The organism is Bradyrhizobium sp. Unk1 (assembly GCF_059512345.1).
Genome location: NZ_JCAMOP010000004.1, coordinates 1 through 115,343, shown reverse-complemented (window position 1 = coordinate 115,343; position 115,343 = coordinate 1). Strand labels below are relative to the sequence as shown.

Genomic DNA, 115,343 nt, shown 5'->3' with positions numbered 1-115,343 from the left:
TCGGTCGATCGAACCTCGTCCACGGTCAATTCGGCGAGAATTTTACCGTCGAGGGCCTCGCCGACAGGGACGTCTGCATCGGAGACCGTTACAAAATCGGCTCTGCCCTGTTCGAGGTGACGCAGCCGCGCGTCACCTGCTACCGGCTGGGCATTCGCATGGAGGAGCCGGACATGGCCGCGCTGCTCGTCAGGCACGGCCGGCCCGGCTTCTATTTTCGGGTAATCGAGGAAGGCGACGTCGAGGCCGGCGACGAGATCGTCCGGGTCGCTGATGGCCCCGAACACATGAGCGTGTCCGAGATCAATGCGCTGCTCTACTTGCCGCCCCACCCGCGCGACGGCCTGGAGCGCGCGCTGAAAATTCCGGCGCTGAGCGGCGGCTGGCGTCATTCCTTCGAGGCGCTGCTCAAGCAGCAGCGCAAGGACACGATAGCGGGAAACGCCGGGCTCGGCCCGGCGGCGAGCCCGCCTCCGGCCTGGCGCGGCTTCCGGCCGTTTCGCGTGGCGCGCAAGATCGCCGAAAGCGGCAACGTGACGTCGCTGATCCTCGAACCCACGGACGGACATCCCGTCGCCGCCGCCCTGCCCGGGCAGTTCGTCGTCGTGCGGCTCGGCGCCTCCACTGCACCGGCGATGACGCGCAGCTATTCGCTGTCCAGCCGCTCCGATGCCGCGTCCTGGCGCATCAGCATCAAGCGGGAGGCGCACGGTGCGGCGAGCCAATATGTCGCCGACGAGGTCAAGATTGGCGACGCCGTGCAGATCGGCGCGCCGCGCGGAAGTTTCACGCTGCGGCAAGATCCACGGCCCGTCGTCCTGCTGAGCGCCGGCATCGGCGTGACGCCGGTGCTTGCGATGCTGCACGCACTCGCCGCGGAAGCATCGACGCGAGAGGTCTGGTGGCTGCACGGCACCCGCAACGGTCGCGAACATGCGTTCGCCGCCGAGGTGCGCGGCTTGTTGGCTGGGCTGACCCACCATCACAGCCATGTCTGCTACAGCGCGCCCGACCCGGGCGATCGTCTCAATGTGGATTTCGACGCGATCGGACATCTGGACCTCCGGGTGCTTCAAACCCTCGGCGTCCCCTCAAACGGTGATTTCTATCTGTGCGGGCCGGCACCGTTCATGACTAATCTCTCGCGCGGGCTTGCCGGACTCGGCATCGCAGCGGATCGCGTTCACACCGAGATGTTCGGCGCCGGACCGTCCCTGACACCCGGCATAGCGTCCTCCCCGCAGACGCGGGCGCACTTGCCGGCTGGCGCAACCGGCCCGGGCCCGATGGTCTCGTTCGCCCGCAGCGGCCTCAATGTCTGCTGGGGACCGTCATATGCCAGCCTGCTCGAACTGGCCGAAGCGTGCGACGTTCCCGTGCGCTGGTCGTGCCGGACCGGCGTTTGCCACAACTGCGAGAGCGGGCTCGTGGCCGGCGCCGTCAGCTATGCTCCGGACCCGCTCGACGCACCTGCGGACGGCAATGTTCTGATCTGCTGTTCAAGGCCTCAGGGCGACGTCGTGATCGATCTGTGAGTGTCGGCACTCACGCCAGACATGCGAGAAGACATGCGAGAGTTCGAAGACATGGGAGAGTTCAATGCGACCTGACATGATGCCGGGAGTAACCTTCCCCGATTACGAGCTCAGCGACCACACCGGCAAGCACCGAAAGCTCTCCGAGCTCCAGGCTGGCGATCCGATGGTGCTCGTTCTCGGCCGCGGCGGCTTCTGTCCGAAGGACCGCCGTCAGGCCGAAGGCCTGCTGCAACTCCATCGCGAGATGGAGGTCGGCTATTGCCGGCTGGTCACGATCACCACCGACAACATCACCCAGACCAGCGAATATCGCAGCGGCGTCGGGGCGCACTGGCCTTTCCTGTCGGATTCGCGGCGGATCGTTCAGAAGGATCTCGACATCGCCGAATACACCGATCCCGTCCACGATCCGATGATCCCGCATGTCATCGTGCTGGAGCCCGGCCTGCGCGTTCACAAGATCTATAACGGCTACTGGTTCTTCGGACGCCCGACCATCGAAGAGCTGCGCCAGGATCTCCGAGCCGTCAGCATGAATTGCCGGCCGGACTGGGACATCACCGCGCCCGGGCTGAAGGCGCTCTGGGATCAGGGCCGCAAGGAGCATTTTTATCCCTACGGCAAGGCTTACGTCGAAACTCTCGGCGAACGGGATTAGAACCACATTCCGGCATCGTCCGTTCGGACGAATGCCGACCCAGGAATGTGGATGATCCAGATGAAGACCAATCCCGGCGATCGCGCCGGCCGCATGGGTGCGCGCCAGATCTACGAAGCCCTGAGGGATCAGATTCTGACGCGGGTCTACGGCATTGACGGCCTGCTGCCGTCGTCGCGGACGCTTGCCGGCGAGATGGGCGTGGCGCGCTCGACCGTGACCGTCGCCTATGAACAGCTCGCCGCCGAAGGTTTCATCGAGACACGCCATGGCGCGCGGCCGCGCGTTGCCCGCGCCGTCGTCGAACGCGGACGCGCGCGCGCCGAATCGCGGCCCTCGGCGCGCAAGGTACGGCTGTCGGCCTTCGGCGAGCGGCTGCGGTCTGACCCGCCGCGCTGGACCGAGCCGCCGCGCGGCCTCGTCGCGAACTTCCGCTATGGCGAGCTCTCGCCGTCGGATTTCCCGGTGCTGGCGTGGAAGAAGGCCGTGACGGCGGCAATGGCTCGCAGGCCCGAGCGGCTGGCCTATGACGACCCCTGCGGCGCGCCGCGGCTGCGGACCGCGCTTCAGGGTTATCTGTGGCGATCGCGAAGCGTCCGCTGCGAGGTCGATCAGATCGTCGTCGTGAACGGCTCGCAGCAGGGCCTCGACATTTGCGCGCGCCTCCTGCTCGACGCCGGCGACCGCTTCGTGATGGAGGATCCCGGCTACCAGATGGCGCGGCACACGCTCGCGGCGACGGGCGCCGAAACGGTGCCGATCCCCGTTGACGCGGACGGACTGGAGACAGCGCGGCTCGACGGCATCGAGGCCCGGCTCGCCTATGTGACGCCGTCGCATCAATATCCACTCGGCGGCGTCATGCCGATCGGGCGCCGGCATCAATTGCTCGCCTGGGCACGCAAGCACGACGCCTACGTGATCGAGGATGATTACGACAGCGAGTATCGCTACGACACCCGGCCGATCCCGCCGCTGCAAGCGCTGGAGGGCAGCGACAACGTGATCTATCTCGGCACCGTCTCCAAGACGCTCTCCCCGACCCTGCGGATCGGCTACCTGGTCGTGCCCGCCGGGCTGCGATCCCTGTTCGCCGCCGCCAAGCAGATCATGGACCGGCACACGCCGCTGATCGAACAGCACGCGCTCGCTTCGATGCTCGAAAGCGGCGCCTATGACAGCCACGTCAGGCGCGTGCGCCGACGCAACGCCGAGCGTCAGCAGGCACTGATCGGCGCGTTGCGCCGCCGGTTCGGAGATCGCGTCCGGATCGAGGGCACGGCGGCGGGCCTGCACGTGGTGGCGTGGCTCGACGATCTGCCGCAGAAGCGCGAGGATGCATTGATCCAAGCGGCCCGCGCGAAAGGCGTCGGCATCTATCCCGTCTCTGCGTTGTTGGTCGGCCCAAGCCGGACGCCAAGCCGGTCGCCGAGCCGGACGCGGAAGACCGTCGGTCTCGTCATGGGCTATTCGGCGCTGGAGATCGCGCAGATCGAGAGAGGCTGCAAGCTTCTCGCGCAGGCCGCCACCGAACTGGACTGATGAAATCACATGGAACTGGCCGTTTCATATAGGCCAGATTCCGGCTATCTCCGCATCGAGAACGGAGACACGCCATGTACATCCCGCCCGCCTTCAAGGACGACGACATCGAGAGCATCCGCGCCACTATCCGCGACGCCCGGCTCGCCAGCCTGGTGACGGCCACCGCCGAGGGCCCGGTCGCCACGCCCCTGCCGCTCTTTCTCGACGAGAGCGAAGGCGAGCACGGCGTGTTGTACGGACATGTCGCCAAGGCCAACCAGCAATGGAAGCTCCCGCCGATCGGCGATGCGCTCGCCATCTTCAACGGCCCCGACGCCTATGTGACGCCGTCCTGGTACGCGACCAAGCAGGAGACCGGCAAGGTGGTGCCGACCTGGAATTACGTCGCCGTGCACGCCTACGGCCCGGTCGAATTCTTCCAGGAGCCGGAGCGCCTGCTCGACGCCGTGACGCGGCTGACCAAAAAGCACGAAGGCGTGCGCGCCAAGCCGTGGGCCGTCAGTGACGCCCCCGCCGATTTCATCGCCGCGCAGCTGCGAGGGATCGTCGGCGTGCGCATCCCCGTGGTGCGGTTCGAAGGTAAGCGCAAGATGAGCCAGAACCGGCCCGAGGCCGATCGGGTCGGCGTCGCGCAGGGTCTCGCTGCAAGCGAGAACCTCGGCGATCGCGAGGTCGCGGCGCTGATCCCGCTGCCAACCTGAGTCAGCTTGCGCAGGAATGCGCGACGACGCGCTCGCCCCTCACAACGGCTTCCGCCAGTTTGCGCCCGACGTCACCGAAATCCGATAGGGCAAGATAGCCTTGCGCGTAGGCTTCCTGCGTCAGGCGTTCGAAGCGCTTGTCGTCTCCGGTCGACCATTGCTTGGCGATGTAGTCTGCCCCGGCTTTCCCGAAAATCTTGGGGTAGTGTTCCATGTCGTTCTGACGACGATAATAGTAGTAGTCGATATGGGCGACGAATTGCTTCCGCCCCTCTCCCGCGCAACGCGATCCATAAGGGCGCTCGAACGCCAGAGCGGTCTCGCGGCGCAAGCCTGCGCGGCCGCCCACGAAGATCTCTTCGTTGGAGCCATAACCCGGACCATCGACCGGTGCTGCTGGTTGCTGGGCTGTCTTCTGCGGAGCGAATGCCCAGGCGGCGACCTGCCAGATGACAAGCGCCCAGACGATGAACCAGGCGCGGCTCATTTGAAGCTCGCCGACGCCTGCTGCCTTGGCAGGCATACCGGAGACGGATCAAACAACATACCAGGCCCGGTGAACCAGAGAACGACGTCGCGGATATCCTCCGGGAAGTCTTCCTTGACGATGCCCTTTTGATTGAACGCCTCGGCCAGCTGCGCCTTGACGCGAACGTCCAGCGGCGTGGAATACGCGGCGTTTGCCCGATCGCGCTTCTCTTCACTGCAGAACATGCCCATTCTCGGATTTGGGCAATCGTAGATCTTCACCCAGCCCCGCGCATAGGCCTCCGTAGCCGCCCTCAGGTTCGCCTTCATGGTGTCGTCGCACGGCGACATCGCGTAAGCGGTGCTTGCCTGCAATGCGTCCATCCGCAGTGCGTCTTGCTTCGGGTCTTTGTCGCTTTGCAGGGTGTGCTCCGCTTCCCAATCCTTCCGCTGCTTGGCCTTTGAATTCTCATCGCCGAACGAGGAACTGAGCGTGGGCCTCAATTCACCAACCGGCGAAACGTGCGACACCGGAAATCCGCGAATCGCCCAGGAGACGCCCACGAACGTGGAGACGAACGCCGTGCAGGTGAAAAGAACAAATCGGCTCATGATGCGCACTCAAAATTCGCGCGCAACCTAACCGTGTCGGCGTTAAGAGATGTATTAATGCGCGGCTTCCCGCAATGCAGGGTAAATGAACGTCTAAAACACGCCGCAGAAATGATCCGGACTTTGCAGAACACATCGCCGGGAACCCAACACAGGCGATCTTGTTGGTGAACCTTACGCCACATTCTGACAGGAAGGCCGCATGTGCCGCTGGATCGCATACCGGGGCGAGACGACCTCGTTCGAACCCTACGTCACCGAGCCCGAGCATTCGCTGATCGCACAGAGCATCCGCTCGCTGCAGTCGACGGCCGGTTCGAACGGCGACGGCTTTGGTCTCGGCTGGTATGGCGAGCATCCGGAACCAGGCCTTTATCGCGAGACCCGTCCGGCCTGGTCGGACGAAAACCTGCGCTACCTCTGCCGCCATCTGCGCTCGCATCTGTTCTTCGCCCATGTGCGCGCCGCCACCGGCACGGCGGTGACGCGGCAGAATTGTCATCCGTTCGCCTGCGGCCAGTGGATGTTCATGCACAACGGCTTCGTCGGCAGCTGGAATCGCCTGCGGCGCAAGGTCGAAGCGCTGATCCCCGATGCCTACTACCCCTCGCGGCTGGGCACGACCGATTCGGAGGCCGTGTTCCTCGCCATGATGGGCGCGGGTCTCGACCGCGATCCACTTGGCGCAACGCAAGCCGTGCTGCAATCGCTGGTCGGCCTGGTCAACGAGGGCGAGCTTCGTGAGCGCCTGCGCTTCACCAGCGCGATCGCAAACGGCCGGGATCTCTATGCGTTTCGCGTCGCGGTCAACGATGCCGCCAACACGCTCTATTATCGCGAGGCCGGCGGCGGCCACGTCGTCGTCGTGTCCGAGCCCTTCGACAAGGAAACGGACTGGACGGAAGTGCCGCCGAATCACGCGCTGGTCGCGCGCGCGTCCGAAACCGTGAAGATTGTTCCGTTCGACCTTGCAATTTCCGGTGGGGCCGACGCGGAACCGGCCCGTGTCAGGCGGATTATTGCCCGCAGGTAATACCACTGCCGGGTGGCCCTATGACATTTGCATCAGACGTTTTGAAACTGCTGCGCCTCGATTCCTCCGATGACAGGCAGCACCTCGTCATCCGCTCTGCCGGCGGACGCGGCAAGGCGGCTGAATACTCCTTCGGCATCGAGGAGGAATACTTCCTCGCCGATCGCCGCAGCCTCGAGGTCGCGATCGAAACGCCCAACGCGCTGTTCGAGTCGGTGAACTGGTCCACCGGCGGTCAGGCGATGCGGGAGATGCTGCAATCCCAGCTCGAAGTTGCCACCAACGTTCACATCGATGTCAATGACGCCCGGGAAGAGCTGCGGTTCCTCCGCCGCGAGGTCGCCAACGTCGCCGCACAATACGGCTTCGTCATCATGGCCTGCGGCACGCATCCGACCGCGGTCTGGCGGATGTCGCAGCCGAGTCCGAAGCCGCGCTACGAGGAGATGATCGAGGATCTGCGCAGCATCGGCCACCGCAACATGATGTGCGGCATGCATGTGCACGTTCAGCTGCCCGATCCCGAGAAGCGGATGGCGGTGATGCGGGCGATGCTGCCCCATCTGCCGCTGTTCATCGCGCTGTCGGCCTCGTCCCCGTTCTGGAATTCCCACAAGACCGGGCTGAAGGGCTACCGGCTTGCCGCCTATTCCGAGCTGCCGCGCACCGGCTTGCCCGAACTGTTCGAAACCAGGCACGACTACGACGAATATGTCGGCGCGCTGCAACGCTCCGGCGTGATTCCCGACGAGAGCCATATCTGGTGGGCGATGCGGCCGTCCATGAGGCATCCGACCCTCGAGCTTCGCGCGCCCGACACCTGCACCTTCATCGACGACGCCGTTGCCATCGCCTCGCTCTATCGCTGCCTGACGCGCCACCTTTATCTGCGGCCGCATCGGTCGAAGCAGGTCACGGCGGTCGAGCGCGCGATTGCGGTCGAGAACAAATGGCGGGCCCAGCGTTACGGCACCGATTGCATCTTTGCCTCGAAGGAGGGGCCGGTCACCATCTCGGAGCTGCTGAGCCGGATCATCGACGACGTCGCCGAGGACGCAGCCGCGCTGAACTGCGCCGCCGAGGTCGAGCACTGCCGGACCATCGTGGAGCGTGGCAGCTCGGCGGAATTCCAGCTTCGCGCCTATCGCGAGAATGCGGAGGACATCGGGGCGGTCTCGCGCTGGATCGCAGCCTCGACGATCTCGGGCACGAGCGCTCCGATCGGAAGCGTTCGTGCGCCTTCATAGCGCCCGCGCAAGCTTGGCGAACGACAATGTCGCTCCTGAATTCGGTGATCGTGGAGGAACGCGTGAATCGCGTCACGTCTTGCGCTGGCTGCGGCCACGGACTTGTACCGCTGCTTTCGGCCAAGGGCCGCGCGGAGCTCAGCTGCCTCTGGTGCGAAGGCATCGACGCGCGAACGGTGGACATGGCGAAATGGGCGGACAGCCCGATCGGCAAGCCCGAGCGGAGCGCCCGTCAGCCGTTCGAATGAGCGGTTTCACATGCCCAGCCGCCGGCCTTAGCTGATCGACGCGACCTGCGCGGCTGCACGCCCGCGCCAGGGCTTGCCGACAAATTAGACAAACCGCGCGCCGTCGCCGGGGTTGCGGGCTCCGCGAAAAGGCCCAGGCAAGCCAGCCTAACGCGCCGTCTAACCTCAGGTGCAATCTCGATTTTTCATCGCGCCGCGCGGAGCCGCCGAGCCCGCGCATCGTGCTGCATCTCGACTGGCCCAGAATTCGCAAGGCAGCGTCAGGCCCGATTCCCTGCTCCCACGAATTGGCGCAGCAAGATGCGTGCGCCCGGAGACCGGACGAGCCGCAAGGATCGGAGAGTGCCATGAACGTGCATGCCGCCGGCGATCTCAAATTTACCGGCCTCACCCATCCGAATGGCGCGCCACTCCGCCTCAACGCTCAGGATTTCGTGGCGATCGATCGCGACAGGAATGCCAAGTTCGAAGCGACGTACCGGCCGCAAGCCCTCTACAACCGTGCCAGCGAGGGCTTCCACGCCAACAACGAAACCTTCCTCCTGCACGAAGTCGCGACAAACCTCCCGATCTACCGCCCGGACACCGGCCCCACCGATTTCCATCTTCATCTTCCACCGGGCGGCTTTCAGCTCGTGCTGGTCACCTCGGGCGCCTTCACCTTCGACTACGACGGACGCTTCTACAATGTCGGCCCCGGCGCGGTGATGCTGCAAAGCGCGATCGTCCACCGCCAGCTGTTCTACACCTGGTCGGGACTGTCGACCGAAGAGAACCTGAAGACGCCGCAGACCGTGGTGCCCGACCCGATCTCGATGGGTTACTCCGGCAAATTCCTCGAAGCCTTCGTGACCGATCCGACGACCTTTCCGAACCCAACCATCGTCGGTCCGGACCAGATCAACGAGGCCGAGACACCGCGCGTGGCCTGGAGCCACCCTCTGCACAACCGGCCGGCCGACGCGGGCTTCTGGCTTCAGGATCCCCTCGCGCTGGATGCGTTGTTCAAGCCGCTCGTCGACAGTCCGATCAAGTCGGCCATGCCCGTGTACGTGCGCGACATCGGGATCGAGATTCCCAGCGGCCATCTCGTCACCGGCCACATCATCGCGACCGACCCACCCGGTCAGTCGCTGCTGCCCAGGAGCACGTCGATCGCCGCGGACCCGACCTGTTTCGCCAAGGGCGAGGTCGTGATCTATCGCGTCATTCGCGGCACAGCCGAGTTCAAGAAAAGGTCCGGCGAGAGCTTTGAACTTTCCGCCGGCGATGTGGTGACGGCAGGGAAGGAGTCGATCAGCCTCATTGGCCTCGGCGAAAACACCCAGGTCCTCAGGCTCGGCCTGCTCAAGGGCATGAACGAGCTTCGCGGCTGGACGCCGACGCAGCGCGACGAGATCGACGGCCTCGCCGGCCAGATCATCACGCAGAAGGACATCCGTCCCCTGCGCACCGAGGGCAAGCCGGTCGGGTATCTGTACGGGTAGACGGTTCGCAGCCAAGCGCCTCGAGGTCTTCTTCCTTCTCCCCTTGTGGGAGAAGCGAGACCACGAAAGATGTCGCGAATTCAATGTGGTAGGCGATTGGTGTCCGCATAGTGTCCCAGATCGCCCATGCCCGGCCTTGCTGCTCTCAGGTCCATCAGGAGCTAGTCGGTCGCCTGCCTAAGCACCGGGCGGCTTCTTAGAACACCCCAACTGTTCTCCTTGCGTGGTGCCTGATTATGCACGCCTTTGCCTAGGCCCGATCACATTTTTTCTTTACCCTTGGTTGTAGAAATGATTGGCTCCGCCCGCTCGTTCGAGCTGGGGGCAAACGTGGCTGGCACAGATGCACTCTTAAAACCCGACATGCGGGCGGTGCTGTCGCGCACCCATGTCCAAGTAGACCTGCATGGACTTCTTCTACCAGTGCTGGAAGCCATCTCGAACGCTATGCACGGCGTTGAGGAACGCTTTGGCGAGGACGGAAGAACCAACGGCACTGTGGACATCCATTTCCACGACTGGAACAATCCTTCTAAGTTCAAAGTCTCTGTCACCGATAACGGTGCTGGCCTGAATGACGAAAACTACAAGTCATTCAAGACCCCCTTCACAGGACATAAGCTAAGGCAGAAAGGGCGCGGCTTCGGGCGCTTCATAGCTTTCAAAGTTTTTGCTCGGATCGTCTATGAAAGTCGGTACGCATTCTTAACGGCAGAAGACACTAGGTCATTCCGGTTCAATATCGAAGAAGAGCGTGAATTCGCCCTCTTTGAGGCAGCGCCAGAATTCTCTGGGACAGGGCTTCGCGTTACGTACGATCAACCGCTCACAACCTGGCAGGACCTTATTCGGCATCTCGACAAGGATAGCATCGCCAACGAGATAGGCGGGCATTTCCTTCCATATTTTCTGTATCGCTGGCTTCCCGAGATCACTATTCGCTTTGACCAAGAAGCACCAATCGACATTCGTAGCCGCTTCGGCTCTATGTTTGTTCAATTCGACACCGGCGCAATCACAGTTGAAATTGATGGCTCGCAAGAGCAGGCAAACTATTCCTTAGCCAGGGTGCGGCGATCACAGCAATTTAAGAGCCACTGCCTGCTGCTGTCAGCGGCGGATCGGATTGTTGGATCCCCGCGTGACCTCAGTGCTAAGATCGGAAGTCAGTTTTTTGCGGACGAGGTCGGTGAAAGATATGTCGTCATCGCCGTGGTTCGAAGCGAAGCATTCGAGAATAGGCTCAACGACGCCCGAACGGGCATAAACGTGAGCCCCCGAGTTCTGGAAGACATCGTCTCGAAAATCAGCGACGTGATCCAATCGAAAGAACTGAGTCAAATCGAAAAGATCAAGACCGAGCAATCATCCGATCTCGAAGACGCTCTCAAGGAAAACCCTATCCTCAGACTTGGTCTGCGCGGCCGCTCAGTGAAAGAGTATGTCGCGGCCAAACCCAATAATTGGTCCAGCGAGGAGTTCGTCTCAGACCTCGCAATCGAGCGCTATCGCGCAACCAATGATTTGACAAAGCAGATTGTGGCGGCGGCGGCTAATGCCGAGAATTACGAGCGCGAGATCAAAAAAATTGTCGAACAGATTGACGAAAGCAAGAAAGAAGCGTTGGCGGAGTATGTAATCCACCGAAGGAACATAATCGACCTAGTGGAGGCTGCGCGCAAATTCCAAGGTGATGGACGACACGCTCCCGAAGATGCAATTCACGATCTTGTATTCAAGCGCTTCAACGACAATGTCTCGTTAAACTACTTCGAGCACAATCTATGGCTTGTCGATGACGCTCTGGCATTTATGCCTTACATCTCTAGCGATAGAACGCTGCATGGCGGACGGCGACGTAGCGGTGACAAGGTCACAGATCTTCTCTTCTTCGATGATAGCATGGTGCTTGCCGACGAGAATGCAGCGACCTTGACAGTGGTCGAGTTTAAAAGACCAAGCAGAAACGATTATGTCTTCGGGTCGGAAAAGAGCGACCCCGTACTGCAAGTTATCAATACCGTAGCCAAGGCGACCGCTACTGGCGGACTAGCAAGAACAGACGGGACACATTTTTCGTTCGCTGGCGTAGTGCGAAAGATGGCGTATGTAATCGCTGATCTAACGCCTAGCTTGATTGGCGTCCTCCAGCAGCACGACTTTATAAATGATTGGAACCCCAAGGTCTTCGTTCGCTACCACGCCAATCAACGCGTTTTCATTCAGGCATTCGGATACGAGACCCTGCTCGAAAATGCAAAGAAGCGAAACCAGGCCTTCTTTTCGGTGCTGTTTGGACAATGACGTTTTACTCGTCGGAGCGATCAACCGCATGAATGCGAAAGATTGAGACATGTCGCTCAAGAACGACCTGCTCCGGATCGGTTACCTACCTGAAAACCTTCCTCCGCCCTTCCATACACAAGAGATAGCCCAATTCTTCGCGGACAATCCGTCGAGCTATCTGTCAGACGTCAAGAAACCATTGAGATCTGCCATCTACAACGCTTCCAAGCGAGGGACATCGCGCCGAACGTTTTCTGCAATTCATCCCGTCACAGCGCATGACTTGGCCGAGTTTTTACAGGCTCATAGCACCGATCTGGATAAGCTATTTGAAAACAATTCGGCGAGCTTGTCTGTACCCCGCCATACGCCGCAGGGCGAACGTGCTCTCGAAATCTCATCGCACAACCAGTTGGAGGTTGAGCGCCTAAGAAGGCTGTCGGGCTACCGCTTTATCGCGAAGACCGACATTTCGCGATTCTATCACTCAATTTATACCCACTCTGTTTCATGGGCATTTCATGGCAAACAAGCCGCCAAGAAAGACAGAAAATCCGACTCCACCTCAGTCTATTTCAATCGTTTGGACTTTACACTCCGGCAAGGGCAGGATGGGCAGACAATTGGAATACCAGTCGGTCCAGACGCTTCGCGATATGTCGCCGAACTACTTTCTACGTCTATCGACAGGGAATTCTTCTCTCGGCTCGGAAGTGCCGAGATCGGCTTTATTCGGCATGTCGATGATGTCTGGATAGGAGCGCAGTCTCATTCCGATGTAGAGCGAGCACTCTGGCTTTACCGGAACTGCCTGCGCGAATTCGAACTAGATATCAATGAGAATAAAACTCACATCTACGGGGCTAATTTCGGCTTCACTGACGCTTGGCCTTCTGATGTCGCAAACAGACTGGAGCTGGCTCTTGATGCACCTGACTATCGCCGTGACGAGCGCCTGAGGGCTGCACTCGAGTACGCATTCGATATGTCTCTTACCGAGACGGATGACGGAATACTGAAGTATGCTATTCGCCAGCTAGATCGGTCCAATCACCAATGGGACGAATGGGATACTTTACAACCCTTCTTGATGCGCTCCGCAATACATTTTGGCCACACGCTTGATTACGTAGTTCGCGTGTTGGTTTGGCGAAAACTAACCAAGGATGATTTGGACGATAATCGCTGGAGCGGAATAGTTAATTCACTGCTTAAGCACCACGGTCATCTTGGAAATGATAGTGAGGTCTGCTGGCTGCTATTTGCGGCGCAGATCCTGGGCATTGATGTCCCAGACGCGACGGGGCTCGACATCATCCGAAATTGCGGCGCGCTGTCGATTGTCTCGGTTATGAATTTTTTCGGCTATCACAAGACACTCTTCGATGCCATCTACGAGCTCATTAGCGCTGAAACCGCTGATGGCCCAATGTGGCCAGTGTACCTTGAATGGGCATCTAGCGGGTGGTCGCGGCATGAAGAAGTGCAAAAGCTGATCGCAGACGACACTGTGAGCGGCATGTCGCAGCGCTCAGTGTTCATTTTCGATGAGAAGCGGCTTACTCGCGTTTTTAGTGGCATCGCAGAGTCAAAGTTTAGCGACATAACGCAGGCAATCGAATTTCGTGTCAGTTCGTATGATGCGGAGGATGAGCAAGCGGAGGAGTGACCTGAGTTCAAAGGGCGGAGTGGGTCATGTGCAGTCGTCACTTTCGTCAATTACTAGACTGGAGAAGTTAGAAACGCATGTCCACAAAGCGGCAAGTCTTAGGTCGATTTGGCGAACTGACCGTAGCAAAGCATTGCCAATGCCCCAAATGCAAAAGAAGCCGGACGTTGAAGCGGCTCCCCAACAACTTCAAATGTGCAGACCTTATTTGCGATTTTTGCGGTTATCTGGCGCAGGTGAAGGCGACTAGCGTGCGCAGCATCGACAATGTACCAAGCGCGGTCCTGGGAGCCGCGTGGGGACCGCAGAAAGATCGAATGGCCGCCGCGATCTACTTTCCGCTTTTTTTGGTGCTGGTTGCCGGGAAACAGCATTCGATCTTCTACCTATCAGCAGATTTGCAGTCGCCAACGATGTTCAAAGCGCGCAAACCGCTCTCGTCGGCTGCAAGACGCGCGGGATGGCGAGGCTTTATCTACGATTTGACGAGCGCTCAACAGAGCTTCGTGAGACTTAAGTAACTGGCGCTTGAGAGTTGACCAGAGATAGCTACGGTACTGACCGATGATTGATCAACCTCGACGATTTGATGAAGTAACAAAGATAGAAATAGACGCTGTCCTAGCCTTCCTGCGTGCCGGCATTGAATATCAATCCCGCGTAGCGAGGATCATGCGCACGATCTCAGAGGCCGCGCATTTCGGCATTTACCTCAATAGCTCACAAGGAAAGGCCACAAACTTGATCATGAGCAAGGAGGCGGCGGCACTCCTCGGTCGTAGCAATCGAAAAGAATTCCTTGATCAAACGATCTTAGAGCATCCGCTTCCGTTGGAGGCAATCTACAGAGAGTTGGCAGCAGATGTTTCCTCGTTGCAGCCCGATCACATCATCGATGCGCTTGCGCAGTATCCGCTTGTCACAGTGACCGTGGGCGAAGATCGCCGGCTCTCACCATTTGATTGGGCGCCTCCGATTGAGAGGTACGCACTAGCAAAAATCGAAGTTGGCCGAGTTGATCGGATTGCCTTCGGTAGTGAACCCGCCTGGCGACCGGAGGCACTTACCGCTCCAACCAGAGGATCATCATCTATTCCGCCAACCAAGCGTTTCCCCAATTTACATGCGCAAACATATGAAGCTATCCGTTCGCTTGTGCTCAACGAAGCAACAGTTCCGGTCAATGCGGATGGCAGCTCGCAAGGTGAAAACCAGAAACTTGCCGAGAAGTGCCTGATACAGCTGTGCCGACCGTTCAACCCGACAATGACAGCCGAGGAGTTTTGGTCAGAAGGTTGGCGTCATTTTCGTTGGGCCGGAATTCGAGCGTCGATCGGTTCAAACGATATCGAAGCGCATGAGGCATCCGGAGCATTCATAGACTTTCGGCGCCTCTGCTCCTCCGACTGGGATTTTCCCGTTGGACCTCAAAAGGACGCCTGGGGGATCGAAGCAAAAAAGTATCTCGATGGCGAGTCGCCCTATGACGTCAAGGGAATGGTTCGCAACCGAAACAAACTTCGAAAAACTGTGCGATTGGCTCGCCGATTGAATGAAGCCGTCGAACTGCATGGGCCAGACAATTTCTTCCATGGAGTATTCGGTCCAGGATTTCTGATTGAGGTCTCTGCCCCCTCATTTTATCAGCTACGAAAGTGGCACCAGAGCTTGTGTCGGTTCATCGGCGGAAATAATGCAATCACTGCGTTTCACTTGATGATGGATCTTGGATTGCCATGCGTGAAGCCTGACATCGTGTTGACCGATCTATTCTACCGCCTTGGCTGGCTCGATGAGCTTGGATTGCCAAGTGGCATGTCTCGTGCACAAATTCGCGAGCATTACCGATCTCCGGAGGTCTACTGGCCGGTACAGCGCGCTGCTCTGGAGGTTGCACACGAGATCAAGCCGATGTTCGGTGCCAACGTAGTTCGAGAGCTAGATTGGATAATGGTGAAGTACGGACAGCGGCCAGAACCTCGCTTCGGTATCGTTCGCAGTCTAGATCAGGACGACCCTGACCGTCTTATCCGCATTGCGCGCGGCGACATCCGGTCAAAAGCATAGCCACTCCTTTCGCGAAGAATCAATGCCGCGTTTTCCTTGGCTCGCCTCGATTTCCTCGACGATGCCCTCAACGTCGGAGATGTCCTCGCCGCGCCCTCTCTTGCAGTCGCGGGCAGCCGAACAGCCCGCGAACAGGTTTTGATGGGAGCGTTCGCCCAGAGGGACACCCTCAGTACTGTGGCCGCTTCAGCAGCTCAGGTAATCGGGAGATTGCCTTCGCAATCCGCCTCGCCTCATCGCGCGACAGGTAATTCCCTGCATACTGATAGCTCCACGCATGAAGGTCTTCCCGATGGACGACGCAACAGATTGAGAATCCGTTCGCGTCTTTAATGCGAAAGCAATCCTCTTCCTCCTCCATCACCCACGGCGCAGGAAACCGCCGAAGATTGTCCATTACATCCGCACGGTCCCGGGCACGAGGTGACGCTTGGCAATTCGAATGCGAGAGGGCGCCGGCGGTCGGCGAGTGATAAAAAGGCTGGCTATGACAATCGGGTCAGCGTCGCCAAGGAGACGCCGCTCCTTGGCTAACTCGCTCATGACCCCACGCATCTTCATGATCTCTTCGGCGATGAAGGTGCAGTCTTCATCTCTATTGATCTGCTCATGCATGATGGCTTCAGCCTCGCGCATGCTGACACGCAGTGCTCTGATTACTTTCGGGATTTCGCTGATGCGGTTGTCCATAGCTCGCTCCTTGGCTGGACAAGCGGGATAAGAACAAAACATGAACAATTAGTCAAGGAAGCAAAGAGCCAGAGGGAGCAACGGCCGCCCTTTTGAACAGAACGGCCCGCCGGTTTGACGACGCCTCGGAACCGGTAGGGTCGTCCCCAAAGAGTAAAGTTCAGAGGGCGCGATGGGAACCATACCTCCCTCGCACCCCCGGAGAAGCGGCCCGGCCTTCGAGCGAACTGGAAAAAGCCTCCAAGGGCCGGGTACGCGCCGAAATCCTCAGAACGAAAGGATGAGCAGAGCGACTAGCACGGCGTTGAATGCGTCCACCGCAATTAGTTCAACTTCGGCAATGGCCGGCAAACAAGACGGACATGCGCGACGCAGCCCATACAGCCTCCTCGACTATTCGCGCCGGATACTGAAACTCCGACTGCATATTGCCCCTCCGCACATCGAGCATCTTCCCAAGTATCAACTTGGGCGTGTGTCATGCCTGTGTATCCTTCTTTTTCTACGGGAGCCCATTTAGATGACAAGTAGGAACTGAACCCGTCCAACGAACGCGCCGCATCATTACTGACCTTTGCCAATCGCGTTTCCAACTGCAGGAATTTTTCTTTTGCTGGACCATCAATCATCTCAACAAATTCGTAGGAATTGCTGCCTGCATCGGTCTTGATCGTTACGTCAGCTGGGGGGTAATAGTTTGCCAATACGCCGCCGACCTCCTGCTTGTATGACTTCCTCTGACAGCTGAGCGTTTTCACGGAAGTCGAGATCTCGAATTTCGTGCTGGCGTCTGCAGGCTTGCCTTCAAAAGTGCAGTTCATTTCATGCGGCTCAACGCCATTGAACATGATCCCGCCACTACCCGTCGCTCCGGTATACTTGATGGAGACGTTGGTCAGCTGTTCGTTGTTGGGAGTGTCGAAATCGATGAAGAGCTGGCGCTGAGTCATCGCTATGCATGCGCGCCAAGCCTCAATCGCCTTATCGTGCATCCTGTTGGTGTAGATCGCCTGGGCTGATCCCTGATTAGTCACGGTTCGGTAGTCACCACAGAATTTTGAATGCTTCTGGGAAGTGGAAAGCTCTCCGCTGTTACTGCCGAAGGAAAGAGGGATTGACTTCAGCGTTAGACCGAACTCGCTTCTTCTTTCATCTGAAAGGCTTTCGTATTTTGTATCACAGAACCTCCAGAACAGGCGATCGGTATAGGCCTCTGCACTTGTTGCTATCGCAATGTTGTTCAAGCCGTGGTCGATGATTTTAGCGCAGACATCTCCCGTTTGGCTGTGCGCCACGCCGGAAGCGAGCGCCAGCGCTGAAGCAACTAATAAGGCTAGACGAAATTTCATAAGATACCCCTGAAGTGAATTACACAACCGGTAAGTCTAATTCTAGTTGTTAATATTTTCAACGCCCATCTAAGGTGAACCGTGCTGCAGGACGTCATCGCTCAGGTTAAAGCTCGCAGCTGGCGGGCTGCGCTACAACATCAGCAACGGGCCAGAAGCGTACGCCGGCCCGCGCTCCGACATGCGTCGGTTCGCGGTCAGAACTAACATTGGATAACTCTGGCGCCCCCCCCTTGCAAAAGGCCAGAGCGCAAGTATTCGATCAACGGGACTCTAACGTTTGAGCAAAACCTCCGACGAAGCGCGACGGCGGCCATCCTTCTAGCGTTCGGTGGTCGTGAGGACACCAAAGTTGTAGGTGATGCCGCGAGTAGCGAGTGAAATCTAACTTCGTTTTTCGAAGCCGGACCACGTAGGTCGATTACGAGATGCGGCCGAGCTAGGTGAGCCAGCGCAGCTCAAATTGCAGGGGGATCTGAAGACATTTTTTGGAGGGCCGATGTTGATGTGACATTGAGCATGGTGTACTATTCAAATTTATCGCTCAAAAGTAGTGCTGAGAACTCACAAACGGAGCCGTGCGATGAAGTTAGTGCGCACTGTATTCTTGACGTTTGCCTTGTTCTTTCAGCTTCCGTCCAACCTGTATGCTCAGTGCAATCCCAACGAGGATTGCAATAGGTGTTTGGCTTCAGCCTTCAACCACTGCATTCAGCACGGAAATGATCCTGTCTGCGAAGCGCGGAAGGCAACATGTCGGGCAACCGGTGGAGGAATCGGCTCACCGGCTGGACCCGGCGGTCCTTTCGGCCCGGGCGGCCCCTTAGGTTCAGGCGGTCCTCAGCCGCCTATAGGACCCCAGCAAGTGCAAGATTGTCTCGCTAACCTTGCCCAATGCCCCCAAAACGTCCTGGGAAGCAGTGTTCGCCCGATCGTAGAAGCGTACAAGCAGAGCCTTATCGCTCAGGTGAGGCAGTGGTACCGGATAGACCCAGCGACTATCGCGAAGATACAAGCATTTTATAGCATTGATCTAAATTCAATACAGTTTGCCTACGGCATCAATACCGTGCATGGCGCGCACATAACTTTTGCAAACAGCATTTTTTTCACCCGAACGCTAGATATGAACGCGCCTGATGATCTTCATCTGATGTACCATGAACTCGAGCACAGCGTACAATATCAAAACAGGGGTGGAGAAAGCGCCTTCATCAGCGAGTACATCTTGAAGGCAGCAGGACAAATCGTGGCTACTCGTTCGTTCAACGTGCATGACTTCATCGATTTAGAAAGCGCTGCGGAATCGAAGGCGAACCAAGTCTCGGCTGCTGTAGATCGAAACGGTCCTCAGAACGTCGGAGGTTATGGGAACTATCCTCCACCGCCACCGCGCCAATGCCAAACTCCGCAGGGTTGGTGCTTGGTTTCTCCAATGATGCAACCTGGCGGACAGTGCTTCTGCGGCCCCGGGGTCTTCGGATACGTACAATAATTCAAACGCATCGCCGTTGTGGAGAGGGTGATCGCGGACTGTTTCACGACGTCTCATCGGGCGTAATGGAGCGATAGTTGCTCCCGACTGAAGGAGCGGACCGCTGCCTGAGAACCAGTGACCGAGGACAAAGGCGTCGACAGCACCACGCCATCTGTGGGTGACAGTAACGGCGCTCCGTCAACCGAGAATGGATTGAACGCCAATTTTCTACAAGAGGAAGCCTGCTTCGGGTCAAGAGCCGACATCTGGGCTTCAATGTGTACGCTCGAATTGAATAAGGACCCCAACGATGTCGCACGTCGGGGTCCTTGATCGTCAAACACGGGTACGTCCGCCGCGTTTTCCGATCATTGGAGGTTACTGATTACTGCACGGTATTAAGCACAAAACGTGTCACGCGAACGACATCGACGTGATCACATTGCGCACGAAACCAATCAGCGGTAAGCTCGGACCGCTTCCACTCGGCACGCCGACGATGTTCGGCCGCCAGTGCTTTCTGGGCTTCAAGACCCCGAATGATCTCATCAATCTCAGCACCATCCAGCGTCCGCTTGATACGCAACACAATGGACAGGGCCATCACGACATCGCCAAACGGCATCAACAAATCGCGCGCAGCAACGTCGCAGTGCGCGAGAAACGTTTCAATTGCCTCCTCGGTTTTGCAGATCAGCAACGCCAGCTCCCGCGCCTGCCGAAGATCATCGGCCGGCACAGCAGGCTCACCGTCGAGGACCATACGCTCAGCGGCCCGACCGGCAAGAAACTCAACGCACTTGTCGTAGACGCTGGCGAAAATGTCGCCCGCAGCAGGACGATCCTCACCCGCCAGCGGCATCTGCTGAGCAAGGACATCGCGAACGTCGGAGGCGTCGCCGCGGCCTTCCGCGAACGCCTCGGTATGTCCGACGCCCCAACAGAGCCCTTCATAACCGCGGGCTTCGTCGGGGTTCACGGTGATCCCACCTACATCATGTCCAAGCAGGCGCGCGGATACCGCATGCCCCGCCTCATGAACACTGATGCGACGATCCTGCTCCGGCGTGCGGCCAAGCGCGGCGAGGAGTTCGTCGTATTCGTCAAATTGCTCGTCGAGGCCGCCGCCGGTAGCATCGCTATGCGGCTTGCCGGCAGCGGCCTGCACTCCGGCGAGCGCGGGCTGGAGATGATCCCGCTCCTCAGCCGAAATCGCTTTAGTCATCACCGAAGACCTCCTTCTGGCGCGCCAGCATGCGCACGCGAATAGCGGCAATGACGGGATTGCGCGCCCCAGCTTGCCGCGAGATCAGCTCCGCAACGGAGACGGGCATGTAGTCTGCGGCGCCGACCCAACCGTCGATGCGGGTCGTGATCGTATCAGGCGGCATCATGATCTTCTTGCGCATGGTCACACCTGTGGACCCGCGATCTCGATGGTGCGCGCTTCGGCGCTGCGATCGACTTGTTTGAAGTTCGCCTCGCGGAGAACGGGATCGACGTACTGCAAGGCAGGCGTCGGCTCCTCCGGGTCGAGATCGACGACATCCGGCGCATTCGGCGCGAAATCACCACCGCGAGCGCCGCGCAGCTGAGCACGACGCGGGTCGGTGGTCGGCGTTGCGATGCCCTTGTTCAGTGCCCGCTGCGCCGTTGCAACCGGCATGGTTGCATCGGTCCACTGACCCGCAAACCGCTTGCGGCCATCTTCGTCGCGAAAGTGCGCGCTGCGAAGCATAAAGATCGACATGATCGCAGGCTCCGCCGCAGGCTCGGCCGTCGGCATCGCCAAGGGCTCAAGCGGCATTGCCTGCTGACCGCCCCGAATAGCGTCCGGCATAGCCTTCAGCTCAGCCAGCGCGAAGTTGGCAGCGATTTCGATCTGGCCCATGGTGCTCTGGATGAAGCTCGCCATTTGGCCGGTCTCGAAATGCCAGCCGATCTCAGAAAGAGCGTCGGCAAGATCGCGCGACTTCTCAAGGTAGATCGGCAAGGCCGCCTCGATGGCAGTGACCTGCTTCTGCAGCTTGTACGCAGCACCAGCACGCTTGATGCGCTCACGCACAGCAGCGAGCTGGCATTCGGCGTCGGCCTTGTCTTGTGCCAGAACAGCGAGTGCATCGTCGATGCCCGTCAGCGTGGAGGCCGCCGTATCCACGAGGCTCTGAAGATTGTCGAGAGCGCGCTGATCACCGAGGTCGCCAGAAAGCAGCGCTTGCTGGCGGGCCTTGATCGCCTTGTCCAGAGTGACTTGCGCGATGGCGCGCTTGACGGCGAGTTGTTGGGCACGCTTCGTCAGCGAGGCGATGGTTGTTTCGAGTTCTTGCATCGGTGTTTTTCGGAAGAGATTTTTCATGCTCCGAGTGTAGGCCGACGCAATCTGATCGCGTAGGCTCGGCGCGTGGAGCGCTCCACATTCCGCGCCAGTTTCTGTGGCGCGTCCCACATTCTTGCGCATTTGGCGATGCTGGCGCGTTTAGAGTGAAGCCCCATTCGCTCCCGAGACGGTGGGCTTTTGCCCCAGTTCGACCGGCGCTTTCAGTACGCACGTGAAGGGGTGTGCGCACCGCAACAAGAAAGCGCATCTCGAAAATCCCAGCCACATGCTTTAAGATGCATCGAAGATACTGAGACGGCAGATCCGCTGGGAGGGGTAGATTTTGACAACCCGCATGCAGAAGCACGCCGTCCTGACTGCAGTAGCTTTACTCCTCAGCCTTTTGGCACTGGCTTGGATACAGCCAAACACGTCGGCTGGCGCTGGCCTTTTAATTTTGACAACGATCATAATCGTGAACGCAATTGGTGTCGTCGTGACATGGCGGCCATCGTTGACGAACAAAAAAACTAGACCAAAGCGAACCAGCAAGCCTCGCAAAGTCGGTTGAACTGCGACTTCTTCGGACTGAAAGACGAGCGCTACCAGATATCGCAGAACAACTTTAGTAACAACCATAGGGCGCAATGAATATATACTACAACAATTAGCAAATGACGGCGACATCATGCACGTGCGATTTGCAATTACTGTTCTCTTCTTTGCTGCACTGCAGACCTCTGGAGCGCTGGCAGGCTGCGATTCGAGTGAAGCATGCATGAGGTGCTTAGCGTCAGCGTTCGGCCAGTGTATTCAGCACGGTCTCGATCCGGTCTGCGAAGCACGAAAGCGGGCTTGCCAAGCAGCTCCGCCCATTGCCAATGCGCCCGGGCCGTTTGGGCCGGGTGGCCCGATTGGGCAAGGCGGGCCGGCCCTCCCGGGAGCGTATCCGGGGCCGGGCCCAGGAGGAGGATACGGAGGGTCCGGGCCGGTTGGGCAGGTCGCGCCGCCGGGCTCATCCTTTCAGGGGCCAACGGTGAGTTACCCGCCCGGCGGTCCTGTCAGACTAGTGCCAGCTCGCGCGTACATGCGCAGCGCCTCAATACCGCCCCCGCAGGTTGGCGCATATGGTGTCGTTGCTTTTCGTGCAAGGCCAACTTCGGCAAGCCGGGCGCGGTTGCTGAGGGTTTGCGAGGCGTTCAAGACTCATCTGCCACGCTCCGAATCCCTCCCTTCCTTTGTGCCTGTCGGCGATTGGATGCTTACTATCTGGCCGCTAGATAACCCCGACACGACAGAAGCCGCCAATGACATTTGCGACTTCCTTATTGACCATTATGACCTCTACGGTGGCATCTCAGCGATTCAGGATGCAGGACGACAAGGAGCCCAACTTGACGGCGCCGGGCCATTCTTGATCGGATGGTCTCCGTCAAATGCTCGCGGCGCTCCGGACAAGGTAGTTCTAGTGGTCGATTTATCGTCGCTCGAAAGTCAGGACAGCTTCGACCAAGCATTTCTGTTTTGGCAGACGAAGATCGTGCAGAACCCAGTGCTGTGGCGCTACGGATTTTCTATGGAAGGACTTAGGCTCGCTATACGCGACTTTGTGGATCGGTATGGCCAAGATATGCTGAGGGCCACCAGCCTTTTTGGCGTACGGCGTTGATGCCTTCGTCATGTGTGGATTGGTCCCAAATGAGGCCGCTGGGCAATCAAGCCGCGCAAGGTCAGACACTCGGACGCCTTCACTACCCCGGACGCAGCTCTCCCGCTTGCGACCAGTTCGGCCAATACTGCTTGAGCAGGTTCCCGGCTTTTACGCGAGCTGGCAACCCGCCATGATACTTTTCGACGTAATCGAGCAACCGCGCCGTGCCGATCAACCACGTTGCGCTCTTCCTACCAAGAGGCTGCCCCTTGCTCGCCGCTTCGTCAATCCAGCGATAAATCGTCTGATCGGTCACTTCGCAGATGGCAGCGGCCTGCACGACGGTAAGCACTCCGCCGTTCGCGATCTCTTCAATCACGTCACCAGATAGTGGTTTCCATCCAAGTACCGCAAGCATTTGCAGGTGAAGATCGATCATGCGATCGCGGTCGTGCATTAGGTCACCTCGTATTCCGCCAACCTTGGCTGCATGTTTCTCTGGGTACACATCGGGTCAGTGCAAGTAAGCATCATCCATCTTCAGAACGTCTCAATAATGGGCGGCTCCCAAGGGCCATCGCGACGTTCCATCAATCGCTCCGTGCCGGGCACTAAGTTGAGCGGATGGCGGCGGAGGAAGTCCTTGGGTGTCAAGGTTCTGCCGATCCTGTTCTCAAGGCATCCAATACACAAACAGCCGCCCATTGGTCCTAGTCTCGCCGCCTTCCACACGGCAGGCTTCACAAGGTAAACTTCTGTCCGCTCGTCGTATGTTTGCGTGACACCCTGGTTTGCCAGATCGCGCATTAGTGCTTGTTCGAGCTGCATTCTGTTCATGATACCCGGCGCAGTGTTTACCCCACAGTCCACACATGCCCAGCTCTCAGGGACCCGGCCTTCAAGGTTGATGCGAGCCGTCTGTTTTGCGTGCTTCTTCATGATCGTTCGACCTCATACACTCGGAAATGACGGGGGACGCGCTGTGTTGTTGTAGCAACCCCCCTGAAAAATTTTGGCTCTAGCCACACCCGGGGCGGGGGCGCCACCCCCATCACGCCACGCCGAAGAAGGACCCGGATGAGCGTGCTGTCGAGCCGCGCTACCATGGCTACGATCTGCTACCCATCCGGGCTCCCTGTATCGGAATTGGCTAACTACACACACATCACAACCTGACATTTTCGAAGTTCAGAGTTCAGGATCGTAGCGAATAGTAGCCACGGTAGTCTCGCTCACTTGCGGCGCACCTCCTCCAGCCACCACTGAGCGGCGTGCCCCTTGGTCTTCTCGTTGACGAAGCGCATGCCGTCGACGACGCGGCCCTTACGTCCGCGGAGCCAAACGCCGAGGCCGGTGACATCCGCATCCTGGCCGGACTTCTTGCCCGAAGCGCTCACCAGCGCGTCACGGAAATCAGGGAACTCGAAGGTGCCGGATTGCGAGTAGTCGGCCAACGTGATCGCCTGGGCAAGCGTGCGGCGAACACCGAAGCCAATCGCCTCCTTCCAAGCAAGCATCACGGTCAACAGCAAGACGCGATCCGGGTCTTCGGCCCGCGCCGTTTCAAACGACTCGACCGGATCTGCTTGCCCCAACCAGATCAGCGCCGATCGAACCGTATCTGACCAGCCCTCAAAGGAAGCCAATCGGGGTACCTTGTTCGGCGAGCCAGCCACCTTATACGCACGGCAGATAATCAGGCATGCGGCGACATATTTGCCGCGATCCGCAAGGATCAATTCGACCGGGTTCTTGCTGAAGCGTCGGGTCTCAGGACGCTCCATCTCCGGATCGAGGGAAGTGACAAGAGTACGCCGGGTCAGGTCACCATAGATCGCAACGTTGTTGCCGGTGCCGAAGGTCGTGAGGCCGCGCGTCTCAACGCTGACGCGCTCGCTCTTCCCGAGGATACGAACATCGACAATCTGGCGTTCGATCAACTGGCAGAGGAGATCGGAGCGCAGATCGCCAGAAATATTGTCGATGGACAACAACGGCTGTCCAGCGAGTGCCGCAGCCACCAACCGCTTCTCCAACTCTTCTTCCGTCTGGGCTGCTGACATCACTGGCATCGGCTTTCCGATGGAGGTCGCCGCCGAAGTATCCCACAGGAAGCTCTTGCCGCTACCAGCCACCGGAGCACGGGCGACGTGCATCGGCGCGACGGGGAAGGCGCCGCGGACGACCGGCGTGATCAGGCCGCTCAAGCCGACTGAACGCGCAACGTCATCCACGAACGGGAACTCTGAGAGCAAATCCGAGAGCAATTTCAGCGCTGCGACAGCGTCGTCCCAGGTGGGATGCTCTGGGATCGGCGGCATCGAGGGCGGCGCCATCAACAGCAACCGCGTCGCATCGTCGTAGCCCGAATTCAGGAGCAACGAGCCATCGGGCCGCATGGTCGGAGTGGTGACCACGCCAGCTATGCTCGGAAAGGTCCAGTGGCCGAGCTGGCTGAGAATGACATGCGCGATATCAGCAGGAGCGCCAGTGCGCACGTTCTTCTGCGAACGCGCATCGAACTTCACCCACACAGCGACCTTATCGAGTTCGTTGCGCAGATAGATGGGCTTGACTTCAATGAGGCGCGCGACCTTGGTCCGACGGCCATGCGACGCATCGGCTTCCTCGATAATCGGACGAACCAACGTGCCGCCGCGCTGATACAGCGCGACATCACTGCCCAGCAGAACCTCTTCCGCGGTTTTGGCGATGGCTGGCTTCGCGTGTGCCGTCAAGAAAATAACCGACTTGTTCCCAGCTTCGCGCTGTTCCGCCTGCTCGTGATCGGCATCTGCGCCCGAGTGATCGCTGCGCACGTCATTGTAGTTGAGCCATTCGGCAATCTTTTCGACAATCTTCTCGCCGAACAGCGCTTTCAGCGCCGGATAGCCGCGTGTCCGCTCGCCCTTCTGGAAAGCGGTTGCGGCATCATGTGCAGCCTGGCGCCGATCAGGCCATTGTTCATCCGTGGCCGCGCGCGCCACCCACTCAACATACAGCTTCACGTGCGTCACATCGAAGCCGCAACGCGCAAGAAAGCCACCAAGGGTCAGCGCCGCATCGTGACGACCGCCGCTCTCTCCGGGCTTCGGCTTCGCCGGCCAGTAACGCGCGAACACGCAAAGTGCAGCCAACAGCTTCGCGCCACGCAACAGGTCGTCATCATCGACCTGCGCGGGCTCGCCATCCACCTCCCAATTGATCTGCTCACCACTCTCGTGGACCGAACCGGGGAAGACGGTTTGCGCGCCCTTGTCGCCGCCGCCGATCCGGACCTCCAGCAACATCGTTTTGCTGACCGGGTCCTTGAATTGCAATGCGGCCTGATCGAGCTTCGAGGCGAGCGTGGTGGTGTACAGACGATGGCTATCGCGCTTCGACGCGCGACCAAAGATAGCGTTCGTGCGCGGCAGCACGGCGGCCGCAATAACGATCGCTTCAGAGCAATCGAGATCGATGTCAGTCAAGCCGTCTGACTTCGGGCCGAGCTGCACACCGATATTCAGCGGCTTGTCGAAGAAGCGACCGACCTTGCTTCCGGTGATGATGCGATGCTGCCAGTCGTTGCCGATCGGCTTCTTCTCCCGAAAGGCAATAGGCAGAGGGTTCCAGTCGCGCATGGCGTACTGGAGAGCGATGGCCTCCGGCGTGCCCGGCTTGGGCCATTTCTCCCACGGCTCAAACAGAGGAGCCAGCTGAAGGGCTTCAGCAGCCTCAGCCGCGAAGTCCTCAAACAACTTTGCAATGGTATCGGTCTGTGTGCTATCGAACATGAGTGTACTTTCTGAAGGTCACAAGTATTCGTTCCCCTAGAGCCTGTGGCGAGGCGCTAGGGGTATTTCTTGTGCGATGGATGGTGATTGCGGCCGGCTAGATGCAGCCACTTAGGGGTATGTGGGCGGTCTAGCCGCCCACCATTTCTCGTTGGCGACGCCAGTCAGTCGCCGCTTCCAAACTGATCGTTACCTTGCGCATAGCGCGCATTTCTCGCGGGCCGAGGCCCGCGCTACGCAGTTTAAAATACATGGATTGCGAGATGCGATGCGCCTCGCAGAATTCAGGAATGGTGTATGCCCTGCGCGACACATGCCCCGCGGTATGCGAGGCGGTAGCTGTCATGATGTCCTCCTTCGTGAGAAGCGATGGGGAGAACAATGGAGCAGAGTGGACCTCTATGCGAGCACGCAAACACGCATTGCGTATTTGCGTGTCACCTCATCTGCCTCGGCGGCCCAGAGCACGGGAAACGCTATCAGGACCCGGCGGATTCAAGCCCTCCTTCTCGAAGAGAGGCCGTAGAAGGACGGTGATCGCTTTGATTGTGAGATGGGGCGGGACGCGCCCATCCGGCGGATACAATTTCTTCAGATAGCGCACTATGCGTTTCTGCTGCCATCCGCGCTTCGGTTCGCATTCTCCTCGTAATATTTTTCCTGCCTCGGCCATATAAGCCTTGGCAATTCTGTCCGCTTTGCCGTTGCTATCCGGCAAACGTTTGATCGTAAGCCCACGCTCAACGTCCCTGTCGTCAGGCAATTCGCCTGCACTTTCTGGCCTATTCTTGACCATCGCTCTACCTGCCCGTCCGTCTACTCGATCCACAACTATGCGGGTTCCCAATCCGACCAACTTGCTTCAGTACTCGCGTCACAACATTGGTGATGTGCATATCAGCACCAATCACCGAGGACGTGCCGCACGGCATCTGATACGGCTCTTGATTGGTTTAAGCACGCTGTAGATCGACCATCAAGACAGTACTGAGCAGGCGGATCTGTCCCTTGGGTGCCGCCGACCTGAGCTAACAAATTACGTATTGACGTTAGCTAACGTCAGTCATGAAAACGCGGATCTGTCACTTGGGTTGACCGCCGACCTGAGCTAACAAATTACGTAATTGACGTTAGCTAACGTCAGTCATGAAGATGCGGACCACACTACGATTGCGATGACATCAAGATGAAATCAACGCGCCTGGCGACCAAGCAAGACGGTTTCTTCCCGAATTGGCATGGCTCTAACATCAATGAGCGTCGCGCGTGTCAACGCTTCGCTTGGATCGCCGATGATGTAGCGCGAGTAGTGCTTTTCGATCATCGCAATCGAAGTATCGTGGTGCGCCGCAACCACGCGCGTCGGCACGCCTTTCAACAACTGTCGGACAATTGAGCTGTGACGTAGAGCGTAGGGTGTCGTAGCCGGATCAAGCCCAAGCCCCTCAACGACAGGACGGAAGTGCGTCGCCAAATTCCACATCCGATCAAACAGTGATGCATGCATCGCCCGACCTGCGGCCTGTTTCCGCAGCGCCATCGCCAAGCGCGCCGAGATCGGCAACGGTCGATGCTCAATCTTGCGGTTCTTCCCCTTTCTGCTGGTCGGCATCATGAGCCGTGGCCCGCTAAGATGATCCTGCAGATCGGCCGGCGTCAGGCGAAAGACCTGACTTTCCCGCGCGCCCGTCTCGGCGAGCACGTCGATCAACAGACCGAAGTCAAAACGTTCGCGATATGATCCGCGTACCAGTGCGCCGACCGTTTGATCAGGCAATATGACGTTGCGGGCCACCTCGCTCTCCGGCAATTTCTTCAAGCCGTGTTTCCAGGCGCCAACGTTGGCGATCCGCTTGTCACCGCGGACAGCCAAAGAGAGAGCTGCCTTCAGCGACCGGGCAATACGATCGGCAGATGACGGCTTCAAACCTTTCGTGACCAAACCGGCGCGCCAGTCGCGCAACTCTCGCTCGGTGAGCAGCGCGACCGCCTTTTTCATCTGGGCGTCACTCAGATGCAGCCGGAGTTGGGTGGCGTTGTACTTGCGGCCGCCGCGTGTTTCGAGATCGGTCTCGTATGCTTCGATGGCTTCGCCAACGCTAGTGGGCTGTTCGCTGTTGATCTCGTCAGCACGCGCCAGTGTCTTTGCTTTTTCCAGCGCCTGCCAGTACGTCATCACGGTTTCGCCGTTAGCATCCTCATGATCGTCGGCGAGGCCGAACCGCTTGAGCCAGCCGTTGCATTTCACGGACCAGGTGCCGGGACCTGCGTTGCGGCGATAAGCGAGGAAGATGCCGGGCGCGATCAACGCCGTGTAGGGCTTCTTGCGTGTCGCGAGCTTCAGGCGCGCAGTGCGATTTTCCAGAAATGCAGAACGTGTACGGCGTGCCATTGCTTCCCTCAGTGTCCCTCAAAATGTCCCCGGGATGGGGGTAGAGAGGCATGGGGCGCATTCTATCAGAGTGGAGATTCGCTCAGCAAATACAATTGGTTAAGGCGATGATCATGGTGTCTCGTGGAGCGCCATAGAGATCGATTTCTCCCCTTGTGGGAGAAGGTGGCGCGAAGCGCCGGATGAGGGGTTCTCTCCACTCGCGCGACCGTTCGTGAGGATGGAGACCCCTCACCCGGCTTCGCGTTCCGCGAAGCCACCCTCCCCCACAAGGGGGAGGGTAAGCACGCGCCAATTCGACCAAATCCTGTTCGCTTGAGAGCCGCTCGTGTGGCGCCCTACTCCGCCGCCTGACGCACATGGCGTGCCGTCGGCGTGCGCATGGTGACGAGCTCTTCGGCCGCGGTCGGATGCAGTGCGATCGTCGCGTCGAAATCGGCCTTGGTCGCCTTCATCTTCACCGCGATCGCGACCACCTGGGTGACCTCGGCGGCGCAGTCGCCGACGATGTGGCAGCCGAGCACGCGGTCGGTCGAACCGTCGACGACGAGCTTCATCAGCACGCGGGTGTCGCGGCCGGACATCGTCGCCTTGATCGGGCGGAACGTCGTCTTGTAGATGTCGACGTGGCTGAATTGCGCACGCGCCTCCGTCTCCGTCAGACCGACCGTGCCGACCTCCGGCTGCGAGAACACTGCGGTCGGAATGTAGGAATGATCGACCTGCACCTCGCGCTTGCCGAACACGGTGTCGGCGAAGGCGTGGCCTTCGCGGATCGCGACCGGCGTCAGGTTGAAGCGGTGGGTGACGTCGCCGATCGCATAGATGCTATCCACCGAGCTCTTCGAGAAATGGTCCACCGCGATGCCGCCATTCGCAGGATTGATGGCGACGCCGGCCTTCTCCAGGCCGAGATTGGCGACCGACGGATGGCGGCCGATCGCGAACATCACCTGGTCGGACGCGAGGCTCGAGCCGTTCGACAGATGCGTGGTGAATTCCTCGCCGTGCCGGTCGACCTTCGCCACCGTGCAGCCGGTGAGAATGGTGATGCCCTGCTTTTCCATCTCGCTGCGGACGTGGGCGCGGACGTCCTCGTCGAAACCGCGCAGGATGTTGTCGCCGCGATAGATCACGGTGACGTCGGAGCCGTAGCCGGCGAAGATGCCGGCGAATTCCAGCGCGATGTAGCCGCCGCCCTGGATCACGATCCGCTTCGGCAGCTTCTTGAGGTGAAACGCCTCGTTGGAGGAGATCACGTGCTCGATGCCGGGGATCGAGGCGCCGTGGTTGGGCGCGCCGCCGGTGGCGATCAGGATGTATTTTGCGGTGATCTTCCGGTCGTTCTCGAGCAGGCGGACGGTGTGCTTGTCCTCGATCACCGCGCGGCTCTTGACGACCTGCGCGCCCGACTTCTCGACATTCGTCGTGTAGGCCGCTTCCAGCCGCGCGATCTCCTTGTCCTTGTTGGCGATCAGCGTCGGCCAGTCGAAGGTCGCGGGCGGAACGGTCCAGCCGAAACCGGCGGCATCTTCCAGCTCATGACGGACATGCGAGCCGATCACGAACAGCTTCTTCGGCACGCAGCCGCGGATCACGCAGGTCCCGCCCATGCGGTACTCTTCCGCGATCATCACACGCGCACCGTGGCCGGCCGCGATGCGGGCGGCACGCACGCCGCCCGAGCCGCCACCGATGACAAAGAGGTCGACGTCGAATTCAGCCATTGTCCACTCCGACCTCTTCTTTCAGCGCATGATCCGGAGAAGTGTGCAGCGGTTCTCCGATAGGACCATGCGCAAATAACATCCTAAAGCGCGATGACGCGCTTTAGGGATTTCTGATCAGATAGGTACTGTCAGATTTCCTTGCCACGCTTGCGCATCTCGGAACGGAAGGCACCCATCACGGTCTCGGAGAAGTTCTGGGCCCAGGAGTTCATGAAGGCCATGCTGAGGCCGATGGCGCGCGGCTCGGCGTCGATCAGCTTCTTGCCCAGCGGCGACTTGTAGAAGGTGACGAGGTCCTTCAGTTCCTGCTCGGTGAACTCGCTGGCATAGATCTGCGCCATGCCTTCGCCGATCTCGTTCTGGCGGCCGTTGAGCTGCTGGGCCACGATCGGCGCGACCTCGCTGAGCTCCTTCTGGTAGTTGAGATTCTGCTGGATCAGCGTGATCTTGGTCTTCTCGACCATGCCAGGCACGGCGCCCTGATACATCGCGGTGGCGTTCTTGATCTGCAGGATCTCCTTGGCCGCCGCGATCGCCGCAGGCGAGGCTTTCGGCGGGGTCGGCGCGGGAGCAGCCTTCTGGGCCGGCGCGGCCTGCTGCGCGATCGCCGGGACCGCCAAGACGGCCAGTCCAGCAGCAAGCGTCGCGGCCGGCAAGAATCTCAATACGCTCTTCATTCCTAGTCTCCTTTCGGCTTACGCCGTTCAATCACGCGAATTCCCTCGGCGCCCGCCAAAACGGCCGAGCTGGCCAAGCCGATAAACAAGCCATGCTCAACCACGCCGGGGATAGAGCTCAACGCCTTGGCGAGGCCAGGCGGATCCACGATACGTCCGAGCTGGGCGTCAAGAATCCAGTGGCCGCCATCGGTGACGAAAACGTGGCCATCCTTGTCGCCGCCTTTGGCCTTGCGGACCGCCATTTGCCCGGAAACGCCGCATTCGGCAAATGCCTTCTCGATCGCGCGGCGCGTCGCGCCGAGCCCGAACGGGATGACCTCGATCGGCAGCGGAAAGCGGCCGAGCGTCGGCACCCATTTGCTGTCGTCGGCAATCACGATCATGCGATCCGAGGCCGCCGCCACGATCTTCTCGCGCAGCAGCGCGCCGCCGCCGCCCTTGATCAGGTTGAAGTCGGGATCGATCTCGTCGGCGCCGTCGACGGTGAGGTCGAGATGATCGATCTCGTCCAGCGTCGTCAGCTTCACACCGCAGCGCTCGGCATCGAGGCGCGTCGCCTCCGAGGTCGGCACGCCGATCACTTTCAACCCGGCCTGCACGCGCTCGCCGAGCAGCTCAACGAAATGCTTGGCGGTCGAGCCGGTGCCGAGCCCGAGCTGCATGCCGTCACGCACCTCCTCGAGGGCGCGCGCCGCAGCCTGCCGCTTCAACTGGTCCATGTTCACGATGCGCCCGCCCCGAATTTTAGAGTGTGCCGCCGATAGAGGTTGCTTGCGGCGGCCTATGTAGCCTCGTTTTTCCCGCCGGAACAGGCCTCTGGGCCGATCTTATAAGTTGAACTTATGGCTTCGGCCCTTGCGCCGATCCAGCCGGCCCGATAGCGCTGGGACCATGACCTCCCCTTACACCCTCGTCTTCGATCTCGACGGCACGCTTGTGGATACGGCGCCCGACCTGATCACCGCGCTGAATTTCGTGCTCGACCGCGAAGGGCTGCCGCCCGTGCCGATGGCCTCGGCCCGCAACATGATCGGCGCCGGCGCCCGCAAGCTGATCGAACGGGGGCTGGAGGCCGAAGGCCGCATGGTCACGCCGGCGGACATGGACCGGATGACGGCGGATTTCATCGCCTATTACGCCGACCATATCGCGGTCGAATCCCGCCCGTTCGAGGGGCTCGAGGCCGCACTCGACCAATTTGCGGCCCAGGGCCACCGGCTGGCGGTCTGCACCAACAAGCTGGAATGGCTGTCGAAGCGGCTTTTGGACCAGCTCGACCTCACCCGCCGCTTTGCCGCGATCTGCGGCGCGGACACCTTTGGCGTCCAAAAGCCCGATCCGACCATTTTCCGCGAGACCGTGGCGCGCGCCGGCGGGGCGGTCAAAGCCAGCATCATGGTCGGCGATGCCGGAACCGACGTCGGCGTGGCCCGGCGCGCCGGGGTGCCCGTGATCGGGGTCAGCTTCGGCTATACGGACGTGCCGATCGCCGAGTTGAAGCCGGACCGGCTGATCCATCACATGCGTGACCTGCCGGCTGCGGCCCACAGCCTGATGACCACCTAGGAACCACAAGCCTCTGAAATAACTGCCATATTCCACGGAACCCTGCGTTAACCATCTATTGACTATGCGCGGAGCGCCGGTTGCTTGCTTGGAACGACGCCCGTAGGTTCGCCCGGGGATGTGGCGGTTCGTCGCAGTTAGAAGTGGGTGGTCATGCGTCGTGTCATCGCGATTGCGCTAGCGGGAGCGAGCCTTGGTGGCTGCTCTTCGATGTCTTGGGACATGTTCAAATCGGCGCCGCCGACCGTCCAGGTCCGGCTCGAATCCAATCCTCCGGGGGCTGACGCCACGACCTCGCTCGGTGCCGGTTGCAAGACCCCCTGCTCCGTCTCGGTTCCTGCCCCCGACGCCCCCTTCACGGTCGCTTTCGCGCTGCCAAAATACCAGCCGGCGAGCGTGCCGGTGAACGTGATCAAGAATCCCGGGGATTTCACCACGCCCGCCTCGGTCACCACCGATCCGAACCCGGTGTTTGCGGAACTCCAGCCGGCAGTGCCGCCCAAGCCTGTGAAGAAGCCGCAGCGGCCGAAGAAGCCGAAGCCGGCCGCAGCCGCCGCGGCCCCTGCGGATGCCGCACCCGCTGCGGCCCCTGCGGATGCTGCACCTGCTGCGGTGGCGGCCTCGCCGTTTCCCGATCCGAACGCAGGAAAGCGCTGATCCGGGCGCTGATTACGTATACCACCCGATTGTCCTAGCCGCGTCCGATGCTTAGATTGCTTCCAGAGCACCACTGAAGCAAAGGTGCGCCCGTCGCCGTAAGTGACAAGGCATTTGGCAAGGCATCTGCTATGAACGGACCTTCCGCGAGCCCTCTCGCAGCAGCGAGCCCCCGCGACGCGCTCTCGAGCGCGATGACCGATCCGTTCGGGCGGACCATCTCGTATTTGCGCGTGTCCGTCACCGACCGCTGCGATCTACGCTGCTTCTATTGCATGTCGGAAGACATGACATTCCTGCCCAAGGCGGACCTGCTGACGCTGGAGGAGCTCGACCGGCTCTGCACGGCCTTCATCGCCAAGGGCGTGAAGAAGCTGCGGCTCACCGGCGGCGAGCCGCTGGTCCGCCGTAACGTGATGACGCTGGTGCGCTCGCTGTCCCGCCACCTTTCGAGCGGTGCCCTGAGCGAGCTGACCCTGACCACCAACGGCACCCAGCTTGCGAAACACGCCCGGGAGCTCGCCGATTGCGGCGTCCGCCGCATCAACGTCTCGCTCGACACGCTCGATCCCAAGAAATTTCGCGAGATCACCCGCTGGGGCGAGATCGACAAGGTGCTGGAGGGCATCGAAGCCGCGCGCGCCGCTGGGCTTGGCGTAAAGATCAACGCGGTGGCGCTGAAGAACCTCAACGAGGACGAGCTTCCCGACCTGATGCGCTGGGCGCACGGCAAGAGCATGGGGCTGACGCTGATCGAGGTCATGCCGATGGGCGAGATCGGCTCGGGCCGTATCGACCAATACCTGCCGCTGTCGCTGGTGCGCGCGCGGCTCGCCCAGCAATTCACGTTGACGGATCTCGCCGAGAGCACCGGCGGGCCGGCGCGCTATGTCAGCGTTGCCGAGACCGGCGGCAAGCTCGGCTTCATCACGCCGATGACCCATAATTTCTGCGAATCCTGCAACCGGGTGCGCATCACCTGCACGGGCACGCTGCACACCTGCCTCGGCCACGAGGATGCTTCAGATTTGCGCAAACCTCTGCGTGCATCTGACGACGACATGCTGCTTGCGGATGCGATCGACCGCGCCATCGGGCTGAAGCCCAAGGGCCACGATTTCATCATCGACCGCCGCCACGACCGCCCCAGCGTCTCCAGGCACATGAGCGTCACCGGCGGCTGAGGGATTCGCGCCCTCCCCGCCATAAGCTTTTGACTCGGCGTCAATTTGCCCATTTTCCGATTGACGGCGCACAAGCCCGCTGGTTTGGTGCAGCCGCCTTTGCTTGCCCGGCAGCAATAAGCCGGCCCCGCCCCTTTGGCGGTCGCGGTCAAGACGGCAAGGCACGAGGGGAGGACCGACGCCGCAATCGCTCCGGAATTTCATCCGTACGGTCGCGTGCTATTCGCACGCCGGCCAGGCGATGCGTGCTGAAGCCTCCCGTAAAGTGTTGGGCCGCGACGGCGACGGAGAGAAAGTAAGATGCGTCCATTGCTGGCGTTGAGCAACGCCATCGACGCCCTCAATGAAAAGATTGGGTACGTCTGTAACATCCTGGTGCTGCTGGCGTGCCTGGTCAGCGCGGCCAATGCCATGATCCGCTATGCCTTCAGCAACTCCTCGAACGGCTGGCTGGAGCTGCAATGGTACATGTTCGCCATCCTGGTGATGTTCGGCGCGTCCTACACCTTCAAGCGCAACGAGCATGTCCGCGTCGAGATCTTCTACCTCACGCTCTCGGAACGCGGCCAGCTCTGGCTCGACATGATCGGCACGCTCTGCTTCCTGATCCCCTCCTGCCTCCTGCTCGCCTATCTGTCGTGGCCCTTCTTCATGCAGGCCTATAACGTCGGCGAGATGTCCGGCAATGCCGGCGGCCTGATCCGCTGGCCGATCAAGTTCGTGATCCCCGCCGGCTTCGTCTTGCTGGCGCTCCAGGGTGTTTCCGAAGTCATCAAGCGTATCGCGGCTCTCCAGGGCTATGTGACGATCGACGCCAAGTACGAGAGGCCGACCCAATGATTACGCTGGAAATGATGCCGCCGCTGATGTTCGGCGGCCTGGTTCTGGCGATGCTGATCGGCTTCCCCGTCGCGTTCACGCTCGCGGCGGTCGGCCTCTCCTTCGGCTTCCTCGCCATCCATCTCGGATTCTTCGACCTCAACTTCCTCCAGGCGATTCCCGGCCGCGTGTTCGGCAGCGTGCTTTCCAACGAGCTGCTGCTCGCGATCCCGTTCTTCACCTTCATGGGCGCCATATTAGAGAGATGTGGACTAGCCGAAGATATGCTGGACTCGATGGGCCAGCTGTTCGGCCCGGTCCGCGGCGGCCTCGGCTACTCCGTCATCATCGTCGGCTTCATCCTCGGCGCCATCACCGGCACGGTGGCGGCGCAGGTCATCGCCATGGCGCTGATCTCGATGCCGGTGATGATCCGCTACGGTTACAACATGCGCTACATCACCGGCGTCCTCGCGGCCTCCGGCACGATCACGCAGCTGGTGCCGCCCTCGCTGGTGCTGATCGTGCTCGCCGACCAGCTCGGCAAGTCGGTCGGCGACATGTATCTCGGCGCCTGGGGCCCCTCGGTGTTCCAGATCATGCTGTTCGCCGGCTACACCTTCATCCTCGGCCTGATCAAGCCGAGCCACGTGCCGCCGGTGCCGAAGGAAGCGCGCACGCTGACCGGCTGGGCGCTGTGGAAAAAATGCCTGATGGGCATCATCCCCTCGGCCGTGCTGATCTTCGTCGTGCTCGGCACCATGATGATGGGTCTCGCGACCCCGACCGAAGCCGGCGCCATGGGCGCGGTCGGCGCCATCGTGCTCGCCGCGATCCATCACAAGGACTTCTCCTCGAATGACCGCAAGATCCTGATCGTCGGCGTGATCGCCGCCGGCGTCGGCACGATCGTCGCGATGCTGTTCACCGAGAACCTGGTCTTCAGGCTCTCGTTCGCCGTCACCTATCTCGCCGTGGCGTGGATCTGCATCCAGGCCGCACGCATCCCCGAGCTGCGCGACCTGATCAAGCAGGGCTACGAATCCACCATGCGCCTCACCTGCATGGTCACCTTCATCCTGATTGGCTCGACCTGCTTCTCGGTGGTGTTCCTCGGCGTCTCCGGCGGCGTCTGGCTCGAGCATCTCTTGACCTCGCTCCCCGGCGGCGTGTGGGGCTTCCTGATCTTCATCAACCTCTTCATCTTCTTCCTGGCCTTCTTCCTCGACTTCTTCGAGATCGCCTTCATCATCCTGCCGATGATCGCGCCGATCGCGCAGAAGGTCCTCGCGCCGGTGGTGGGACCGGACGCGGCGCTGATCTGGTTCGGCGTGATGCTGTGCGTGAACATGCAGACCTCGTTCCTGCATCCGCCGTTCGGCTTCGCGCTGTTCTATCTGCGCGGCGTGGCGCCGAAGGAAGTGAAGAGCTCCGACATCTATTGGGGCGCGATCCCCTGGATCGGCCTGCAGATGATCATGGTCCTGCTCGTGATCATCTTCCCGATCACGGTGACGGGCCTGCTCGACAAGCCGCTCAACGTCGACCTCGACAAGGTCAAGATCGAGGTGCCGCAGATCGACCTGCCGCCGCTGGATCTGGGACCGCCGCAGAAGTAGCGGCCGCGCTTTCTTCCTTCTCCCCTCATGTCCGCCGAAGCCTTGGCGGAGGCGGATGCGGGAGAAGGAAGGGCGTTAATTTACTCGTGTTCTCTTATTTGCAATCTCGCCGTATTCATTGCAGTGATCGTGGGGGCCGGCGTCAACGGTCACGCTGATCAGTTCCGTGAGAATGTGACCACGTTCGGCGCATCGTATTGCGCCTCCATCTTCTTTTTGCAGTTGGCGTAAACTTCGCTAAAGCGACGTTCCGAGTTGCACGACCTTTCCAGCTTATGAACGAACAGCGTCACTGCGTCATCATGCCAGGTCACCTCGGTCGATTGGGTTTCTTCGCTGGCGTGCTCCACGACTTTGACGAATTCGCGGGCGAGAGCGCGCGGGTTGCCTGCGTCCTGCGCGTCGCAGGCGACTTTGTACCGGTTGTAGTTTCCGCGATCGTCCCAATGGATCACGATGTCGTCGGATAGGGTATCGCCTTCGATCTGCGCCAGTGCGTCGAGCGCGACGTTCGCATGATTGAGCGCTTGGTGCTCGTCACCGTCCTTGATGCAGCGCTTGATCAATTGCAGCGCGTTTTTAGCGCGCGATAGCTGAGCGGCGGCCTGCTTCGTATTCATCTCGCAAGTCCCTTTCCAAGTGGCCCGCATGGGTCACGCCGGGGTCGAAATGGGGTCAGGATCATTGCGGCCTCTCACGGGAGTTTGGCGACGAGCACGCCGCTGCAATCGGATCAGATTGGAGCCCAGGCGGCGGTTCGCCAATACCTCCAAAGGTGAATACGGAGTACTCCTCTAGTCGGCTTTACAATCTGAGAGCGAGCCGCGAGGGCGGGAAATTTCGAGGCGTGCGCGATGGGAAAGATGATCTATGTACAAACCTCGGGCGCACATAGTTGGCGGGCACTTGTCGCCGACCCGACCAAGCCATGGCGCACTGGCTGTTCTGTGCGAACAGTGGCGCATTGCCGGGAAGCAGCAGAGGAATTGCCGCCGGATCCGCGCGCGTGACAAGCGCCGGAAACACGGGCATACCGGGCCATCCTCCAACTGATGGACCGCCGCGCATGTCCCGATCGCTCCCTGCTCCGTCGCTCGCTCCCTTGATCGCATCGCTCTGGCTGGCATGTGCCGCAACGTTTGCGCATGCGGAACCGATGACCGATGTCCATGCGCTGGCGCAAAAGGAGCAGCAGCCGCTGCTCGACACGCTGCGCGATCTCGTCAGCATCGAATCCGGCAGCAAGGACATCGACGGCCTGAACCAGATCGCCGAGCGCGTTGCCGGCCAGCTCAAGCAGCTCGGCGGCACGGTGGAGATCTTGCACCCCACCGACGTCTATCGCCTCGACGACACGCCCGAGACGATCGGCCCGGCCGTGCACGCCGTGTTCAAGGGCACCGGCAGCAAGAAGATCATGCTGATCGCCCACATGGACACGGTGTACCTGAAGGGCATGCTGAAGGACCAGCCGTTCCGCGTCGACGGCGACAAGGCCTACGGCCTCGGCATTGCCGACGACAAGCAGGGCGTCGCGCTCATTCTCCATACCGTGGCGATGCTCCAGAAACTCAACTTCAGGGATTACGGCACCCTCACGGTGCTCACCAATGGCGACGAGGAGATCTCCTCGCCCGGCTGGCGCAGCACCATCACCAAGTTCGCCGCGGATCAGGACGTGGTGTTCTCGTTCGAAGGCGGCGGCACCGACGGCACGCTGCGCCTTGCCACCAGCGGCATCGGCTCGGCCTATCTCACGGTGCACGGCAAGTCCTCGCACGCTGGCGCGCGGCCCGAGGGCGGCGTCAACGCGCTGTACGAGCTCTCGCACCAGGTGCTGCAGATGAAGGACCTGTCCAAGCCCGAGCAGGGCCTGAAGCTGAACTGGACGGTCTCGAAGGCCGGCACCAACCGCAACGTCATCCCGGCCGACGCCTCGGCCCAGGCCGATGCGCGCGCGCTCAAGGTCGCCGATTTCGACGAGTTGCAGAAGGCGCTGCAGGACAAGATCAAGAATCGGCTGCTGCCCGACTCCAGGGTCGAGCTGAAATTCGAGGTGCGCCGCCCGCCGCTGGAGGCCAACGACGCCTCACGCCGCGTCGCGGCCTACGGCAAGACGATCTATGGGGAGATCGGACTGTCCCTCAAGGTCGACGAGAAGGCGACCGGCGGCGGCACCGACGCCGCATTTGCCGCGCTCAAGACCAGCGGCGCCGTGGTCGAAGGCATGGGCCTGTCGGGCTTCGGCGCGCACTCCAACGATGCCGAATATGTGCAGATCAACAGCATCGTGCCGCGGCTTTACCTGGCCACGCGCATGATCATGGACCTGTCCGCCGGCAAGCTGAAATAGCGGCGTCTGCCCGTGGTCAGCTTTGGCCAACCGGGGGCGCGGCTCCCTCCGCTAGCCGAAACCGCAGCGTGAACTCCGCGCCGCCGCCGGGAAGATTCTCTACCGCCACCGTCGCGGCATGATCGTCCGCGACCCCGCGCACGATCGAGAGCCCGAGGCCCGCGCCGTCGCTGCGCTGGCGGTCGGCGCGCCAGAAGCGCTGGAAGATCAGCTCGCGCTCGGTCTCCGCGATGCCAGGGCCGCAATCGCGCACGCGCACCGAACCGTCGTCCCCCACCTCGACGTCGACCGAGGTATCCTTCGCCGTGAACTTGATGGCGTTTTCGGCGAGGTTGAAGATCGCGCGCTGGAGCATCTCCGCATTGCCGTGGATCAGCACCGGCGCGTCGGCGCCCTTCAGCGCGATGTCCTTGTGCTGTGCGATCGCGAACGGCGCGATGGAGCCGACCACCTCGGCGCAGACGGCGCGCAGATCCGCGGTCTCGCTGGGATCGAGCACCAGGGTGTCGAGTTCGGCGATCTCCAGCAGCTGGGCGACGATGCGGCTCATGCCTTCGATGTCGTCGTGCAGCGCCTGCCTTGCGGCGCCATCGCCCAGCGTCTCGATCCGCGTGCGCAGGATCGTGAGCGGCGTGCGCAACTGATGCGCGGCATCCGCCGTGAACTGCCGCTGCACGCGAAAACCGTCCTCGAGCCGGTCGAGCGCCTGGTTGACGGCGGTGACCAGCGGCATGATCTCGCGCGGGATCTGCTCCGTCGGCAGGCGGATGTCGGTGCGCGCCGGGCCGATATTGCTGGCCTCCTCCGACGCTTTCCACAGTGGCGCGATGGCGCGGCGGAAGATGATGATGTCGGCGGCGAGCAGGATCAGCAGGATCGGAATGGTGATCCACCCGACCCGGCGGAAGAAGTTCGAGATGATGTCGTCGATGATGACGTCGCGATGCGCCAGATCCTCGGCCACGCGGATGCGCACGATCTTGCCGTCGATGATGCGGGTGACGCCGGCGCCGGAAATCGTCTCGGAAAGTGTCGGCGGCGCCGACGCGGCCGCTCCCGTCTTGCGGCGGGACGAAAACAGCAAACGGCCGTCGGCATCGCGGATGTCGTAGAGATAGCGGCCGTAGGCTTCCGAATAGAGGCCCCGCAGGCTGTCGGGCAGGTTGAACGTCAGCAGGCCATCCGGCGCCGCGACGATGCGCTCGGCCAGCACCTCGGCCTGCGCCCGCATGGCTTCGCGGTGCAGCTGGTCGACTTCGGAATTGAGCAGCCAGAACAGCACCAGCGGCAGGAAGATCGCGACCACCGCGACCGCGACGATGTGCATGAACACGATGCGCCAGATCAACGATTTGAATGTCGGCGATCTGCCATAGGCCCCGGCGGCCGCCACGCTATTTCTCCTCGGACATGAGATAGCCGACGCCGCGGATGGTGTGGATCACGACCTTGGCGCCGTGCTCGGTGAGCTGCTTGCGCAGCCGCGAGACGTAGACCTCGACCGCGTTGGAGGCGACCTCGCCTTCGAGCCCGAAGATGTGGTCCTCGACGTTCTTCTTCGGCACCACCCGGCCCTGCCGGCGCAGCAGGATCTCCAGCACCGAGGTCTCGCGCGCGGAGATGATCCGCGGCTGGTCGTCGACGAAGATCTGGCGGCTTTCGGTGTCGTAGACGAGATTGGCGAGGCGCAGCGAGCGGCCGAGCAGCTGGCCGGGCCGGCGCAGGATCGCCTCCAGCCGCGCCACCAGCTCCTCCATCGCGAACGGCTTTGCCAGATAATCGTCGGCGCCGCTGCGCAGGCCGCTAACGCGGTCCTGCAGGCCGCCGCGCGCGGTCAGCACCAGCACCGGCAGCGGCTCCATCTGCCGCCGCAGCTCGCGCAGCACCGAGAGGCCGTCGCCGTCGGGCAGGCCGAGGTCGAGGATCATCGCAGCGTAGCTGACGCTGCTGACCGCCTCGCGTGCCTCGGCCGCGGTGCTCACGATGTCGCTCTGGTAGCCGGCGGCCGACAGCCCGGCGGCAACGAGCCGCGACAGCTCGACATTGTCCTCGACGATCAGAAGGCGCATCGCAGTCCCGCCGGATGTTCCGGTGCAATCACGGCTCGCGCCGCATCTTCGCTCTCTTCCACCATTCCGGCCGCCTCGGCCAGCGAAAAAGCGCGTGGCAGGCCAGCCGCCCCCCTGTCAGGTTCGTGTAAGCCGACCTGGGCGCGTTCCCATGATGGTTTACTCGATCACCTCATCCGCTCCGGCAATGACTGCTGCGGAGAACGGATGGCCGAGCAGTTTCGCTGCCTTCAAATTGACAACGAGCTCCACCTTCGTGACGAGTTGAACTGGAAGATCAGAAGGCTTCTCGCCCGACAGAATGCGTCCGGCATAGATACCCGCGCGATGGTGCGACTGCATGAAATCTCCTCCGTAGCTCATCAAACCTCCAGCCACGGGAAAGTCTCGGGTCTGCGTGATTGCGGGTAGTTGATATTTCATCGCGAGAGCCGCCAGCCGGCGACTGCGAAATGCAAAATAGGGGTCGGAGGTAAACACAACTCCGCCTGGCCCGTCCCTGGCCACGGCAGCGAATACGGATTCGAATTCATCCTCCTTGCTTGCGCTATAGATCTGCAGTTGAACCCGCAGGGCCTCTGCGGCCGCCTGAAGCTTCTGCAATTGTGATGGTGCGGTCGGACTTGTCGGGTTGGCGACAACCGCCAATCTGGTCGCCGTGGGCAACAGGTCGCGCATCAGCTCAAGCCGCTTTGGCGACACATCGACGCTCAGGCTCGATACTCCCGTGATATTTCCGCCCGGCCGCGACAGGCTGTCCACCACGCGTAGCTGAACGGGGTCGCCGCCCATCTCGAACACGATGGTCTTGGTCGTACCCGTCGCCTTCGCGGCAAGTGCCACCGGTGCCCCGCCAGGAGCCACGATCAGGTCTACATTTCTGGCGACCAATTCGGCAGCGAGGGCAGGCAATCGAGAATATTGTCCATTGGCCCACTGAAAGTCGATCGCCACATTGCGACCCTCGACGAAGCCGGCTTCCTCCAGCCCCTGTCGGAAAGCCTCAAGTCGACTGCCGAAGAGCTCGGGTGACTCCGGGCAAAGATAGCCAATGACCGGCATGGAGGGCTTCTGCCCATACGAGACGGTCGTCCACGTCGCGGCGCCTGCCATCCAAAGAAGAAAATCGCGCCGTCTGGCGCGTCCGCGTAGCGTTGCTGCTTCAGGGTTGGCGCACCTCATGCCTACGGACCCGCTGCCGTCAGCCGTTTGCCGGAGCATAGCCCCGGATACGCGAACAGTCTCTAGCGGATTGTGCCAGACATCCCGCGGCCACTCGGCGAGAGAGCATCGAAGGATATTCCGAAGACTGGAATGGCTTCGTCAAATCCTTTGATTTCGCGGCCCCCGAGATCCTCAACGGGCCGCCTGCCCTTGACGTCGGCCGCGACTTTGGCGTCGATCAGGATTTCCTTGTCTGCGGCAGATGCGCACAGCCGGGCCGCAAGATTCACGACGCTCCCGATGGCGGTGTAGTCGAGCCGGTCCTCGTATCCGATCCGGCCGACAGTCGCCGGCCCGCTGGCAAGGCCGATTCCGAAACCGACGTGGTAGCCACGCGATCGCCAGCCGGCGATGAGGGCTTGCACGTTCGTCTGCATGTCGACGGCGAGATCGATGGCTCGCAATGCAGGCTCTTCGACCGGGACAGGTGCGTTCACCAGCACCATCAGTCCGTCGCCGGAGAAATTGATCAACGTCGCTTCGAATTTCGCGATGACCCTGCCGAGGCTTTCATAATATTCCGACAATACGCTCATGACGTCCTCGGGCGCGGCGCCTGCTGAAAACGCGGTGAACCCCCTCAAATCGCAGAAGACGACGACGACTTCCGTACGGCGGCCGTCCAGCACGCTGTCATCGCCGGCTCGATCGACGAGATCGGCGACCTGGGGGGCAAGGAACCGCTTCAGCTTGGCGATGCGCTCCTGGTGCTGCTGCGCCAGAGCCAGCTCGGAAGCCATTCTGTTGAAACTGTTTGCAAGACGCTGGAACTCGTCCCCGGTGTGGATTGAGATGCGGTGGTCAAAGGATCCCGCACCAATCCTCTCCGTGCCCTCCTCGAGCAGCTTGATCGGCTCCGTCATCCGGTGCGCCAATGCATAGGCAAGTATCCCTGCGAGCATGGTGCTGATTGCGAGGAGCATTGCCGTCCGCCACAGGGCGGAATAGATCGGCGCGTAAGCTTCGGATAGCGGCTGCACGACCACGACTGTCCAATCGGGGCCCTGTACGGGAGCCGCGCTGGCAGCAACATAGTGCCCTTGTGCATCGCGGCTCGTTGCGAAGCCCGCTTTCGACCCTATCGCGTCCCGCACAGCCCGAAATGGTTTGGACGTCGCTTCCTCCGCCCCGCGGAGCACGAGGCTGATGTCGGGATGGGCGATCAGGCGACCCGATCGGTCCAGGACGAAGGCGGAGCCGGTCCTTCCGACCTTGATCGCCGAGATCACATCCCAAATCAGCTTGAGGTTGACTTCGGCTATGACTGCGCCGACCGCCGGTCGGTTGCCGGCAATCCCAACCGTCAAGTACGGTTCGGAGCCTCGATTGTAGCTGACGTCGCTGAACCAGATCTGAGCTGCGCGGGCGCCAACCAAGGCGGGATCGGCTGATCGGTCCGTGCGGCTCTCGATACGGTTGAGGCCGATCCGCGAGATGTAGAGACGCTCCAGGCCATTGCCGTCGAGCAGTGTGAGACTGACGATGGCGGGCGCTTGTCGAAGCAGGCGCAACGCGTCGGTCCGCCGGCGTTCGTCGAACTCGTCACTCCATGGAAGCTGAACCAGCCAGCCAAGCTGGCTCGTGATGCCGTGGATGAAATCGTGTATTTCGGCGGCCGCGGATGCGGACTGGAGGCTAAGCCACTGGTCGAGCCTCGCGCGCTGATCGCGATAGCCGAACCACGCCTCAATAACCCCGTTGAATGCGAGTGGGATCGCGACAGCCACGAAAAGCGCGAGCAGATATTTATGAAAAAGGCCGCGAAACCGATCCTGAGGAATCATGATCCGGTCTCCTGATAATCACATAAATACAATGACCCAGAATAACATGTCGCTCCGCCGTCGGGTGGAGTTCATTCGAATCCCGAGCGTACCGGTGCACCCTTCGCGCTTTTAAGGGCGGACCAGCCACGCGGCCTGGCGACAAATTGGCGCCATGGCTGAATTGTCGGCCGATGTCAGCCTCCGGCTGACTGGCCTTCGCGCCGCACGCCGGCTTTTGACCACCCTAAACGGACGTTGCTGCCGGACCGACGTAGCATGCGCCGCAGCCACGTTGATCTAGGTCAAGCATCACCCCCTCCTTTGGCCTCACGTCATGTTCAGCCCCATTTGAGGCGGCGACGTCGCCTTTCAGTTCGCTCGCGCATAGCAACTTCCAGGTCGGCGTCGCATTCTTCCAGTGGCCTCCTCTCCCTCCTGATCCCTGCAGAAGGCTTACTGGAGGTTCGTCGACGAGGATCTTGCTCATGATAACAATTCCAGAACTGACGTCCCAGGCGCTCGGTGCGTTTCTCATCTCGGAGACAAAAGGCCGCTTCGGCTCATCGCATGCCAACTTGCCGGAATTGCTCCCCTACGCAGCGAAGCTGGCCCTGGAATGTATCGGTAACAGCGATGCGTTGTATCACAACGTGGAGCACACCCTGTTGGTCACGCTGGTGGGGCACGACATTCTGATCGGCCGCTCTCTTCTGAGGCCAACCACGGCCAGCGATTATGCTCACTTCATCCTGGCGTGCCTGATTCACGACATCGGCTACGTTAGAGGCGTAATCTACGGAGACCAGGAAGGCGCCTATGTCGTTGATGGTACCGGCCGAACGGTTGAGTTGCCGATCGGCTCCTCCGATGCAGCGCTTGCGCCCTATCACGTCGACCGCTCGAAATTGTTCGCCGTGGAACGTCTCGACACAATCGACGAAATTGACGCCGCTCGTATTGCTCAGGCCATCGAATATACCCGCGTTCCCTATGCAGACGCACCAACGAGCGAACTCAAGGATGATCTGGACCAGGAGGAAGGTTTGTTGCTGCGTGCCGCTGATCTGATCGGTCAGCTCGGCGATCCCAACTACATGAAGAAATCAAATGCGCTCTTCTATGAATTCGAAGAGATAGGCCTCAACAAATCGCTCGGATACGCCACGCCCGCGGACGTCGTGCACAAATATCCGCAATTCTACTGGACAAAGGTCGCACCGCAAGTCCCGGCGGCGATCCGCTATCTGAACGTAACATCGAGCGGAAGACAATGGATCAGCAGCCTGTATGGCAATGTCTTCCGCGCCGAGCGAGAGGTCAGACTATCTGGTCCGCAGCTGTAGATCGGCATCCCCATGGCGGTCCAACAAATCCGGCGATAAAACACTGATTGCGGAAACTGGAATCGAACCCATGGTCTTCTGGACGGCGAGCGCAGTCGGGTTGGTGGTCGCCTATCTTTTCGGCTCCATACCCACGGGCTATCTGGCGGGAAAACTCTTGAGCGGCATCGATATTCGAGAGCATGGCTCCAAATCCACCGGGGCGACGAATGTCTTGCGCACTCTTGGAAAATGGCCTGCGTTGATGGTGCTCATCGCCGATGTGCTGAAAGGCGTGGCCGCCATCCTCGTCGCCCGCTCGTTCTGTCCCTGGCTCTCGACGGAGCTTTCGCCGACGCCGCCGCCAGCGCTTGATCTGCAAGTCTGGGTGCCATGGGCTGTTGGCCTGGCCGGAATTGGCGCGCTGCTGGGGCATAGCCGCTCGATCTGGCTGAACTTTACGGGCGGCAAATCCGCCGCGACCGGGCTGGGCGTGTTGCTGGCGATGTCGTGGCCGGTGGGATTGGGTGCTGCGACGGCCTTTGGCATCGTGCTGGCGATGACCCGGATTGTTTCCCTTGGCTCGATCCTCGCGGCACTGACGGCGATCGCCCTGGTCTGCGGTTTCGAGCACCCGTTGCCCTATCGGCTGCTGGTGATCGGAGGCGGCATCTACGTGATCGTTCGCCATCGCGCCAACATCCAACGGCTGTTGGCGGGGACGGAGCCGCGCCTGGGTCGAACTGGCCCGGATGCGAAGGCAGGAGCGCAGGTTTAGCCTATTGCGGTTCCAGGAGCCGGCAATCCCCGTTCCGATATTCGATGGAAGCGTGCACGTGTCTTTCCGGTGCTCCAGCTGCTATCGCCGTTACCTTGACGCGACCACAGCCGTTCTGATGCGGTAAGCAGTTTCGCCGAGACGTCGCGGAAATACACGATCCGCAGCCGATCGATTATCCGGGGCAGATACGATTGGTCGGGAAGTCGGAGCCGGAGGCCGACTGATGGACGCCGGGCAAGCCCGCCGTCCCACCAGCCGGGATAGTACTAGTCACAGTGCCGCAGAAAAGCGGCTCTGAGTTCGGCCAGTTGGTCGCTCGTCGCTCCCAGCTCTGCGTCGGCCCGATCTGTGAGCAAGTCGACGTAGGCAATCGGCCGATCGAACTGGCTCGCCGTGAAGTCATACCTCTTGCCTTCGATCCGATTGTAGAAATGATCGCCGGCCGGCAGAGGCGTCTTCAGCAGCTCGCCGCCGTAGAGTTCGTGAACGAGCAGCGCCGTGACGTTGCATTGCCCGGCCGCCGGATTATCCGGCGTCCATTGGCTGGAAGTCGACAACGACCAAGCCTTGCGCAGCGCGTGTTGAACCTCATCGGGATCGAAGCTCATCGTCACCTCACGGGATCGGCACCGAAGCGCCAATTTCGGATTATACGATGTTAGCTACTTGCCACTGTTTTGCCCGACGTGTCAAACGGCTTCGCAACTCGGACTGAGCCCTACTCCATCCACGCGTCATTGCGAGCGCAGCGAAGCAATCCAGACTGCCTCCGTGGAAAGATTCTGGATTGCTTCGCTACGCTCGCAATGACGACGTGGAAACAGACGCGCGCCGAACACCGGGTCATTCGGGAAGGCTCGCCATCAGGGGAGATCGCCGCGTTGGCCCCGGCCGCGCGACGATTGCCCCTTCCTGCTGATTTACCCCAACGGTCCAAATGGTTGGCGGCAGTTACAGGGCAACCTGCCCTCATCGCGCTTCTACTGTGCATGGGGTTGTTTTGCATATTTTTGTTTGGGCGGCCGCTGGCGGCAAAGAAAAAGCCCGGCCTCGCGAACGAGGCCGGGCTCTGTCGTCTTGCGACGTTTCGAAAGATCAGCCGCGGGTGCGCGAGCGGATCATGAAGCTGTCGTAGGTGTATTCGGCGACCTGCCACCACAGATATTCGTCGGAGCGGTAGGCCTGCATGGCGTCGATCGACTTCTTGAAGTCGGGGTTCTTGGCCGAGATCTCGCCCCACAGCTCGTTGGTCGACTTGAGGCAGGCCTCGAGCACTTCGTTGGTGAAGGGACGAAGCTGGGTGCCGCCGGCGACCAGACGCTTCAGCGCCGCCGGGTTCTGCATGTCGTAGCGCGCGGCCATCCAGCTGTTGGCGTTGGCCATCGCGTTGGTGAGGATCGCCTGGTAGTTCTTCGGCAGCGAATTCCACTTGTCCAGGTTGGTGAAGGCGTGGACGGTCGGACCGCCTTCCCAGAAGCCGGGATAGTAGTAGTACTTGGCGACCTTGGCGAAGCCGAGCTTCTCGTCATCGTAGGGGCCGACCCACTCGGCGGCGTCGATGGTGCCCTTCTCCAGCGCCGGATAGATGTCGCCGCCGGCGAGCTGCTGCGGCACGACGCCGACCTTCTGGAGCACCTGGCCGGCGATGCCGCCGATGCGCATCTTGAGGCCGGAGAGGTCCGCAACGGTCTTGATCTCCTTGCGGAACCAGCCGCCCATCTGGGTTCCGGTGTTGCCGCAGGGCTGACCGATCACGTTCGACTTCTTGAAGAACTCGTTGCCGAGTTGCTCGCCGCCGCCCTGGTACCACCAGGAGTTCTGCTGGCGCGCGTTGAGGCCGAACGGCACCGAGGCGTAGATCGCCCAGGTCGGGTCCTTGCCGACATAGTAGTAGGAGACGGTGTGGCACATCTCGACCGTGCCGTTCGAGGTCGCGTCGAGCGCCTGGAGGCCGGGGACGATTTCGCCGGCGGCGAACACCTGGATCTGGAACTTGTTGTCGGTCATCTCGGCGACGTACTTCGCCAGCTGCTCGCCACCGCCATAGATGGTATCGAGCGACTTCGGGAAGCTCGACGTCAGGCGCCACTTGATCTCGGGCATGGACTGCGCGATCGCCGGCGAGGCCACCGCGGCGGTCGCCGCCGCGCCTGCTGCCGACACTTTCAGGAAATCACGACGCTTCATCTTCAGGTCTCTCCTTGTTGGGGCGTTTCCCCTAAACTTCCTCGTTGTCGCCGCTCGTTCCGGCGACGCGTTCTAAGTCGCGTCGAACCGAAGGGGCTTGACTGCCGTGGCCTTTAACACGGAAGCCCCGCTTTCGGAACGCGACAATGGCATGACGGGGCTCTACGAAAGTCGCATGTCCCCAAAAGACCGGCTCAGGCCGCGGCGATAACGCCTTTGAGCTGGTCCCGGACCTGCCCTGCAATGGCGCGATAGATCGCCGCATGAGGACCGTCCGGCTCGCTGTCGACCACGGGATTGCCGGCATCCGAGGTGGCGCGAATCGCCATGTGCAGGGGGATCTCGCCCAGGAACGGTACCCCGAGCTTCTCCGCCTCGTGGCGCGCGCCGCCATGGCCGAAAATATCCGATTTCGTGCCGCAATGCGGGCACTGGAAGTAGCTCATGTTCTCGACGATGCCGAGCACGGGCACGTTGACCTTCCTGAACATCGCAAGCCCCCGCCGTGCATCGATCAGGGACAGGTCCTGCGGGGTCGAGACGATCACGGCGCCCTTGAGCGGCACGTTCTGCGCCAGCGTGAGCTGGGCATCGCCGGTACCGGGCGGCATGTCGACCACGAGTACGTCGAGGCTCCCCCATGCGACGTCGCGCAGCATCTGCGTCACCGCCGACATCACCATCGGACCGCGCCAGATCATCGCGGTCTCTTCCTCCACCAGGAAGCCGATCGACATGATGGCGAGGCCAAAACGCTTGAGCGGAATCATCTTGCGCTCGCCGTCCAGCGCCGGCTTCTCGTGGAGGCCCGTCAGCCGCGGCACCGAGGGGCCGTAGATGTCGGCATCGAGCAGCCCGACCCTCAGGCCGAGGTCGCGCAGGCCCAGTGCCAGGTTGAGCGCGGTGGTCGACTTGCCGACGCCGCCCTTGCCCGAGGCGACCGCGATCACGGCGGCGACGCCCGGAATTTCGGACTGCCGCGCCATCGGCGATTGAGCGCCGCCCTGCGGCGGCGGCTTGTGGGCATGGACCGGCTGCACGCCCGGCGTGCCGCGGCTCGGCGTTGGCGGCGGAGGCGGTGCGGCGCCGGCCTTTCGCTCGGCGGTCAGCGCCACCATCACGGTGGTGACGCCGGGAATGGCTCGCACCGCGGCCTCGGCCTCGGCGCGGACGGATTCCCAGGCCCGCGCCTCGGCGGCATCGACGTTGATCGAGAAGAACACCTTGCCGTCGGCCGCGCTGATCGCGCTCAGCACGTTGGCATTGGTGAGCGCGACCCCGCGGGGCGACTTGATCCTGGCGAGGCTGTCGAGAACCTGTTGCTGCGTCACGCTCAAAGCGCATCTCCTGAACAGAGCATGATCCGGAAACGTGTGGAGCGGCTTTCCGATAAGATCATGCTCAAGGCTTGAGGATGCCCCATTAGAGCGGAAACGGCCAAAAGGCTACTGCCTGCCGATATCGTCAGCCATCTCCGCGGGGGCAGCCCCCTGCTCCGCAGCGGCCTCGTAATTGAGCTCGATCATGACCCCGTTGGGGTCGTGGACGAAGATCTGCCAGAGGTCGCCGCCGGGCACCTGGCGGGAGTCGAATGTCATGCCCTTGGACGTCAGCCGCTGCTTCATGCCGTCGAACCCGCGGCTGACGAAGGCGACATGGTGGACAACGCCGGAATCCGGCTTTTGTGGCTCCGAGGTCGGGGAAATATCGACGAGGTGCACCACCGGCTTGCCCTCGCTGTACATCCAGGCCCCCGGGAAGGCGAAATCGGGCCGGGCGCCTTTTTCCAGGCCCAGCACGTCCTCATAGAAGCGGACCGTCTCGGCCAGATTCCGGGTCCGGATGTTGAAATGATCGAGGACGCCAACGCTCACGCCGCCCATGCTTTCGCTCCCTTTTTTTATGCAGCACCTTAAGTCCCGCCATCCTAGCACAGGCGGCTGCCAAACGAAGCCGTTGCCCTCTGGCCTCAAGGGTTTATGGTGCGCTCCTAATCCGCTCTCATAGCGGAACCAGGCGCCCCCGCCCGGCAAAAACCGTAAAACCCAAACTACGGACAAGGTACCACACATGGCTAAAGTCGCTTTCCTCGGTCTCGGCGTGATGGGCTTCCCCATGGCCGGACACCTCGTGAAAAAAGGGGGCCATGAGGTCACCGTCTACAACCGCACCGCGGCCAAGGCGAAGGAATGGGCGGACAAGTTCGGCGGCAAGACCGCGGCGACCCCGAAGGCCGCAGCCGAGGGCCAGGATTTCGTGATGTGCTGCGTCGGCAACGACAATGATCTGCGCGCGGTCACGATCGGCCCCGACGGCGCATTCGCCGGCATGAAGAAGGGCGCGACCTTCGTCGACCACACCACCGCCTCCGCTGAGGTCGCCCGCGAGCTGGATGCTGCCGCCACCAAGGCCGGCTTCAAGTTCATCGATGCTCCCGTTTCCGGCGGCCAGGCCGGCGCCGAGAACGGCGTGCTGACGGTGATGTGCGGTGGCGCCGAGGGCGCCTATTCCGGCGCCGAGCCGCTCATCACAGGCGCCTATGCGCGGATGTGCAAGCTGCTCGGGCCCGCCGGCTCCGGCCAGTTGACCAAGATGGTCAACCAGATCTGCATCGCCGGTTTGGTGCAGGGCCTCTCCGAGGGTATCCACTTCGCCAAGAAGAGTGGCCTCGACGTCGCCGCCGTGATCGAGACCATCTCGAAAGGCGCAGCGCAGTCCTGGCAGATGGAGAACCGCTACAAGACCATGAACGAGGACAAGTACGATTTCGGCTTCGCGGTCGAATGGATGCGCAAGGACCTCTCGATCTCGCTGGCCGAAGCCCGCCGCAACGGTGCCAATCTGCCGGTGACCGCGCTGGTCGACCAATTCTACGCCGAGGTCGAGAAGATGGGTGGCAAGCGCTGGGATACGTCGAGCCTGCTCGCGCGCCTTAACCGCTGACACCTGTCGAACTGATCCCGCCTTGCTGATCGCGATCGCCGTCATCTTCGTTTTGGCCTATGCGGCGATCGCGCTCGAACACCCGCTCCGGATCAGCAAGAGTGCCACGGCGCTGATCGGCGCCGGGCTGCTCTGGGCGATCTACGCGGCCACGATCGGCGACCACGCCATGGTCGGCCGGCAGATCGACGAATCCGTCGTTTCCACCGCGAAAATCGTGTTCTTCCTGATCGGCGCTATGACCATCGTCGAGGTGATCGACGCCCATGACGGTTTCGAGGTCATCACCTCCCGCATCAGCACGACGAGCCAGGTCCGCCTGATGTGGCTGATCGGCTTCGTGACCTTCTTCCTCAGCGCGATCCTGGACAATCTCACCACCACCATCGTGATGGTCTCGCTGATCCAGCGGCTGATCGCCAGGCGCGACGACCGCCTGCTGTTCGCCTCCCTGATCGTCATCGCCGCCAATGCCGGCGGCGCCTGGACCGTGATCGGCGACGTCACCACGACCATGCTGTGGATCGGCGGGCAGATCACGCCGCTGAAGATCATGGGCTCGGTGTTCCTGCCCTCGCTGGTCAATCTGCTCGTGCCGCTCGCCTTCATCAGCCTTCTGGTGAAGGGCAAGACCATCGCGGCGCCGCCCAAGGACGACGGAGTTCAGCTCGTCGGGTCGTTCGAGCGCAATCTGATGTTCTATCTCGGGCTCGGCGTATTGATCGCCGTGCCCGCCTTCAAGGCGGTCGCGCACCTGCCGCCCTTCATGGGCGTGCTGCTCGGGCTCGGCATCGTCTGGCTGGTCGGCGAGGTCGTTCACCGCGACAAGGACGAGCATGTTCGCCGGCCGCTGACGCTCGCGCATGCGCTAACGCGGATCGACATGAGCTCGATCGTGTTCTTCCTCGGCATTCTGCTGGCGGTCGCCTGCCTCGAACATGCGGGCCTCCTGTCGATGCTGGCGCGCTGGCTGGAGGCGACGATTGGCCGCCAGGACGTCATCGTCGTCGTGCTCGGCCTGCTCAGCGCCGTCATCGACAACGTGCCGCTGGTGGCGGCGACGATGGGCATGTACGACCTCGGCCACTACCCGACCGACAGCTTCCTCTGGGAGTTCATCGCCTATTGCGCCGGAACCGGCGGCTCGATCCTGATCATCGGCTCGGCCGCCGGCGTCGCCGCCATGGGGCTCGAGCGGATCGAGTTCCTCTGGTACGCCCGCCGCATCGCCATCCCCGCGCTCGCGGGCTATCTGGCGGGCGCGGTGGTCTACGTCGCCCAGCATGCGGCGCTGCACTGACCGGCACTGCGTGCGTTCAAAATTAACGCCGGGTTAACGTAATTCTTTAGCTCCTTAAGTCACCTCTTAAGGATTTCTTGCCAGAGATAGACAATGCAGAAGGCCCGCCTTTGCGCGGGCAGGAATGTTGTTGTTCGATGAGTAAACCCGCTGAAAAGCCAGAGGTCGTGCAGCTTCCGGCCGAGCCGGTGAGCGCGCCATCTGCGAGCAGCCGACGGGCTGCGTCGCAGCGGGTACGCGAGGCGCGCGACAAGTTAACGTCGACCAGCGGAACCCGGCCGGCTTTCGACGCCGAGATGCTGCGCCAATATGCCCAGACGCGGCTGTCGGCCTCCTATGTCGTGATGCTGCTGGTGGTCGCCACCGGTGTGCTGTTCGGGCTGTGGATGCAGCCGATCCCGGCCGCGGCCTGGACCGCCGGCATGCTCTGCATCCACGCCGCGATGATCCGCAGCTGCCACCGCTTCCTGGCTGAGGCCTCCTCGCCTGCGGCGACGCGCACATGGCGGACGCACTTCGTCGTGCTCGACCTGCTCTATGGCCTGTGCTGGATGGCGATCCTGATCCATCCCGTGCTCGACATGGTCACGGAAACGCTGATGATGTTCCTGATGCTGCTGGTGATCGCAGTGTCGAGCATGCTGGCCGCCAATCTGCCGATCGCCGCCCTCGCCGCCACGGCGCCGGTCGCGGTCGCGATGGCGCTCAGCTTTGCAATCACCGGCGCGCTCGACAATTACATCCTGGCGGCGCTCGCGCTCGCGGCCGAAGGCTATTTCGTGCTGCTGGCGCACCGCCTGCACTCCTCGACCTTCGCCACGCTCGAAGCACGCGCCGAGAAGGACGCGCTGATCGGCGAGCTCGAACAGGCCAAGGCGATCTCGGACGAAGCGCGCCACCGCGCCGAATCCGCCAACGTCGCAAAATCGCGCTTCCTCGCGCAGATGAGTCACGAGTTGCGCACGCCGCTGAACGCGATCCTCGGCTTCTCCGAGGTGATGAAGAGCGAAATTTTTGGCGCGCACGCGGTGCCGGTCTACAAGGAGTACTCGGCGGACATCCATAATTCCGGCGTGCACCTGCTCAACCTCATCAACGAGATCCTCGATCTGTCGCGGATCGAGGCTGGCCGCTACGAGCTCAACGAGGAAGCGGTGTCGCTGGTCGGCATCGTCGCCGACTGCCATCATTTGATGAAGCTGCGTGCCTCGAGCCGCGGTATCACCATCCACGAGGTGTTCGAGCAGGCCATGCCGCGGCTCTGGGCCGACGAGCGGGCGATCCGCCAGGTCGTGCTCAACCTGCTCTCCAACTCGATCAAGTTCACCCCGCAAGGCGGCGAGATCTGGCTCAAGGCCGGCTGGACCGCTTCGGGCGGGCAATATCTCTCGGTGAAGGATTCCGGCTCCGGCATCCCCGAGGACGAAATCCCGATCGTGCTCGCCTCGTTCGGCCAGGGCTCCAACTCGATCAAGTCGGCCGAACAGGGCGCAGGGCTGGGCCTGCCCATCGCCAAGAACCTGATCGACCTGCATGGCGGCACATTCACGCTGAAATCGAAGCTGCGCATCGGCACCGAGGTGATCGTCACCTTCCCGCCGGAGCGCGTGATGAGTGCGCTGGCGCCGATGTCGGACGATTCTCCGCCGCTCCAGCCGGACAGTTCCGCGGTGCCCGACGAGAAGCGCCGGCCGCGTCACAAGCCGATCATGAGCGCAGGTACGGGCTCTTAACGAGATGCTTGCAGACATGCCCGACGATCCCCCACTATGGCCACATGAGCAAAGAAACGCCGTGCGTCGCCGTCTGCATGATCGATCCCAAGACCAGGCTGTGCTTCGGCTGCGGCCGGACCTTGCCGGAGATCGCGCGCTGGCACGCCATGGAGAGCACGGAACGGCTCGCGGTGATGGCGCTGTTGCCGGCACGCATGGTGGACGCGGGTTTGCAGCCAATCGCGGGATCGCCGAAACGCGTCTGATCGCCCTGCGTCGCCTCGGAGGCGCGCGATGATGCGCTTCCTGCTCGTTCTCGTCATGCTCGCCGGCACGGCCGGTGCCGTCGTCGCCTATGGCGATCCCGACCGGATCGCGCGCGCGAGCAACAAGGTCTCGCACATGTTTCGCGCGCAGATCGCCTCCCCGGCCCCGGCCGTGCAGATCCAGCGCGGCCAGGGCGGCGAGTTCGCGCTGCGTGCGAAGATCAACGGCGTCGCCGCACCGATGGTGATCGATACCGGTGCGACCTCAGTGGTGCTGACCTGGGAAACCGCGAAAGCGATCGGACTGCCTCTCGAGATGCTCGAATACGACGTCGATCTCGAAACCGCCGGCGGCCACACCAAGGCAGCCCGCCTTACGCTCGACCGCCTCTCCGTCGGCCACCTCGTCGAAAAGTCGGTGCCCGCCCTCGTCGTGCAGCGCGGGCAGATGAAGACCAACCTGCTCGGCATGAGCTTCCTCGACCGCCTGGAGAGCTGGGGCGTGCGCGCCGACAAGCTGATGCTCACAGGCTACCCGGAATTGCCAGATCGCCGCGCGCTCCGATAATCCGCTTCGCTGCGCGCCCCATGCGCACGATCAAGGCCCAATCAGCCGGGACTGTCTGAGCCGCACAACGCGATCGGCGTTTGTCAGATCGCCCCTTGGCCGCTCTGGCGCCGGTCAAACTGACGGCGCCGCTCCATCCAGGCAGCCCCGCTGGATCCAGTCCGCGATCTCATCGATATCGGCATCGGCAAAGAAAGAATTCGCGTTGAGCGGCATCCGGCCGAACCGCGCATGCGGGTCGTTTGCATCGAAATCCGGCGTATCGCCCCGTAGGGCGTGGATCATGATCGAGTTGTCGGGATCGCCAACGACGACGACACGCTGCCCCTTTACCGTACCGTCGGTGACGAACGTAGTGTGGGTCATGTCGCGCCACCAGCGGCCATGGCCCGACAGGTCCGGGTCTGCGCCCACCTTGGTACAACAGGCGTCCATGAAATTCTGGAAATCTGCATAGGTCGTGATTTTGCCTGCCATGTCCGATCCCCCAACTGCTTCGTCACTTCAAATTCGGAACCCCACGTCACCGACGTTGAAGCACGCGGGCCAATGCCTGCACCATCGGGTCATTGTCGAGAGCGGTCCTCGCCGGCGACACAGCCTCATTGGTTTTTCGTGGTGCCATCTTGGCGCCGGTCGCTGTCGATAAGGGCGCTGCAATCCGCCGGAATGCCGCGGATGCCAGCATTAGCTGCGCTGGGTCGTGTGCATCGAGCGCCATGAACGCGACAAAGTCCCGGCCGAGCTGATTTGACACGGCCTGATGGCATTCCATGCAGCTGGAGCCGTTCCGCTGCTGGTAGGTCTCCATCGTCGTGTTCGCCAGGGTCGAACCAACTCCCAGCGGGAACGGTCCTCCTACGTTGGTCGGACCTGGTGTCCCCGGCGCGCTTGGCCATTGCGTCATGATCAGCATGTAGTTGGCCCAGACCGTTCCCTTGATCTCGGGGAGATTCCAATACGCCCGGTTCATCTGCATCGTATCGGACTGGATCGGTTGCAGACGAACGACCTGCATCGGATCCGGGTTATCGCTTGGAGGATTGTCGTCGGAGATCATCTTGGGGGCCGGCGTCGGCGCGAGCCCCGGAGGCGGAGATCCGGAGTTGAACGAGTAAGGAACCTGCGCGGCCTTGGCGTCCGGCTCATCATTTTTTGGTGGAACGTTATCGATATGCTCGAACGAGCTCCAGATCCATTGCGGCCGGAGCTTCGTCTTGATCACGATATGGAGGCCGACGAGCGCGATGTCCCGCTCGTTGCAAACGATGCTTCCGCCGCGCGTCGTCGCGACCGGATCAAAGACCATGGCTTTGGCGATGTAATAGCGGCTGCGGTCGATCCCATCGTTTGGCTTGAGCACGCGCCAAGCAGCTTTCAGTTCAATTGAACCGTCCCGAAACGCCCCGGGTTTCGCTGCGGTGGGCAGGTTCTGCTTGATGTACCACTTGTTGTTGTCATCGACGATTGAATCGAACTGCTCGCGATTAAAGCGAACCTCGTAGCGGGTGTACATCCGGCTCTGGTCAATCAGCGGATTGGCAAGGCGGGCCAGCGTGAAGGCGGCCTGATTGAAATCCGCGAAATGACTGAATGCGCTAAGCGTCTTGGTCTGGTTGGTGACAGCGCCTCCGCACGGGTTCGTGCCGTCGTAGCTGGTCCATGATGCCGGTCTCGGCGCGCCCGGCGCAAAGACCTCGTAGCGCGCCTTGTAGGTCTCCCAGACGCGGGGGCCCGCGTCGCCCGGCTTCTTGGTCCGATCGGGCTGCCCGCGGTTTGGGGCGCCGTCCAGAGCCGGCCAGTTCAACGCGACGAAGGCCCGCCAGCTGAAATTGTCAAACCGCGGAAACGGATTGCCGGGCGCATCCGGGACATCATCAATGCGGTCTGGCAGCACCTGCGGCGTCACATCCTGCGCCGACGCATTGCGCGGAACAAAAAATATCGAGAAGCTCACCAGGATCACTATGGCCATGAAAATTGGCATCGCTGGTCCCTCATCAAATCGACCCGCATGACGGGTCCGAGTCCAACGTCTCCGACGCGAAAACAACCGCGAACGTCACCGCATGAAATGATGCGAGGGCCGAAGGATCGTCGGGCGAGTAAATAGCAGAGTAATAAACAATTTTAGATTGTAGAACGCGTCCTGTCTAATGCTTTATTGTCGCAAACCCTCTCGATCCACCCATCATTGCGATGTCGTGTATGCGCGACGCCAGAGGCATCTCGCCTCGTCATCCTGACGGACAGCGGCCGATCTGGCGCCTTGTAAGGCCACCAGCGCGCTGCGCAACATCGGCGCGGCTGCCAGCCAACCGCCTGACCCGAGCCCCCGCCAACAATCCATCGATGCGGCATTTCCTCTATTTACAAACCGCCTAGTCGGCGGGCCGCGGCGTCGAATGAGCGTTCCTGCCGAAATGGTCGGCCAAGGCCGAATATCTCTATACCGAGTTCAAGCACGACGATCTGCCGGACTGGAACGCCGCGAAATTCCACACCTTCCGCGTCGGCGTGAACTATCATTTCGATCTGTTCCGCTGAGGCAGGCCGAAAGAGCCGGATTTCACGATCCGGCTCTTCACCTGCCTGGGCTAGGCCGCGGCCTCCGCCGGAGCGCGCGCACCGACACGCGCGATGGCATCCCGCAGCACGTCCACACCGGCGCCCGGCTTCACCCCTTGCTCGGCAAGATGGCGGCGGAAGGCGCGCGCGCCGGGCACGGCGTGGAACGCCCCGACGAAATGCCGCGTGATCGCATGCAGCCGCGTGCCCCGCGCAAGCTGCTGCTCGATATAGGGCATCATCGCTTCGAGCGCGTCCTGCATCGTCGCATGCGGCGCCGCTTCGCCGAAGATGTCTTGATCGACGGAGAGCAGCCGCCATGGCTCCTGATAGGCGGCGCGGCCGAGCATCACGCCGTCGACGTGCTCGAGATGCGCTTTCGCCTCGTCGATGCCTGGGATGCCGCCGTTGATGATGACAGGCAGGTCAGGCATCGCGCGCTTGAGGCGATAGACGCGATCATAGTCGAGCGGCGGAATGTCGCGGTTCTCTTTCGGCGACAGACCGTTCAGCCAGGCTTTTCTGGCATGCACGATCAGCGCGTCGCAGCCGGACGCAACCACTCCGCGCGCAAGCGTATCGAGCGCGGCTTCCGGATCCTGGTCGTCGATGCCGATGCGGCATTTCACCGTGACCGGAACGGCGACCGCGCACTTCATCGCATCGACGCACCTCGCCACCAGCTCCGGCTCCGCCATGAGACACGCGCCGAAGCGTCCATCCTTCACGCGATCCGACGGGCAGCCGACATTGAGGTTGATCTCGTCATAACCGAACTCCTCGCCGATCTGCGCGGCCAGCGCGAGTTCGCGCGGATCCGAACCGCCGAGCTGAAGCGCCACCTTGTGCTCGACCGCATCGAACCCGAGCAGCCGCTGCCGGTCACCATGAATGATGGCGCCGGTCGTCAGCATCTCCGTATAGAGCAGCGCCCGCCGCGTCAGGTGACGGTGGAACACCCGGCAATGCCGATCGGTCCAATCCATCATGGGGGCCGTAGAAAATTTCCACCTTAAGCCATTCATTTCGTTGATCTATTTAACCTTCAGTTGATCCTTCGTGTGATTGGACCGATTGAGAAATCTGGTGTGACGAAGCTACCGCAGCTTGGCTTTTCTAGGCCCATATAGGCATGATTTGGAAGCGGAAATCGCCTCTTCGGATTCTCAGTGCACACGCCAGACACACGAGAGCGAGGCATGCACATGCAAAGTACCGAGATCATAGCCGCTCAATTATGCTCACTTCGCGATGTGAGTATAATTGGCACCTATGGCACAATGGACTTCTTGGGCTAATCAAGCAGAAGCTTGAGGCTAGCGATCTGTGCCTCATGCTCGGCGTCACGGGCAATTCGCGCCCTATGATCATGATAGCGTCGCATCGTCCGCCGTGTATGAGCCCGCATAAGACAACTTTACGAAGAATGCTCGGCACAAGCTGCGGCCTGTTATCCCTCTCGCGGATCACTTCGACACGAAGCTTTTCACAGCGAGCCCCGAGCCGACGATAGAGACGTCGTGCAATTTTACTGCAAGATCCGCGCTCACAATTCGAAGAAGGTTGGCGCGAAGCTCCGGTTTGTTCGCCGTGAATTCTCTGACGTGGTGCAGATCCCAGCTTGCAAGCGTTCCGGCGCCGCGTGCCACAACGTCCACCGGACTGGCCAAGCCGCTGTAGGCGCTCACGTCGCCGATGAGTTGACCGGGCCGAAGCGCTATTCTGGTGCCGTTGCAGAGAATGGCCTCGATTTCTCCGGCCATGACAACAAGAGCCTCGGACAAGAGCTGCCCCCTTGTGAGAATGACTTCTTCGGCCGAGCAGTCGACCCATCGGGCAAGGCTGACCAGCCCCAAGAATTCCCGCTTGTCGACCGAGCTGAATGCGACCTGATAGAGCCGTTCTTCCCTGTCGCCCAGCACGACCGGCCGCCGCTCCAGGAGCGTCGCCACGATCCGAATCGCGTTGACGATCATGAACGCCGCTCCCCAAAAGATCGGCGGCCACAGCGTGTCGTCCTGGAAATAGTAATATGGCAAGGTCAATCCCTCACCAACGATGGCCAGGACACGCAGCGTAAGGACGCCTTGCGCCGAGAAGGCGACGAGGAACACGATGTTCGAGAGGTTGATCAGGCCGTTGATCCCGAGAACCTGATCAGCCACGAACTCGTACATGAAGACTCCAACGACGTTTTCTGATGCGGCCATACCGTCGCTGAGTGGGTGCGCGAATTCGATGGGGAAATAGCCGCTCCGATATAGATGCAGCATAGGGATCGGGGGTGAAAGCGCCTTCCGCGGCACGGCATGGCAACGTTTAAACACGCCGGCTCTTGGTATTTGGGCATCCCTATGCCGCTCCTACAAGACGACAAACGCCCCCCTCTCGAATTCAAATATCTTTGCGTTCATCTACTGCGCAAGCATTTGCCCGCGGTGACGATGGAGACGGAAGATGATCTACGCGGCTCTGGCAAGAGATCCGAAGAGCCTGGCCCGAAAGGCTGCTCTGGTCATATTCCGGTTCATTCTGGGGAATGACGGACCGCGCATGCGATACCGCCCCGAAGCTCACTATATGCGGGGCCCGGGCCCGAAATGGCGAGAGAAGCACGGCCTGGATCGACACATAAAATCGTGATCGCTTCATCGCAACTCGTGTTTCAGCCTCCCGCGACGCTCAACCTGCCGCCGCGACGGCCGCCTTGGCCGGCGCCTTGTCGGTGCTCTTCGACCAAGACCGGTAGTAGGCCAGCACGGTCATCATCAAGATGCCGACAATGCTAACCACGATCTGCATCCAGATCGCGCCGGAAATCTCGACCAGCACGACATGTGCGGCAAAGGACAGGAATATCCCGGCGCAAAACACCTCGAGCGATTGTTGACCGCATTTGATTGCCGGTCGAAAAATCGTCCGTTCCAGACCCGGCCAGTCGCGGGGCAACAGGCGAACGACGAAGAACGCGAACACGACGAAGTGCAGAAGGCGATAGGGTGCGAGATTGGTCTTGTCGTTTGGATTGAAGGCGCCGTAGACCTCCGCCGGGATCAGTGACCGCAGCTCGTCGAACCGGGCCGACATTGTCATCACCAGAGCGAACAGAAGATAGGCGATGCCGAGCGCCAATGCGGTACGCGACCGGATGAACGGCATCGCCTGTGTCGATCCGCAAAGCGCAAACCAGGCTCCGAACGTGAACAGAAACTGCCAGGCGAATGGATTGAAGTACCAGACGCCAGTTGGATAGGCCGAGAGGTTCCATCCGAAGTGCCTGGCCAGCAGATAGAGCAACGCCGAAGCAGCCAGCGTTAAATTGGGTCTGCGCAGCATCAGCCAGAGTATCGGCGGGAAGACGCCCATCAGCACTATGTAAAGCGGCAGCACATCCATGTTCACCGGCTTGAAGCGAAGGATCAGCCCCTCGAACAGGAACTGCGCGGAATTTCCGAGGAAGCCCCTTATGTTGAAGTCGTCGGTGAAGCCGGAGTTGCCAGACCTCTGTGCGACATATTCGATTTCGGCGAGATAGAGCACGAACAGGAAGACGTGCGCGACATAGATCTGCCAGACCCGCTTCAGAAGTCTCGTCGCGCCGACGACAAATCCCCGTTCGAGCATCATCCGGGCAAAGACGAAGGCGACAGTGTAGCCGGAAATGAAGATGAAGGGATCCGCAGCATCGCTGAAGCCGTAGTTCCGCGTCGTCACCCAGTTCACGATGTTATTGGGGATAAGGTCGAGGAAGATTCCCCAATTTGCCACACCTCGGAACAGGTCCAGCCGCAGATCGCGGCCTTTCGTCGGCAGCGTAGCGAGGATCTTCATCGTCAATGCACCCAAGCTCAAGCGCGCGGGTTCTCCTTCGCCGGCCGCCTGCTCGCGCAGCGTCTCCGTTTACGGCGTCTAGAGCCGGCCCCGGCATTTCGACGTGACCGCTCCGAGCATAGCTGCCGATGACTGCTCGTATTGTACAATCGTGCGCATGCGGGACGTGAGTTCAGCGGAAGGACGGGAGACGAGACCTGCGCAACGGCCTCAATCTTCAATCTGCTTCCGGAAAATGCCACCCCTCCCAGGCGTCACGATGCGCGACGCGCTTCCGCGAAGCTGGTCTCGATCGCGCCTGCCTGTCCATCGGCTCAAACCAGCAGCACGCCTCGACCGGTCCCTGGAGCTCATTGGGCCTGCGGACTCTCGCGACACGAAGCGAGGGAACTACTCTGGATTTCTCACGCTTGGATCTCACGGACGGATGCTCCGCGGCGATCGGCCGCGCATCCGGTGTCGACTTCGCGACCGCGCCGGCCTCCGCGTCGACGGCCGGTCGCCTCGTTCCTTCATCGGACAGATGTTCGACCAGCGCCATATCGATGGATGGCGGCGAGAGTGTCGGCTGGCTGGTATCCAGGACAACCTTCTCCGGCCATTTGCGCGCGGATGCGATCCGGATGGTGGCTCGCTCGATGCCGTTCGCCCGATCGGCAATTCTGTCCGGCTGCTTCGGCAAAGACCAGTCAATGATCAGCAGAAGAGCAGCGAGTGCGCCGCCGACAACAGCAAAATACCTAGCCATGGGCAAAGCCGATGGCTCCGGCAATCTCGGCAATCTCGATCGACTCATCACAGCAATGCCTAGCCACTCTCACGCAGTGCGGCATGCCATGCCACCGCTGGGGGAACGACCTCGACTAGAGGAAGTTTTCCTTCACCATTTCCCAGACGTCGCCTCCGCGACCGTGCAGGACGGCGCGAGCGGAATAGAGCGCCATCCCGATTGCAGGCTCGACTTGCATGAATGGCGGCATGACGAGCTGCATCGGGTTGACAAGCACGTGCAGGAGCGCAGGTCCCGGCTGCGCGAGCCAGTCCTTGGCCGCGGTCTCCAGCTCGCTCGCGTTCGAAACGGTCTGGCCCCAGAGACCCAGGGCGCGCGCAACCCCTGCGAAATTCGGGTTCTTCAACTTCGTGAAAGTGTCGAGCATACCCTCGGCCTTCTGCTCGATCTCGACAAAACCAAGCTTGCCGTTGTCATAGACCGCAATCTTGATCGGCAACTCCTGCGCGACGATCGTCATCAGGTCTCCGAACAGCATCGAGATTCCGCCGTCGCCGGCCATGCACACGACCTGCCGGCCGGGTTCCGCCTTCTGGAGCCCAATGGACGACGGCATGCCGTTGGCCATCGTTCCATGAAGCAGGCTCGCGAAAATGCGGCGCTGGCCGTTTCCCTCGATATGGCGATAGGCCCAGGCGGCCGGGGTGCCGTCGTCGGCCGTGAACAGCGCATCCTTTGCCGCATGGCGACTGATCACCTGCGTCAGATAGCTTCCGGGAATACTGCCATCGTGACCGGCAGCAACCTTGGCCCGCTCAGCCTCCCTATATTTCGCGTAGCGCTTCAGATACGCGCTTCGGAACGAGGCGTCGGAGCGCTCGACCAGCTTCGGCAGCAAAGCCTCCATCGTCGCCTTCACATCGCCGACGACGCCCTTCGTGATCGGATGACGTCGTCCGAGATGGGTCGGGTCGATATCGACCTGCACGATCCTGGCCTTGTCCGGATAGAATTGCCGCCAGGCAAAATCTGCGCCCAGCATCAGCAGCGCATCGCAGTCCAGCAAGGCGTGGTACCCGGCCTCGTTGCCGAGCATCCCGGTCATTCCGATGTTGTAGGGATTGTCAAACTCGAGAAAATCCTTGGCTCGCGACGTATGCGCGATCGGCGCCTTCAGCCGGTCGGCGACCGCGAGAATCTCCTGATGTGCCCCCTGGCAGCCTGAACCACCGTACAGCACGACGTTTTCGCTCGCGTTGAGGATGTCTGCGATCTCATCAAGATCCGTATCGTTCGGCCTGGTGACGGGCCTGGCTACGTGCACCGCATAGGGGATTTTGTCGTCAACGCTCGAGGCGGAGATATCCGCCGGCACGATCAGTACGGCAACGCCACGTTTCGCCAAGGCCGTTTGGCAGGCGATCACCGTCTTCCGGCGCGCCTGTTCCGGGGTATGGATCATGTCGCAGAAGACGCTGCAATCCCTGTAGACCTGCTTGAAGTCGACCTCCTGGATGAAATCGAAGCCCAGTTCGTCGCGAATGATCTGACTTGCGATCAGGATGACGGGCGCACGGTTACGATTGGCCTCGAAGATCCCGTTGATGAAGTGCAGGCTTCCAGGCCCGCAGCTGCCGGCGACTGCCGTCAGGCGATCGGCGAGTTGCGCCTCCGCCTGCGCGGCGAATGCTCCCGCCTCCTCGTGTCTCATCGAGATCCACTCGATCTCGCTTTTTTCGAGCGAGCGGGCGATCAGATTGAGGGTGTCGCCGACGACGCCGTAACAGTGCTTGACGCCTGCGCTTTGCAAGGTCTCAACAATGATATCCGCGACCAGCTTGCCCATGACATTCAACCTTGGCTATGACCGTTCCTGCCACAGCGTGCGCCCACTGTGCTGTCAGGGCTTGGATCAAAATGCGAGGACTTGAACCCGCCTGCGCAGACGGCGCACGGCTTCGGATGGCGCACCTTTCAGCCGACGTCCTCGGCTCCGGATCGGAGTTGACCGAGCATTTGAACCGCGCGGTTGCGGGCAGGAAATGAAATTCCGGCCGGCACGCGATCAAGACTCGCGCTGAGATATTCATAAGCTTCCGGCAAGCGGTCCTGTTTCAGCAACAGCCCGGCCAGGTCCGTCGCGGCCGTCAATTCGAACAGGGTGGCGGATTGGCGTTTGGCCCAGTCGATTGCCGACAGCAGGCTTTCTTTGGCGTCGAAATGATCCTCCGCAGATCGAGACGCCAGGATGCGCCCTTTCATCCTGAACAGGGCGGGCATGTGCAACAATTTTCCGGCGCGCCGCTGTTGCTCGATTGCATTCGCCGTGAGGGTCAGTGCCTGCTCATGCTCACCAAGATCCGCAAGCGCCTCGGCCAGATCGCAGGTAAAATCCATGTTCAGCATCTCTTGATTCTGGACGTGAAGCTCATCCAGAGCACTCTTCAACAATTGGATCGCTTCGATGCGCATGTCCTGAAGAAGCAGCCATTGGCCCTTCAGGCCAGCCGCTATGGCGCGATATGGCATCAGGGAATGCGCGACGGAGAGCTCACTCAGCTCACCGATGTACTGATCTGATTGACTCAGGTCCGCCATGGCCAGAAACACAGGAAGAACCAAAGCCAGGGATCGGCACAACGTGGCGGGGTTGCCTGACCTCTTGGCCTCCTCTCTGGCGCGCCTTGCGTAGTCCAGCGATTGGTCGAGCAAGCCCCTGTACAGGAGCGAACGTGTCATGCCGACGAGCAGGAAGCTCGTATAATGAAAGAGATATGGTTCCGATCGAGAACGCGGTCTGGACGCCAGGTGCCGGAGACCGGCTTCGCAATGTAGCTGTGTGGCGAGATGATTTCCCGACAGATGTTCGGAGGCCGCCAGCATTGCTTCCGCCAGCGCCATGTCGTCGTGAGTTCCCGTTGTCGACGCCAGTTTCTTGCTCCGGGTGGCGATCTCGCTCGCACCTCGGATGTCCATGGTCCAGTGCGAATACATGAAAAGACCGCTTAGAACCCTCAGCTCCTGAGCTAGATCGCCCTGCTCGACTGCAATATCCAGCGCGTTCGCGAAAGCAATCCGCACGCGTTGATCGCTGCTTTCGGTATGCATCAAAGCCAGCGGGATTGATGCGGAGATCTCCATGGCGAAGCGGGAGTATTGATGCGGGCTTCCCAGGTCTGCCATTGCGCGCTCGGCCCATGCCTGGCACTCGATCAGCAACGACAACTCCAGAAACACCTGTGTGGAAGCGGCGGCCAGTCTCGTTGCCGTCTCGGCATCGCCGCGCGGTCCAAAGCTCCATTCGAGGGCCGCACGGACGTTGCTCAATTGGTCGGAATAGGCCGCGGCTCTTTCAACGCCTGGCAGGCTCGATAGAGCCTCCCTCAGTGTTTCGAGATGTCCGGCGAGGTATTCCGCATGCCGACCGAAGACCATATCGACTTCGTCGTGTTCTTCCAGTTTTTCCAGTGCGTATGCCCGGGTCGTGTTCGGCAGGCGATACTGCGCCTGCGCGACATCGATCCGAGTTGCTATCAATGACTTCTCGACCAGCCCGGCAACGGCGTCGAAAATATCCTCGACTCCCACACCGGGTTCACCGGCGACAGACCGCGCGCCATCGAGGGTGAAATGTCCGACGAAAGGAGCGATGCGTCGAAAGACGATCCTCTCCGCGTCGGACAGCAGATCGTAGCTCCAATCCAGTGTCGCCTTGAGCGTCCGATGCCTGGCGACTGCCGTTCGATGGCTCAGTCGCAGCAATTCCAGCCGGGACACCAGGAGATCAACCGTGTTCTCGAGGCCAAGGGCGGCGACCTGCCCCGCGGCCAGCTCGATCGCCAGCGGAATCCCATCCAGCTTTCGGCATATGTCCGAGACGAATGGCGCCTCCTTGTCGGTGAGAACGACGCGACCTGCCCGCATGGCCACGCGCCGTACGAACAGCTGCACTGCCGGATATCGCAGCACTGCATTTGCAGTCTGCTCCGAGTCGTCTGGTGGAAAATCGAGAGGAGGAACCCGGCAGCAATGTTCACCCTCGACTTTCAACAATTCCCGGCTCGTGGTCAGAACATGAATCCGTTCCGTTTGCTGATAGAGTTGTTCGGCAAGCGAGGCGACCGCCTCGATCACATGCTCGCAGCTGTCGAGTATGATGAGGAGCTTCCGCGACCGGATGAGGTCGACCAGCTCCGGGCCAGGATCTTTCGATTTGAGTGAAAGCCCCAAGGAGGTCGCAACGGCCGCAGCGACATGGTGAGGATCGGTGAGGCTTTCCAGATCGACAAAATAGATCTCTCTGCCGATCGCCTGGGCGACGACGCGGCCGACGGCCAGAGCGATGGTTGTCTTGCCGATGCCGCCGGGGCCGAGCAGTGTCACGAACCGGTCATTCCGAAGCCTGTCGCCGACCTCGGTGACGAGCGTCTCGCGTCCGATCATCATGATCGGTCGCACCGGAAGCCTGCCTTGCCGCCCGGACCTGGCGGTCCTGCTTTCCGTGGCACCCCCAAGGGAGGCCAATGCGCCGACGAACGAGTAGCCCCGTCCCTTGATGTTTGCGATGTAGCGGTTGCCGAATTGGCCGTCGCCAAGCGCCTTGCGAATCGCGGCTACGTGGACCCGGATGCTCCCCTCTTCGACCGTCACGTCCGGCCAGACGTGATCGATCAACTCCTGCTTTGCGATCACCTTGCCGGGGCGCTCGGCAAGGTAGATCAGGATGTCGAGGGCCCTGCTGCCGAGGGACTGCGCCACGCCGTCGCGCCGAAGCGCCCTCTCTTTGCTCGAAAGCTCGAAGGGGCCAAACAGCAGATTCCCACGAGGCTCGTCGTCAGCCATGGCTCTTGGCACGGGCTTGGGGTGCTTTTCCTGGATGTTCAGTGGTCCGCGCGAAACCCAAGCGTGCGTTCTTGATAGACATCAGCTTGCTTTCGGCTTCACGCGCGAACTTTCAGGGATCAGCACGCGGCGACCGGCAATGCGGACTGCATACAACCGACAATGCCCGGCGCTTCCCTCTCGCTGACAGAGATCGTACACTTTCGCCATTGTTTGCATCCCCCGAATGGGGGGAGGACCGACGTGGTTAGGGGGAGCCCTTGATCCAGCCGCACTCCAGCCATCCGGCTCATGGAACGGGCCCCTTGCCCGGCGGGGGGCGGCTGCCATTTCTCGCGACCAAGATCTTGCCGGCACGATTCGGTGGGCTGGTCGCGCGCCCCCGGCTCCTCACCATCTTGTCCGAGCTTCTGGCCAAGCGACTTGGCGTCATCAAGGCTCCGGCTGGCTTCGGCAAGAGCTCACTGGCGGCCACCTGGGCCGAGACGCTCGAGCAAGACGGCAATGCCGTTGCGTGGCTGACGATTGATCCGGACGACGACGAGGCCACGCGGTTTCTGTTTTACGTTTCGCAGGCCCTGCACCACGCCTGCCCGGACGTCGGCACCGGCGCGATCGGGCTGATTCTCGAGAACAATCTGATCGATCCAACGGCGATCCTGTCGAGCCTGATCAACGACCTAGCCGAGATCGAGGATGACGTTTACTTATTTCTCGAGGACTATCACTGGGTCAGCGCTTCCCGCATCCATCAGACCGTTTCGTATTTTTTGAAGCACGCGCCGTCCCACTGTCACGTGGTGCTGACGACGCGTACCGAACCTGCGCTGCCGCTCGCAACCTTGCGCGCCCAGAACCAGCTGATCGAGATCGACGCCGAGGCGCTGCGGTTCGACATGCAGGAGACAAAGGCATTTCTGGACGGTACCAAGCCCGGAGTTCTGGAAATCCTCGACATTCAACTCCTGCAGCGCAAGACCGAAGGGTGGCCCGCGGCGCTTCGAATTATCTCCTCCATGCCTTCGCAATCCGGATCCGGCCTGAAGGAGTATGTCCACAATCTCTCGGGTTCGCAGCGTCCAATCGCCGCCTACCTGACCGAGATGCTAGATGGACTTCCGGTCGAGCTGGTCGACTTCATGCTGCGAACGGCCATTCTCGATCGTCTCTCCGGTCCTCTATGCGAAGCCGTGACGGGTTTGGGCTCGAGCCGCGCAATCCTGGCATCGCTTGCCCAGCGCCAAATGCTGCTCACGCCGCTCGACAATGACGGTGTCTGGTTTCGCTATCACACGCTGCTTGCCGAATATCTGCGACAGCGGCTAGAGGCGGACCGCGGCATTGAAGTTCCCCAACTGCACGGGCGCGCGGCTCTTTGGTATGCCTCCCACGAATTGTGGACCGAGGCGGTCCAGCACGCGATTGCGGCCGGCGCTTCTGACCGTGCAATCGGCTGGATCAACAATTGCGCCATGGCTTTGATCAAGAGAGGCGATCTCTTCACCTTGCTGGAATGGCAGCGCCAGTTTCCTGACGAGCTCATGCGAGGCCAGTGCGAGGTCCGGTTGGCGATCGCCTGGGGATTAGCGCTCGCGCTTCGTTTTGACGAGGCCCTGAAGCTCGCAACCGACATCGAAGGTGATATCGCTGCAACGCCTCTGCCCGATGCGAACCTCCTGTGCGAATGCCAGGCGATCCGCTCGGTCGCCATCGCGCTGAAGGATGACAGCGAGAGCCCGCTGCCCCTGGCGCAGGATTGCGTGAACCGTTCATCCGATCCCTGGACCGCGAACGTCGCCTCGAACGTCGTTCGCTTCAGTCATATGAAGGCGGGCAACCTCAAGCAATTCCACGCGACGCCGTGGATTCCCTATTCGGTCGAGGAGGATCGCAGGAACGTATTTGCCTCGGTGTATCGGCACTGCCTGAACGGGCTCGCAGAAGAGCGGCAGATACGTCTCGCGGCGGCAGATGAGCACTATCGCGAGGGCTTTCGGATCGCCGAGCAGGATGTCGGGCCGAATTCAGTTGCCGCGGCGTTGCCTGCAAGCCTGATCGCGCGAATCAAGTACGAGCAAGGCCTGCTCGATGAAGCGGAGGCCTGGGTCATCGATCGCGTCCCGCTGATCAATTCGGGGACGATGCTCGACTGCGTGTGGAGCACTTATTTCGTGATTTCCCGGGTCGCTGCGGCGCGGATGAACTTCGAGCGGGCCCGCACCCTCTTGGAGCGAGCTGAAAATCTCGGCGTCGCGCGGGATTGGGGCAGGCTCTCGGCCGGCGTGATCGCGGAGCAGGCGCGGCTCTATTTGAACGATGGCCGGCTGGATGAAGCCGCCGCATGCGTCGATCGCCTCGAACGCCTGGCATGGAAATACCCCGCACCGAGGCCTAGCGCCTGGTCGGAGATTGGATGGTACCACAGATTGACCCGCGCTCATCTGCTGGGCCAGCAAGCGCATCCCGACGAGGCCATTTCAATCCTGCAACAATTGCAGCACGAAGCCGAAGCCATGGAGCACCGTCAGTTCCTGATCAGCATTGCGATCCGCCAGTCGGCAGTTCAGCTCGGTGCGGGCAAGGCCGTGGAAGCTGTGAGCCGCTTCCGCCGGGTGCTTGCCGCGTGTTCGGCGGCCGGCCTTTATCAGACCATCGTGGACGAGGGTCCGGTCGTTTCCGAACTTCTCCGAGTGTCCCGCGAGGGCGGACACGTCAAAGCGGATATGATCCCTTACGTCGATCGGCTCGCGGCGGGCCTGCAACGGGCACGACAGGATCACGCGGCGCCAAGCTCGAGCGCACGGATTCTCAGCGCATTGAGCCGTCGCGAGACCGACATTCTCACGCGGATCGCGGATGGATTGTCCAACAAGGAAATCGCCCGAAGCCTTGATATCGGTCCCGAGACGGTGAAGTCGCATCTCAAGAGCGTTTTCACCAAGCTGGGTGTGGAGAAGCGCGCGCAGGCCGTGTCACGCGCGCAGACCCTCGGCATTGTCACCACGCGGTGAAGCTTCGCCCCGTCATCCGGCTTGTCGCGCACGAACGCGCGTCTGCTCGAGGACCAGCCTCGCCGACATGAGATCCGGCGTTTCGAAGCCCTCGGTAAACCGGCCGTAGATGGCTCCGATGAGATCGTGGGCCTTTCGGGTTAGACCCCGATCAATCCAAATCCGCGCAAGCTCCAATCCTGCCCGCAGCTCGAACGAAAGCGCCGATTGTTGCCCGGCTAGGGTCATCGCTTCCCCGAAACACTCCGCAGCCAGACCAAGCTGTTGAGGCTCTCCGCACACAAAGGCCGAGCCTTTCGCCAGCAACAGCGCCGGAAGGTGAAGAGGCCTGTTCGATCCGAGCTGCGTGGCGATCGAAGCGTCAATGAGAGCCAGCGCTTCCGCGCGCTCGTTTTGTCTTGCCAGACCGATCGCGAATTCGGAGACGAAATCCGTTACAAGCATTTCGTATCGCAGGACCCGCAGTTTTTCCAGGCCGTCCCGCAGATGACGCATACCATCTTCCGTCCGGCCGACACGGACCAGATAGCGCCCCCTAAGTCCCATGGCGACAGCCCGGAATGGCTCCAGCGAATACTTCTCCGCAGTCAGTTCGAGCGCGGAGAGGTTCGGTTCGACCTGCTCCAAATCGTCAATCCAGAAATAGAAAGGCATCGTCAGCATGAGAGCTCGACACAGAGCGATCGGATGATCCGATCTCTCAGCCTCCTCGATGGTTCTTTCGGCATAATCCGCGGCTCTATCGAGATTGCCAGCGAACCAATGTGACCGGGTAAGGTTGAACAGCGAGGTGGTTCGCAAATCGAACAGATATTGAGTTGCGTTGAACCGTCGGGAAGCCGGCGACCTGTGCAGAGCCCGTTCGAGGTATTTTGGCGCGCGGACGTGGTCCGCAAGCATATAATAGGCGGCTCCCAGCATCGAATCCGCAAGCGCCGCATCTTCCGGATTTCCGGTCTTGTCCGCGACCGACTCCGCGCGTCGCGCAACTTCAAGGCTGCCCGCCGCGTCGATCGTACGATGAAGATACATCGACAGCCCGCTGAGAAGACGCAGTTGCTGGTAGGCATCGTCGTGCCGCTCTGCGAACGTCAACGCCGTATTGAAGGCATCGCGAACCCTCTCACTGTTCCCGGCGGTAAACATCAGCGACAAGGCAAGCGAAGCGTGGACTTCCATCTGGTCTCGCGGGTAGCAGTCCGCAGCAATCCGATTGATCGCCTTCTCCATCCAGTCCCGGCACTCCACGAAAAGCGACTTGGCCAGAAACAGACGCGAGGCCGCCGCCGCCAGTCGTATGGCCGCGCCGCCGTTTCCACCGGGGCCAAAGCTCCATTCAAGCGCGGCTCGGACGTCTCCCAGATAGTGCTGTATCTCGCTCCCCGGAGGCCGTCCGGACTCCAGGTCGAAAAGATTGTCCCGGCTGTCCTCCAATGACCGGCTCAAATGGCTCGCGTGACGCGCCGCCATGGAATTGTGTTCGCCGCTCGCCGCGAGTTTCTCCAGGGCATAGGAGCGCGTCGTGTCGAGCAATCGATAAAGCATCCGTCGATAGCTGGGCCACGCCACGATGAGCGATTTGTTGACAAGGTTTGCGACCGTTCCCTCGATCTCGGACCGGTCAATACCCTCCTGCTCTGCAACCGTACACGCCGCTTCCAATGAAAAGGGCCCGATAAAGATCGCGACCCGTCGCAGCACAATCCGTTCGGCCTCGGACAGGTGATCGTGGCTCCAGTCCAGCGTCGCCTTGAGCGTCTGATGCCGAGGATTCGCCGTCCGGCGACCGAACTTCAGGAGATCGATGCGCGAACCCAACCTTGCCACGGTATTCCCGACGCCGAAGACAGCGGCCCTTCCGGCGGCGAGTTCGATAGCGAGCGCAATGCCGTCAAGCTTGCGGCAAATCTCGCCAACCATGGGAGCTTCGTCGTCACTAAGCGAAAAGCTGCCGCGGCGAGCACTGACGCGTTCGGCAAACAACCGTGCGGCCGGATAGGCAAGCACCTCTGACGCAGTCGGCTGCGGCTGCTCCGGCGGGCAGTCCAGTGGACAAAGACGAAATACGCGTTCACCAGGAACGCGCAAGGCTTCCCTGCTGGTCGCGAGTATGTAGACGGCGGGGGTATTCCGGACAATATAGTCGACTATCTCCGCGGATCTCTCGATGAGATGTTCGCAGCTATCGAGAACGATAAGCGCCTTGCGAGCGCTAAGGAAATTGAGCAGCGCCTCCTTCGGATCGGCTGGCTGCGGGACGAGCCCGACGGCGGAAGCGACAGCACCGATGACTTGCTCGTTGTCGGTCACCGTTGAAAGATCGACAAAGAATACCGCCCCGGAGAAATCAGCAAGCGCCGCGTGCCCAACTGACAGGGCAACCGTGGTCTTGCCTATGCCGCCGGCACCCAAAATAGTCGTGAGGCGCTGGTCAGTCTGGAGCAAACGCTGAATCTCAAGGACGACCTTGCTGCGGCCAACCATGCGGCCCAATGCGGGCGGCAAGCTGGACAATCCCGAAGATGCGTTACCGCTGTCGAGGGCCGCGGGAAGTGGCGTGACCGGCGCAATGAATCTATACCCACGGCCCTGGATGTTCGCGATGTACTTGTTACCAAATTGACCATCGCCCAGTGTCTTGCGCAACGCCGATAGATGGACGCGAAGACTGCCTTCCTCGACGGTTACGTCAGGCCATACCCTGGCGATCAGTTCGGACTTGGGGACGACCTCACCGGCATTTTCGAGCAGAGCTATCAGAATGTCGTAGGCTCTGCCGCCCAATGGAAGGATCTGGCCCGCCTTGCTCAGCGAGCGCTCGGCGACATTCAGCTCGAACGGGCCAAACCGAAGCCGGACTGCACGCGATGAGCCAATTGGTTGGACCGACATAATCTATTCCGCCAAGAGCGCGACGTTCGGTGATTGCACCGTTCGTCGTCGGTCTTGAGCAAATACACCCGGCCCATCGAGGGTTACCCCAAACCTTCTCCAGCGACAAGCCTCAGTGCATCGAGTTGGCGGCGCCATCGTGCAGATGTGAAACGGCTAGTACCTGCTTGGCCAACCGTAGATCGACGCTATCAAGGCCTTCCCGGAATTTTGCGTGGGTGAACTGCAAGGTTTGCCACGCCCGCTCCTTCAACTCGGCCGATTTTTCCGCCGCGGCCAGGCTGGTCGCGGCCCTGAGCTCCCACGATAAGCTGGCTTGACTGCCGGAGAGTTCGAGCGCCGACAGAAAATACTGTCTGGCGATTTCAAGTCCCTCGTCGTTGTACAGGGCCAGTTCGCCTCTGATGCGACGCAATTCTGCGGCGTACCATTGGGTCTCGTCAAGATTGATCTTGGCCCGTTCGAAGATGGCAAGCCCCAGCTGCGGATGACCCGCGACGGCCGCGCATCTTGCGAACTCCGCTTGCAGAAACCAATTGAAGACTCCATATCGCGCCGCGGACAACTTCTCCAAGCCTCGGTAGAGCGTCGCAGAAGCTGCATCGCCCTCGCCCCGCCTGACGCCGCAGAGAGCCTGCATGGCGAGGCCGAGGCCCTGGTAGCTCTCCACATTGTATTTTCCGGCGTGGTCGACAAGTTCGTTGGCAAGCGATTCGGTCTCGGGATCGTCCGGACTTGCCAGATAGGTATTGAAGCTTGCCCAAGCCAGCGCCACGCAGAGCGGTACCGCGTGATCCAACTGGCGTGCCTCAGCGATCGACGTCAGTTTGAGGCGCCGCGCCTGATCAGGACAGCCCCGGAGCCAGGTCACATTGGCCAGTACGGCCAGGGCGTCGACTTTCCGATCGTAGCCAAACCGGGTGATGAGAGACCGACGGGACGCTTCGTCGTCGCGGTGCAGGGACAACTCAAAGCAAGCTTCAGCCTGTAATATTCGCCCACTGTGGTGGTACGTTACGCCACGCATGTAGTTGGCCATTGCGATCGCGCCACGATTGCCGCTCGAAGCAGCGACATCGCCGCATCGATCTGCCAAGTCCGTCGCCTCGGCATAACTTGGAAGCCGGATCTGGTGGGCCCAAAGAACAAGCAGGGAATCGAGCTGGCATTCGATGTCGTTAAGGCACTCGGCAAGAAGGCACGCTTTTTCCCAGCTTGCGTACGACTCTTCGGTCATGCCATCCGTGAACATCATGCAACTGGCGAGCGCGGACTGAACGATCATTTCTTGGCGCGAGCCGGCACTCGCATTGTCGAGCCGGCCGATGGCCTTCGTCATCCAATCCCGGCATTCGGTAAGAAGGGCCATTGCCATCCAGGTGCTTGCCGAGGCGGCTGCAAGTTCAACGCCAATTTTCGCATCACCTTCGACCGAGAAAGCCCAGTTCAGAGCCGCTCTGACATTGCCGATCTCGACCCCGAGCGCCTGGAGCCTCTCGGGAATGTCCAATGAAGACCCCTGTTTGAACAGGTCGCCGAAGTAGAGGGCGTGACGGCGGCGCAAACCGACCTCATCGGCGCTTTCGGCGAGCCGTTGTGACGCAAAGGCACGTGTGGTGTCGAGCAAGCGGAGCCTCGCGCCCTGTCCCTGAGCAGCAATCATCGATTTCGAGCGGAGCTCCCAAATACAATCCGAGACGTTTGCTTCATCTATCATTTCGTCAGCGACCACTGCGACCGCTGCTTCGAACGTAAATCCGCCGGCGAAAACACTGAGCCGGCTCAGGACGCGCTTCTCGGTCACGCCAAGCAGGTCGTAGCTCCATTCCAGCGTGGCGTTCAAGGTCTGATGCTTCGGCAACGCCGTTCTGCGCCCCACCCATGACAGGTTTAGCCGGTCGTCAAGTAAGCTTGCTGCCTTGCTAAGGCCAAATATGTCAATTCTGCCGGCGGCGAGTTCGATTGCCAATGGAATTCCGTCAAGCCGCCGGCAGATCCTTGCCGCAATCGGCGCATCCGCATCGGTTAGCTCGAAGTCACCGCGTACGGCCCGCACGCGATCGACCAGCAGTTGGACCGCGGGATATTGCAGCGCGTCGTGCGCCGACTCGGTGTTGTCTTCCCCAGGGCATTCGAGCGCGCAGAGTTCGTAGATCTGTTCACCTTCAACTCGCATCGCCTCCCGGCTGGTCGCGAGCAGATGCAGTGTCGGGACACGGCAGATCAGTTCTTCCGCCACGGTCGACGCCTCATCGATAAGGTGTTCGCAACAGTCCAGAATGATGAGCATTGACCTTCCCTGCAGCCGATCAATCAGGGCTGGTACGACATTGCTCGTTTGTACCGACACGCCAAGTGCTGCCGCTATTGCTGGAGCGACGCGTGAAGCGCCGCCCAGAGCGCTCAGGTCGACAAAATAGATCTGGCCATTGAAGGTGGCGCTCATTTCGTGGGCAACCGCCACCGCTACGGTGGTTTTACCAATCCCGCCGGGGCCGACGATCGTCACAAATTTCTGCTCGGCCAGCTTCATCTGGATCGTGGCGAGCGCCTCTCTTCGTCCGAGCATCCGAACCAAGCGCGCAGGCAGTCGGGGCCTCGAAGATGGATTGAGATCCCCCGACATTGGCAGGGAAGCTGACGTTACCGGTACGACGAAGCTGTACCCTCGCCCGGGCACGTTCGCGATATAGCGCCGGCCAGGGTCACTCTGATTGAGAGCTTTGCGTAGCGCCGAGATATGAACGCGCAGGCTGACTTGTTCAACTCCGCTCTCCGGCCAAACGCTCTCGATCAGGGTTCTCTTGCCGACGACCTTGTTGGCTTGCTCCACCAGGACAATGAGAAGGTCCATGGCGCGCGCGCCAAGCGATACGGTCTCTGCGCCATTCGTCAGAATCCTGCCCCCGATCGACAGCTCGAAAGGGCCGAAGCTCAGCACTTTGCCGCGCTGATCGCTCATGGGATATTCCCGTCCAAGCCGGGTCTTGAGCTGACCTCGTCGGGGATGCCGCGCTCGCGTCGCCAATTGGCCGGGCTCCGGCCAAAAGCTTGCCTGAAGAGCCTACATAGGTGCGCCTGATCGGAAAAGCCAACGCTCAGGGCTATTTCGCTCAGTGGGGCCGCACTGGTCATCATCAGGTGGCAGGCTCGCTCCAGGCGCCTTCGCACCACATAGGCATGCGGCGATTCCCCAACAGCCAGTTTGAACTTCCGGGAAAAGTGCGCCGGGCTTCGACGTGCGACCGCACTGAGATCCCGGATGTGAATGGTGCGGTGCAGATTGCTGTCGATGTAAGCTCGCACGCGCAAGATCTGCCAGGCCGCCAGACCGCCCCTTGCGGAGCCGCTAGCGCCCGAACATCGCTCGATCTCCGCTTGCAGGATGTGGGATGCCGTCGCCAGCGATACCCTCGCCGCATCTCGATCACGCTCCAGCTCTCGCCTCGCCGTTTCAAGCAGCGTGGCCAGGCTACTCGCAACCAAGTTGAATTGTTGGTCGGATGCGAGGGAAGATTCTGGGGCGGTAGCCGGAAGTCCTGTCATATTCATTCCCTCGACGCTTAGCCCGACAGCCCGGATCGGCGAGAGAGTGCAGCAAGGGGAGCCCCTTGGCTTGTTAAGTAACGTTCTGAACAGTTAAATTGGAGCAAATGCCCGCTTACTGGGCAAACGTTCACAGACGCGAAAGAATCTTTCATTTTCAACAAGATCGCCGCCGACGGCGGCGCTCCGGCGACCTCCTGGCGAAGCGGCGGCTGTGCACTTCGCCGTCCCGGCGCGAGCGGTCACTTATACAGCGCGGTCATCAAGGATCTTCAGATCGCTGGTCGAATAGGAAAGCGAGTACCGGAAGCCCGACTCGATCCGACGCGGCGCGAGCGAGTGGAGCTCCTCACCGTTCGCATCCGGAAAATTGAGCTCTCCTGTTCCGATCCATGCACCGGCAACGGTGAGATTGTCGGTGACTGACATCGCCAGCTCGTCGACGGCAGGCCTGTCCCGGCGGCCGGCCGCCAGGCTCGGGAAGTATCGCAGCAAGACTGTGGGGCGAGTGAGCAGAGACAATCCATCTTCGACCGGCTTGTGCAAGGTGACGCACGCCTCCGCAAGACGCTGCCCATGCGCCGAGAGGCTGGCGCCAAACCGGCTGCCGGGCACGATCGGCGCCGCGGCGGGCCCAGAGACCGCAAAGGAGCGCGTCTGAAAGACGCTCCCGGTCTTCTGCGGAAATCCCTGCGTCCAGCCGCGCGCCAGCGCAGCGTCATTGTCGACATAGATGTACGGGCACCACATGACCGGTACGTCAGCATACATTGCGTCGACCAGGACAAACGCCTCGCGATATTGATAGCGAGCCGGTTCGAGGTATTCGTCGTCCTGGGCGGTGAATTGCCAATCCAGGAACAGCATGACGGCGTGGCCGTTTGACTCAGGATCCGGGGAAAGACCATTCGGCAATGTCGCTGCTGTCGCGTCGGGGTCGGCCCAGAATTCGACTCCGACAGCATCGCCAGCGTAGTGCCAGGGTGGCGGCGGAGTGAGAGCGGCCTGGCCGAATGGCGACTTCGGAACTGTAAAGCCCTTCAGCATTCCCGTGTCCTGATGCATCGCTTTCGGCATAGAGGCTACCGGAACCAGCCCCGCTTGATTTGATTGAAATGCGCCGGTTTGTTGATTCCTGCCGCAATCCGGAACACGCCTGTTGGCATCAGCCGAGTGCTACGCAGTTAGGTCCGCCAGAACCTCGATGTCGGTGACCGAGTAGGAAAACGAGAACCGATATCCGCGCCCCACCTTGAGCGGCCCCAGCATTTCCAGCTCCTCACCATAGGCTTCCGGAAAATTGAGATCAGCCTCCCCGATCCAGATGTTCGTAATCAGAGGTTGATCCGAAACGCATCGGACCAGTTCATCCACGGCCGGCTTGTCGTGCATGCCCGCGGATAGTCGTGGAAAATACCGCCGCCCCACAATCCGGCGATCGAGAAACCCGACGAGACGTTCGGCTTTCTCTCGCAAGGTGACGCTGGCCTGCACCAGCAGACGGCCATGAGCGGACATGCACGCCGAGAACCTGCCATCATGGGCGAGTGGCGCCGAAGCCATGCTCGCGGCGGCAAAGGTGCGGGTCTGATGCACAGTGCCGAACTTTCTCGGATATCCCTGGATCCAGCCTCTCATCAATGCAGCGTCGTTGTCGACATAACAGTATGGGCACCACGCTATGGGTTTTCCCTTCCACATCGCATCGAGCAGAACGCTGAAGCCGCGACACTGATACCTGGCCGGATCCAGATGCTCATCGTTCTGCGCCGTGAACTGATAGTCCGTGAAGAGTGCAACGGAGTGGCCTCGACATTGCTCATCAAGCTCGACACCCGTCGGGAGGATTTGGACCGACACGTCGGGATCATTCCAGAACTCCACCGCGAGCACGTCGCCTGCGAAGTGCCAGGGTGGCGACGGGACCAATGCAGCAACACCCCGAGGCGACCGAGGAGCCGTAAATCCCTTGAGCATTTGCTCGCCCCACCAGCAGTCCGTATCAGGCGCATCATTCCAACATAGAACGTTAGCGTTGAGGCGACATCGACGCTTGAACAAATGTGTGACGATTTGGCGGTTCGCGCGCACCCGACGTTGATACAAACCGGATGAGCCTGACAACCTCGGGAATGGCCCGATCCTCCGCAAGTCCATCCGAGGAGGCGAAGGGCCGCAGCAGGGCCGAAACCTACAAACGCTGACGTTTCGCGACAAGCCCGCGGCTCGGCAAACGCGTATCGATATCCCCTTGATGAGGCCACCCCACCAACGCGGGACTCTCGATGACAACGAAAACTCGAAACAGATGGATACCACAGCAGCCGACCTCATTGACGCGGTCGTGCGTGTCTCTGTCCTTGCTGCTCGCAACGGCCTGGCCCGCGCCCTCGCTTTCGCAAGGAACACCGGAACAGCGCCAGGCATGTACGCCCGACGTGTTCAGACTTTGCAGTGCGTTCATCCCCAGCGCAGATGACATAACGATTTGTCTCAGAGAGCGTAACTCCGAACTCAGCGACGCTTGCAGGCAGGTGATCCAGGTGGAATTCACGCAGATGCCCGGCGCTAGAGACACCAATAGCACTCGCAAACGCACCACGAGATAGGCAGATTATTGGATGCCGATTCCCACGTTGACGTTTGTGGTGGTAAACAACATGATGCCGCGCAATCCAGCTATCTGTGCTGCGTGTTCGCGACCGCTGGAACGGGGCTATTTGCATGATCTTTCCAGCTCAAAGCGCTATTGCGGGATCGAGTGCTACCCCAGACGAATGACGGTGAGCGGCCTCGTCGGACCGGTCGTTTCGATGAGCCCGTTTGAGTTCGCGATCGCGTGGTCGATGCTGACTGTGGACGTCGCCTCCGCCTTGATCGACAGCGCCTGGCGCAGCGATCGCGCCTGACGCTTGAGACGCATTCGATCTGATCCTGCCCTGAAACGGCGGTCGCGCCGCCCGGCAGGTCGAGGACGCCGCCCCCTCGAAAACCACAGCGCCCCGACGCTCAATTGGCGGCAGCCATCCCCGCGACGCCCTTCAGTGTTGCATCTTCATGCCCATCGGCATGCTCGACGGCATCATCATGTTCGTGTTCATGTCTGCCACGATCCACATCGTGCCGGCGATCACGACGAATACGATGAGAGCGCCAAAGGCGAGCGCGAGCACGTTGTTGGTGCTTTCCGGCCCGCTAGTGATGTGCAGGAAAAACACCAGGTGAATGCCCATTTGGGCAATGGCGAGGACGGCGAGACCGAGGACTACGCCGCCTGGCCAGAGCAGCGTCGTGTTTGCAGCCCAGAACGACGTGGCCGTGAGAAGAACCGCCACGAGCAGGCCGATCGTGTAGACGAGAAGCTCGGATGGAGCCGATGCGTCCATCTCGCGGCTCGGCCTGTCTCCGGGTGCACGTTCGTGTCGAACCTCGGTCATGAACTCACTCCCATCAGATAAACCACGGTCAGTACCCCGACCCAGACGATATCGAGCGCGTGCCAGAACAACGAGAAGCAGAGCAGGCGATGCTGCACCCTCGCAGCGAATCCAAATACCGCAACCTGCACCATCATCACGGTCAGCCAAACCAATCCGAGCGTAACGTGCAGGCCGTGGCATCCGACCAACGTGAAGAACGCGGACAGGAATGCACTCCGCTGCGGCGCCGCGCCGATGGCGATCATGCCCAGGAATTCGCGGATCTCGAGACCAAGGAATATGGCTCCGAGCACGAAGGTGATCAGCGCTCCCAAATAGGTCCTGAAATAGCGGCGCGAATTGACCGCCAGGGACATCAGCCCGCAAGTATAGCTCGAAAAGAGAAGGCAAGCCGTCTCGATCGCGACCGTGGTCTGATTGAACAGCTGCGCGCCGGTCGGCCCGCCGGCCGTGGAGCGCACGAGGACCGCGTAGCTCGCGAACAGCGCGGCGAACATGATGATGTCGCTCAGCAGGAAGATCCAGAAGCCATAGGCGACCACGATCCGCTTTGGAGCAGGTCCCGCTTCACTCGCACTTGGCAGTGCCTCCTGCGGAATCTGATCAATTGCGACGGCGATATTCATGCTGCAACTCCAGCCTGGTGGGCCTGTACGAACCGGGCAATCTCCTCGGCCGGCACCTCAATTTCGTTGTGTCGGCGGAATGAGAAGGCAAGTAGCGTCACGAATGCGCCGAACATCCCCACACCGGCCAGCCACCAGATGTGCCAGATCAGTGCAAAGCCGATAACGACTGCGAAGAAGGCCGTCACAAAGCCGGTGGCGCTGTTCTTCGGCATCTCGACGGGCTCGTAATTGCGCGCCGGCGTCGGCTCGTCCCTTGTCGCCAGTGCGCGACTTTTGCTGCTCCAGAACGCATCCAATCCGGCGACCTTGGGCTGGAACGCAAAATTCCATGCCGGTGCCGGCGACGCCGTCGCCCATTCGAGCGTGCGGCCGTTCCAGGGATCACCGGTCACGTCCCGCAATTCTTCGCGATGACGGATCGACACCACAAGTTGCACGATCTGGCACACGACACCGACAAGGATGATGGCGGTGCCGAGTGCTGCCGCAATCAACCACGGCTGCCACGACAGATTGTCATAGTGTTGCATGCGTCGGGTCATGCCCATCAGGCCGAGCACGTAGAGCGGCATGAAGGCGACATAGAAGCCGACGAACCAGCACCAGAACGAGGCTCTGCCCCAGCGTTCGTCAAGCTTGAACCCAAACGCCTTGGGGAACCAGTAATTGTACCCGGCCATCACGCCGAACACGACGCCGCCGATGGCGACATTGTGGAAGTGCGCGACCAGGAACACGCTGTTGTGGAGCTGGAAGTCGGCCGGAGGCACCGCCATGAGCACGCCTGTCATGCCGCCGATGACGAAAGTCACCATGAACCCAATTGACCACAGCACCGGTACCGAGAAACGAACCCGGCCGCCGTACATCGTGAACAGCCAGTTGAAGATCTTCGCACCCGTCGGCAAGGCGATGATCATGCTCATGACGCCGAAGAAGCCGTTGACGTTCGCGCTGGCGCCCATTGTGAAGAAGTGGTGCAGCCAGACCAGGAAGGAGAGGACACAGATCGCCATGGTCGCGGCGACCATCGAGCGATAGCCGAACAACGGCTTGCCGGAGAAGGTCGCCATCACTTCCGAGAAGACGCCGAACGCCGGCAGGATCAGGATGTAGACCTCGGGGTGCCCCCACACCCAGAACAGGTTGGAGTACAACATCTGATTGCCCTGGCCTTCGAGCGTGAAGAAGTGAAAGCCGAGATAGCGATCCAGCGCCAGCATCGCGAGCGTCGCGGTCAGGACCGGAAAAGCCGCGACAATGAGCAGGTTGGCAGCAAGCGCGGTCCAGCAGAAGACCGGCATCCGCATATAGCCCATCCCCGGTGCCCGCAGCTTGAAGATGGTCGTGACGAAATTTATTCCCGCCAGCAAGGTGCCGAGCCCGGAGATTTGCAGCGACCAGAGATAGTAGTCGACGCCGACGCCGGGCGAGTATTGCAATTCGCTCAGTGGGGGATAACCCCACCACCCGGCCCTCGAGAACTCACCGACCGCCAGCGAAACGTTGACCAACAACGCGCCCGAGGCGGTCAGCCAGAAGCTGACGGAATTGAGCGTAGGGAATGCGACATCGCGAACGCCGAGTTGCAGCGGTACTGCGAAGTTCATGAGCCCTACCACGAACGGCATCGCCATGAACAAAATCATGATCGTACCGTGCGCCGAAAAAATCTGATTGAAATGGTCGGGCGGCAGATAACCTTGTGCACCGCCGGCTGCGAGTGCCTGCTGCGCGCGGATCATGATCGCATCGCTGAAGCCGCGCAGCATCATGACGAGCGCCAGTATGCAATACATGGCGCCTATCCGCTTGTGGTCGACCGAGGTGAGCCACTCGCGCCACAGATAGGGCCAGGCTCCCTTCGCCGTGACAAATCCGAGAACGACGAGTACGACCAGGACCATGAAGCCCGTTGCACCCATGATGATCGGCTCATGGAGAGGAATCGCGCTCCAATCGAGCTTTCCAAGGAGATTCATCGCTCTGCCCTCTGCGAGGTTGAACAAACTGATATGGAAGCGTCTTGGGTGCCCATCCCGGCGTTTACGATGCTGCTGAACAGATCGGAGGCGACGCCACGATAGGTGAACGGCGCGACTGCCTTGCTCGGCTTGACCAGATCGCCGTAAGCCTGCTTATCGAGGACCGAACCGGTTTCACCGGTCTGCCGAACCCATTGCGCAAACCGATCGTCTGTCACTGCATCGACCGTGAAGTGCATGTCGGGAAAGCCGTCCCCACTGAACATCGCGGAGATCCCTGGATAGGTTCCGAGATGGTCCGCCTGCAGGTGGAGGCGGGTCGCCATTCCCGACATTGTGTAGATCTGGCTCCCGAGCTGAGGCACGAAGAAGCTGTTCATGACGCTCGACGAGGTCAGTTCGAAGCTGATCGGCGTCCCAACCGGCACGACCAGCTTGTTGACGCTCGCGATGCCCCGCTCCGGATAGATGAACAACCATTTCCAGTCGAGCGAGACGACCTGAACGTTGACAGGCTTGACTGCTGAGCTGATTGGCTTTGCCGGATCGAGATCGTGTGCGCCGATCCATGCGACGCCGCCGACCAGGAGCACCGTCATCCCGGGGATGGACCAGACAAGCAACTCAAGACGTCCGGAGTATGTAAACTCCGGCCGATAGCGCGCACGTTCGTTCGATGCACGAAACCAGACGGCGAAACCAAGTGTCGCCAGGATTACCGGGATCACGATCGCCAGCATGATGCCGAGCGCGTTGAACAGAATTTGTCGCTCGGCCAGCGCGATTGGCCCTTTCGGATCGAGCACGCCTTCAGTGCAGCCACCGAGAGTCACAGCACCGATCAGGAGGACGGCCAGTAAACCGTATCGCATGTTAGACCTCGCTGAGGTTGATGGTGGCGCGCCATGCGGTGCGGACGGCGGCCAGCGGGAGCTCGGCATGCACCGACGTGCCGGTACCTGCATGCGTGGCACGCGTGCGCCGGAATGAATCGCCGCCATGGTCGACCAGGAACGCCGCGAACAGCGCGAACAAGTAGAAGATGGAAAACACGAACAGCCTGTGAGCAGGGCGGCGATCAGGCCCGATGCTTCTGTCCAGCAGAAATGCAAGCATGAAGAATAGCGCCCCGCAGATCGCAACGGTGACGCCGTAGATCGCGCCTGCGAACCCCAATGCCCAGGGCAGCTCCGAACCGAGAGCCAGGAGACCGCTGTAGATCAATATCTGCCGAGTTGTGACCGAGCGTCCCGCAACAACCGGCAGCATCGGTACGCCCGCGCGGGCGTAATCCTCGGCGCGGTTGAGCGCCAGCGCCCAGAAATGGGGCGGTGTCCAAAGAAAGATGATCAGGAACAACGCAAGCGGCTCCAGCCCGATGTCGCCTGTTGCCGCGGCCCATCCGATCACGGGCGGCAGCGCGCCGGCAGCGCCGCCGATGACGATGTTCTGCCGCGTGGACCGCTTCAGCCACGCCGTGTACACCACGACATAAAAGAGGATAGCGCCCGCCAATAACGCGGCTGCCATGAGGTTCGTCGCCAGGGCGAGAGCCACCACGGAGAAACCGCCAAGGACGAGCCCAAGGACAAGCGCCGCGAACCGGGAGACCTTGCCGAGGGGAATTGGCCGCATGGCGGTGCGGCTCATGACCGCATCGATATCGGCGTCGTACCACATGTTGAGGACACCGGCGGCTCCAGCTCCCGCTGCAATGGCAAGAACTGCCGCAAGGGTTGTTAGCGGATCAAGGCGAACCGGAGCGGAGCTTAATCCGACGAGCGCGGTGAAGACCGCGAGCATCATCACGCGTGGCTTTGTGAGGGCGACGAAGTCAGACACATTCCAATGGTCAGCCAGCGAATGAGGGGGGCGAGCGCGTCTTTCCCCAAGCTGGCCAGCAATGGACTTGACGTTCATCTCGCGGCTCCAGGTTCATTCTGAATGCGACCTGTCGTGTTCCGTTCGAACAGCGACAGTGCGTGCGTTCAGTATGTCTGCCCAGCGGTGGCCGCGATTGAATATGGCTGCCCGATTGGTGCCAATCCTGCTCAAAACAATTGAGCTGGGCGTCTGGTCACGCCTGCATCTTTCGTGAACGCACGATTCAAAACGATCTGAGCATTTTTCAACAAGCGCTTTGCGCTACCTTTTCCTAGAGCAGATCATCATCTGTAACGTTTGGATCCCTGGTTTGAACGCCGGCGAGATTCGTTCCGTTTGTACGGAAACGGTCGCCGAGCCTACGGAGAACTATCAATGAAGACGCATTTGCTCTGGACGATTGCAGCTCTTTGCCTGGTGGCCCCAGCCGCGCAAGCGCGGTCCGCTTATGACGGCTCATGGGATCTCGTCTTCGTGACGCAAGGCGGCGCGTGCGATCCCAGCTACAACTTCACCGTCAATATCTCCGACGGAATAGTCACGCATCCCAATCTCGTGAAATTCAGGGGCTACGTCGCGAGATCCGGCTCGGTCCGCGCTTCGGTAGAGGTTCACGACAAATTCGCGTCCGGCACGGGCAGACTTTCCGGGAACTCGGGTCGCGGAAGGTGGAGCGGCTATTCGGGAAGCTCACGATGCTCGGGCTACTGGACCGCGCAACGCAATTGACCGAGCGAAAGCAGGAGAGCTCGCGCGCCGAACCGCCGTCTTGCGAGACGGCGCCGAGCACGACCGCGCTGGCGGCCGCTCTTCTGTTTGCTCACGGTCAGACCACGGAACGGACGGTTGTCGCGGCCACGCGCCTTGGGCGCGCGCTCGGCGTCGCGGTGAAGGTGCTCCCGCAATGGGACGAACTGATCGTCGAATTGGACGGCTCGCGCGTTTCGCAAGTTGCGCCCGCCAGGCCGCTCGGTGTCGACATGGGCAGGGTACTCGCCGTTACGACGGTGATAGATCAGATCTGCGACGGCACATTGCCGGCCGGTGCCGCGCAATCCGCACTTGAGTCGGCCGGCCGTCTACCGCCCGCTTCCACACCACGCTTCATCCTGTTCGCCGCCGTTGGTGCGGCCTCGCTTGGCGTCATCTTCGGCGCGCTCGATGCGATGAGCCTGTTCCTGATCGCAATGAGCGCAGCCACCGGTGCGCTGGGCAGGCGCGGGCTGTCCGGCTTCAGCCATAACCCGCTGCTCCAGCCGCTTTGCGCCGCGCTGGTCGCCGGTGTCGTGGCTGCTGTTGCCAGCCGCTTTCGACTATCGGATGCAATAGCGCTGGTCGCCTTCTGTCCCTGCATGGTGCTTGTCCCCGGTCCGCATATCCTCAACGGTGCCATGGACCTCGCTCGCACGCGCATCGCACTGGGCATGACGCGCCTGGCCTATGCCGGCATCATCGTGCTGATGATCTGCGCCGGAGGTCTGTTCGGGTTCACTGCCGCCGGCGGGCAACTCGCGATTGCCGGGCCATCCCCGCCCCTGTCGTTGATCATCGATGTGATTGCAGCAGGATGCGCAGTCGCCGCGTTCGGTACTTTCTTCTCGATGCCATGGCGTCTGCTGCCTTTCCCGATTGCGGTCGGCATGCTTGCACACGCCGCACACTGGGCGGTGATCTCTTCCGGCGGAAGCGCTCCGGCCGGAACACTCGTCGCCTGCATGCTTGCCAGCGCTCTCACGGCTCCCGTGGTCGATCGCCTGCATCTGCCCTTTGCGGCGGTCGCCTTCTCCGCCGTGGTCTCGTTGATGCCTGGTTTCTTCCTGTTCAACACTGCGACGGGCCTCGTCGAACTGGTCTCAATCGGCGCGGGCGCACCGGCGGCTCTGGTCACCAGTATCGCTGCAAGCAGTGCCACGGCGCTTTTGATCATCACGGCGATGGCCTTCGGGCTGATCCTCCCGCGCATGCTGTACGAGCGGCTCAGACCCTTCCCCGGATGATCAGGCACGGTCGTTCAATGCGCCGCAGCGCCATCCAAGATTAATCCGGAGCTCCGCTGTATCTGACCCTGACGGGGGCGGCTGGCCCTGGAGAGTCGGTGCACCCATGACGACAATTCTCACCAAATCGTTCCCGCAAGAAACGCCCCCGTCGACAAAGGCGGCCGCAGGCAAAAAACGCGTCCTGATCGTCGGCGGTGGCTTTGCCGGTATCGCGGCGGCACGGGCCCTGAAGCGAGCCGATGTCGAGATCACGCTGGTCGACCGCCGCAATCACCATATCTTTCAGCCGCTCCTGTACCAGGTCGCCACCGCTGTTCTGGCGCCGTCCGAGATCGCGGCGCCGATCCGGCAGCTCGAGGCGAAGCAGAAAAACCTCAGCGTATTGCTGGCCGAGGTCAAGGGCATCAACCTGGGAGCGCGAACCGTCGAGGCTATTTGCCCCGAAATCGGCAGTCGAAAGCTCGAATACGATTTCCTCGTGATCGCAACCGGGATGCGTCCGAGCTATTTCGGTCATGACGAGTTCGCGCGGTTCGCGCCGGGGCTCAAGAGCCTCAACGACGCCGAAACGATCCGAACCAGGATCCTGAGCGCGTTCGAACTGGCGGAATCGACCGACGACGAGAAGGAACGTGCTCGCCAACTGACCTTCGTTCTGGTCGGCGCCGGCCCGACGGGCGTCGAGCTTGCCGCGTCGATCGCCCAACTGGTCTCGGTGACCCTGCGCAACAATTTCCGCAAGATCGACCCCGCCAAGAGCCGTATTGTTCTGCTGGATGGCGGCACTCGCATCCTGCCGACCTTTGCGGAATCGCTGTCGCGAAAAGCGGCCAAGCGACTGACGAAACTCGGAGTCGAGGTCTCGACGGGCGTAAAGGTCGAGAAGGTTGACGATCAGGGAGTGATCGCGGCCGGCGTCCGCATTCCCAGCGCCACCGTACTTTGGACGGCAGGCGTCAGTGCCTCCCCGGTCGTGAAGATGCTGGCGACCCGGACAGACCGCGCCGGGCGCGCATTCGTGGGCGCCTTCATGGACATTCCCGATGCGCCCAACGTCTTTGTTGCAGGGGATGCGGCCACGATGACCCAGGATGGTCACCCCGTCCCCGGGGTCGCGCAGGCAGCCATTCAGCAGGGACGATTTGTTGGTCAGGTCATCGCCAGCCGCGTCAAGGGACACAAGGATGGCCGACCGTTTCGGTATCGCGACAAGGGTAACATGGCGGTGGTCGGCAAGAATTTTGCCATTCTCGAGTCCCGGCATTTGCGCAGCAGCGGCTTTGTGACCTGGTGGGTGTGGGCCGCGCTGCATGTGCTCGCGCTGCCGCAACTCCAGAACAGGTTTCGAGTCCAGACCCAGTGGTTCTGGTCGTATCTGTCGGGGCAAAGGAGCTCACGGCTGATTTCCGAGGGACCGAGATCGTCCTCGTCATAGTTGCGGCCAATCAAGACCTGGCAATCATTCCCGGAAATTCGTTAAGGACTGCACCTGTGGACGCTTCCATCATATCCGCGCTCGCCGCTCTCACCGGTGCAGCCGTCGGCGGCCTGACAAGCGGAATAGCCAATTGGCGAAGCCAGCGAAGCCAGGTCCGCGCCCAGTGGGTTCTTCACGAGGAGACTCGCCGGCAGACCCTGTACAGGGATTTCATCGAGGACGCCGCCAAATGTTACATCGATGCGCTCCAGCACGATAAAGCCGACATTCCCAGCCTGGTCAGCCTTTACGCCAAGATGAGCGCGATGCGGGCGATATCTTCAAAGCCGGTGGTCCATCATGCCGAGGACGTCACCCGAAAAATCCTGGACACCTATCTGGAGCCGGACAAGAGCTTTGTCCAACTGCGCGAAATGGCCATCGATGGCACGATCGATCTGTTGCATGACTTCAGCCGCGCGTGCCGCGACGAATTCGAGCAAATGCGGCCGATCCATTTTTGAGCGTGACGCTGCGATTTCAACCTGCTCTTGCCGCGAGGGGGCAGACGCGCTGCCCCTGAGATCGGATCATTTGGGCCGAACCGTCTCGGCCCAATTGGCGAACGCCTGCATGAACGCCTGGAGGAATTTGCTGGTGCCGTCGCCGGCGAGCTTGCCATGCTCATCGAACAGCTTGTCGACATGGCCGAGATAGGCCTCAGGCTGCTGCAGGGTCGGCACGTTCAGGAACACGAGCGATTGCCTGAGATGATGATTGGCGCCGAAGCCTCCGATCGCCCCGGGCGAGCCGCTGACGATCGCACCCGGCTTGCGGTCCCAGACGCTCTGTCCATACGGCCTGGAGCCGACATCCAGCGCGTTCTTGAGCACGGCCGGCACCGACCGGTTATACTCCGGCGTGACGAACAGAACGGCGTCGGCGGCCTTGATGCGCTGGCGGAACGCGGTCCATTGCGCGGGCGGAGCTGCGGTATCGAGATCTTCATTGTAGAATGGCAATTGTCCGATCTCGACGATGTCGAGCTTCATCGAGGACGGCGCCAGCGAGATCAGTGCATTCGCCAGCATCCCGTTGAACGACGCTTTCCGCAGGCTTCCAACCAATACACATACGTTCATCGGCTTTTCCTTGGTCATGCAGTCGCTTGAGACTTGATGTTTCGCGCGAAGTCGGGCTTTCGCTTTTCCACGAAAACCGTGAACGCCTCCCTTGCGTCTTCGGAGCGGACTTGCGTGCTGAACTCTTCGTTCTCGGCCTTCATCGCGGCCTTGATCTGATCGCGAAATGGCTGCTTCATGAGCCGCTTGCTGGCCTGTAACGCAGCCGCGGGCTTCGCTGCCAACTTCCGGGCCGTGTCGGTCGCCTTCGCCCGGAGATCGTTGTCGGCGACGACTTCAGTAGCCAGACCCAGCTCCACCGCGCGCCTGGCATCGAAGGGAGCCCCCAGCAAGATCAGCTCGGCCGCGCGGAGGTGACCGATCCGCGCCGGCACCGAGCAGCTCGATCCGAACTCAGGCACCACAGCCAGATTGATAAAGGGCATCTGGAATCTTGTGCTCTCGCCGGCGTAGATGAAGTCGCAGTGCGTTAGCATCGTGGTGCCGCCGCCGATGGCGGCGCCGTGGACGGCCGCGACCAATGGCTTGTCGAAGTCGACCAGCGCCTTCATGAGGCCGGCCTGTAGCGATTCGCCTGGTCCGGGCGGATTCTTGAGAAAATCGTCGATATCGTTGCCGGCGCAGAACGAATCTCCCGCGCCATGCCAGAGGACCACGCGTGTGCTCGCGTCATGCGCCGCCGCGTTGAAGATGTCCGCGAGAGCCACGTACATGGCTGACGTCATCGCGTTCCGCTTTGTCGGGCGGTTCAGCTGGATGCGCAGGATGCCCGCGGCCTGTTCGGTGACGATCTCATCCATTGTCGAACTCCTGATCCCTTTGGCGCATTTCACTGCAAGCGCAGGTTCGCGGCGGCTCGTGCCGCCCCGATCATGCCGTCGCGCTAGGCCGCGTGGTCCTTTGTCTTCGGAATGGTACCGCTCGCACGCAGACCATCGATTTCGGCCGCGCTGAATCCCAGTTGCCGAAGAACCTCGTCGTTGTGTTCCCCGATCTTCGGGGCGCGTTTTGCCGACACCTTGGCGACACCGTGCACCTGAAGCGGGCTGGAGATCGTGGACGTCAGCTTGCCGCCGGCGCCCTCGAGCGGAACGATGATGTCATTGGCCCGGAGCTGGGGATCGTTGATCACCTCCTGCGGCCCGCGCACCGCGCCGAACGTCACGTGGGCGCCATTGAACACCTCGTACCAATGTGCCATCGGCTCGGAACAGAAGGTCTGGTCGAGAATCGCCGTGAGTTCCGTCATGTTCGCCATCAGCTTGGCCGGGTCGGAGAAGCGCGGATCAGTCAGGAGATCGGGGCGGCCGATCGCCTTCGCCACGGCCTCTACCTTGTCGGGCGTGATGATGAGAACGAACCAGGTATCATCCTTGGCGCGATACACGTTCATGGCGGCATTTGCGGGGTGCATGCGATCATGCAGCCCGAAGAATTTCGCATCGCAGAGTGCAGCCTGGATCGAGACGCTGGCGGACCACACGCCCTCGGCGAGCAGCGAGGTCGTGACGTGCGCCCCCTGCCCCGTGCGCTCGCGACGATACAGGGCGGTGACGATCGCCGAATAGAGCCCGACGGCGGTGGCGTTGTCGCCGCTGCCGGCCACCGGCCAGGTCGGCGGCGCGCCGGCGTCGCGCGTCATCGACAGGAGGCCGCTGCGCGCCCAGTACGACGTGATGTCGAAGCCGGGGAGATCCGCATCCGGTCCCTTGTCGCCGAAGCCCGTGAGGTCTGCGTAGATCAGCCGCGGGTTCCATCCCACCACGTCTTCATATTCGAGCTTCAATTTCTTGCGCGCCGGATGCGGCGTGTTGACGACGAGAACGTCGGCCCATTTGACCAGCTTTTCGAGAATCTGATGGGCGCTCGGAGATTTCAGATCAATTGCCATGCCGCGCTTGTTGCGATTGGCCAGATGCCAGGGATAGGCATCGTCAGCGACCGGCTGCGGCGGCATATGGTTCGCGTGTCGCCACAGCTCGCCGCTCGGCGGCTCGACCTTGATCACGTCGGCGCCGAAATCGGACAAGATCACGGCGGCGCTGGGACCCGCGATGAAGCTCGCGAGGTCCACCACTTTCAGTCCGGAGAAAATGTTGTCGTTTGCCATGGGCGTCCTTTCCAGATCCTCGTAGACAGCGGCGTCGTTTCAGCGTCCGCGAAACTGCGGCGCACGTTTCTCGAGGAAGGCGGCGGTGCCTTCCTTCTTGTCTTCGGTGGCGGCGCAAATGCCGAAGAAGGAGGCTTCCAGCACAATGCCTTCGCTTTGGCTCGTCTCCATCCCCTTGTTGGCGGCTTCCAGCGAGAACTTCACGGCGATCGGCGCGTTGGCCATGATCTGCTTCAGGATTGTCTCGGCACGTTCGATCAGGCCGGTCGCGGGAACGACTTCGTTGACGAGGCCGATGCGATAGGCTTCCTGCGCGGAAATCGTCTCGCCGGTGAGGATCAGCTGCAACGCACGGCCCTTTCCGACCAGACGCGGCAGGCGTTGCGTTCCACCACCGCCGGGCAGCAGACCGAGCTTGACCTCGGGTTGCCCGAATTTGGCGTGCTCGGCTGCGATCCTGATGGTGCAGGCCATCGCGGTCTCGCAGCCGCCGCCAAGGGCAAAGCCGTTGACCGCCGCGATCACCGGCTTGCCGAGATTTTCAATGAGGTCCAGCACGCCCTGCCCGAACCGGCTGGACTCCTCGGCGTCGTAGGCGTCGACATGTGCAAGTTCACTGATGTCGGCGCCGGCGATGAACGCCTTGTCGCCCGCACCGGTGAGGATGACGCCGCGCACGGATGCGTCGGCTTTGGCGTCCTCGAACGCGGCGTGCAGATCGGTCCAGGTCGGCGTATTGAGCGCGTTGAGCACTTTCGGCCGATTGACCGTGACATAGGCGATCGCGCCTTTTTTCTCGTACAGGACATTCGCGAGCGCCAGCGCCGCTCTGGGTGCTGAGCCTGGTGCTGTTGCAGGCGAAGGGGTGAACGGTGCAGTTCCCGAAACCATGGTCATGTCTCCTGAGTGGGCAGCCGGCGCAGATGCGCCGGCCGTGCTGAGAGGTCAGAGGAAAGCGCCGTGACCGGTGATGGCCTTGCCCACGATCAGATTCTGCATCTGGTAGGTGCCCTCGTAGGAGTAGAGCGCCTCGGCGTCGGCAAAGAAGCGCGCGACGTTGTAGTCGGCGACGATGCCGTTGCCGCCCAGCACCTCGCGGCCCCAGGAGACCGTCTCGCGCGACTTGGCAGTGCAGAACGCCTTCGCCAGCGCCGCGTGATGGTCGCCGAGCTTGCCTTCGTCATCGAGCTGCGCCAGGCGGAGCATCAGGCACTGGCACGCGGTCAAATTGCCCAGCATCTTGGCGAGCAGATCCTGGATCAGCTGGAACGACGCGATCGGCTTGCCGAATTGCAGGCGCTCCTGGGCGTATTTGAGGGTGGTTTCGTATGCGCCCATCTGGATGCCGGTCGACGCCCACCCCACCATGTACCGCGTCATCCGCAGGACGCGCGCGGTATCGCGGAACGAATTGCCGCCCTGGAGGCGGTTCGTTTCAGGCACCCGCACGTCCTTCAGCGTGATCTGGCCGTTCTGGACCACCTTGAGCGCGATCTTGTGCTCGATCTTCTCGACGCTGAAGCCGGGCGTCGACTTGTTCTCGACGATGAAGCCCTTGACCTGGTTGTCGGTAAGGTCGCGCGCCCAGATGATGGAGATGTCGCACCACGGCGCATTGCCGATCCACCGCTTCTGCCCGTTGAGAATCCAGGTATCGCCTTCACGTTTGGCGGTCGTGGTCAGACCGCCGCTCGTTCCGGAACCGACCAGCGGCTCGGTGAGGCCGAAACAGCCGATCTTTTCCCAGCGCGCCATCGCCGGCAACCATTTCTGCTTCTGCTCCTCGGAGCCATCGAGATAGATCGAGCCCATGGCGAGGCCGCTATGCACGCCGAAGAACGTGCAGAACGAGGCGTCGGTGCGCGCCAGCTCCATCGCGACGAAGCCGAACAACTTCTGGCTCCCGCCTGCGCAGCCATAGCCCTCGAAGCCGAGCCCGCCGAGGCCGAGCTCCTTGAACGATGGCAGAAGCTCGAACGGAAACGCGTCGTCCGACCAGTACTTGTTGATGACCGGCTGGACCTTGGTCTCCATGTAAGTCCGCACCTTCTTAACCAGCACCTTCTCGTCGGGAGTGAGAAGGTCGACCAGCTGATAGAAGTCGCCATTGGGTGCAGGAGCCGGCTTCGGCGCGGCGGTCTTGCTTGCTGGGGTTGCGGTGGGCATTTGCGATCTCTCCTCGCTGCGGCTCGGAAGCCTGAAAATTGAAGGACGGTTTGAACGTGTGATTGATTTCGCCGGCGCCGCCGATTTCGCTAGCTCGCCTTGGCCGCTTTTTTGCGCAGCTCGATCAGGCCGAGCAGGACTTCGTCGCGCTCCGCCTCCAGCTGCTCGATGGTACGAGAGCCCGCCTCGGCATGGACGCTGTCGATCAGCTTCTTTTGCACGTCCGGCGTCAGTACCGGCGAGCCGAGGGTCTTCCACCAGGCCGTCATCGGGCCGGTGAACTGCTGAAAGAAGTGCTCGATGCCGCCCGGACCGCCGCCGAGATGGTTGAGCATCAGGCCGCCCATGACGCCCCAGCGCAGGCCGGGGCCCCAGGACAGAGCTGTGTCGACGTCGGCAGCGCTCACCACACCCTCGGCGACGAGGTAATAAATCTCGCGGCTCAACGCTGCCTGCAGCCGGTTGGCGACATGCCCGGGCATTTCCTTGTTGACGCGCACCGTCCGTTGCCCGATCGAAGTGTAGAATTCATCCGCGCGCTGGATTGTCGCTGCCGAGGTCTTCGCCCCGCCCACGATCTCGACCAGCGGGATCAAGTGCGGCGGATTGAAGGGGTGACCGATCACGCAGCGCTCGGGATGGGACGGCGCACCCTTCTGGATTTCGCTCATGGTGAGCCCCGACGAGCTCGATGCGATGATCACGTCGGGCGGCAACAGCTCGTCCAGCTGTCCGTAGAGCTTCTGCTTGAATTCGATCCGCTCGGGCCCGTTCTCCTGGACGAGGTCGGCGCCGGCGAGTGCCTGCACGATGTCTGGCGTGAACTCGAGATTCGACTGCGACGCTCCGGGCGACAAACCCAGTCGCTCGAGCGCCGGCCAGGCCGTCTCGACAAATTTCCTCAGCGCTGCTTCTGCGTTCGGCGCGATATCCGTCGCGACGACCTGAAGTCCCTTGGCGAGAAACAGCGAGCTCCAGCTCGCGCCGATGACGCCGGTTCCGATGATGGCAATGCGGCGAATGGACTTGGTATCGGTCATGTCATTTCTCTCCGTTGGTCAGACTTCGGCATAGGCAATGCCGGTGAGATTGCCCTGGGCGTAGAGGAAGTTGCGCTCGCCAGACCCGTCGAGCCGCGCGGAGTAGACCGAACCCGCGAAATCGGTCACGAACATGCGATCGTTGGGAACGTCGAGCGCGATACCGATCCCCTCCATGAGATGGGTCACCACGATCTCGGGCACGGCAGGCTTGTTGTCGAGCGAGGCCCGGTTCACCGTGTTGCCGCGCGGTGGGTCGCCGCGGTCGGTCCAGTAGAGAATGCGGCTCTTGTGATCGATCTCCAGATCAATCGGCTCCGGCAGACCATCGTAGAATATCTCGATGTCGGATCTGGTGGCTGCGGTCTGGCCGGCGGGGATTTCGACATTGGCGCGGAAGATGCGGCCGAGCCCGGCATTGTCGGGCCCCTTTTGCGTCCAGTAGATGCGTCCGAATTTCGGGTCGATCGCCAGCCCGACGCACCATCGTGTCTGGTCCTTGCGATCGGCCTCACTGTGGCCCGCCTCGATGAGCGTCTCCAACTGCGAACCATCGAGATTGCAACGCATGACGCGCATGCCCTCGCGATCGCACCAGTAGAGCTTGCCACCTTTCTTATCGAGAATGATCTGCTTCGGAGTGTGGGTCTCTCCCTTCGGAGCGATGGTCTTGCGGTTCTTGCCGTCGATGTCGGCCCGCTCGATCGAGCCGTCGTTCAGGCTTGGGACGCCCATGTTGGTCCAGTAGATATGGCCCGCTTCGACATCCACGACGATGCCGTCCGGCAAGTGACAGCCCGTCACGATCGTCATGCGATCGGAGCCATCCGCATTCATCAGGTGAATGCAGCCCGCATTCAGTTCGAGAACGAACAAGCGAGGGACTGTGGAGTTTGAAGATTTCGTGACGGCTTTTGCCATGGCGCACCCTGCATCGTGGCCCGACCACCGACCGGGTCAGGTGGCCATGACTATGTCCTGATTGCCGACGGTCATCTTGGACAGGAATGTCATCGTTGGGATGCGTCTGCTGCTTGACCACATGCGAACCTCTGTGGGCATCAGGACAACGAAATGCGAGAGCAGCAGCTTTCAACAAGTCGGGCATCAAACATCCAAGCACGCGCAATTGACAGGCCACATGGTCGAGACTTGCGGCCCATAAAATCAGCAGATCGCGATTGGACAGGGCCCGACAGCCAAATATACTGAATGCCGATCCGGTCACGGGAAAGGGAGTCAGGCATGGACGCGCCGAGCTCTGACAAGGATATTCGAGAGGCACCCGACGCGCCGCGAGGCGATCAAGCGAAAGCCGCCCGCAACACGGTGCGGGCTCCGGCCATTATCGTCTGCATCGTTGCGGCTGCCGTCGTCGGGCTTTCCGTCTTCTATCTGTTGCGGCCGGAACCACTGCTCGTACAGGGCGAGGTCGATGCAACGCGGCTCGATATCGCCGCGCGTGTCGACGGACGGGTCGGCAAGATTCCCGTCGAACGCGGCCAGAACGTGGCTGCGGGCGCAGTGCTGGTTCAGATCGACAATCCCGAGACGATCGCCAAGCACGAGCAGATGAAGGCGGCAAAGGCCGTGGCGGATGCCCAGCTCGCCAACGTCCTCGTCGGCACACGCGCGGAAACCATCGCCGCGCGCAAGGCGGAGATGGAGCGCGCGCAGGCGGCGGTGGTGCTGGCGCAGAAGACTTTCGACCGTACGCGGACGCTCACCGAGCAAGGCAACGCGCCGCAGGCCCGCCTCGACCAGGTCACCGACGCGCTGCACGAAAGCGAGCGTGCGGTCGATCAGACCAAGTCAGCGTATGAACAGGCCGTCAACGGCTACACCAAGGAGGAACGGGCCATCGCGAACGCCAATGTGGAGAAGGCCAACGCCGATATCCAGAGCGTTCAATCCATCATCGATCAGCTCGTCGTCTACGCCCCGGTCCCTTCGCAAGTCTACCAGCGCAATGTGGAGCCGGGCGAATATGTTTCGCCGGGCGTGCCGCTCGTAACGCTGATTGATCTGGGCGACGTCTGGATCCACTTCGACCTGCGCGAAGACCTCGTCAAGAGCTTGAAGGTCGGCGACCGCTTCGATGTCCGCATCCCCGCGCTCGACGATCGCCGCGTCACCGTGGCGGTCAAGCTCATCGCGACCAAGGGCGAATATGCGAGTTGGCGGGCCACGCGTGCCTCCGGTGATTTCGACCTGCGGACGTTTTCGATCCGCGCCTATCCGGTGCAGGCGGTGCCCGAGTTGCGGCCGGGGATGAGCGCCTATCTCGACTGGCGGTCGCGGCAATGATGGCGGCCTCCAAGCCCGGGTTCTGGATGGTCGTGCGGCGCGAATGCCGCTGGCTGATCCATGATCGCGTGGCTCTGCTACTGATCCTCGGCGTGCCGCTGTTCGCCTTCGTGGTGCTCACTACGGTCTTCAGCCATCCGGTCATTCGCGGGCTCGGGGTGACGGTCGTCGACGAGGACAAGTCGGACGCCTCGCGTGCGCTAGTCGAATACATCGCGGCGTCTCCCAGCCTGAAGATCGTCGATCGCTCCGGCACGCTGTCCACGGCCGTGCAGGACATCCGCTCCGGCAAGTCGATCTCGGCCGTCTATATCCCGCCGGATTTCGAGCGCGACCTGAAGGCCGCGCGCCGGCCGCAGGTGGTTGGATTCTATAACCAGCAGTTTTTGACTCCGTCCGGCATCGCATCCTCAGGTCTGAGCGACTCACTGTCCGCCGCGGCGGCCGTCGCCGCTCCCGCCAGTCGCGCGGCGCCTGCACCAGCATCGCCAGGGGCGCTCAAGGCGGAGACCATGGCGCTCGTCAATCCGCAGAAGAATTATGCGCAGTTCCTGCTGCGCGCGCTGCTGCCGACCATCATCCATGTCGTGATCACCCTTGCCGCCGGCTACTCCATCGGCTCCGAATTCCGCCGCCGCGACGCGCGGGCCTGGCTCGAAAGCGCCGGCGGCAATCCGCTCGTGGCGCTGGCCGGCAAGCTGGCGCCGCTGTTCTGCATCTTCTTCCTGATCATGCTGGCTGAGCCGCTGTTCCTGGAGGGCGTGCTGGCGATCCCCTTCAAGGGCGACCTACCCTTGATGGTCGCCGCGGCCTCGCTGCTGATCATCGCCTATCTGTCGCTTGGCGCCCTGCTGCAGCTGCTGGTCGGAGATCTCGCCACCGGCCTCGGGCTTGCGGGCCTCATCGCCTCCCCCGCCTTCGGCTATGCCGGCGTCGGCTTCCCCACCATCGGCATGAATGCCTTTGCGCAGACATGGAGCGCGGCCCTGCCGCTGCGCTGGTACATGGCCGTCCTGCTCGGACAGGCCGCGCGGGGATTGCCTGTCGCCGATTCCGCCATTCCCTTCGCCGCGCTTGCGGGCCTCGCACTGCTCTTTGCCGGCCTTGCATGGCTGCGCATGGCGAACGTCACCCGCAAGGGCTGGTTTGCTACGGCGCGACCGGCCGAGCCGTCCGAGATGGAAGAAGCGCCCGCGGGCGTCGGCGGTGCCTTCAAGGCCGAGTGGCGGCGCGTGCTGGGAACGCGGAGCGCCTTCACGCTGCTGTTTGTCGCCCCCCTGATTTACGGCATCTACTATCCGCAGCCCTATCTGAACCAGATCCTGCGCAAGCTTCCGATTGCGGTCGTCGACAATGATCTCAGCGATCTCAGCCGACAGATCGTCGAGACGCTGGATGCGAGCGGCGCATTAAGCGTGACGGTTCGCGCCCGAACTCTCGCCGAGGCGCGCTCGGCGATCGATCGCGGGCAAGCCTTTGCCGTCGTCGAGATTCCGCCCGACACGGAACGCGACGTGCTCAAGGGCATCACCGCTCACATACCCGTCTATGCGGACGCAACCTATCTTTTCATCTTCAGAACGAGCGCCAGCGGGTTGGCTACCGCCATCGGAACATTGACGTCCGAGCTCGTTTCGCGCGGCGCGCGCTCGGATGGCAGCCTCGTCAAGGCGAAGCTGGCGAGTGCGAGCCCGGCCGATGTGCTGCTGCAGCCGATCTTCAACCCGGTGGGCGGCTATGCGAGCTACGTCGTTCCGGCGGCGTTCATCCTGATCCTGCAGCAGACCCTGCTGATCGGCGCTGCGATGTTGACCGGCACGGCGCTCGCGAGCGGAGGCCCGGCCTTTGCCGGCGTGCTCGGTCGCGGCATCGCGCATCTGACCATCTATCTTCCCGCGCTCGCGCTCTACGTCATCGTGCTGCCCCGCATCTACGGTTTTTCGACGCTCGGCCATCTGCCGCAGATCCTCGCGCTCGCGAGTGTCTTTCTGCTGGCAACGAGTTTCATGGGTCAGGCTGTCGGGGCCTGGTTCACGCGGCCTGAGAACGCAACCATCCTGCTGCTGGCGACAAGCCTGCCGCAGTTCTTCATGGCCGGCTTCGCGTGGCCGCGCGAAGCGATCCCGGACATCGCGCTTGCGTTCGGCCGGCTGTTCCCGGCCGACTCCGCGATCGACGGCCTCGTGCGCATCAACCAGCTGGGGGCCGGCATCTGGGAGGTCGCGCATGACTGGCTCGCATTGTGGTGCCTTGCGCTCGGCTATTTCGCGCTCGCGGTGATATCGGCGTTTGCCGTCAGAAGGAGACAGCGACATGCCCAACCTTAGACCTGCTGCCTTCATCGCCATTCCGCTCGCGCTGGTCGCGGCGGGCGTGCTGATCTACGTCATCCGCCATTGGGCGCCGCCCGCGGCCATCATCGGCGTCGTGCGCGCAACCGAGGTCAGGGTCGAGCCGGAGGTCAACGGCCAGCTCGTCTCGATCGGGGTCGAGAAGGGTGCCTCCGTGAAGGCCGGCGACGTCGTGGCACGGCTCTCGGCAGTGGAGTTGACGGCCCAGGCGGATCAGGCACGCGCCGCGCTCGCGTCCGCCGTCGCAAACCGCAACAACGTCTATGCCGGCGTGCGCCGCGAACAGGTCGATTCCCTCAAGGCCGCCATCTCCAAGGCGAGCGCCCGCCTCGACTATGTGCAGGCCCAGCTGACGCGAACCAGCACGCTCGCGCGGCAGAGTTTCGAGTCGCAGCAGAACCTCGACCAGGCCGTGAATGACGTAGCCTCCGCGCAGGCCGACGTTGCCGAGGCCCAGGCCAATTACGATGCGGCGGTGGCGGGGCCGACCAAGGAGGAGCGCGCCATCGCCGATACACAGGTGCAGGCCGCGGCCGCAGCCGTCGCCGTGCTCGAGCGCCGTCTCGACAAGATGGTGCTGCGCGCCCCGGCCGACGGCACGGTCAGCGTCATTGCCGCCGAAGTCGGCGAGAATGTTCGCGCCGGCCAGTCGATCCTGATGGTCGAGGCGGCCGGCAAGCAGTGGCTCTCGTTCAATGTGCGCGAGGATCACCTCGATCGTCTCGCGATGGGAGAAACAGCGAACGTGATGCGGAACGGCGCCAATAGCGCGACCAAGGCGGTCATCACCGAGCTGCGGCCGCTCGGCGTGTTTGCCACCTGGCAGGCCGAGCGTGTGATTGGCGATCATGACCGCAACACGCTGCGCCTGCGCCTCGACCCAAAGGGAGAGTTAGCAGGCCTCGCGCCGGGCATGACCGTCTGGATCGACCGCTAGCACCCGGCGATTGAAATCGCGGAGCTATACTATTTCGACCATTTGCAAATGGTGGGCGCACCAGGCTCCAACCTGGGACCCGCTGATTGAGAGCCAGTTGCTTCCCATCCCAGGAAGCTCATCGTTGATCGAATAGGCCGCAGGTAGCTTCGCGAATATGCGGCGAAGAAGTGGCGCTTTCCCCGCGACCGCTCGCCCATTTCAGAAGCTTGCTTACGTCGGCTATCGCAAGATTTTTCTTGATCTCCCGGTGCACACGTCGTGCACACACGGCCCTCTAACCAATTGAAAGAATTAAACTCTCGCTCCAATCCATCATGGGCGCCACGGAAAAGCGATAGTCTTGATATTTCAACAGTTTATCTTACTCTTCAATGGGATGAACCGCGAACATGTGCACTCCAAACTAGACGAAATTGCACACGTTTGTACCCGTTTTGACCTCTCAGTGCACACATAGTGCACACGAAGTCGGAGTGCACACGCGTGGCGACCTTCACACAAATGGCATCCGGAAACTGGCGCGTCCAGGTCCGCCGCACGACCCGCTACGTGGCCGAGACATTCCGACGGCGCAAGGACGGCGAAGAACGGGCGCTCGAGATGGAGCGCAATATCGACCGCAACGGATCGTCCAAGCCACGCGTGGCGCGGAACGTTCGCACCTTTGGCGACCTAATCGACCTGCACGATGAAGACATGCACGAAGTTGGAAAGCCCCCTCGCCGGTCAAAAGCGGCTGTGATGGCGTCGCTCAAGATTGCGCTCGGCAGTGTGAAGCTTCCCGCGCTCAATCGAGAACGGCTGATCGAATTCGGAAGGAAGGCGGCGGTCGCAGCACGAGCTATTCCCTCGTCTTCTCGTGAAACCCACTTCAAGCGAACGATCACTGGACGACAGCGGACGACCCGCTTCCGGAAAGTTGGGCGGCGAACATCGCCGCCCAGGCTCGATACGTTCGACGGTCTCGGTCGACGGGGTCATTTGGCCGATCTCATGTGCCAATAAAGTATTCAATATAAATAGTTTTCTGGAACAAAATAGCCACCTTGGCCGATCTGTTGGCCGATCTTGAGTGCATCCTTAAGGAGTTGAAGTTGACCGATCGGAGAGCAGAGCAAGCCCTTGAGCTACATAGCTAATCAAAGGTGTCCGGTCGCTTCGGGCAGATATCCTGGCCGATCCCGGTTCGGGCTTCACCTGGAGGCTCACGCGACCCGCCCGTTCGGATTTGGGCGGCGAATATCGTCGGCGTCTCCGGCATCCAGTGCACGCTGGCCATGTTCTGGAGCCTGCCGTCGCGCGTGCTTGCCGGGACCGCGGCAGCCAGTGGGGCCGGACTCGTCAATATCGGCGCGGCCATTGCGGGCTTTGCCGGTCCGACGGTCCTAGGTCTCCTCGGCCAAATGACCGGCAGCATGACGGCCGGTGTTTCATTGCTGGCTATCGCGCTGTTTGCCGCGGCCGGACTGATCTTTACGATTCCGCGGCGCCTGATGGCGCGGCATGTTGCCTCAGCCTAGGAGGCGTCGTGATCCACAAGGCTCCAATCCCTGTTGCCGCCAGACATGGCCTGCATAGGCTTTTTCGGATCGCTATCGCCGGATTTCATATCGAGTCCGTAAGCTTCCTGCCGGTCGCCTCGACCTGGGACGATTTCGAGCAGGTCGCCCTACGCGGAGATCGCATCGTCGACGAGCTCCGCGGCACCAATACGGTGATGGGCGGCTTCATCGATGTCTGCGAGCGGGAAAACGTGGAGCTGGCCCCCCTCGTCCACACAGCCCTCGGCGCCGTCGGGCCAGCCACCGACGAGGCCGTCAGACGCTATGCGGACGAGATGGCAGCCGGCATAGCCAAGCTATCGGACCTCGACGGCGTGCTGCTCTTCCTGCACGGCGCGTGCTGGACGGCTTCCTATCCAGACCCTGAGCGCTTCATCATCGAGGCCGTGCGTACCGCCCTGGGCCACGACAAACCCTTGGTCGTTGCCCTGGACTACCATGGCAACATCGACGCAGACACGCTGAAGAATGCGACCGCAGCGTTCGCCTATCGAAAATCGCCGCATACGGATACGGGTGACACGGGACGGCGCGCCGCCATCTGCATGCTGCGCACGCTGCGTGGGGAGATTTCGCCGGCATGGGCAATCGCGAAGCCGGGCGTGCTCGTTCCATCGATCTTCAGCGCGACTTCGCTGCGCCCCCTGGCAGATATCATCGAGGAAGGGCACCAAATCGAACGCGAGAGTGAGCAGTACACCGACGTTTCGCTGATGGCGGGCTTCTCCTATGCGGACGCGCACAATACCGGTTTCTCGGTGCTGTGTGTCACGGACGGCGACCCCGCGCGTGCCCAGAGGATCGCGGACCATCTTTCAGATCGGGTCTGGAGCGAACGGCACGCGCTTTACAGGCCCTTCGACGTCTACACCGCAGAGTCAGCAGTCTCCCGGGCGCGCGCGGGCTTGACAATGCGCAAGGCGGAAGGACGCCCCTATGTTCTGGTCGAGCACGCAGATCGGATGAACGACTCCACCTACCTGCTGGCGGAACTGCTCAAGCGCGGTGTCTCACGGGCTGCCGTGCCATTTCTCTGGGATTCGGCCGCGGCGCAGAAGGCGTTCGAGGCCGGCGTTGGCGCGATGGTCAAGCTGGAGCTTGGCGGCCACAGCTCTGAGAAGGCGGGACCGACATTGGACGTCACCGCACGCGTGCAGTGGGCTGGCCCGAAGTTGTACCGCGTGTCTGGATCCTACATGCATGGCATGCCCGTCGACCTCGGAATGACCGCATTGCTTGACATCGATGGCGTTTCGGTAAGCGTCGTCAGCGCTTTTGCGTTTGCGGTCGATGGCGACGCATTTGGCGTGTTCGGGTTGCGCCCGGAAGACTTCGACATCATCGTGCTTCGTTCCAAGACCCATTTCCGCGCCTTCTACGAGGGTCTGGCGGAGGAAATCCTGATCGTGGATACACCGGACCACGGCGTCGCCGACCTGCGGCTTCTGCCCTACGAGCGGCTGGATACGCATCGGGTATTTCCTCTGGCTCCCGAAAGCGTCCGTTGATGTCGTCTGGACACGAGCAGAGGCTATAACGAGCGGATCGTGGGGCCCGCGACAGCTCTCCGGCGGCATGCAGCAGCGTGTCGGCGCGCGGCAGACCGGCTGGCGCTGACGCTACCGTTCGCCTCGACCCACGCTAAACTCCGTCCGATCCAGATAATTTGCCGAGCCGACATTCGTCACACCACATCGAACCTGACGCCCTGAGCTAGCGGGAGCGTGCGACCGTAATTGATGGTGTTGGTGACACGCCGCATATACGTTTTCCACGCGTCGGATCCGGACTCGCGTCCGCCGCCGGTCTCCTTCTCGCCGCCGAAGGCGCCACCAATCTCCGCGCCGGATGGGCCGATATTGACGTTGGCGATGCCGCAATCGGAGCCGCGCGCCGATAGAAATGTTTCCGCTTCGCGCAGATCATTGGTGAAGATGGACGACGACAGCCCCTGCGGAACGGCGTTGTGCAACTCGAGCACGGCATCGAAATCGCGGTATTTCATCACGTAGAGGACTGGCGCAAAAGTCTCGTGCTCCACCGGTCCGGTTTGCGCCGCGATCTCGACCAGCGCCGGGCGGACATAGTAGGCCTCAGCCGCCCCTTCGATGACAACCCGCTCGCCACCCTGGACCTGCCCACCGGCAGCGGTCGCAGCCTCAAGCGTAGTCTGCATTGCGCGATAGGCCGCGCCGTCGATCAGCGGACCAACAAGGTTACCATCTTCCAGCGGAGAGCCGACGGTGACGGACGCATAGGCCTGTTTCAGGCGCGGCACAAAGCTGTCGTAGACGCTCTCGTGGACGAACAGGCGGCGCAACGTCGTGCAACGCTGTCCCGCCGTTCCCATCGCGGCAAAGGCAACGCCACGCAGCGTGAGGTCGAGGTCGGCCGTCGGCGCGACGATCGCCGCATTGTTGCCGCCGAGCTCGAGCAACGCACGGGCGAACCGGCTGGCTAGCCGCGGACCGACCGACCGTCCCATCGCCGTGGAGCCGGTGGCTGAGACCAACGGCACCTTCGCATGGTCGACGAGCACCTCGCCGATCGCACGGCCGCCGGGCAGCACTGCAGCAAGCCCCTGCGGCGCGCCTCCACCAGCCTCATTAAAGCGCTTGAGCGCGCGATCAAACAGGGCGTGTGTCGCAAGCGCGGTCAGCGGTGTCTTCTCCGACGGCTTCCAGACCAGGCTATTGCCGCACACCAGCGCCAAGGCTGCGTTCCAGGCCCACACGGCGACCGGAAAATTGAACGCAGAGATGATGCCGATGACGCCAAGCGGATGCCAGCTTTCCATCATGCGATGCTCGCCGCGCTCGGTCGCGATCGTCAGGCCGTAGAGCTGCCGCGACAGGCCGACCGCGAAATCGCAGATATCGATCATTTCCTGGACCTCGCCGAGACCTTCGGAGACGATCTTGCCGACCTCGATCGACACCAGTCGGCCCAAAGCCTCCTTGCTGGCGCGCAGTTCCTCGCCGAACAGTCGTACGAGCTCCCCTCGCCTGGGTGGCGGCACCAACCGCCAGCCGAGATGCGCCGCGTGCGCCTGTTCGATCAGGTCGGCAGCTTCGGCTGCGCCGATCTCCATGGCGCGGCCAATTATCCTGCCGGTGATCGGCGTACGAACGACAATGGTGCCCTCCGCATAGTCGGAGCGCTTGACGCCGAGCGTGGCGAGAAGCCTGTCGACCTCGCCGGCAAGATCGGCATTGGCGGCATGCGTGTGCAGGGCTGATTTGACGGACATGGCGGTTTTCCAAATGTTGCAGTTAATCTTAGTTCCGTAGCTCGCTCGCGCGCCCATTCCGCAAGGCCGGAACGCAATGCGCTCCCAGGAAAGCCATGGCGGTATCCATCTCGCGCAGGACCATGCGCAGGACGGCTTCGGCACCCGCCTCTCCGCCGGCTGCAAGACCCCACAGCGGCAAGCGGCCGAGAAGCACAGCTTCCGCGCCCAGCGCAAGATATTTGAGGACGTCGGTGCCGCGCCGGACGCCGCTGTCGGCCAGAATCGTCAGACGCCCCTTGACGGCGCCGACAATCGCCGGAATGCAATCCACGGGGGCCGGCAGACAGTCGAGATTGCGCCCGCCATGGACCGAGACCACGATGCCATCGGCACCGATCTCGACCGCCTTTTCGGCATCCTCCACCGCGAGCACGCCCTTGATGGTGAGCTTGCCTGGCCAGATCCCGCGCAGCCAGCGCATGTCATCCCAGCTCAGCCGAGGCTCGAGCTGGACCGCCTCGGCGATATCAGCGCGGGTGATGGCGGTGCGAAATGCGTCCGGATAGTGACCGTAGCCCGGCACGCCCTCGCCCATGAGATAGCGCGCGAGGACCCCGAACAGCCAACCCGGATGCAGTGCCACGTCAATCGTGCTGCGCAGCCGCGGCTTGAAGGGAATGCCGAAACCGTTGCGTGCATTGTACTCCCGGTTCGGCGAGACCGGCGTATCGACGGTGACGAGCAGGTTGTCGCAGCCGCAGGCGCTCGCACGCTCCAGGAGGCGTGCGGTCAGGGCGCGATCGCGCCAGACATAGAGCTGGAACCAGAGCAAGGCATCCGGCGCGCCGCGCCGGATTGCCTCCACGGTGGTCACCGATTGCGTCGAGATGCAGACGGGAATGCCGACGCGCGAGGCCGCGCGGGCAAGCTTCGTCTCCCCATCGTGCGAAACAAGTCCGGCGAGCGCCGTTGGCGCGACAACGAGGGGCGCGGCGATCCTTCGACCGAACAATACCGTGTCGAAATCGCGCCGGTCGTGCCCCGTCAGCACCGCGGGCAGCAAGGTAATGGCGTCAAGCGAGGCGCGCAGGCGCGTCAACGCTGTTTCGTCCTCCGAGCCGCGATCAATATACTCGAACAACCCGCGCGGGAGGAATCGTCGCGCGCGGCGGCGATAGTCGCTGGTATTGAGGAACACCGGCATCGGCGTTTCAGGCCGCGTAGCGTTTGAACTTGGACTTCGAGATCGACGTTGCGGCGACGTGAGCATGCTGAACAAGCTCGGCCTCGACACGCTCAACGGTCCAGCGCGTCGTGGGCACGGAGATGTTGACCGCGGCGATCGCCCGCCCGTGCTCGTCGATGATCGGCGCCGCGACGGAGATATCGCCCATGACGCTTTGGTTGATCTGGATCGAATAGCCGCGCCTGGCGGCGAGACGCACCTGTTCCATGAGCTTGCCGGGATCCGTAATCGTGTAAGGCGTGAGTGGCTCAAGCCGCGTACGCTTCAAGAGATCCTGTTGCTCCGCCTCGGGAAGGGCCGCCAGGATGGCTATGCCGGATGCCGTGAAGTAGGCCGGCAGGCGGCTTCCGATCACGAAATCGATATGGATCAGGTGCTGGCCGGGAAAGCGCGCCACGAACACGACTTCGTGGCCATCAAGCTCATGCAGGTTGCAGGTCTCGCCAAGATTGCGGCTCATGTCGAGGAGATAGGGTGAGGCCTTGTCGATGAGCTCGTTGGCCTTGAGATAGCTATGCGAGAACTGGAGCACCTTCGAGGTCAGACCGTAGTTGCGCGTGCCCTCAATCCGTTTGAGATAGCCGAGCGACTCCAGCGTGTAGACCAGGCGCTGCGTGGCGCTGCGATCGAGATTGGCAGCCCGCGCGATATCGGCAAGCGTCATGAAGCGTCGCGGCCCGTCGAAGACGTGCAGGACTTGGAATGCTTTCTCGGTCGAGCCGACGAACAGCGACGAGCGTGCCGGCTCTGCGCTTTTGGCGACGCGCGTCGCGACGCGAGCTTTTGCCGGGCTCTTGGTCTTGCCGGCTTTCTTGGAGCCACCCTGGCCGCTACGCGTCATGTCGCCGTCCCCCCGTCATCCAACGTTCTCAGAAACCGCCAACTGCTTGCCGAATTCAGCGCGGAGGGCGGACACCAGCGACGGCGCCGGTTGGACCAGCGGCGCCAGCATGCGCGGTGCGTCGACGCCGATCACGTCCATCACCGCCTTCATCGGCCCCGGATTGGTTTCGGCAAACGCCATGTTCATGAGCGGAATCAGGCGGCGATGCAGACTTAATGCTTCCGCGGTCCGTCCGGCAATCGCTGTCTCGTAGATTTGGCGCCAGGCGCGCGGCAGCAGGCACGCGGTCACGATGATGCCGCCCTTGGCGCCGGCAGCGAGGTGCAGCGGAAACAGGCTGTCCTCGCCGCTCAGCACCGCGAAGCTCTCGTCGACGCCGGCGACCACCTGCAGGAAATGATACATGTCGAGATTGCAGGCCTTCATGCCGACGATGTTGGGGTGCCTGGAGAGCTCATGCAGGATCTTCGGTTCGATCGCGATCCGGGTGCGGTAGGGGATTTCGTAGATCAGGACGGGCACGGGCGAGGCATCGGCATAGCGCAGGAAATAGTCGCGAATGCCCGCCTGAGTCGGGTTGGTGTAGTATGGCGTAAGGACCAGCAGGCCATCCACGCCCTCGGCCGCGAATTCCCTGCCCGCCTGAAGCGCATCGTGAAAGCCGGTGTCCAGCACTCCCGCGATCACCGGGCCTCTGCCGTTCATGGCCTTCACCGAAAGGCCTGCCATCTTGATCCGTTCGGCACGCGCCACCGCGCCATATTCGCCGGTGCCGCCAAGCGGCACCACGCCGTCGATGCCCTGCTTGTTGAGCCAGGCGAACAGCGCCGAGACGGCGGCAGCATCGATGGTGTCGTCGGCTTTGACCGGGGTCGGAATGGCGGGGAACAGGCCGCGAAGACGAGAAGCAGTGAGCATGTGAGAGAACCTCTATTTTGGAGTGGAACGGCTACCGTGCGGCAGCGCGCCGCCTCAGGCGTTCGGCAGTGAAGATCAAGAGCCCCATAAAGATGAACAGGCAGGTCGACACGGCCGCGATGACCGGCGAGACCTGAAGCGTCACCTCGTCCCAGAACTGCTTGGGCAGCGTGGAATTGAGGCCGCCGGTCGCAAACAGCGCGATCGTCAGTTCGTCGAACGAGGTCGCAAATGCGAACAGAAACGACGACATCATGCCCGCGCCGAGGATCGGAAAGGTCACGTGGCGCAGCGTGGCGAACGGCCGCGCGCCGAGGCTCGAGGCCGCATGATCGAGCCGCGTATCGTAGTTGCGCAGCACAGCCATCATGGTCATCACCACATAGGGTACCGCGACGACCGTGTGGCCGAGGATGAGGCCGAAGGCGCTGCCGACTAGGCCGATATTCGCGAACACGTAGAACAGGCCAACCGCGATGATCATGCGCGGCACGACGATCGGCGACAGAATGAAGGCGAGCCAGGCCGCCTTGCCCGGAATGTCGGAGCGGACCAGCAGGAAGGCGGCGGGCGTGCCGACCAGCATGGCGAGCGCTCCCGTGCCGAGGCCGACGAGCAGCGAGCGCAGCAGGGCCTGGGTCCACACGGGCGACTGGAGCACGGTTTCGTACCAATGCAGGGTAAAGCCTTGCGGCGGCCAATTGAGTCCGCCGCTGCCGAACGAGAGCGGGATCATCAGGATCGTGGGAATGCTGATGACGAGTAGCATGGTCCAGGCGAAGGCCTGCAAGCCCAGACCGGGCTGGTCCGGTTCGCGATCGCGCCGGCGCGACGGCAGCGCACGGAGGACGAGATCGGAGAGCGATCCGAGCATGGTCAGAACGGCATCACCAGCCTTCGCGAACGGACCGGACAGGCGCGACGGCGCGGACTTGCGTACCGTGGCCGCGCCGGTCATGGTCGACAGGCCGAGCAACCGATCATAGGCCGCAAAGACGACGAACACGACGACGAGGAGCAGCACGGAGATCGCGCCGGCAAAGCCCCAGTTCATGGTCTGCTGGATCTGGTCGATGATGAGCTGTGTGATCATCGTTTCGCGACGCCCGCCGAGCAAAGCCGGAACAATGAAGAAGCCGATCGCGGTGACGAACACCATGATGCCTGCCGCAGCGACGCCCGGCAGCGACAGCGGGAAGTAGACCTTCCAGAACGCCATGCCTGGCCGCGCCCCGAGCGTTGCCGCCGCGCGCGGCAGGTTGCGGTCGATGTTGTCCATCACTGAAAGCATGGTCAGCACGGCGAGCGGCAGCAGAGCATTGACCATGCCGACGAGGACGCTGCCGAAATTATAGAGCAGGTTCGCCGGGCTCGAAATGATACCGAGCGACAGCAGGAGCTTGTTGATAACGCCATTGCGGCCGAGCAGCACGATCCAGGCAAAGGCGCGCACCAGAAAGCTGGTCCAGAACGCCAGCAGCACCCAGAACAAGAGCGTCGCCTTGCGCTCCTTCCCGACCATCGAGATCAAATAGGCGATCGGGTAGCCCGTCACGACGCAGACCAGCGTCGTGGCCAGCGAGATCTTCAGGGTGATGAGCAGGACGTCGACATAGACCGAGGATGCGAAGAGCTGACGATACTGCGCGAGCGTGAAGCCGGCGTCGTTGTAAAGGCTAAGCAACAGCAACTGGCCGACGGGATAGACCAGGAAGAAGACGAGCAGCAGAGCCAGCGGTCCGCCCATCGCGGCCCAGGTCCAGACACGGGCCCACGCTCGCGTCCGGATCCGGCTGAGCGGCAGCGCGTGCAGCCTGATCATCGCCACGTCAATGTCCCCCGCCGTCGCGGATCGCCACCGCGTCCGCCGCATTCCAGCTCAACGAAACGAGCTGCCCGATCTCGTAGGCCGCGGAGCCCGATCGGGTCGGATGGGCCGCGACGAGCTGCGGCAGGCCCGCCGTCTCCGGCGCGATATAGAGACGCGTCAGGCTGCCGCTGATCATCACGTCGACCAGCCTGCCGGTGAGCCTGCCGCCGCCCACGGCCGCGTTCTCGACGTGAAGGTTCTGCGGACGGACCATGATCTTGATCGGCTGGCCCGTGGCGAAGCTGCTGCCATTGCCGACGGCCCGCGAGGCCGCGGCCTGATCGGTCAACACGACGTCGAGGCCCTGTGCATCGACCTCGCGCACGGTGCCGCTCAACAGGTTGGACTCACCAAGGAAGTCGGCCACGAACACCGAACGTGGACGGAAGTAGAGATCCTCCGGCGTGCCAAGCTGCTCGATCGCACCCGCGTTCATCAGGCAGATGCGATCCGACATCGTCATCGCCTCTTCCTGGTCGTGCGTGACATAGATGATCGTAGTGCGGAGCTCGCGGTGGATGCGCTTGATCTCGAGCTGCATCTGGTCGCGCAGCTTCTTGTCGAGCGCCCCGAGCGGTTCGTCCATCAGGATGATCGCGGGGCGATAGACGATGCAGCGAGCGAGCGCGATGCGCTGCTGCTGGCCGCCGGAGAGTTCGCGCGGATAGCGCTTGGCGACATGCGGCAAGCGGACGGTTTCCAATGCTTCCGCCGTCCGCCGGCGCGCCTCGGCGTCCGACACCTTCCGCATCCTCAGCGGAAACGCGATATTGTCCTCGACAGTCATGTGCGGGAACAGCGCATAGTTCTGGAAGACAACGCCGATGTCGCGCTCATAGGCCGGGCTGTTTGTCACATCGGCATCGTCGACGAGGATCTGTCCGTCGTCCGGATGCGCGAGCCCCGCGATCAGGCTCAAAAGTGTCGTCTTGCCCGAGCCCGAGGGGCCAAGGAGCGTGAGGAATTCACCCCTGGCAACCTCGATACTCGTCGGCGCCAGGGCGACGAAGTCGCCATAGTGCTTGGAGAGATTCGCAATTCGCAAGCTCGACGACGTCATGGGCCGCTCCGTTCTCGCCGTCAGACCGTCAGGTCAGGACCCAACGGTTGAAGCGCTCGAGCACCGCCTGCTGGTTCTCGAGCCAGAACTTGGCGTCGAGTTTCAGGCCGGCCTTGATGTTGTCCGGATAGGTCGGGCAGTTCCTGGCGACCTCCGGCTTCACGTAGCTGAACGCCTCCGGCTGGGTGAGACCGGCCGGGAAGTATTCGGTGAGCGCGGCCTGACGCTTCGGGTCGGAGGCGAACCTGATGAACTCGCGACACGCGTCGGCGTTCGGCGTGCCGGCAAGGATCGACCAGTTGTCGCCCCCCCAGATGCCCTGGTTCCAGACGATTTCGACCGGAGCGCCAGCCGCTTGCGCGGCCTGGGCACGCGACACCCATGTCGGCAGCAGGTCGATCTCGCCCGACGTCAGCATCTGCTCGACCTGCGCGCCGCTGGTCCACCACACCGCAACGCCGGACTTGATCTTGTCGAGTGATGCAAAGGCCTTGTCGAGGTCGCAAGGATAGACCTGCGCGGTCGGCGTACCCGCGCCCATCAGGGCTTCCTCTATGGTGTCGAACGGGTGCTTGCGCACGGCGCGACGTCCCGGAAAGCCCTCCACGTTCCAGAGGTCCGCCCAGGATTGCGGCGCCTTGCGGCCCTTGAAGGCATCGGTGCGATAGGCCAGCACGGTGGTGTAGACATTGGTGCCGACGCCGTAGGGCGACATGTATTCGGCGGGGATCGTCTTGATAACGGCTTCCGATTCGAGACCGTGCTTTTCCAGATATGGCTTGCTGCCGGCGGTCAGCAGCAGGATTGCGGGCCAGGAGATCTTGGCCATGTCCCAGGTGTAGTTCTTGGTATCGACCATGGTCTTGATCTGGGCGACAGGCTCGGCGTTGGCCTGGACGCCGACGACCTCGATTCCCGTTGCCTCGGTGAACGGACGATAGAACACCGCGCCATAGGCCTTGGTGTAGATACCGCCGTCGTCGCGCACGACGATGCGCTTGCCCGCGGCGCGGGACGGAGACCAGACCGCGGGCGCGGCCAGGGCGACGGCGCCGGCACCGAGCAGCAGGCGACGGCGGGAGGTGATGATCTTCGGAAGATGGCTCATGTCAGTCCCCTCTTGCCAATGTTGCAACGGATGGTGGTGGAAGAACGCGTCCAGGATTGAACAGGCCCCGCGGATCGAACGCCTGCTTCACGGCCTGCATCAGTGCGAGCTCCGCGTGCGGCTTGTAGCGAAGCATCTCGCCCGTCAGCGTGCGCCCGACGCCGTGCTCCGCACTGAAGGTGCCACGCAGGGAGCTGGCGACATCGTTCATGGCGCGGCGGATGCGCTGCGCGAGCGCGTCGCGATCCGTCAGCACGTCCCATTCGGCGAAGGTGAAGAACGGAATGAGGTGGATATTGCCGTCGCCCATGTGACCGACGATGATGAATGGCAGATCCGGCACGATCGCGCGCACGGCCGCCATGGCCCGGTCGATGAACGCGGGCACAGTCGACACCGGCACGGCGGTGTCCGATGTGAGGCCGACGCCCGCCTTCTTGTTGGCCTCGGACACGCTGTGCCGCACCAGCCACATCGCCTTGCGCTGCGCCTCGCTCGACGCCACGACGCCGTCGCTGATCATGCCGGCCTCGAGCGCCTGCTCGAGCACGGCCTGCATCGCCGCGGCGAGCGCTTCGGCATCGCCGGTGTCGGACAGTTCGACCAGGACATGCCAGGTGTCGATCCGAGCGACCGGGCAGCGCCGGCCCGGCACCTGCTCCAGCACGAACTCGATCTGCTTGGCGTTGATCAGCTCGAAGGCCGACAGCCGCGAATTGCAGGAGGCCTGGAACAGGCCGAGCAGGTCGAGCGCCTTTTGCGGATTGTCGACGGCGAGCCAGGCGACGGCTTCCGCTGTCGGCAGCGGATGCAGCTTCAGCACCGCGCCGGTGACGATGCCGAGCGTGCCTTCGGACCCGATGAAAAGATGCTTGAGATCATAGCCCGTGTTGTTCTTGCGCAGCGCATAGAGCCCGTCCCAGATCGAGCCGTCAGGTAGCACGACTTCAAGGCCGAGCACGTTGTCGCGCGTGTTGCCGTAGCGCAGAACGCCGGTGCCGCCGGCATTGGTCGCGATGTTGCCGCCAATCTGGCAGGAACCTTCAGCGCCAAGGCTCACCGGATAGAGCCGGCCCGCCGCGGCTGCGGCTTCCTGGATGGTCGCGAGCACGCAGCCGGCATCGACGATGATCGTGTTGTTGACGGGATCGAGCGACCTGATGCGCCGCATGCGTGTCAGAAGGACGATGACGGGTGGCTCGCCCTGCTCCGACGGCGTCGCGCCGCCGCACAGGCTGGTGTTACCTCCCTGTGGCAGCACCGGCACGCCGCTCTCGGCACAGAGACGAACGATGGCCGCGACCTGCTCGGTGTTCGAGGGCAGTACGGCGCAGAGCGCCGGCGCCCGATAGCGGCCGCGCCAGTCCTCTGTGATAGCGGCAAGATCCTCCTCGCGCGTCAGCACGGCCGTGTCGCCCAGCAACCGCTTGAACGCCTCGATCAGGACCATCGAATCTGCCTCCCAGAAGGGCCGACGCTGGCCCAGGCTGCTGATTGTGGGAGTAATCGAAATACGATTACTTCAATTGGATTATGGTGACTATGAATTTCGCGAGACGGCGAGTCAAGCCGGCCCTGCGGTTGAATGATGTCGCAGTCGCTGAGCGATCATGTCCGCAAAGGCACCGGGTAGCGCGGCAGCTTGTCCAGTCGGTGCGGCCCAATCGCGCGCGAAAAATGGGCCGCTGAGCGGAGGGATCAATGTTGGCGGCGGGTCGACGACTCCTCGAAGGTCGCCGCATTCCGCCGATGCGAGGCGATGAAAAATGGTAAACAGTGGAAGTCCACTATGCTGCCCGGCTTGCGAACCAGGCAGTTTCATGCCGCCAGTAGGCTGTCGCGTCAGGTGCAAGGGAAGGTTACGCCTCAAGGTTTCACCGCTCGCGCAGCCTCCGGTTGCTACCGTCGGGAGTACGAAATCGCAGTTCGGCGTAGAAAGTCGTGCCAATGGTGGAGAGAGTGGGAGTCAAACCCACGATTTTCGATCATCCACTTCGAGCAATGGGCGTTAGCGCTCGCCCGCCTCCTCGCCTCGAAAATCAGATCCTACACATGCTTGCTCACGTCGGCTGTGGTGAGATTTTTCTTGATCTCCCGGTGCACACGTCGTGCACACGCCGCCTTCTAACTATTTGAAAAACCTAAACTCTCGATCCAATCCATCATGGGCAAGTTTGAGCTAGCTTCAGACGAACGGCGCAAATCAGAGAAAGCTTCATCAAATAGCTAGTCCGCGCTCCGTCGCTAGCCTTGCATCGACACCTGGCAGCTTTTTTGGGGATCCGCCACGAGAACGTGCTTGGCAACCGGCCGACGGAGGGTATAAGCGGACCTCAATCGGAGGTGCTGCCACTTCGCATTTCCGGGCTCATGCGTGTACCGTTCCGAAGGATGGAACTACACTGGCTTTTCACTATTTGTGTTGAGCAGTAGTTCTCTCCCGGCGATCTCGAAACGGGGTTCGCTATGACCTCCAGGTCCTCGATCAGTTGGCTCGGTGCGCCGCTCGTCGCTTTTTTTCTGACCATCTGGCCGTTAGTTTCGTCGTTACATGCTGTTGAGGACGCTGGAAAGGTTGGCGTGGTGTCCTTTGGCCTGTTCGCGGATCAAGGCGTGTTTAGATCCGAGGCGACCAGTGCAGCTCAGGTCGTAGCTGGCCGTTTTCGGACTGGCCCGATCAATGTGGAGTACAATTCCAAGAAGGGCGGAAAT

General features: G+C 61.6%; 98 protein-coding genes and 2 pseudogenes (1 of these 100 running past the window's edge). 43 read left to right on the top strand and 57 right to left on the bottom strand.

The window, feature by feature from the left end; genetic code table 11:
• From AC5ZFO_RS06395 to AC5ZFO_RS06380, 4 genes are all read left to right on the top strand, one after another.
• Window positions 1–1,535, top strand: the 3' portion of a protein-coding gene (locus tag AC5ZFO_RS06395) for an MOSC and FAD-binding oxidoreductase domain-containing protein (RefSeq protein ID WP_282518271.1). Its footprint begins 223 nt before the window's first position; the window shows 1,535 of its 1,758 coding nt (coding positions 224–1,758); the start codon falls outside the window, past its left edge; it ends in the stop codon at window positions 1,533–1,535.
• Window positions 1,536–1,599: 64 nt separating this feature from the next.
• Window positions 1,600–2,196 (top strand): redoxin domain-containing protein, encoded by a 597-nt coding sequence (locus AC5ZFO_RS06390; RefSeq protein WP_282518272.1) that lies wholly within the window; start codon window positions 1,600–1,602, stop codon window positions 2,194–2,196.
• Window positions 2,197–2,247: 51 nt separating this feature from the next.
• Entirely contained in the window at window positions 2,248–3,738 is a 1,491-nt protein-coding gene (gene pdxR, locus AC5ZFO_RS06385) for a MocR-like pyridoxine biosynthesis transcription factor PdxR (protein ID WP_282518273.1), read from the top strand.
• A gap of 74 nt (window positions 3,739–3,812) precedes the next feature.
• Window positions 3,813–4,442, top strand: coding sequence for an FMN-binding negative transcriptional regulator (locus AC5ZFO_RS06380; protein ID WP_282518274.1), 630 nt, complete (start codon window positions 3,813–3,815; stop codon window positions 4,440–4,442).
• A 1-nt stretch (window position 4,443) separates the two neighbouring features.
• Here AC5ZFO_RS06380 and AC5ZFO_RS06375 read toward each other — a convergent pair whose 3' ends face one another.
• Window positions 4,444–4,929 carry a hypothetical protein gene (locus AC5ZFO_RS06375; RefSeq protein WP_282518275.1) on the bottom strand — a complete coding sequence of 162 codons (486 nt, stop codon included), beginning with the start codon at window positions 4,927–4,929 and terminating at the stop codon, window positions 4,444–4,446.
• Complete coding sequence (locus tag AC5ZFO_RS06370; RefSeq protein WP_496121783.1) at window positions 4,926–5,522, bottom strand: hypothetical protein; 597 nt, start codon at window positions 5,520–5,522, stop codon at window positions 4,926–4,928. The genes AC5ZFO_RS06375 and AC5ZFO_RS06370 overlap by 4 nt, the downstream gene beginning before the upstream one ends.
• Window positions 5,523–5,724: 202 nt before the next feature.
• On the opposite strand from AC5ZFO_RS06370, the gene AC5ZFO_RS06365 reads away from it, so the two are divergent.
• From AC5ZFO_RS06365 to AC5ZFO_RS06330, 8 genes are all read left to right on the top strand, one after another.
• Window positions 5,725–6,555: a class II glutamine amidotransferase gene (locus AC5ZFO_RS06365; protein ID WP_282518277.1), complete on the top strand. Its 831-nt coding sequence runs from the start codon at window positions 5,725–5,727 to the stop codon at window positions 6,553–6,555.
• Between the two features lie 20 nt (window positions 6,556–6,575).
• Complete coding sequence (locus tag AC5ZFO_RS06360; RefSeq protein ID WP_496121781.1) at window positions 6,576–7,802, top strand: carboxylate-amine ligase; 1,227 nt, start codon at window positions 6,576–6,578, stop codon at window positions 7,800–7,802.
• A 26-nt stretch (window positions 7,803–7,828) separates the two neighbouring features.
• On the top strand, window positions 7,829–8,050 hold the full coding sequence (locus AC5ZFO_RS06355; protein ID WP_282518279.1) for a hypothetical protein: 222 nt from the start codon (window positions 7,829–7,831) through the stop codon (window positions 8,048–8,050).
• Window positions 8,051–8,397: 347 nt separating this feature from the next.
• Window positions 8,398–9,537 carry a hypothetical protein gene (locus AC5ZFO_RS06350; RefSeq protein WP_282518280.1) on the top strand — a complete coding sequence of 380 codons (1,140 nt, stop codon included), beginning with the start codon at window positions 8,398–8,400 and terminating at the stop codon, window positions 9,535–9,537.
• A 291-nt stretch (window positions 9,538–9,828) separates the two neighbouring features.
• On the top strand, window positions 9,829–11,841 hold the full coding sequence (locus AC5ZFO_RS06345; RefSeq protein ID WP_496121779.1) for an ATP-binding protein: 2,013 nt from the start codon (window positions 9,829–9,831) through the stop codon (window positions 11,839–11,841).
• A 49-nt stretch (window positions 11,842–11,890) separates the two neighbouring features.
• A complete protein-coding gene (locus tag AC5ZFO_RS06340; protein ID WP_496121777.1) occupies window positions 11,891–13,492 on the top strand; it encodes an RNA-directed DNA polymerase in 1,602 nt (533 codons plus the stop codon).
• 77 nt (window positions 13,493–13,569) lie between these two features.
• Window positions 13,570–14,013 carry a DpnI domain-containing protein gene (locus tag AC5ZFO_RS06335; protein ID WP_496121775.1) on the top strand — a complete coding sequence of 148 codons (444 nt, stop codon included), beginning with the start codon at window positions 13,570–13,572 and terminating at the stop codon, window positions 14,011–14,013.
• A 43-nt stretch (window positions 14,014–14,056) separates the two neighbouring features.
• Window positions 14,057–15,559 (top strand): hypothetical protein, encoded by a 1,503-nt coding sequence (locus tag AC5ZFO_RS06330; protein ID WP_496121773.1) that lies wholly within the window; start codon window positions 14,057–14,059, stop codon window positions 15,557–15,559.
• 396 nt (window positions 15,560–15,955) lie between these two features.
• Here AC5ZFO_RS06330 and AC5ZFO_RS06325 read toward each other — a convergent pair whose 3' ends face one another.
• Window positions 15,956–16,249 (bottom strand): hypothetical protein, encoded by a 294-nt coding sequence (locus AC5ZFO_RS06325; RefSeq protein ID WP_496121771.1) that lies wholly within the window; start codon window positions 16,247–16,249, stop codon window positions 15,956–15,958.
• Window positions 16,250–16,572: 323 nt separating this feature from the next.
• The gene (locus AC5ZFO_RS06320) at window positions 16,573–17,598 is read right to left on the bottom strand and encodes a hypothetical protein (protein ID WP_496121769.1); all 1,026 of its coding nucleotides are present in this window, start codon (window positions 17,596–17,598) and stop codon (window positions 16,573–16,575) included.
• Window positions 17,599–18,463: 865 nt separating this feature from the next.
• Here AC5ZFO_RS06320 and AC5ZFO_RS06315 point away from each other — a divergent pair.
• Complete coding sequence (locus AC5ZFO_RS06315; RefSeq protein WP_496121767.1) at window positions 18,464–19,093, top strand: hypothetical protein; 630 nt, start codon at window positions 18,464–18,466, stop codon at window positions 19,091–19,093.
• A 367-nt stretch (window positions 19,094–19,460) separates the two neighbouring features.
• On the opposite strand, the gene AC5ZFO_RS06310 is transcribed toward AC5ZFO_RS06315, so the two are convergent.
• Genes AC5ZFO_RS06310 through AC5ZFO_RS06300 form a run of 3 tightly spaced genes read right to left on the bottom strand, consistent with a single transcriptional unit; the run spans window position 19,461 to window position 21,431 of the window.
• Window positions 19,461–20,300, bottom strand: coding sequence for a hypothetical protein (locus AC5ZFO_RS06310; protein ID WP_496121765.1), 840 nt, complete (start codon window positions 20,298–20,300; stop codon window positions 19,461–19,463).
• The gene (locus tag AC5ZFO_RS06305) at window positions 20,293–20,484 is read right to left on the bottom strand and encodes a hypothetical protein (protein ID WP_496121763.1); all 192 of its coding nucleotides are present in this window, start codon (window positions 20,482–20,484) and stop codon (window positions 20,293–20,295) included. The genes AC5ZFO_RS06310 and AC5ZFO_RS06305 overlap by 8 nt, the downstream gene beginning before the upstream one ends.
• Window positions 20,485–20,486: 2 nt before the next feature.
• A complete protein-coding gene (locus AC5ZFO_RS06300; protein ID WP_496121761.1) occupies window positions 20,487–21,431 on the bottom strand; it encodes a hypothetical protein in 945 nt (314 codons plus the stop codon).
• A gap of 159 nt (window positions 21,432–21,590) precedes the next feature.
• Here AC5ZFO_RS06300 and AC5ZFO_RS06295 point away from each other — a divergent pair, with 159 nt between their 5' ends.
• On the top strand, window positions 21,591–21,926 hold the full coding sequence (locus AC5ZFO_RS06295; protein WP_496121759.1) for a hypothetical protein: 336 nt from the start codon (window positions 21,591–21,593) through the stop codon (window positions 21,924–21,926).
• Between the two features lie 724 nt (window positions 21,927–22,650).
• Window positions 22,651–23,061 (top strand): hypothetical protein, encoded by a 411-nt coding sequence (locus tag AC5ZFO_RS06290; protein ID WP_496121757.1) that lies wholly within the window; start codon window positions 22,651–22,653, stop codon window positions 23,059–23,061.
• An 82-nt stretch (window positions 23,062–23,143) separates the two neighbouring features.
• Here AC5ZFO_RS06290 and AC5ZFO_RS06285 read toward each other — a convergent pair whose 3' ends face one another.
• The 8 genes from AC5ZFO_RS06285 to rpiA form a co-directional block, all read right to left on the bottom strand.
• Entirely contained in the window at window positions 23,144–23,500 is a 357-nt protein-coding gene (locus tag AC5ZFO_RS06285) for a hypothetical protein (protein ID WP_496121756.1), read from the bottom strand.
• An 83-nt stretch (window positions 23,501–23,583) separates the two neighbouring features.
• Complete coding sequence (locus AC5ZFO_RS06280; protein ID WP_496121754.1) at window positions 23,584–23,982, bottom strand: hypothetical protein; 399 nt, start codon at window positions 23,980–23,982, stop codon at window positions 23,584–23,586.
• A 293-nt stretch (window positions 23,983–24,275) separates the two neighbouring features.
• Window positions 24,276–26,819, bottom strand: coding sequence for a bifunctional DNA primase/polymerase (locus tag AC5ZFO_RS06275; RefSeq protein WP_496121752.1), 2,544 nt, complete (start codon window positions 26,817–26,819; stop codon window positions 24,276–24,278).
• Window positions 26,820–26,949: 130 nt separating this feature from the next.
• The gene (locus AC5ZFO_RS06270; RefSeq protein WP_496121750.1) at window positions 26,950–27,165 is read right to left on the bottom strand and encodes a hypothetical protein; all 216 of its coding nucleotides are present in this window, start codon (window positions 27,163–27,165) and stop codon (window positions 26,950–26,952) included.
• A gap of 846 nt (window positions 27,166–28,011) precedes the next feature.
• Entirely contained in the window at window positions 28,012–29,211 is a 1,200-nt protein-coding gene (locus AC5ZFO_RS06265; protein WP_496121748.1) for a tyrosine-type recombinase/integrase, read from the bottom strand.
• A gap of 338 nt (window positions 29,212–29,549) precedes the next feature.
• A complete protein-coding gene (gene gor / locus AC5ZFO_RS06260; RefSeq protein WP_496121746.1) occupies window positions 29,550–30,938 on the bottom strand; it encodes a glutathione-disulfide reductase in 1,389 nt (462 codons plus the stop codon).
• A 131-nt stretch (window positions 30,939–31,069) separates the two neighbouring features.
• Entirely contained in the window at window positions 31,070–31,618 is a 549-nt protein-coding gene (locus AC5ZFO_RS06255) for a DUF2059 domain-containing protein (RefSeq protein ID WP_282518282.1), read from the bottom strand.
• A 2-nt stretch (window positions 31,619–31,620) separates the two neighbouring features.
• A complete protein-coding gene (rpiA, locus tag AC5ZFO_RS06250; RefSeq protein WP_282518283.1) occupies window positions 31,621–32,346 on the bottom strand; it encodes a ribose-5-phosphate isomerase RpiA in 726 nt (241 codons plus the stop codon).
• Between the two features lie 166 nt (window positions 32,347–32,512).
• Here rpiA and AC5ZFO_RS06245 point away from each other — a divergent pair, with 166 nt between their 5' ends.
• The 5 genes from AC5ZFO_RS06245 (at window position 32,513) to AC5ZFO_RS06225 (ending at window position 37,466) form a co-directional block, all read left to right on the top strand.
• Complete coding sequence (locus AC5ZFO_RS06245; protein ID WP_085404867.1) at window positions 32,513–33,187, top strand: HAD-IA family hydrolase; 675 nt, start codon at window positions 32,513–32,515, stop codon at window positions 33,185–33,187.
• A gap of 153 nt (window positions 33,188–33,340) precedes the next feature.
• On the top strand, window positions 33,341–33,844 hold the full coding sequence (locus AC5ZFO_RS06240; RefSeq protein ID WP_282518284.1) for a hypothetical protein: 504 nt from the start codon (window positions 33,341–33,343) through the stop codon (window positions 33,842–33,844).
• 131 nt (window positions 33,845–33,975) lie between these two features.
• Entirely contained in the window at window positions 33,976–35,028 is a 1,053-nt protein-coding gene (gene moaA, locus AC5ZFO_RS06235; RefSeq protein WP_282518285.1) for a GTP 3',8-cyclase MoaA, read from the top strand.
• 300 nt (window positions 35,029–35,328) lie between these two features.
• Window positions 35,329–35,868 carry a TRAP transporter small permease subunit gene (locus AC5ZFO_RS06230; RefSeq protein ID WP_282518286.1) on the top strand — a complete coding sequence of 180 codons (540 nt, stop codon included), beginning with the start codon at window positions 35,329–35,331 and terminating at the stop codon, window positions 35,866–35,868.
• Window positions 35,865–37,466, top strand: coding sequence for a TRAP transporter large permease (locus tag AC5ZFO_RS06225; RefSeq protein WP_282518287.1), 1,602 nt, complete (start codon window positions 35,865–35,867; stop codon window positions 37,464–37,466). The genes AC5ZFO_RS06230 and AC5ZFO_RS06225 overlap by 4 nt, the downstream gene beginning before the upstream one ends.
• Before the next feature lie 158 nt (window positions 37,467–37,624).
• Here AC5ZFO_RS06225 and AC5ZFO_RS06220 read toward each other — a convergent pair whose 3' ends face one another.
• A complete protein-coding gene (locus AC5ZFO_RS06220) occupies window positions 37,625–38,086 on the bottom strand; it encodes a hypothetical protein (RefSeq protein WP_282518288.1) in 462 nt (153 codons plus the stop codon).
• A gap of 234 nt (window positions 38,087–38,320) precedes the next feature.
• On the opposite strand from AC5ZFO_RS06220, the gene AC5ZFO_RS06215 reads away from it, so the two are divergent.
• Both AC5ZFO_RS06215 and AC5ZFO_RS06210 read left to right on the top strand, forming a co-directional pair.
• Window positions 38,321–38,476 carry a DUF6946 family protein gene (locus tag AC5ZFO_RS06215; protein WP_496121742.1) on the top strand — a complete coding sequence of 52 codons (156 nt, stop codon included), beginning with the start codon at window positions 38,321–38,323 and terminating at the stop codon, window positions 38,474–38,476.
• Window positions 38,477–38,532: 56 nt separating this feature from the next.
• Window positions 38,533–39,819, top strand: a complete 1,287-nt coding sequence (locus tag AC5ZFO_RS06210) for a M20/M25/M40 family metallo-hydrolase (protein ID WP_496121740.1) — start codon at window positions 38,533–38,535, stop codon at window positions 39,817–39,819.
• A 16-nt stretch (window positions 39,820–39,835) separates the two neighbouring features.
• On the opposite strand, the gene AC5ZFO_RS06205 is transcribed toward AC5ZFO_RS06210, so the two are convergent.
• The 4 genes from AC5ZFO_RS06205 to AC5ZFO_RS06190 form a co-directional block, all read right to left on the bottom strand.
• A complete protein-coding gene (locus AC5ZFO_RS06205) occupies window positions 39,836–41,146 on the bottom strand; it encodes a sensor histidine kinase (RefSeq protein ID WP_496121864.1) in 1,311 nt (436 codons plus the stop codon).
• A 67-nt stretch (window positions 41,147–41,213) separates the two neighbouring features.
• A complete protein-coding gene (locus AC5ZFO_RS06200; protein WP_028146749.1) occupies window positions 41,214–41,888 on the bottom strand; it encodes a response regulator transcription factor in 675 nt (224 codons plus the stop codon).
• Between the two features lie 159 nt (window positions 41,889–42,047).
• A complete protein-coding gene (locus AC5ZFO_RS06195) occupies window positions 42,048–43,001 on the bottom strand; it encodes an ABC transporter substrate-binding protein (RefSeq protein ID WP_404979672.1) in 954 nt (317 codons plus the stop codon).
• 131 nt (window positions 43,002–43,132) lie between these two features.
• Entirely contained in the window at window positions 43,133–44,896 is a 1,764-nt protein-coding gene (locus tag AC5ZFO_RS06190) for a cache domain-containing protein (RefSeq protein WP_282518292.1), read from the bottom strand.
• A 467-nt stretch (window positions 44,897–45,363) separates the two neighbouring features.
• On the opposite strand from AC5ZFO_RS06190, the gene AC5ZFO_RS06185 reads away from it, so the two are divergent.
• Both AC5ZFO_RS06185 and plsY read left to right on the top strand, forming a co-directional pair.
• Window positions 45,364–46,221 (top strand): metal-dependent phosphohydrolase, encoded by an 858-nt coding sequence (locus tag AC5ZFO_RS06185; RefSeq protein WP_282518293.1) that lies wholly within the window; start codon window positions 45,364–45,366, stop codon window positions 46,219–46,221.
• A gap of 70 nt (window positions 46,222–46,291) precedes the next feature.
• Window positions 46,292–46,978: a glycerol-3-phosphate 1-O-acyltransferase PlsY gene (gene plsY, locus AC5ZFO_RS06180; protein ID WP_282518294.1), complete on the top strand. Its 687-nt coding sequence runs from the start codon at window positions 46,292–46,294 to the stop codon at window positions 46,976–46,978.
• 269 nt (window positions 46,979–47,247) lie between these two features.
• Here the strand turns inward: plsY and AC5ZFO_RS06175 are convergent, their stop codons facing one another.
• From AC5ZFO_RS06175 to AC5ZFO_RS06160, 4 genes are all read right to left on the bottom strand, one after another.
• Window positions 47,248–47,589 (bottom strand): YunG family protein, encoded by a 342-nt coding sequence (locus tag AC5ZFO_RS06175; RefSeq protein ID WP_282518295.1) that lies wholly within the window; start codon window positions 47,587–47,589, stop codon window positions 47,248–47,250.
• A gap of 487 nt (window positions 47,590–48,076) precedes the next feature.
• Entirely contained in the window at window positions 48,077–49,168 is a 1,092-nt protein-coding gene (locus AC5ZFO_RS06170; RefSeq protein ID WP_014496209.1) for a TRAP transporter substrate-binding protein, read from the bottom strand.
• A 194-nt stretch (window positions 49,169–49,362) separates the two neighbouring features.
• A complete protein-coding gene (locus tag AC5ZFO_RS06165; protein WP_282518296.1) occupies window positions 49,363–50,505 on the bottom strand; it encodes an Mrp/NBP35 family ATP-binding protein in 1,143 nt (380 codons plus the stop codon).
• Between the two features lie 108 nt (window positions 50,506–50,613).
• A complete protein-coding gene (locus AC5ZFO_RS06160) occupies window positions 50,614–51,051 on the bottom strand; it encodes a VOC family protein (protein ID WP_282518297.1) in 438 nt (145 codons plus the stop codon).
• Between the two features lie 187 nt (window positions 51,052–51,238).
• On the opposite strand from AC5ZFO_RS06160, the gene AC5ZFO_RS06155 reads away from it, so the two are divergent.
• The 5 genes from AC5ZFO_RS06155 to AC5ZFO_RS06135 all read left to right on the top strand — a co-directional run bounded on the left by AC5ZFO_RS06155 (window position 51,239) and on the right by AC5ZFO_RS06135 (window position 55,960).
• The gene (locus AC5ZFO_RS06155) at window positions 51,239–52,111 is read left to right on the top strand and encodes an NAD(P)-dependent oxidoreductase (RefSeq protein ID WP_282518298.1); all 873 of its coding nucleotides are present in this window, start codon (window positions 51,239–51,241) and stop codon (window positions 52,109–52,111) included.
• Window positions 52,112–52,133: 22 nt separating this feature from the next.
• The gene (gene nhaD, locus AC5ZFO_RS06150; RefSeq protein ID WP_496121735.1) at window positions 52,134–53,411 is read left to right on the top strand and encodes a sodium:proton antiporter NhaD; all 1,278 of its coding nucleotides are present in this window, start codon (window positions 52,134–52,136) and stop codon (window positions 53,409–53,411) included.
• Window positions 53,412–53,548: 137 nt separating this feature from the next.
• A complete protein-coding gene (locus AC5ZFO_RS06145) occupies window positions 53,549–55,144 on the top strand; it encodes a sensor histidine kinase (protein ID WP_166352131.1) in 1,596 nt (531 codons plus the stop codon).
• Window positions 55,145–55,188: 44 nt separating this feature from the next.
• The gene (locus AC5ZFO_RS06140) at window positions 55,189–55,392 is read left to right on the top strand and encodes a DUF1289 domain-containing protein (protein ID WP_282518300.1); all 204 of its coding nucleotides are present in this window, start codon (window positions 55,189–55,191) and stop codon (window positions 55,390–55,392) included.
• A gap of 28 nt (window positions 55,393–55,420) precedes the next feature.
• On the top strand, window positions 55,421–55,960 hold the full coding sequence (locus tag AC5ZFO_RS06135; RefSeq protein WP_282518301.1) for a TIGR02281 family clan AA aspartic protease: 540 nt from the start codon (window positions 55,421–55,423) through the stop codon (window positions 55,958–55,960).
• Between the two features lie 114 nt (window positions 55,961–56,074).
• On the opposite strand, the gene AC5ZFO_RS06130 is transcribed toward AC5ZFO_RS06135, so the two are convergent.
• Both AC5ZFO_RS06130 and AC5ZFO_RS06125 read right to left on the bottom strand, forming a co-directional pair.
• A complete protein-coding gene (locus AC5ZFO_RS06130; RefSeq protein WP_282518302.1) occupies window positions 56,075–56,437 on the bottom strand; it encodes a hypothetical protein in 363 nt (120 codons plus the stop codon).
• A gap of 46 nt (window positions 56,438–56,483) precedes the next feature.
• Complete coding sequence (locus AC5ZFO_RS06125; protein WP_282518303.1) at window positions 56,484–57,947, bottom strand: hypothetical protein; 1,464 nt, start codon at window positions 57,945–57,947, stop codon at window positions 56,484–56,486.
• Window positions 57,948–58,345: 398 nt separating this feature from the next.
• Here AC5ZFO_RS06125 and AC5ZFO_RS06120 point away from each other — a divergent pair.
• Window positions 58,346–58,507, top strand: a pseudogene (locus AC5ZFO_RS06120) (outer membrane protein); the annotation flags it as partial.
• Window positions 58,508–58,557: 50 nt separating this feature from the next.
• Here the strand turns inward: AC5ZFO_RS06120 and dusA are convergent.
• From dusA to AC5ZFO_RS06090, 6 genes are all read right to left on the bottom strand, one after another.
• Complete coding sequence (gene dusA, locus AC5ZFO_RS06115) at window positions 58,558–59,553, bottom strand: tRNA dihydrouridine(20/20a) synthase DusA (RefSeq protein WP_496121731.1); 996 nt, start codon at window positions 59,551–59,553, stop codon at window positions 58,558–58,560.
• A 441-nt stretch (window positions 59,554–59,994) separates the two neighbouring features.
• Window positions 59,995–60,705 (bottom strand): hypothetical protein, encoded by a 711-nt coding sequence (locus tag AC5ZFO_RS06110; RefSeq protein WP_282518305.1) that lies wholly within the window; start codon window positions 60,703–60,705, stop codon window positions 59,995–59,997.
• Between the two features lie 505 nt (window positions 60,706–61,210).
• Complete coding sequence (locus tag AC5ZFO_RS06105; RefSeq protein ID WP_282518306.1) at window positions 61,211–62,359, bottom strand: OpgC domain-containing protein; 1,149 nt, start codon at window positions 62,357–62,359, stop codon at window positions 61,211–61,213.
• A 217-nt stretch (window positions 62,360–62,576) separates the two neighbouring features.
• Window positions 62,577–63,107, bottom strand: coding sequence for a hypothetical protein (locus AC5ZFO_RS06100; protein WP_282518307.1), 531 nt, complete (start codon window positions 63,105–63,107; stop codon window positions 62,577–62,579).
• Window positions 63,108–63,222: 115 nt separating this feature from the next.
• Window positions 63,223–64,935, bottom strand: a complete 1,713-nt coding sequence (locus tag AC5ZFO_RS06095; RefSeq protein WP_282518308.1) for a thiamine pyrophosphate-dependent enzyme — start codon at window positions 64,933–64,935, stop codon at window positions 63,223–63,225.
• A gap of 128 nt (window positions 64,936–65,063) precedes the next feature.
• On the bottom strand, window positions 65,064–67,931 hold the full coding sequence (locus tag AC5ZFO_RS06090) for an ATP-binding protein (RefSeq protein ID WP_282518309.1): 2,868 nt from the start codon (window positions 67,929–67,931) through the stop codon (window positions 65,064–65,066).
• Window positions 67,932–68,191: 260 nt separating this feature from the next.
• On the opposite strand from AC5ZFO_RS06090, the gene AC5ZFO_RS06085 reads away from it, so the two are divergent.
• The gene (locus AC5ZFO_RS06085; RefSeq protein ID WP_496121727.1) at window positions 68,192–70,942 is read left to right on the top strand and encodes a winged helix-turn-helix domain-containing protein; all 2,751 of its coding nucleotides are present in this window, start codon (window positions 68,192–68,194) and stop codon (window positions 70,940–70,942) included.
• 12 nt (window positions 70,943–70,954) lie between these two features.
• Here the strand turns inward: AC5ZFO_RS06085 and AC5ZFO_RS06080 are convergent, their stop codons facing one another.
• The 5 genes from AC5ZFO_RS06080 to AC5ZFO_RS06060 form a co-directional block, all read right to left on the bottom strand.
• A complete protein-coding gene (locus tag AC5ZFO_RS06080; RefSeq protein ID WP_496121725.1) occupies window positions 70,955–73,834 on the bottom strand; it encodes an ATP-binding protein in 2,880 nt (959 codons plus the stop codon).
• 112 nt (window positions 73,835–73,946) lie between these two features.
• A complete protein-coding gene (locus tag AC5ZFO_RS06075; protein ID WP_496121723.1) occupies window positions 73,947–76,796 on the bottom strand; it encodes an ATP-binding protein in 2,850 nt (949 codons plus the stop codon).
• Window positions 76,793–77,380 carry a helix-turn-helix domain-containing protein gene (locus tag AC5ZFO_RS06070; protein ID WP_496121721.1) on the bottom strand — a complete coding sequence of 196 codons (588 nt, stop codon included), beginning with the start codon at window positions 77,378–77,380 and terminating at the stop codon, window positions 76,793–76,795. Before AC5ZFO_RS06070 ends, AC5ZFO_RS06075 begins: the two co-directional genes overlap by 4 nt.
• A 246-nt stretch (window positions 77,381–77,626) precedes the next feature.
• On the bottom strand, window positions 77,627–78,427 hold the full coding sequence (locus tag AC5ZFO_RS06065; RefSeq protein WP_496121719.1) for an acetoacetate decarboxylase family protein: 801 nt from the start codon (window positions 78,425–78,427) through the stop codon (window positions 77,627–77,629).
• Between the two features lie 129 nt (window positions 78,428–78,556).
• Window positions 78,557–79,357, bottom strand: coding sequence for an acetoacetate decarboxylase family protein (locus AC5ZFO_RS06060; RefSeq protein ID WP_496121717.1), 801 nt, complete (start codon window positions 79,355–79,357; stop codon window positions 78,557–78,559).
• Between the two features lie 644 nt (window positions 79,358–80,001).
• Here AC5ZFO_RS06060 and AC5ZFO_RS06055 point away from each other — a divergent pair.
• Entirely contained in the window at window positions 80,002–80,289 is a 288-nt protein-coding gene (locus tag AC5ZFO_RS06055; RefSeq protein WP_496121715.1) for a hypothetical protein, read from the top strand.
• 132 nt (window positions 80,290–80,421) lie between these two features.
• On the opposite strand, the gene cyoD is transcribed toward AC5ZFO_RS06055, so the two are convergent.
• From cyoD to AC5ZFO_RS06030, 5 genes are read right to left on the bottom strand one after another with little or no spacing between them, the layout of a single operon-like run.
• Complete coding sequence (cyoD, locus tag AC5ZFO_RS06050) at window positions 80,422–80,817, bottom strand: cytochrome o ubiquinol oxidase subunit IV (protein WP_496121713.1); 396 nt, start codon at window positions 80,815–80,817, stop codon at window positions 80,422–80,424.
• Entirely contained in the window at window positions 80,814–81,446 is a 633-nt protein-coding gene (locus tag AC5ZFO_RS06045) for a cytochrome (ubi)quinol oxidase subunit III (RefSeq protein WP_496121711.1), read from the bottom strand. The genes cyoD and AC5ZFO_RS06045 overlap by 4 nt, the downstream gene beginning before the upstream one ends.
• Window positions 81,443–83,431 carry a cytochrome o ubiquinol oxidase subunit I gene (gene cyoB, locus AC5ZFO_RS06040; protein WP_496121709.1) on the bottom strand — a complete coding sequence of 663 codons (1,989 nt, stop codon included), beginning with the start codon at window positions 83,429–83,431 and terminating at the stop codon, window positions 81,443–81,445. Before cyoB ends, AC5ZFO_RS06045 begins: the two co-directional genes overlap by 4 nt.
• On the bottom strand, window positions 83,428–84,306 hold the full coding sequence (gene cyoA / locus AC5ZFO_RS06035; protein WP_496121863.1) for a ubiquinol oxidase subunit II: 879 nt from the start codon (window positions 84,304–84,306) through the stop codon (window positions 83,428–83,430). The genes cyoB and cyoA overlap by 4 nt, the downstream gene beginning before the upstream one ends.
• 1 nt (window position 84,307) lies before the next feature.
• Entirely contained in the window at window positions 84,308–85,354 is a 1,047-nt protein-coding gene (locus AC5ZFO_RS06030) for a heme o synthase (protein WP_496121707.1), read from the bottom strand.
• A 339-nt stretch (window positions 85,355–85,693) separates the two neighbouring features.
• On the opposite strand from AC5ZFO_RS06030, the gene AC5ZFO_RS06025 reads away from it, so the two are divergent.
• From AC5ZFO_RS06025 to AC5ZFO_RS06010, 4 genes are all read left to right on the top strand, one after another.
• Window positions 85,694–86,047, top strand: coding sequence for a hypothetical protein (locus AC5ZFO_RS06025; RefSeq protein ID WP_496121705.1), 354 nt, complete (start codon window positions 85,694–85,696; stop codon window positions 86,045–86,047).
• Entirely contained in the window at window positions 86,014–87,315 is a 1,302-nt protein-coding gene (locus tag AC5ZFO_RS06020) for a threonine/serine exporter family protein (protein ID WP_496121703.1), read from the top strand. The genes AC5ZFO_RS06025 and AC5ZFO_RS06020 overlap by 34 nt, the downstream gene beginning before the upstream one ends.
• A 106-nt stretch (window positions 87,316–87,421) precedes the next feature.
• Window positions 87,422–88,753, top strand: a complete 1,332-nt coding sequence (locus tag AC5ZFO_RS06015) for an NAD(P)/FAD-dependent oxidoreductase (protein WP_496121701.1) — start codon at window positions 87,422–87,424, stop codon at window positions 88,751–88,753.
• Window positions 88,678–89,259, top strand: a complete 582-nt coding sequence (locus AC5ZFO_RS06010; protein WP_496121699.1) for a hypothetical protein — start codon at window positions 88,678–88,680, stop codon at window positions 89,257–89,259. Before AC5ZFO_RS06015 ends, AC5ZFO_RS06010 begins: the two co-directional genes overlap by 76 nt.
• 66 nt (window positions 89,260–89,325) lie before the next feature.
• On the opposite strand, the gene AC5ZFO_RS06005 is transcribed toward AC5ZFO_RS06010, so the two are convergent.
• The 7 genes from AC5ZFO_RS06005 to AC5ZFO_RS05975 all read right to left on the bottom strand — a co-directional run bounded on the left by AC5ZFO_RS06005 (window position 89,326) and on the right by AC5ZFO_RS05975 (window position 96,006).
• Entirely contained in the window at window positions 89,326–89,877 is a 552-nt protein-coding gene (locus tag AC5ZFO_RS06005) for an NADPH-dependent FMN reductase (RefSeq protein ID WP_496121697.1), read from the bottom strand.
• A gap of 14 nt (window positions 89,878–89,891) precedes the next feature.
• Window positions 89,892–90,677, bottom strand: coding sequence for an enoyl-CoA hydratase (locus tag AC5ZFO_RS06000; RefSeq protein ID WP_496121695.1), 786 nt, complete (start codon window positions 90,675–90,677; stop codon window positions 89,892–89,894).
• 83 nt (window positions 90,678–90,760) lie between these two features.
• Window positions 90,761–91,987, bottom strand: a complete 1,227-nt coding sequence (locus tag AC5ZFO_RS05995) for a CaiB/BaiF CoA transferase family protein (protein WP_477018263.1) — start codon at window positions 91,985–91,987, stop codon at window positions 90,761–90,763.
• A 39-nt stretch (window positions 91,988–92,026) separates the two neighbouring features.
• Window positions 92,027–92,878, bottom strand: coding sequence for an enoyl-CoA hydratase-related protein (locus tag AC5ZFO_RS05990; RefSeq protein ID WP_496121693.1), 852 nt, complete (start codon window positions 92,876–92,878; stop codon window positions 92,027–92,029).
• Window positions 92,879–92,932: 54 nt separating this feature from the next.
• On the bottom strand, window positions 92,933–94,153 hold the full coding sequence (locus tag AC5ZFO_RS05985; RefSeq protein ID WP_496121691.1) for an acyl-CoA dehydrogenase family protein: 1,221 nt from the start codon (window positions 94,151–94,153) through the stop codon (window positions 92,933–92,935).
• Window positions 94,154–94,242: 89 nt separating this feature from the next.
• Window positions 94,243–95,193 (bottom strand): 3-hydroxyacyl-CoA dehydrogenase NAD-binding domain-containing protein, encoded by a 951-nt coding sequence (locus AC5ZFO_RS05980; protein WP_496121689.1) that lies wholly within the window; start codon window positions 95,191–95,193, stop codon window positions 94,243–94,245.
• Between the two features lie 18 nt (window positions 95,194–95,211).
• Entirely contained in the window at window positions 95,212–96,006 is a 795-nt protein-coding gene (locus AC5ZFO_RS05975) for a 3-hydroxyacyl-CoA dehydrogenase (protein WP_496121687.1), read from the bottom strand.
• Between the two features lie 432 nt (window positions 96,007–96,438).
• Here AC5ZFO_RS05975 and AC5ZFO_RS05970 point away from each other — a divergent pair, with 432 nt between their 5' ends.
• From AC5ZFO_RS05970 to AC5ZFO_RS05945, 6 genes are all read left to right on the top strand, one after another.
• Complete coding sequence (locus AC5ZFO_RS05970; RefSeq protein ID WP_496121685.1) at window positions 96,439–97,500, top strand: HlyD family secretion protein; 1,062 nt, start codon at window positions 96,439–96,441, stop codon at window positions 97,498–97,500.
• A complete protein-coding gene (locus AC5ZFO_RS05965) occupies window positions 97,497–99,827 on the top strand; it encodes an ABC transporter permease (RefSeq protein WP_496121683.1) in 2,331 nt (776 codons plus the stop codon). The genes AC5ZFO_RS05970 and AC5ZFO_RS05965 overlap by 4 nt, the downstream gene beginning before the upstream one ends.
• Window positions 99,814–100,788 carry an HlyD family secretion protein gene (locus tag AC5ZFO_RS05960; protein WP_496121681.1) on the top strand — a complete coding sequence of 325 codons (975 nt, stop codon included), beginning with the start codon at window positions 99,814–99,816 and terminating at the stop codon, window positions 100,786–100,788. Before AC5ZFO_RS05965 ends, AC5ZFO_RS05960 begins: the two co-directional genes overlap by 14 nt.
• 486 nt (window positions 100,789–101,274) lie before the next feature.
• Window positions 101,275–101,796: a hypothetical protein gene (locus AC5ZFO_RS05955; RefSeq protein WP_496121679.1), complete on the top strand. Its 522-nt coding sequence runs from the start codon at window positions 101,275–101,277 to the stop codon at window positions 101,794–101,796.
• 272 nt (window positions 101,797–102,068) lie between these two features.
• On the top strand, window positions 102,069–102,311 hold the full coding sequence (locus tag AC5ZFO_RS05950) for a hypothetical protein (protein ID WP_496121677.1): 243 nt from the start codon (window positions 102,069–102,071) through the stop codon (window positions 102,309–102,311).
• An 8-nt stretch (window positions 102,312–102,319) separates the two neighbouring features.
• Window positions 102,320–103,861 carry a M81 family metallopeptidase gene (locus tag AC5ZFO_RS05945; protein ID WP_496121675.1) on the top strand — a complete coding sequence of 514 codons (1,542 nt, stop codon included), beginning with the start codon at window positions 102,320–102,322 and terminating at the stop codon, window positions 103,859–103,861.
• Between the two features lie 176 nt (window positions 103,862–104,037).
• Here the strand turns inward: AC5ZFO_RS05945 and amaB are convergent, their stop codons facing one another.
• The 8 genes from amaB to AC5ZFO_RS05905 are packed head-to-tail and all read right to left on the bottom strand — an operon-like array spanning window position 104,038 to window position 114,081.
• Window positions 104,038–105,603: an L-piperidine-6-carboxylate dehydrogenase gene (amaB, locus tag AC5ZFO_RS05940; RefSeq protein ID WP_496121673.1), complete on the bottom strand. Its 1,566-nt coding sequence runs from the start codon at window positions 105,601–105,603 to the stop codon at window positions 104,038–104,040.
• A gap of 28 nt (window positions 105,604–105,631) precedes the next feature.
• The gene (locus AC5ZFO_RS05935; protein WP_496121672.1) at window positions 105,632–106,789 is read right to left on the bottom strand and encodes an alpha-hydroxy acid oxidase; all 1,158 of its coding nucleotides are present in this window, start codon (window positions 106,787–106,789) and stop codon (window positions 105,632–105,634) included.
• 7 nt (window positions 106,790–106,796) lie between these two features.
• Window positions 106,797–107,672, bottom strand: coding sequence for an IclR family transcriptional regulator (locus tag AC5ZFO_RS05930; protein WP_496121670.1), 876 nt, complete (start codon window positions 107,670–107,672; stop codon window positions 106,797–106,799).
• A gap of 15 nt (window positions 107,673–107,687) precedes the next feature.
• The gene (gene dapA, locus AC5ZFO_RS05925; RefSeq protein ID WP_496121668.1) at window positions 107,688–108,593 is read right to left on the bottom strand and encodes a 4-hydroxy-tetrahydrodipicolinate synthase; all 906 of its coding nucleotides are present in this window, start codon (window positions 108,591–108,593) and stop codon (window positions 107,688–107,690) included.
• A gap of 31 nt (window positions 108,594–108,624) precedes the next feature.
• On the bottom strand, window positions 108,625–110,415 hold the full coding sequence (locus AC5ZFO_RS05920; RefSeq protein ID WP_496121862.1) for an ABC transporter permease subunit: 1,791 nt from the start codon (window positions 110,413–110,415) through the stop codon (window positions 108,625–108,627).
• A 7-nt stretch (window positions 110,416–110,422) separates the two neighbouring features.
• Window positions 110,423–111,523 carry an ABC transporter ATP-binding protein gene (locus tag AC5ZFO_RS05915; protein WP_496121666.1) on the bottom strand — a complete coding sequence of 367 codons (1,101 nt, stop codon included), beginning with the start codon at window positions 111,521–111,523 and terminating at the stop codon, window positions 110,423–110,425.
• Between the two features lie 28 nt (window positions 111,524–111,551).
• Window positions 111,552–112,631 carry an ABC transporter substrate-binding protein gene (locus tag AC5ZFO_RS05910; RefSeq protein WP_496121665.1) on the bottom strand — a complete coding sequence of 360 codons (1,080 nt, stop codon included), beginning with the start codon at window positions 112,629–112,631 and terminating at the stop codon, window positions 111,552–111,554.
• Between the two features lies 1 nt (window position 112,632).
• Entirely contained in the window at window positions 112,633–114,081 is a 1,449-nt protein-coding gene (locus tag AC5ZFO_RS05905) for an FAD-binding oxidoreductase (protein WP_496121663.1), read from the bottom strand.
• A gap of 1,016 nt (window positions 114,082–115,097) precedes the next feature.
• Here AC5ZFO_RS05905 and AC5ZFO_RS05900 point away from each other — a divergent pair.
• Window positions 115,098–115,343: pseudogene (locus tag AC5ZFO_RS05900) on the top strand (C13 family peptidase); the annotation flags it as partial.

Coding starts and splice junctions, on each gene's coding strand:
- AC5ZFO_RS06055 (WP_496121715.1), top strand. CDS start 80,002: ATGCCGATTCCCACGTTGACGTTTGTGGTGGTAAACAACATGATGCCG.
- AC5ZFO_RS06275 (WP_496121752.1), bottom strand. CDS start 26,819: ATGTTCGATAGCACACAGACCGATACCATTGCAAAGTTGTTTGAGGAC.
- AC5ZFO_RS06065 (WP_496121719.1), bottom strand. CDS start 78,427: ATGCTGAAGGGCTTTACAGTTCCGAAGTCGCCATTCGGCCAGGCCGCT.
- AC5ZFO_RS06270 (WP_496121750.1), bottom strand. CDS start 27,165: ATGACAGCTACCGCCTCGCATACCGCGGGGCATGTGTCGCGCAGGGCA.
- AC5ZFO_RS06060 (WP_496121717.1), bottom strand. CDS start 79,357: ATGCTCAAGGGATTTACGGCTCCTCGGTCGCCTCGGGGTGTTGCTGCA.
- AC5ZFO_RS06105 (WP_282518306.1), bottom strand. CDS start 62,359: ATGAAGATCCTCGCTACGCTGCCGACGAAAGGCCGCGATCTGCGGCTG.
- AC5ZFO_RS06075 (WP_496121723.1), bottom strand. CDS start 76,796: ATGAGCGATCAGCGCGGCAAAGTGCTGAGCTTCGGCCCTTTCGAGCTG.
- gor (WP_496121746.1), bottom strand. CDS start 30,938: ATGGCTGAATTCGACGTCGACCTCTTTGTCATCGGTGGCGGCTCGGGC.
- AC5ZFO_RS05985 (WP_496121691.1), bottom strand. CDS start 94,153: ATGCCCACCGCAACCCCAGCAAGCAAGACCGCCGCGCCGAAGCCGGCT.
- AC5ZFO_RS05960 (WP_496121681.1), top strand. CDS start 99,814: ATGCCCAACCTTAGACCTGCTGCCTTCATCGCCATTCCGCTCGCGCTG.
- AC5ZFO_RS05930 (WP_496121670.1), bottom strand. CDS start 107,672: ATGACGCGTAGCGGCCAGGGTGGCTCCAAGAAAGCCGGCAAGACCAAG.
- AC5ZFO_RS06185 (WP_282518293.1), top strand. CDS start 45,364: ATGATAACAATTCCAGAACTGACGTCCCAGGCGCTCGGTGCGTTTCTC.
- cyoA (WP_496121863.1), bottom strand. CDS start 84,306: ATGCGATACGGTTTACTGGCCGTCCTCCTGATCGGTGCTGTGACTCTC.
- AC5ZFO_RS05965 (WP_496121683.1), top strand. CDS start 97,497: ATGATGGCGGCCTCCAAGCCCGGGTTCTGGATGGTCGTGCGGCGCGAA.
- AC5ZFO_RS06290 (WP_496121757.1), top strand. CDS start 22,651: ATGCTTACTATCTGGCCGCTAGATAACCCCGACACGACAGAAGCCGCC.
- AC5ZFO_RS06030 (WP_496121707.1), bottom strand. CDS start 85,354: ATGAACGTCAAGTCCATTGCTGGCCAGCTTGGGGAAAGACGCGCTCGC.
- AC5ZFO_RS06170 (WP_014496209.1), bottom strand. CDS start 49,168: ATGAAGCGTCGTGATTTCCTGAAAGTGTCGGCAGCAGGCGCGGCGGCG.
- pdxR (WP_282518273.1), top strand. CDS start 2,248: ATGATCCAGATGAAGACCAATCCCGGCGATCGCGCCGGCCGCATGGGT.
- AC5ZFO_RS05935 (WP_496121672.1), bottom strand. CDS start 106,789: ATGCCGGTGTTCCTCAATACCAGCGACTATCGCCGCCGCGCGCGACGA.
- AC5ZFO_RS06130 (WP_282518302.1), bottom strand. CDS start 56,437: ATGGCAGGCAAAATCACGACCTATGCAGATTTCCAGAATTTCATGGAC.
- AC5ZFO_RS05980 (WP_496121689.1), bottom strand. CDS start 95,193: ATGACCGATACCAAGTCCATTCGCCGCATTGCCATCATCGGAACCGGC.
- AC5ZFO_RS06025 (WP_496121705.1), top strand. CDS start 85,694: ATGAAGACGCATTTGCTCTGGACGATTGCAGCTCTTTGCCTGGTGGCC.
- AC5ZFO_RS06280 (WP_496121754.1), bottom strand. CDS start 23,982: ATGAAGAAGCACGCAAAACAGACGGCTCGCATCAACCTTGAAGGCCGG.
- AC5ZFO_RS06000 (WP_496121695.1), bottom strand. CDS start 90,677: ATGGATGAGATCGTCACCGAACAGGCCGCGGGCATCCTGCGCATCCAG.
- AC5ZFO_RS06310 (WP_496121765.1), bottom strand. CDS start 20,300: ATGACTAAAGCGATTTCGGCTGAGGAGCGGGATCATCTCCAGCCCGCG.
- AC5ZFO_RS05950 (WP_496121677.1), top strand. CDS start 102,069: ATGTTCTGGAGCCTGCCGTCGCGCGTGCTTGCCGGGACCGCGGCAGCC.
- AC5ZFO_RS06110 (WP_282518305.1), bottom strand. CDS start 60,705: ATGTACGAGTTCGTGGCTGATCAGGTTCTCGGGATCAACGGCCTGATC.
- AC5ZFO_RS06045 (WP_496121711.1), bottom strand. CDS start 81,446: ATGAATATCGCCGTCGCAATTGATCAGATTCCGCAGGAGGCACTGCCA.
- AC5ZFO_RS06225 (WP_282518287.1), top strand. CDS start 35,865: ATGATTACGCTGGAAATGATGCCGCCGCTGATGTTCGGCGGCCTGGTT.
- AC5ZFO_RS06070 (WP_496121721.1), bottom strand. CDS start 77,380: ATGACAGGACTTCCGGCTACCGCCCCAGAATCTTCCCTCGCATCCGAC.
- AC5ZFO_RS06240 (WP_282518284.1), top strand. CDS start 33,341: ATGCGTCGTGTCATCGCGATTGCGCTAGCGGGAGCGAGCCTTGGTGGC.
- AC5ZFO_RS06145 (WP_166352131.1), top strand. CDS start 53,549: ATGAGTAAACCCGCTGAAAAGCCAGAGGTCGTGCAGCTTCCGGCCGAG.
- AC5ZFO_RS06380 (WP_282518274.1), top strand. CDS start 3,813: ATGTACATCCCGCCCGCCTTCAAGGACGACGACATCGAGAGCATCCGC.
- AC5ZFO_RS06210 (WP_496121740.1), top strand. CDS start 38,533: ATGTCCCGATCGCTCCCTGCTCCGTCGCTCGCTCCCTTGATCGCATCG.
- AC5ZFO_RS06020 (WP_496121703.1), top strand. CDS start 86,014: ATGCTCGGGCTACTGGACCGCGCAACGCAATTGACCGAGCGAAAGCAG.
- AC5ZFO_RS06255 (WP_282518282.1), bottom strand. CDS start 31,618: ATGAAGAGCGTATTGAGATTCTTGCCGGCCGCGACGCTTGCTGCTGGA.
- AC5ZFO_RS06160 (WP_282518297.1), bottom strand. CDS start 51,051: ATGGGCGGCGTGAGCGTTGGCGTCCTCGATCATTTCAACATCCGGACC.
- AC5ZFO_RS06265 (WP_496121748.1), bottom strand. CDS start 29,211: ATGGCACGCCGTACACGTTCTGCATTTCTGGAAAATCGCACTGCGCGC.
- AC5ZFO_RS06230 (WP_282518286.1), top strand. CDS start 35,329: ATGCGTCCATTGCTGGCGTTGAGCAACGCCATCGACGCCCTCAATGAA.
- AC5ZFO_RS05990 (WP_496121693.1), bottom strand. CDS start 92,878: ATGGTTTCGGGAACTGCACCGTTCACCCCTTCGCCTGCAACAGCACCA.
- AC5ZFO_RS05915 (WP_496121666.1), bottom strand. CDS start 111,523: ATGACGTCGTCGAGCTTGCGAATTGCGAATCTCTCCAAGCACTATGGC.
- AC5ZFO_RS06195 (WP_404979672.1), bottom strand. CDS start 43,001: ATGGCAGGCGCCGCGACGTGGACGACCGTCTCGTATGGGCAGAAGCCC.
- AC5ZFO_RS06330 (WP_496121773.1), top strand. CDS start 14,057: ATGATTGATCAACCTCGACGATTTGATGAAGTAACAAAGATAGAAATA.
- AC5ZFO_RS06175 (WP_282518295.1), bottom strand. CDS start 47,589: ATGAGCTTCGATCCCGATGAGGTTCAACACGCGCTGCGCAAGGCTTGG.
- AC5ZFO_RS06200 (WP_028146749.1), bottom strand. CDS start 41,888: ATGCGCCTTCTGATCGTCGAGGACAATGTCGAGCTGTCGCGGCTCGTT.
- AC5ZFO_RS06375 (WP_282518275.1), bottom strand. CDS start 4,929: ATGAGCCGCGCCTGGTTCATCGTCTGGGCGCTTGTCATCTGGCAGGTC.
- AC5ZFO_RS06205 (WP_496121864.1), bottom strand. CDS start 41,146: ATGCACATCGTCGCGGTCGCGGTGGTCGCGATCTTCCTGCCGCTGGTG.
- AC5ZFO_RS06365 (WP_282518277.1), top strand. CDS start 5,725: ATGTGCCGCTGGATCGCATACCGGGGCGAGACGACCTCGTTCGAACCC.
- AC5ZFO_RS06080 (WP_496121725.1), bottom strand. CDS start 73,834: ATGTCGGTCCAACCAATTGGCTCATCGCGTGCAGTCCGGCTTCGGTTT.
- dusA (WP_496121731.1), bottom strand. CDS start 59,553: ATGAATGGCTTAAGGTGGAAATTTTCTACGGCCCCCATGATGGATTGG.
- dapA (WP_496121668.1), bottom strand. CDS start 108,593: ATGCTCACTGCTTCTCGTCTTCGCGGCCTGTTCCCCGCCATTCCGACC.
- AC5ZFO_RS06300 (WP_496121761.1), bottom strand. CDS start 21,431: ATGAAAAATCTCTTCCGAAAAACACCGATGCAAGAACTCGAAACAACC.
- AC5ZFO_RS06155 (WP_282518298.1), top strand. CDS start 51,239: ATGGCTAAAGTCGCTTTCCTCGGTCTCGGCGTGATGGGCTTCCCCATG.
- AC5ZFO_RS06090 (WP_282518309.1), bottom strand. CDS start 67,931: ATGGCTGACGACGAGCCTCGTGGGAATCTGCTGTTTGGCCCCTTCGAG.
- AC5ZFO_RS06370 (WP_496121783.1), bottom strand. CDS start 5,522: ATGAGCCGATTTGTTCTTTTCACCTGCACGGCGTTCGTCTCCACGTTC.
- AC5ZFO_RS06360 (WP_496121781.1), top strand. CDS start 6,576: ATGACATTTGCATCAGACGTTTTGAAACTGCTGCGCCTCGATTCCTCC.
- AC5ZFO_RS06305 (WP_496121763.1), bottom strand. CDS start 20,484: ATGCGCAAGAAGATCATGATGCCGCCTGATACGATCACGACCCGCATC.
- AC5ZFO_RS06005 (WP_496121697.1), bottom strand. CDS start 89,877: ATGAACGTATGTGTATTGGTTGGAAGCCTGCGGAAAGCGTCGTTCAAC.
- cyoB (WP_496121709.1), bottom strand. CDS start 83,431: ATGAATCTCCTTGGAAAGCTCGATTGGAGCGCGATTCCTCTCCATGAG.
- AC5ZFO_RS05910 (WP_496121665.1), bottom strand. CDS start 112,631: ATGAGCCATCTTCCGAAGATCATCACCTCCCGCCGTCGCCTGCTGCTC.
- AC5ZFO_RS06340 (WP_496121777.1), top strand. CDS start 11,891: ATGTCGCTCAAGAACGACCTGCTCCGGATCGGTTACCTACCTGAAAAC.
- AC5ZFO_RS06335 (WP_496121775.1), top strand. CDS start 13,570: ATGTCCACAAAGCGGCAAGTCTTAGGTCGATTTGGCGAACTGACCGTA.
- AC5ZFO_RS06350 (WP_282518280.1), top strand. CDS start 8,398: ATGAACGTGCATGCCGCCGGCGATCTCAAATTTACCGGCCTCACCCAT.
- AC5ZFO_RS06215 (WP_496121742.1), top strand. CDS start 38,321: ATGGGAAAGATGATCTATGTACAAACCTCGGGCGCACATAGTTGGCGG.
- cyoD (WP_496121713.1), bottom strand. CDS start 80,817: ATGACCGAGGTTCGACACGAACGTGCACCCGGAGACAGGCCGAGCCGC.
- AC5ZFO_RS06325 (WP_496121771.1), bottom strand. CDS start 16,249: ATGGACAACCGCATCAGCGAAATCCCGAAAGTAATCAGAGCACTGCGT.
- AC5ZFO_RS06190 (WP_282518292.1), bottom strand. CDS start 44,896: ATGATTCCTCAGGATCGGTTTCGCGGCCTTTTTCATAAATATCTGCTC.
- AC5ZFO_RS06220 (WP_282518288.1), bottom strand. CDS start 38,086: ATGAATACGAAGCAGGCCGCCGCTCAGCTATCGCGCGCTAAAAACGCG.
- AC5ZFO_RS06125 (WP_282518303.1), bottom strand. CDS start 57,947: ATGCCAATTTTCATGGCCATAGTGATCCTGGTGAGCTTCTCGATATTT.
- AC5ZFO_RS05995 (WP_477018263.1), bottom strand. CDS start 91,987: ATGGCAAACGACAACATTTTCTCCGGACTGAAAGTGGTGGACCTCGCG.
- AC5ZFO_RS05970 (WP_496121685.1), top strand. CDS start 96,439: ATGGACGCGCCGAGCTCTGACAAGGATATTCGAGAGGCACCCGACGCG.
- AC5ZFO_RS05920 (WP_496121862.1), bottom strand. CDS start 110,415: ATGATCAGGCTGCACGCGCTGCCGCTCAGCCGGATCCGGACGCGAGCG.
- AC5ZFO_RS06015 (WP_496121701.1), top strand. CDS start 87,422: ATGACGACAATTCTCACCAAATCGTTCCCGCAAGAAACGCCCCCGTCG.
- AC5ZFO_RS06345 (WP_496121779.1), top strand. CDS start 9,829: ATGATTGGCTCCGCCCGCTCGTTCGAGCTGGGGGCAAACGTGGCTGGC.
- AC5ZFO_RS06095 (WP_282518308.1), bottom strand. CDS start 64,935: ATGGGCAAGCTGGTCGCGGATATCATTGTTGAGACCTTGCAAAGCGCA.
- AC5ZFO_RS06135 (WP_282518301.1), top strand. CDS start 55,421: ATGATGCGCTTCCTGCTCGTTCTCGTCATGCTCGCCGGCACGGCCGGT.
- AC5ZFO_RS06100 (WP_282518307.1), bottom strand. CDS start 63,107: ATGGCTAGGTATTTTGCTGTTGTCGGCGGCGCACTCGCTGCTCTTCTG.
- AC5ZFO_RS05975 (WP_496121687.1), bottom strand. CDS start 96,006: ATGACGATCGTGACGGGCTGTCACTTGCCGGACGGCATCGTCGTGGAT.
- plsY (WP_282518294.1), top strand. CDS start 46,292: ATGGTCTTCTGGACGGCGAGCGCAGTCGGGTTGGTGGTCGCCTATCTT.
- AC5ZFO_RS06245 (WP_085404867.1), top strand. CDS start 32,513: ATGACCTCCCCTTACACCCTCGTCTTCGATCTCGACGGCACGCTTGTG.
- AC5ZFO_RS06140 (WP_282518300.1), top strand. CDS start 55,189: ATGAGCAAAGAAACGCCGTGCGTCGCCGTCTGCATGATCGATCCCAAG.
- AC5ZFO_RS06390 (WP_282518272.1), top strand. CDS start 1,600: ATGCGACCTGACATGATGCCGGGAGTAACCTTCCCCGATTACGAGCTC.
- AC5ZFO_RS06285 (WP_496121756.1), bottom strand. CDS start 23,500: ATGCACGACCGCGATCGCATGATCGATCTTCACCTGCAAATGCTTGCG.
- AC5ZFO_RS06320 (WP_496121769.1), bottom strand. CDS start 17,598: ATGAAATTTCGTCTAGCCTTATTAGTTGCTTCAGCGCTGGCGCTCGCT.
- AC5ZFO_RS06355 (WP_282518279.1), top strand. CDS start 7,829: ATGTCGCTCCTGAATTCGGTGATCGTGGAGGAACGCGTGAATCGCGTC.
- moaA (WP_282518285.1), top strand. CDS start 33,976: ATGAACGGACCTTCCGCGAGCCCTCTCGCAGCAGCGAGCCCCCGCGAC.
- AC5ZFO_RS05905 (WP_496121663.1), bottom strand. CDS start 114,081: ATGGTCCTGATCGAGGCGTTCAAGCGGTTGCTGGGCGACACGGCCGTG.
- amaB (WP_496121673.1), bottom strand. CDS start 105,603: ATGTCCGTCAAATCAGCCCTGCACACGCATGCCGCCAATGCCGATCTT.